Source organism: Allobosea robiniae (assembly GCF_900102525.1).
In the GTDB taxonomy this organism is placed as follows: Bacteria; Pseudomonadota; Alphaproteobacteria; order Rhizobiales; family Beijerinckiaceae; genus Allobosea; species Allobosea robiniae.
Map to the genome: position 1 here is coordinate 114511 of NZ_FNBZ01000007.1, position 109753 is coordinate 224263.

The following is a 109753-nucleotide window of genomic DNA, read 5'->3' on the forward strand; positions in this document are numbered from 1 at the left end:
TTCTCGAAGGTCGTCTATACCGGCAGCCACGAGAACGCGATCATCGCGCTCCAGCAGGGCACCGTCGACATCGCCGCCAACTGGTGGAACGACGAGCAGGAATCCAACCTGCAGCGCATGGCCCGCAAGAACATGGCCAAGGCCGACGATTTCCGGATCATCTACAAGTCCGAGCAGATCGTGAACTCGCCGATGGCCTATCTCACCGACCTGCCGGAAGAGCTCAAGGCCAAGATCCGCGACGCGGTGCTGAACCTCGCCACCAAGGACAAGGCTGCCTTCGACAAGATCTATGAAGGCAAGCAGGGCCCGCTCGTCGCCGTCGGCAACGAGGCCTATGACCCGATCATCGAGCTGAACAAGTTCGTCGACGACCTCCGCAAGAAGAAGTCGTCGTAAGCAGCACGCCTGCTCTCGCCGTCATGGTCGGGCGTGTCCCGACCATCCACGTCTTCCCTGCCTTCCGCAGCGCTCAAGACGTGGATGCTCGCCACAGGGGCGAGCATGACGGCAGCGGCGCTGCCTAGCGCCCTCTCCGGCAACGGACGCAAGATTTCATGACCCTCGCGATCGACCGCAACGACCCGGCTATCCGGGCCCATGCCGAGGCCTATCGGCAGGCCGCCTCGGCCAAGCGCCGGCAGGCCCTGATCGGCATCGCCGTCTTCATCGCCTGCGTGCTGCTCTCGGCGCGCGGCGCCGAGGTCGATCTCGCCAGGTTCTTCGAGAATATCGGCCGCTTTCCGAAATACATCTACGAGACGCTGCCGACACTTCGGTTGAACAGTCTGAGTGCCGACCTCTCCGAGTGGTATTGGGGCCTCAAGGGCTGGCTGAAGCTGCTCTGGCAGACCGTGCTCATCGCCTATGTCGGCACGATCCTCGGTGTCGCCGGCGCCTTCCTGTTCTGCTTCGCCGCCGCCGCCAATCTCGGCCGCGCCACCTGGCTGCGCTTCGCCGTGCGGCGCTATCTCGAGTTCTGCCGCACCGTTCCGGAGATCGTCTTCGCGCTGATCTTCGTCATCGCCTTCGGCCTCGGCCCGCTGCCCGGCGTGCTCGCCATCGCCATCCACACCATGGGTGCGCTCGGCAAGCTCTTCTCCGAAGTGGTCGAGAACATCGACCTGAAACCGGTCGACGGCATCACCGCCGCGGGCGGCAGCTGGTGGCAGGTCGTCCGTTTCGCCGTGGTGCCGCAGGTGCTCTCCAATTTCGCGAGCTATGCGCTGCTGCGCTTCGAGATCAATGTCCGCGGCGCCTCGATCATGGGTTTCGTCGGCGCCGGCGGCATCGGCCAGGACCTGATCGAAGCCATCCGCAAGTTCTACTTCACAGATGTCAGCGCCATCCTGCTGCTGATCATCGTCGCGGTGATGCTGATCGACTACGGCACCGAGCGGCTGCGCCACGCCCTCCTCAGCCTGGAGCACGGCCGATGAGCCTCGCCCTCTCGACGGCCGAGCGCGCCGACATCCTGCGCCGCCATGAAGCCGCGATCCGCGGCTCGCTCAAGACCAAGCTCGCAACGATCGGCACCATCGCCGCCCTCGCCGGCCTCTTCCTCTACGGGCTGACCACGCTTGAGACTTCGCTCTGGAAGCTCATCGGAGGCCTGGGCAATCTCGGCACCTTCGTCGTGCTGATGCTGCCGCCCGATCCCGGCTCGTTCGCCCGCGCGATCATCTTCGTGAAGGCGCTGTTCGAGACCATCGCCATCGCCTTCCTTGGCACCGTGCTTGCCGCCATGCTGGCGCTGCCGCTCGGCTTCATCGCCGCGCGCAACGTCGTCGCCAACCGGATCGTGCATTTCCTGGCCCGCCGCTCGCTCGACACGGTGCGCGGCGTCGATGCCCTGATCTGGGCGCTGATCTGGGTGAATGTCGTGGGCCTCGGCCCCTTCGCCGGCATGCTCGCGATCATGACCAGCGATCTCGGCGCCTTCGGCAAGCTCTATTCCGAAGCGATCGAGGCGGCCGACCGCCGGGCGGTCGACGGCGTCGCCTCGGTCGGAGGCGGCAAGGCCCACGAAATCCGCTTCGGCCTCTTGCCGCAGGTGCTGCCGGTGATCGCGAGCCAGGTGCTCTACTACATCGAGTCGAACACCCGCTCCTCGACCATCATCGGCATCGTCGGCGCCGGCGGCATCGGCCTCTATCTCGCCGAGACGATCCGCACGCTGGAATGGCAGCAAGTCTCCTTCCTGATCCTGCTGGTCCTCGCCGCGGTCTCCGCCATCGACTTCCTGTCCGGGAAGCTGCGCTTCGCGATCATCGGCAAGCGGGCAAGCTGAAGGCGGGGCAGCCGTCATTCTCAGGCGAAGCGAAAACCCGAGAATCTCGTGCAGAAGGGGGCGCCTTTCCATCCTGAGATGCTCGGGTCAAGCCCGAGCATGACGGTGCCCCTCAATCCCCGAACGGCTCGATCACCATCTCCATGCGCTCGGCGGCGAAGACGCTGGAGACCAGATGGATCGGCGTCAGGTCCGGCAGCGCATCGACCGCCGTCGAGATCATCACGGCAGCCTCGGGGGCGATCTCCAACAGTTCCGCCTCGCGCTCATCGGCCAGCCGTGCCGTCAATCGCGTCGACAGGCGCACATAATCCGTGATGCCGTAAATCTTGAAGGCCGCCGTGATCGAGCCCGCCGCATCGCGATAGGCCCTATCGAAATCCGGGAAGCGCTCAACCGAGAGCCAATGCATGCCCGTCCCCATCGGCACGCCATCCGCCATGCTGACACCCTGCACGCACCAGAGCGGCGTCCCGGTCTTGAGCTTGAGCGCCGTGCAGGCAGCCGCCTCGCCGACGACCACCTCGGCCGAGAGCATGCGGCTCGTACCGGTGATGCCGAGCTTGCCCATATTGCTGCGCATGCTGACGCGCCGCCCGATCGGATAGGGCAGGCGCGGTGCCGTCACCTGCGTGCCGCGTCCGCGGGAGACGGTCACCAGCCCCTGATCGGCGAGATGGCGGAAAGCCTGCCGCACCGTATGGCGATGCACGCCATAGCGCTCCGCCAGCGTGACCGAGGCCGGCAGCGTGTCGCCGAGCTTGTACTCGCCGCGCCCAATCGCATCCGCCAGTTCGTCGGCGATGCGCCGCCAGGCCGTGCCCCCGTCGCGCTCCGCCAGTGCCACATCCGTCATCAAAGTTTCATCCGAAAAGTATAGACCTTTATCATCAACTCCCCTAGCATAGTCTAGACATTCGGAACTGACCAGCGAGCCCGCGCCGATGACGCAGAAAACCCCGAGGCAAAGCTGGATGGCGACGCTGGCGCGCGCCTCCCGCGGCGAGATCGAAACCCTGCTCGGCGATCCGCCGGACCACGACCTGTTGAAGGCGCCGGAGACTGGCACCGTGATGGTCGAGGGCCGCGCCGGCGGCGCCGGCCGCCGCTTCAATCTCGGCGAGGCCACCGTGACGCGCTGCGTCGTGCGCCTGTCCAACGGGCGGATGGGCTTCTCCTATGCGCTCGGCCGCGACAGCCGCAAAGCACGACTCGCCGCCCTGCTCGACGCCCGCCTCCAGGACGAGGCCGAAGGCAGCGGCCTGCATCAGGGCATCGCCGCCCTCGCCACCCAGCAGGCGGCCGCGCGCGACCTCGCCTCGAGAAAGGCGGCGGCGACCAAGGTCGATTTCTTCACGCTGGTCAGGGGCTCGTGATGCCGACCGAAACCATGATCGCTCCCGGCTTCTCCGATCCGGTCTTCCAGTCGCAGGCCGCCTTCCGCGCCCTGCTCGCCGCCCTCTCCGAACCCGGAACATTACAGCAAGTTGCCGGCGAGATCGCACCGCCGGAAGGCCTGGCGACCGCGACGGCCACCGCCCTGCTGACGCTCGCCGATTACGAGACGCCGGTCTGGCTGCCCGAAGCCCTGCGCAATGGCCCGGCCGGCGCCTGGCTGCGCTTCCATTGCGCCGCCGCGCTCGTCGACGACCCGGCCGAGGCCGCCTTCGCGGTCATCGACGGCGCAGCCGATGAGCCCAGGCTCTCAGCCTTCAATCTCGGCACGGATCAATTCCCGGATCGCTCGACCACCGTGATCGTGCAGGTCGCCGGCCTGGAAGGCGGCCCCGCTATCACCTTCTCCGGCCCGGGGATCCCCGGCACCCGCACTATCACGTCGCAGGGCCTGCGCGCCCGCTTCATCGATGAGCTGCACGAGAACAACGCCATCTATCCGCTCGGCGTCGATGTCCTGCTTGCGCATGGCGAGGGCTTGATCGGCCTGCCGCGCTCGACGCAAATCGAGGAGGTTCGCTGATGTACGTTGCCGTCAAAGGCGGCGAAGCCGCCATCCTCGCCACGCATGATCTCGTTGCCGAAGCGCGCCGCGGCGATCCGGCCGTGCCTGAAATCTTGGTTGCCCAGATCCGCGAGCAGCAGGCTTTAGCCTGCGCCCGCGTGATGAACGAGGGCTCGCTCTACGACCAGGACCTCGCCGCGCTCGCGCTGAAGCAGTCGCAGGGCGACGTGATCGAGGCCGCCTTCCTGATGCGCGCCTATCGCACGACGCTGCCGCGCTTCGGCTCCTCCGAGCCGCTCGATACGGCTGCGATGGCGATCCGCCGCCGCGTCTCGGCGACCTACAAGGACCTGCCCGGCGGGCAGGTACTCGGCCCGACCTACGACTACACGCACCGTCTCTTCGACTTCGCCCTGATGGACGAAGGCAGCGAGGCCGCCCCCCGGAAGGCGCCCGCCCCGCTCGATGCCACCATGCCGCGCGTGCCTGACATCCTCGGCGCCGAAGGCCTGATGGAAGCCGAAGAGCCGCCGGAAGGAGACCCCCGCCCCTTCGACCTGACGCGCGATCCCGTCTCCTTTCCGGCGGATCGCGATGTGCGCCTGCAATCCATGGCGCGCGGCGACGAGGGCTTCCTGCTCGGCCTCGGCTATTCCGTGCAGCGTGGCTTCGGCGGCACGCATCCGTTCGTCGGCGAGGTCCGCGTCGGCGAGGTCGCGGTCGAATTCGTGCCGGAGGAGCTCGGCTTCGCGGTCGATCTCGGCGACATCACCCTGACCGAATGCCAGATGGTCAACCAGTTCCAGGGCTCCAAAGAGGTCCCGCCGCAATTCACCCGCGGCTACGGCCTCGTCTTCGGCCATAGCGAGCGCAAGGCGATGTCGATGTCGCTGGTCGATCGCGCCTTGAAAGCGCGCGATTTCGGCGAAGCCACCAACTACCCGGCGCAGCAGGACGAATTCGTCCTCTACCACGCCGACAATGTCGAGGCGGCCGGCTTCGTCGAGCATCTCAAGCTGCCGCACTATGTCGATTTCCAGGGCGAGCTCGAACTGATCCGCCGCATCCGCAAGGAGCGCGAGGAACGGCTTGCTCAAGAGCAGAACGCCATGCCGGAGGCTGCGGAATGACCATCCATCAGATGCCGGCAGATAATACGAAGCCGGCTTACAATTACGCCTATCTCGACGAGCAGACCAAGCGAATGATCCGCCGCGCCCTGCTCAAGGCCGTCGCTGTGCCCGGCTATCAGGTGCCCTTCGGCTCGCGCGAGATGCCCTTGGCTCGCGGCTGGGGCACCGGCGGCATCCAGATCACGGCAGCGATCATCGGCCCGGCTGACACTTTGAAAGTGATCGACCAGGGCGCCGACGACACCACCAATGCCGTCTCGATCCGCAGGTTCTTCGAGCGCACCGCCGACGCCCGCACCTGCGAGGCGACGGATGACGCGACGATCATCCAGACCCGCCACCGCATCCCGGAGGCGCCGCTGAAACCCGGCCAGGTCATAGTTTATCAGGTGCCGACGCCCGAGCCGCTGCGCCGTCTGGAGCCGCGCGAGGCCGAGACCCGCAAGATGCACGCCTGGGCCGAATACGGGCTGATGCAGGTCAAGCTCTACGAGGATATCGCCCGCTATGGCGAGATCACCAAGACCTATGACTACCCGGTCATGGTCAACGGCCGCTATGTGATGGCACCCTCGCCCATTCCGAAATTCGACAATCCGAAGATGCACATGTCGCCCGCTCTCCAACTCTTCGGGGCCGGCCGCGAGAAGCGCATCTACGCGCTGCCGCCCTATACCAGCGTGCGCAGCCTCGATTTTGAGGATCATCCCTTCCGCATCCAGAGCTGGACACAGCCCTGCGGGCTCTGCGGCGCGGGCGATAGCTATCTCGACGAGGTCGTGATCGACGACCAGGGCGGGCGCATGTTCGTCTGCTCCGACAGCCATTATTGCGAGACCCGCCGGGCGGAAGGCCATCGCGGCACCATGCTGGGCGACGCGGCCGCAAGCGGCCTGGTCGAGGAGACCACCCCATGACCCTGCATGTCGCAGCGGCCGAGTTCGCGCTCGAACCCGCCCCCCTGCTCTCCGTCGAGGGCGTCAGCCGCTTCTATGGCGAGCGCATCGGCTGCGCCGATGTCTCCTTCGATCTCTGGCCGGGCGAAGTGCTCGGCATCGTCGGCGAATCCGGCTCGGGCAAATCGACCCTGCTGCGCTGCCTCGCCGGCATCGACAAGCCCGACGAGGGCGAGGTGCTGTTCCGGGGCGGGCCCGCACCGCTCGACATCTACTCGGTCTCCGAGCAGGAGCGCCGCCGCCTGATGCGCACAGCCTGGGGCATCGTCCACCAGAACCCGCGCGACGGGTTGCGCATGGATGTCACCGCTGGCGGCAATGTCGGCGAGCGGCTGATGGATCGCGGCGACCGGCATTACGGCCAGATCCGCGAGCGCGCGCTCGACTGGCTGCAGCGCGTCGAGATCGCCGGCACCCGTATCGACGACCGGCCGCGCCAGTTCTCCGGCGGCATGCAGCAGCGCCTGCAGATCGCCCGCGTACTGGTCTCGGAACCGCGCCTCGTCTTCATGGACGAGCCGACCGGCGGCCTCGACGTGTCCGTGCAGGCCCGCCTGCTCGACCTCTTGCGCGTGCTGGTGCGCGACCTTGGGCTCGCCGCGATCATCGTCACCCACGACCTCGCCGTCGCGCGTCTCCTGACCGACCGGCTGATGGTCATGAAGGATGGCCGCGTCGTCGAGCAGGGCCTGACCGACCAGGTGCTCGATGATCCCCACCACGCCTATACGCAGCTTCTCACCTCGGCGGTGCTGAGCGTGTGACCTCGTCACACCCTCGTCACCTCGCCGGCACAAGGCACTGACACCATGACCACGATGATTCAGGTCGAGAACGTCGCCAAGACCTTCACCCTGCACAACCAGGGCGGAGCGCGGCTGCCCGTTTTCGACAACGTCAATTTCCATGTCGAGGCCGGCGAGGCGCTGGTGCTCGCCGGCGCGTCCGGCGCCGGCAAGTCGAGTCTGCTGCGCATCCTCTATGGCAATTACAGGCCGACTTCAGGCGCGATCCGCATCACCCATGCCGGCCGGCCCGTCGACATCGTCGCCGCTGTGCCGCGCACCGTGCTCGACATCCGCCGCCGCACGCTCGGCTTCGTCTCGCAGTTCCTGCGCGTCATTCCGCGCGTCTCGACCCTCGACATCGTGCGCGACCCGTTGCTGGCGCGCGGCGCCACGCCGGAAACCGCGACCGAGCGCGCCAAGGGTATGCTCGCCCGGCTCAACCTGCCGGAGCGGCTGTGGAACCTCGCGCCCGCCACCTTCTCCGGCGGCGAGCAGCAGCGCGTCAACATCGCCCGCTCCTTCGTCGACCCCTCGGCGATCATGCTGATCGACGAGCCGACCGCCTCGCTCGACGCCGCCAATCGCGACGTCGTCGTCGAACTCATCGCCGAGGCGCGCGCCGCCGGCTCCGCCATCGTCGGGATTTTCCATGATGAGGCGGTTCGCGAACGCGTCGCGACGCGCTATCTCGATATCACCGCTTTCCGGAAGGCCTGACGATGCAGACCGTTCTCACCAACGCCAAACTCATTCTCGAGAACGAGGTCGTCACCGGCACGATCGCCTTCAACCAGACCGGCATCACCGCCGTCAACCAGGGCCAATCCTCCCTGCCCGGCGCCATCGATGTCGGCGGCGACTATGTCGCGCCCGGCCTCGTCGAGATGCACACCGACAACATGGAAAAGCATTTCATGCCACGTCCCAAGGTCTTCTGGCCCAACGGACTCGCGGCCGCGCTGGTCCATGACGCCCAGATGGCCGCCGCCGGCGTCACCACGGTCTATGACGCGGTCTGCGCCGGCACACCCTTCTCGGCCAAGGACTACCGCAAGGACATCTTCGCCGACGTGATGAAGTCGCTGGCCTATGGCAAGCGCGAGAACGTCTTCCGCATCGACCATCGCATCCATATGCGCTGCGAGCTGACGAGCCCGCAGCTGCTCGACGACATCGCGCCCTATCAGGACGACGAACTGGTCCAGCTCGTCTCGCTGATGGACCACACGCCCGGCCAACGCCAATGGCGCGATCTCCAGCACCTCAAAACCTATGCCGTCGGCAACGGCAAGACGGTCGCGGAGTTCGAAGAGGATGTCGCGGTGCGCCAGCGCGAAGGCGCCGCCAACGTGGCGAAGAACTGGCAGGCCGTGGTCGACATCTTCCGCGCGCGCGGCATTCCGCTCGCGACCCATGACGACACGATTCCCGAGCATGTCGAGGAAGGCGTCGCCTCGGGTGCCGTGATCTCGGAATTCCCGACCACGGTCGAGGCCGCCGCCGCTGCCAAGCAGGCCGGCCTCGCCACGGTCGCCGGCGCGCCGAATGTCGTGCGCGGCGGCTCGCATTCCGGCGGCGTCTCGGTCTCAGAGCTCGCCGAGAAGGGCCTGCTCGACGGTCTTTCCTCGGATTACGTGCCGGCGAGCCTGCTGCAGGCGGTGGTCAAGCTGAATGCCGACCATGGCATCGCGCTGCCCGAAGCGATGGGCATGGTGACCTGGAAGGTCGCCGATATCCTCGGCCTCAGTGATCGCGGCCATCTCAAGACCGGGCTGCGGGCCGATCTCGTGCGCTTCAAGGTGCTCGGCGCGACGCCGGTGCTGGCTGCGGTCTGGTCGCAGGGCGAGCGCGCATTTTGAGCAAGCCGCGCTACGCCGTCTATTACGCCCCCGCAGCCGACAGCGCCCTCTGGCGCTTCGGCAGCGCGACGCTCGGCTATGATGCGCTGACCGGGGAGGACCTGCCCTTCGCCGTTCCGCCCGGATGCGATCCGGCGCTATGGCCGGCCTTCACCGAGGAGCCGCGGCGCTACGGTTTCCACGCCACGCTGAAAGCGCCCTTCGAGCTTGCCGATGGCCGCAGCGAGGAGCAGTTGCGCGCCTTCGCCCGCAATCATGCCGCGGGGCTCGATGCCGTGGAGCTGGCGGGGCTCAGCGTCACGGCGCTCGGCTCCTTCGTGGCGCTGACGCCGTCCGAGCCGAGCGAAGCCCTGCAGCGCTTCGCCTTCTCGACCGTGCAGGCCTTCGAGCTTTTCCGCGCGCCGCTTTCCGAAACGGACAAGGCGCGGCGCCTCAGGAGCCCACTCACCCCCGCTCAGCACGCCTATCTCGAAGCCTATGGCTACCCCTATGTCGGCGACGCCTTCCGCTTCCACATGACGCTGACCGGTTCCTTGCCGGGCGACCAAGCAACGCCGGTGAAGCAGGCGCTTGAAACCGCCTATGCTGCAGCGCTTCCGGCCGGCCCGGTCAGGATCGATCGCTTCGCGCTGTTCAGGCAGGACGACCGCACTGGCCGCTTCCGCCTGCTCGATTCCTATTCGTTCGGCTAGGCGTCGTGCCGGCCGAGTGCGCGCAGGACAGCCAGCAGTTCCTCCGCAGCCTCGACGACGCTGCGATCGTTCAGGATCGTGACGATCTCGGCGCGTTCCGCCGTCAGGGGCGCCTCGCGCTTCAGGCGGGCGGCGATATCGGCCTCGCTCTCGCGCCCGCGCGCCGCCAGGCGCTGCGCCAGCACCGCGACCGGCGCGGTGATGTTGAGCACCACGACGCGCTCAGCCAATCGCTCCGCCGCCGCGATGGCGCGCCGCGAGACATTGACGATAACCACGGCACCCGCGCCGATGCCCGACAATTCCAGCGCCGGAATGCCGTAGCTCAAACCATGAGCCTGCCAGCTCAGCGCGAGGCCACCATTGGCCTCGATCGTGCGGAACCCAGCTTCGTCGCAAGAATCGTGATCCTCGGCCCCGGCCATGGCCGGCCGGGTGATCAAGCGCCGCGCGAAGCGATAGTTGGGATCGCCGGCGAGGCCCGCCCGCGCCGCATCCATCAGCGTGTCCTTCCCAGCCCCGGAGGGACCGACCACGAGAACGAGCACGCCCGTCTGCACGGCGGGGATCGCGATATAAGGAGAGGATGAGGACATGGCCGCGAAAAAGCTGGGACTCGAACCGCTGATCGACCCGACCGCCCAGGTGAGGCAGGCGACACTCGGCCGCTACACCGCCATCGGCGCGCGCACCATCTTCGCCGAGTCGACGATGGGGGACTACTCCTATGTCGTGAACGACGCGAATGTCATTTACACGACAATCGGCAAATTCTGCTCGATCGCGGCAATGACCCGGATCAATCCCGGCAATCATCCGATGCATCGCGCCAGCCAGTCGCATTTCACCTATCGCGCCGCCGCCTATTTCGACGATGCCGCGGATGACGAAGCCTTCTTCGACTGGCGCCGGTCGCATGCCGTAACGATCGGCCACGATGTCTGGATCGGCCATGGCGCGATCGTGCTCGCCGGCCGCTCGATCGGCACCGGCGCGGTAGTCGCGGGCGGGGCCGTCGTCACCAAGGACGTCGCGCCCTACACCATCGTCGCCGGCAATCCGGCCCGGCCGGTGCGGCGACGCTTCACTGAGGATGTCGCGGATAGATTGCAGAACCTCGCCTGGTGGGACTGGGAACACACCCGGCTGCGTGCCGCCCTCGACGATTTCCGCAATCTCTCGGTGGAGGACTTCCTGGAGCGTCACGAAGCGGGCTGAGCGGCATTTATCCGGTTGTTATTGCTGGATTTTCGAATTCTCAACGCGCCAGCTTCAACTCCAGGCCGGGATAATACGGCTCGGCCTTGTGGAAATTGACCCAGATCAAGACATGCCCTCATAGGTTGTTAACCCTGATGGCCCATGGTCGGGCTCCGGCGGAAGCGGTTTCCGCCTGAGGCTGGGGACCTCCTGATGTCGGCAATGGATCATCTCGGCAAGCGGCTCGCCTTCATGCAGCTCGGCCCGGACGCACAGGCGCGCATTCGCGACGTCGGCGACGCTCTGGACACGTCGATTCCGGGCGCTCTCGACGCCTTTTATGCGCAATTGCGCGCCTTTCCCGAGACCAAGGCTTTCTTCAGCAACGAACAGCACATCGAAAGCGCCAAGCAACGCCAGGGCAAGCACTGGAGCGGCATCGCGACCGGCACCTTCGACGAGCACTATATCGGCGCCGTCACCCAGGTCGGGAAGATCCATGCCCGCATCGGCCTGGAGCCGCGCTGGTATATCGGCGGCTACGCGCTGATTCTCGAAAAGCTGCTCGCAGGCGTGCTGGAGGCGCGCTGGCCGAAGAACGCACTGGGCAGGCGCATGCCCGGCGTCACCGAACGCTCGGCCGAGATCGGCGCCATCGTCAAGGCGGCCATGCTCGACATGGATTATGCGATCACCGTCTATCTGGAAGCCTCGGAGGAAGCCCGCCTGAAGGCCGAGGCCGAGGCCCGCGCCATCGAACAGGCCAAGGCGGCCGAGCGCGACCAGGCCATCGCCTGCGTCAGCCAGAGCATGGCGGCGCTCGCCGATGGCGATCTGACCTATCGCATGAGCGCCGAGATCCCGGCCGAATATTCCGAGATCCGCGACCATTTCAACGGCGCCATGGCGCGCCTGCAGGAGATGGTCGGTACGATCAAGGCGACCTCGGCCGCGATCTCCTCCTCCTCGCAGGAGATCAGCGCCGGCGCACAGGACCTGTCGATGCGCACCGAGCAGCAGGCCTCGGCTCTGGAGGAGAGCGCGGCGACGACCGAGCAGCTCGCGGCTTCCGTCAAGACTTCGACCCAGGCTTCGCGCGAATCCGTTTCGCTGGCGGACGAAGCCGCCAATGTCGCGCGCACCGGCGGCGACATCGTCCGCGACGCGGTCGAGGCGATGGCGCGGATCGAGGGCGCTTCGAAGCGCATCTCGGAGATCACCGACGTGATCGACGGCATTGCCTTCCAGACCAACCTGCTCGCCCTGAATGCCGCCGTCGAGGCGGCCCGCGCCGGCGATGCCGGACGGGGTTTCGCCGTGGTCGCAGCCGAAGTCCGGGCCCTGGCCCAGCGCTCGGCCGGCGCCGCCAAGGACATCACCGGGCTGATCTCATCCTCGGACGCGGAAGTGGCCGAGGGCGTCAAGCTTGTCCGCCAGGCCGGCGAGACGCTCGACCGCATCGTCGCAGCCTCTGCCAAGGTCTCCAGCACGGTCGAGGAGATCGCCTCGGCATCCGGCGAGCAGGCCAACGGCATCGACGAGATGAGCCAGACCGTCAGCCACATGGACGAGATCACCCAGCAGAACGCCGCGCTGGCCGAGGAGAGCGCTGCTTCGGCACGGGTCCTGCTCGACCAGATCGACCAGCTCAACCGGCTGGTCGCGGCCTTCCGCACCGAGCAGGGCAGCGCGGTTAGCGGCGTCGGCGCGGTGAGGCGACGCGCAGCCTAGGCTCCCGGCTGGCGGCGCGCCTTACCCGGCAAGCCGCCAGACCGAGCTGCGCTTGATCTCGGCATCCTCCAGCGCGCGCGTCACCGGCACTTCATAGGTGGCGACCGCCTCCAGCTTGCCGCGCGGCAGATAGCTGCGACCGGGGTCGCCGATCAGCACCGTAGCCCCACGCGCCGACAGCCCCGACAGCCAGTCGATCACGCGCTCGGCCATCGCGCGCTCGTAGCAGACGTCCCCGGCGCAGATGACCTCCCAGCCCTCGTCGCGGCCGATCAAGTCCTCGCAGCGCGCTGTCACCGCGACGCCATTGGCAGCCGCGTTGATGCCGATCGCCGCCGCAGCGAAACCGTCGATGTCGCAGGCCTCGACCGGCGCCGCTCCTGCCTTCGCCGCTGCGATCGCCACAAGCCCGGAGCCGGAGGCGAAATCCAGCATCCGGCGATCCGCGACGATCTCACCATGGTCTAGCAGATAGCGTGCGAGAGCCTGCCCGCCCGCCCAGGCAAAAGCCCAGAACGGCGGCGGCAGGCCGATCACGGCGAGCTCGTCCTCCGTCTTCTGCCAGAGCTCCGTCGCTTCCTCGGCGACATGCAATGAAATCTCCGGCGCATGCGGCACCGGAAGCAACCGGGTATGAGCGCGGATGAAGGCTTCGCGATCGAGCGCAGCTTCGCCGCTCATGCAGCGACCTCGGGCGTAGAGCCGCCAAGCAAGCTCAGATAGAGCGTCTTCACGCCGTTCATCACGTCGCGCTCGGTATGGCCGTCGAGCAGGCGGGCCCGCGCACTATCTCCCATGCGCTCGACAAGGCCGGGAGCACGGGCGAGGACCACGAGTGCCCTCGCCAGCGCCGCCGCATCGTCGGCTGGAACCACCATCCCGTCCTGCCCGTCGCGGACGAAGCTGCGGCAGCCCGGAACATCCGTTGTCAGGATCGCCCGGCCGCAGGCCGCAGCTTCCAGGATCGTGCGCGGCAGGCCCTCGCCGCCTCGCGAGGGCAGGATGCAGAGATGATGCGCCTTCCAGACACCCTCGATATCGCGCGTCGGCCCGGCCCAGGTGATCCCCGGCCGCGCGGCCCATTCCTTCAATGTCGCCTCGGGAATGGCCTTCGGGTTGGACGGATCGGGCGCGCCATGGATGGTGAGCGCGACCTTCGCCCCCTCGGCCCGCGCGAGCCTCACCGCCTCGACCGCGAGATCGACGCCCTTGGACCAGAGCATGCGCGCGACCAGCGCGACCTTGAGCGGCGGCGCCGGCGGCATCGGCGAAGGCATCAGGATCAGCGGATCGACACCGGCCCCGCCGACAATCGCGACCTTTGCCGCGTCCTGCGGATCGAGACCGAGCGTGACGGGATCATCGGGATTCTCAAACAGGAAGCGGACCTGCGGCCCATCGATGGCGCCGCGCAGCCAGGTGATCGCCGCGAAACGCGCCATCGCCGCGAGTGCCCCCTGCCTGGCGCCAAGGAAGCCGAGCCCGGTCAGCGCATAGACCCGGCGCTCGACGCCCGCCAGCTTCCCGGCGAGCCCGGCGAGCGCGATCGGCTTCAACGCGATGCAGTGCAGGATATCGGGTCGTTCCGCCGCAATCAGGCGCTTCAGCGCGCCGATCTGCTTGAACAAGGCCCGCGGATCGAGACTGCGCCGCTCCGCCTCCAGCCCGATCAGCCGCGCGCCCGTCGCCTCGATCACGCGCCGGTGGTTGCGTTCGCGCGCGATCACCGCGACGTCGAAGCCGAGCTCGCGCGCGGCCCGGGCCATCGGCAGGAAATGCGAGGCGAAGAACCAGTCCTCGGTGGCGACGAACAGGAGTTTCGGGCGCGGCATCGCGCCATCAGGCCGATGCGGCGGCGAAGGTCAAGAGCGCCTGCCGATCAGGGCCGCGCCGTCGCGACCGGCAGCACGCGGGCGAGCGCCGTCGGCGGGTCGATCCGCCCGGCGCCGAAGGTCGGGTCGCGCCCGCGCGAGCCGAGATCGGTCGCGCTTTCGGCGAGCACCCGGCGGGCGCTGTCGGTATCGAGCTCCGGCTGCTTTTCGAGCAGGAGCGCGACCAGCGCGGTGACATGGGCGGCGGCGATCGACGTGCCTGAGGTAAAGGCGTAGCGTCCGCCGGGCTCGGCCGTCAGCACGTCGACGCCAGGGGCCGCGATCGCGACATAACTACCGCGATTGGCATCGCTGAAGACCTTATCCTCGGCATCGGTCGCCGTCACCGCGATCACGCTCGGATCGGCGCCCGGATAGAGCGGCGCCGAGCGGGCTCCGCCATTGCCGGCGGCGGCGATAGTGATGACACCGCGCTCCTTCGCGCCGGCCAGCGCCTTGGAGAGCAGCCGGTCCTGCGGGCCGGCGAAGCTGAGATTGATCACCTTGGCGCGTTGCTGGACCACCCATTCGAGCGCGGTCAGAATCTGGAACGACTTGCCGTTGGCTGAGGTCGCCTGCGGCCCGCCGAAGGCGCGGGCGACGATGAGGCGGGCTGCAGGAGCGATACCCTGCAATTCGCCATGCGCGACGATCGCCGTCGCCATCGAGGTGCCGTGCGCATGCGGCGTCGCCAGTCCGTCGATCGCATCGAGATAGCCGAGGACCGAGCCCCTGATTTCGGGATGCTCCATATCGACGCCGGAATCGATCAGGCCGACGCGGATGCCGCGCCCCTGCGCCAGCTTGCGCACCTCGCCGAGGCGCAGCTTCTCGACGATGTATTGCGGCGGCAGGATGCGCCGCACCGCGGCGCTGCCGCGCGCCGCCGTCGCGGGATCGGCCAGGCGCAGGCTCGGCGGCGGTGGCGCGGCGGTCGCTTCCGATGAGGCGGTGGTTGCTCCCGCCGGCGCGCCGGCACGGGACTGGGAGTCCTGCTGCAATTCGAAGAGGAAGTTCGGCTGCGCCCCGGCGATGCTGGTGTCCTCGGCCATCGCGGTGAGCACGGCGCGCAGGTCGCGTCCAGCCTCGATCCTGGCGCGGATGATGGTGACGCCTGCGAGCTCGAAGCGCTGGCTGGCGATCAGCGTCGCGCCATAGCGGCGCAGCACCGCCTCCGCCTCGACATTGGGCGCAAGCTCGAACAGCACCTCGTCGGGGACGAAGCGGGTCTCGTCCATCGCCGGAACGATGCTGCGCTGGGCTCGCGGCTGCAGCCAGGAGCCGGGCGGCACGCGCATCGAGCGGTTGGTTCCACCGGCGGATGGCTGCTGCGGGCTCGTCGTCGGCGCGACGCGCTTATCCCTGCCGTCACCGGTCCCACCCGCGGGCTGCGCGAAAGCCGGTCCCGGCACGAGCGCGAGCACGCATGCGACAAGGCCGGCGCCGGCGAGGCACCGAAGCGATGACTTCCGACGGACGAACGGGGACGGCAGCATGGCCTCACCCTCCTGCGACGACGACATCATGCCATGGCGCCCAGCAACCGCGCCAGCCGGTTCACGGCGCCGGTGCGACGAAGCTGACGATGGCGCTCTCGCCCTTCATCCGCGCCGCGATCGCATCGAGCTGGGCGGAGGAGAGGGAGGCATCGCCGACGCGCACCTTGAAGAAGCCGTTGGCGCGCGGGCCATCGACCACCGAGGCGTCGAAGCGCTTGAAGAAGGAGGCGATCTCGCCGGCCCGCGCCTCGGGCGAGAAGCTCAGCAGCACATAGCTCTCCGACGGCCGCGCACCCGGCGCCGAAGCGGTCTCGAAGCCGGAGCCGCCCTTGTGCAGCGCAAGCCCGGTGATCGCGACGCCCTGCAGCGCGATCAACGCGATTGCGGCGGCGCTGACATAGGCCAGGCGACGCGGCGGCTGCCCGGCCAGAAGTCCGCCGAGCCAGCCCAGGAAACCGCGGCTGTTGTCCTTGGCACGTGCCAGCAGCGGCACCGGGCGGGCTTCCGCCTCGATCCCGGCCATCAGCTTTTCGAGCGCGTTATGGGAGGGAGCGCCGAGGCCCTCGTTGAGCAGGACCGTCTCGGCCATGTCGTCGCGGATCAGATCGAGCCGGGCGGCCAGCTCGGCATCGACGGCGAGCGCAGTCTCGACGCGGCGCTTGTCGGCGTCGGAGATCCGGCCATTGGCATAGAAGGGCAGCAGCTCCTCGAGCTCGCGGCGCTTCGGATCGCTGGCGATGCTGTCGTTCATCACGCCACTCCTCGGGCGGCCGGGCCGCGCCTCATAAAAACGGAATTCTTACGGCCAGCCGCGGTCGATGCCGGCAGCTTTGAGCAACTCGCCCAGCTTCTTGCGGGCGTGGAAGAGCCGGGTCTTGACGGTGTTCTCGGGGATTCCGACGATCCGTGCGACCTCCTCGACAGAAGTCTCATGGTAATAGACGAGGTCGATGACCTCGCGGTGCTCGGCCGAAAGACGTCCGAGGCAGGCGCGAATAGCGAGACCCTTGTCCTGCTTCTGCAGCACGATCTCGGGGCCGTCGGCCTCGTCCTCGATGCTTTCGGCATAATCCTCGTCCAGCTCGGCATCGCGGCGCTTGCGCAGGAGCGACCAGGCCTTGTTCCGGGCAATGGCGAGCAGCCAGGTCGAGACCGAGGCGCGAGCCTCGAACCGGTCCGCCTGTCGCCACAGATCCATGAACACGTCACTGATCACATCCTCGGCAAGCGTCTCGTCGCGGACGAGCCGCAGCACGAAACGGTAGACCCGCACCTGATGCCGCGAAAACAGCACCTTCATCGCGAGCCGGTCACCAGAGGCGATCCGTTTGACGAGATCCTCGTCCGATTCCGTATGCATTGCCCCTCGAAGGCCAGGCATCCCGGCTCGCATCCAGTTGTCGCGGCGAGCAGGAAAAAGGTTCAACCCGGCGCGCACATTAATCTGCGCAAGCGGATTTGCCGATAGGTCGATGCGAAACGGATAGGAGTTTTTTGGCCGAAAAGCAGCCATTGCCTGGGGCAGGCGCTTCCATCGCAGTTAAGCGGATATGAAAAGGGGCGCTCGCGGCGCCCCAAATCGCATTCTCTAGAGATGCGCGAATTCCTGTCGCCCGGCCGATGTCGACCGAGCCGAAAAGGCGTCAGCGGCGCTTGCCGGCCGTCCGCATCTGCATGTACTGCACGGCTTCCAGCAACACCTTGCGCGGACGCTCGGCGTCGCGCTTGGCCTGCTCCGCCTTGCGGGCAACCTCGCGGGCGATCTCTTCCTGGCGCTTCTCTTCTTCGATGCGCGCACGTTCGATCGCTTCCAGGCGCTCGTTCTCGGCCCGGATCTTCGCCTTCTCGGCTTCGCGCTCGGCGCGGGCCTGGGCGATAGCTTCCCGCTCCTCGCGTCGCTGCACCATCACCGGGTCGTCGGCCTTCGGCCGGGCCTTGAAACGCTCGAGCAGCGCCTTCTTGGCATTGGCGGAATTGGACTGGCGGTCGGTGAAGCTGCGGTCGTTCGGGTTCTTCAAGGGTGATCTTCTCTCGGGTTGTTACGGGCGTTTGCTCGGCCCGCGCGGGCGAGATAATCCAGATCCGGCCGGATTGGTATCGAAATCGACGCGCGGCAGCCCCGCTTCCAACGCTTATCGGGCGGCAGGCCCTGCTTACCGCACGCCAAAAACGCATGAGAATGGCAGGATCGGCACCCGATCAGACGGGCGGGCCAGTCCATGCATATGGGCAGCCAGCCCGTGCCTGTCAATGCAGAGAGCCCTTTTGCGCGCCGCATCGCGACTGGAAAACACCTCTATGCTTTACAAGCGAGGCATTTTCGCCAACAGGCAGGGCGACTGCCGCAACAACGCCGTGCTCCCCGTGAAGACGCCCCTGCTCTCCGATTTCCGCCGCATCGTCGTCAAGGTCGGCTCCAGCCTGCTGGTCGACCGCGATCGCGGCCGACTGCGCCATGCCTGGCTCGCCGCGCTGGCGGAGGACCTTGCCGAGTTGCACCAGCGCGGCGCCGACGTGCTCGTCGTCTCCTCCGGCGCGATCGCGCTCGGGCGCACCGTGCTCGGCCTGCCCTCCGGCCCCTTGCGCCTGGAAGAGAGCCAGGCCGCCGCGGCCGTCGGCCAGATCGCGCTCGCCCGCAACTGGGCCGAAGCGCTCGGCGCCCATGGGCTGACCGCCGGGCAGGTGCTGCTGACGCTGGCCGATACCGAGCAGCGCCGCCGCTATCTCAACGCACGCGCGACGCTCGGCCGCCTGCTCGACCTGCGCGCCATCCCCGTCATCAACGAGAACGACACGGTCGCCACCACCGAGATCCGCTACGGCGACAATGACAGGCTCGCGGCGCGGGTCGCGACCATGGCCGGCGCCGACCTGCTGGTGCTGTTCTCCGATATCGACGGGCTCTATACGGCGCCGCCCGCGAAGGACCCCGGCGCCCAGCATATCCCCGTGGTCGAGCGCATCACGCCCGAGATCGACGCCATGGCCGGCGGCGCGGCGTCCGAGTTGTCGCGCGGCGGCATGCGCACCAAGGTCGAGGCCGGCAAGATCGCGGCAGCCGGCGGCACCCATATGCTGATCGCCGACGGGCGGGCCAAGAACCCGCTTGCGAGCGTCGCCGATGGCGGCCGCTGCACCTGGTTCCTCACGGCTTCGACGCCCGCCACCGCCCGCAAGACCTGGATCGCCGGCTCGCTGGAGCCGCGCGGCACGCTGCATCTCGACGCCGGCGCGGCCCGCGCGCTGCGCGGCGGCGCGAGCCTGCTGCCGGTCGGCGTCACCCGGATCGAGGGCGAGTTCGCGCGCGGCGACGCCGTGCTGATCCGCGACCCCGAGGGACAACTGCTCGGACGCGGCCTTGTCTCCTATGACGCGGGCGAGGCGGCTCTGGTCCTCGGCAAGGCCTCGCGCGACATCGAGACCGCGCTCGGCCATCCCGGTCGCGCCGAGATGATCCACCGGGACGACATGGCGCTCGGGCTGGGTTAAACTTTCTTCGGGACTGGCATTTGCCAGCCGGATTTTGGACTGAACGAGATGACCGGCGACAGCGCATTGCGCATCATCGCGACGAACGAGGCCGCTGATGTCGGCCGCGTCATGCAGGATCTCGGCCGGCGCGCCCGCGCCGCCGCGCGCAAGGTCGCGCTGAGCCCGGCCGGACAGCGGAACGCCGCGCTCCTCGCAATGGCGGACGCTTTGCGGGCTCGCACCTCCCGCATCCTCGCCGCCAACGCCCAGGACCTCGCCGACGGCAAGGCCGCCTCCTTGAGCGCCTCCTTCATGGATCGCCTCGCCCTCGATGAGACGCGGCTTGCCGCCATCGCCGATGCGGTCGCCGAAGTCGCCACCCTGCCCGATCCGCTCGGGCGGGTGCTGGCGGAGTGGACGCGGCCGAACGGTTTGCGCTTCGAACGCGTCGCAACCCCGCTCGGCGTCATCGCCGTGATCTTCGAGAGCCGCCCCAACGTCACGGCCGATGCCGGCGCGCTCTGCCTGAAGAGCGGCAATGCCGCGATCCTGCGCGCCGGCTCCGACTCCTTCCGCTCCTCGACCGAGATCGCCGCCGCGATGCGCGAAGGCCTGGAAGCCGCCGGCCTGCCCGCCGACGCGATCCAGCTCGTGCCGACGCGCGACCGTGCCGCTGTCGGCGAAATCCTCTCGGGGCTGAACGGCAATATCGACGTCGTCGTGCCGCGTGGCGGCAAGAGCCTCGTCGCCCGCGTCCAGAGCGAGGCGCGCGTGCCGGTCTTCGCCCATCTCGACGGCAACTGCCATGTCTATGTCGATGCGAAAGCCGACCTCGCCATGGCCCGCGAGATCCTGCTCAACGCCAAATTGCGCCGCACCGGCGTCTGCGGCGCGGCCGAGACGCTGCTGGTCGACGAAGCCTGTGCGGCGACCCACCTCGTCCCGCTCGTCGGCGCTCTGCTCGAAGCCGGCTGTGCCGTACGTGGCGATGAGGCCGCCAGGACGGCCGATGCCCGTGTGACGGCCGCGACCGAAGAAGACTGGGCGACCGAATATCTCGACCGGATCATCGCCGTGAAGACCGTCCACGGCATCAATGCCGCGATCGACCATATCGAGCGCTACGGCTCGCACCATACCGATGCGATCGTCACCGATGACGCGGCCGCCGCCGCCCGCTTTCTCGCCGAGGTCGATTCCGCCATCGTCATCCACAACGCCTCGACCCAGTTCGCCGATGGCGGCGAATTCGGCTTCGGCGCCGAAATCGGCATCGCCACCGGCCGCATGCATGCACGCGGACCGGTCGGCGTCGAACAGCTCTGCTCCTTCAAGTACCGCGTCCACGGCGCGGGCCAGATCCGGCCCTGAGGCGAAGCAGGACGCATGACGAGCGAGCTGACGCGCCTGCCGTCCCGGCTGCCCCCCTTTGCGCCCGGCCTGCGCGTCGGCCTGTTCGGCGGCAGCTTCAACCCGGCCCATGACGGGCATCGGCTCGCAAGCCTGACCGCCTTGCGCCGGCTCCAGCTCGACCGCGTCTGGTGGCTGGTCACGCCCGGCAATCCGCTGAAGGACAATGCCAAGCTACCCTCGCTCGCCGAACGCATCCGCCAGGCTGAAAGCATCGCCGGCCATGCCCGCATCGACGTCACCGGCGTCGAGGCGATGCTGCGCACCCGCTACACCGCCGACACGTTGCGTGCGCTGAAGCGGCGCTGTCCGGGCGTCAATTTCGTCTGGGTCATGGGCTCGGACAATCTCGCCGGTTTCCACCGCTGGAACGAATGGCGCGCCATCGCCCGGATGATGCCGATCGCGATCATCGACCGGCCGGGCTCGACCCACAGCGCCATGGCCTCGCCTGCCGCGAACTGGCTCTCGCGCTGGCGCCTGCCCGAAAGTCGGGCGGCGGCCCTGCCGCGCATGAAGCCTCCAGCCTGGGTCTTTCTGCACGGGAAGCGCTCGATGTTATCCTCGACCATGCTACGCAGACAGGCTGGTCGCGATTGAATTCCGGGACTTCCCGGCTTATTTTGGCTGCATCGCGCCAAGCGCGCATCTGGATCGAGAGGATACGTCACTGACCCGTCAAACCCTTGGTGAAGCCGAGCCGAAGCCGCTTCCCCAGGCTGCCGTCGCGGACAATCCCTCTGCCGACAGCATCGCCCTCGCCCAGCGTGTCCTCGAGGACATGAAGGCCGAGGACATCACGGTGATCGACCTCGTTGGCAAGACCTCGCTGGCTGACGCGATGATCATCGCCTCGGGCAACGTCAACCGCCACGTCGCGGCCATCTCGGACGCGCTCATCGAAGCCCTCAAGGCCTCGGGATTGCCCACGCCGAACGTCGAGGGCATGCCGGCTTGCGACTGGGTGCTGATCGATACCGGCGACATCATCATCCACGTCTTCCGACCCGAAGTGCGCCAGTTCTACAATCTCGAGAAGATGTGGGGCACCGACCGGCCGAACGAACGCCTCGACAGCTGAAGCTGTTTTCGGATGCGGCTCGCGGTCATCGCCGTCGGCCGGCTCAAGGACGGGCCGGAACGCGAACTCTGCGAGCGCTATCGTGAGCGCGGCCTCGCGCTCGGTCGCAGCATCGGCCTCAGCGGTCCCGACATCGTCGAGATCGCAGAGGGCCGCGGCCGCCGCCCCGACGAGCGAAAGCGCGAGGAGGCGCAGGCCATTCTCGCGCAATTTTCCTCAGCCAAGGCGCAGCCTGGCCTGATCATCGCCCTTGACGAGCGCGGCCGCCAGCTCGGCAGCGAAGCCTTTGCCAGCCGCCTCGCCACCGCCCGTGATTCCGGAACCGGCCATGCCAGCCTGATCATCGGCGGCGCCGACGGCCTGAGCGAGGAGATCCGCGACAGGGCCGATATCACGCTCGCTTTCGGCGCCTTGACGATTCCGCACCAGATCGTCCGCGCGCTGGTGCTCGAGCAGCTCTATAGGGCGATGACGATCATCTCCGGCCACCCCTATCATCGCGTATGACCGCGCTGCTGATTCGCTCCGGACTGCGCTGCCTGGGCCTCGCCGCTCTGCTGGTAGCCGCGTTCGGTGCTTCCGCCCTTGCCCAGACGCCCCAGCCGGATCCGGAAGCCCTCCAGCGCGAGGCGATGCAGAAGCTTGTCGAGAAGCAGGCGCGCGAGAGCGAGCTCAAGGCGATCGAGCAGCGTCTCGCCGGAAACGCCGACGCCCGCGCCGCCCTCGAGAAGGAAATGGCGGGCATCCGCGCCGATCGTGCCGCTCTCAACAAGGCTCTCCTCGAAACCACCGCCAGGACGCAGGCCGGCGAGGAGCGGCTCGGCGCGCTGGAGACGCGGCTCAGCCTCCTGCAATCCAGCGAGACCGCGATTCGCCGCTCGCTCGACGGCCGGCGCAACCTGATCGCCGAGGTTCTGGCCGCGCTGCAACGCATCGGCCGGCGCCCGCCCCCGGCCGTGCTGGTACGCCCCGAGGATATTCTCGAAGCCGTACGCGCCTCGATGCTGCTCGGCGCCGTCGTGCCCGATCTCAGGCAGGAGATCGAAATTCTCGGCACCGATCTCGCCGAACTCGTGCGGCTGCGCCAGGGCATCGCCACCGAAAAGGGCCACATCGGCACGGAAATGGAGCAGATCGCAGCCGAGCGCCAGCGCCTCGCCGCCCTGATCGAGGCGAGGCGCGAGCGCGAGGCCAGCGCCGCCAAGGATGTCGAGCAGCAAGCCGCGCTCGGCAGGGAGCTCGCCGGGCAGGCCCGCTCGATGCGGGATTTCGTCGAAAGGATCGAGAAGGAGATCTCCGTTGCCAACAAGGCGGCCGACGCCGCCCGCCAGGCGATCGAGCAGGAAACGCGCGACCAGCGCGAACGCATGACGGCGCTGGCCTTCAAGGACCCCGCGCGGCTTGCCCCGAAGATCGCCTTCGCCGAGGCCCGGGGCCTGCTTTCCCTGCCGGTGGCAGGATCACGATTGCGTGGTTTCGGCGATGCCGACGGCGCCGGCGGCACGATTCGTGGGATTTCGCTGGAGACCCGGCCGGGCGCCCTAGTTTCGGCGCCTTCTGACGGTTGGGTGGTTTATGCGGGGCCGTTTCGCTCGTTCGGGCAACTCTTGATCCTGAACGCTGGCGGAGGATACTACATCCTGCTAGCCGGCATGCAGCGGATCGATGTCGCGCTCAATCAGTTCGTGCTGGCAGGGGAGCCGGTTGCGGCGATGGGCGAAACGTCGGAAGCTGCCGCGACGACGGTAGGAGTGGGAACCGGGCAGCCGGTTCTGTATATCGAATTCAGGAAAGACGGCGTTTCGATCGACCCGACACCGTGGTGGACGAAATCGCAAGGCGAAAAGGTTCGCGGATGATGCGCAAGGTTTCCCTCGTTCTCGCCGGCGCCATCATGGGCGCAGGTCTGACCGGACTGGCCACACAGACCAGGCTGCTCTCCTCGACCAGCGCGGTCGCGGCCTCGGCCGAGGTCTATCGCAGCCTCAACCTTTTCGGTGACATCTTCGAGAAGATCCGCACCGACTATGTCGACAAGCCCGACGAGCAGAAGCTGATCGAGGCCGCGATCAACGGCATGGTCTCCTCGCTCGACCCGCATTCCTCCTATCTCGACTCCAAGTCCTTCCGCGACATGGATACCGACATGCGCGGCCAGTTCGGTGGCCTGGGCATCGAGGTGACGATGGAGGACGGCGTCCTCAAGGTCGCCAAGCCGATCAAGGACACGCCCGCCTCCAAGGCCGGCATCCTCGCCAACGACATCATCAAGCAGATCGACGGCGCCGAGGTGAAGGGCCTGTCCCTGACCCAGGCCGTCGAGAAGATGCGTGGGCTGATCAACACCCAGGTCACGCTCAAGATCGACCGCCCCGGCAAGACCGAGCCGCTCGAATTCACCCTGACCCGCTCGACCATCGTCGTCCCGGCCGTCGAGGAACGCGTCGAGGGGGATATCGGCTATATCCGCATCGGCACCTTCTCCGAGCAGACCTATGACGGCCTGCGCAAGGCGATCGAGAAGACCACGAGCGAGATCGGCGCCGACAAGCTGAAGGGCTATGTCATCGACCTCCGCAACAATCGCGGCGGACGCCTCGACCAGTCCGTGCTGGTTTCCGACGCCTTCCTCGATCGCGGCAAGATCGTCTCGACCCGCGGCCGCAATGCCGAGGAGACCCAGGTCTTCAACGCCAAGTCGGGCGACCTGACCAAGGGCAAGCCGGTCGTGGTGCTGATCAACGGCTCCTCGGCCTCGGCGGCCGAGATCGTCGCCGGCGCCCTGCAGGACCACAAGCGCGCGACCGTGATGGGCACGCGCTCCTTCGGCAAGGGCTCGGTCCAGACCGTGATCCCGCTCGGCTCCAATGGCGGCCTGCGCCTGACCACGGCGCGCTACTACACGCCGTCGGGCAACTCGATCCAGGCCAAGGGCATCACGCCGGATATCGAGGTCCAGCAGGACATCCCGCAGGAGATCAAGGACAAGCTCGTCGATAACAAGGGCGAAGCTTCGCTGAAGGGCCATCTCAAGGCCGGCGAGGGCGAGGAGCAGTCCGGCTCGAGCTCCTATGTGCCGACCGACGCGACCAAGGACACCCAGCTCATCGCCGCGCTGAACCAGTTGCGCGGCGTCAAGAAGGATGTTGCTGCCCCCGCGGAGAAGCCGGCCGCCCCGGCCGCGCCCGCCACTCCCGAGGCCCCCAAGCAGCCGAACTGAGCCTGCGGGCTCGACGCCGGGCTCCTTAGGCGCCAAGACTAGCGCGCGGACCGGTGATTCGGGTCCGCGTCGCAACCTCGAGGACGGCCTTTCACGGCCGGAACGCCGCTGACGGAGCTCAATCGACCGCTCGGCAGGGATCGCCCGGCGGCCTCTGGCAGGCCCTGGGGACGCTGGCTCGCGATGGCGGCTGCCGGTTGCGTCGGCGTGGCCGTATTGGGGCTCTTGCTGACAGTGGCGCTGCGTCGCGATCCCGATGGCGGCGAGCCGATGGCCGTGGCCTCGATCGAAAAGCGCGTCGCCCCCGTCTCCTCCGTGCCTGCCACCGCCGATGCGTCCACGTCGCGTGGACCGGCCAGCGCCGCCCAGCTTGAGAACAGCGCGGGTGTGACCGTGACGCGTGCAGGCGAGGATGCGCCGGACGCCATCATCATCACCATTCCCAGCGAGGCCCGCACCATCAAGCTCGCGACGGCCCCCGACAGCCGCCTGGTCGAGCGCTCGCGCTACGGCCTGCTGCCGAAGCTCGGCCCCGACGGCGCGACCCCGGCCAGGATCTATGCCCGCCCGCTCGGCCTCGAGCCGGAGCCGAAGCCGGCCGGCCGGATCGCGCTGCTCGTTGGCGGGCTCGGCATCAGCCAGAGCGGCACCGCCGACGCGATCGCGAAGCTGCCCCCGCCGGTTTCGCTCGCCTTCGCGCCTTATGGCACCGAGCTCGAACGCACCGTCCAGCGTGCCCGCGGCGAAGGCCACGAGGTCTTCCTGCAATTGCCGATGGAGCCCTTCGACTATCCCGACAACGACCCCGGCCCGCATACACTGCTGACCGGCCCGAAGGCGCCCGACAATATCGACAAGCTGCATTGGGCACTCGGTCGCTTCACCGGCTATGTCGGCATCGTCAATTTCCTCGGCGGCCGCTTCACCGCCGATGAGAGCGCTCTCTCCCCGATCCTGCGCGAGCTCGCCGGCCGCGGCCTGATGGTCGTCGATGACGGTTCGTCCCCGCGCAGCCTGCTCGCCGGCTCGGCCGACCGCGCCCGCATCCCCGCCCTGAAGATCGATCGGGTCATCGACGGTGTCCCCCGCGCCGATACCATCGACAAGGAACTGGCCGCTTTGGAGTCTCTCGCGCGCGAGCAGGGCATCGTTGTCGCCGCCGCAAGTGCCCTGCCGGTCTCGATCGAACGGATCAACCGCTGGGCCCAGTCGCTGGACGCCAAGAAGCTCGTGATCGTTCCCGTCAGCGCCGCCCGCGGCTTCCGTACGGCCAAGCCCCCCGTATCGCCCAGAACCACCGGATCGCTGCGATGACCGACACGGCCCCCGAGGGCTACCGCCCCTGCGTGGGCTTAGCCCTGTTCAACGCCGAGGGCCTCGTCTTCGTCGGCCGCCGCGCCGACAAGACCAAGCGCGAGCATGTCGCGCCGGGCCATGCCTGGCAGATGCCGCAGGGCGGCATCGACGCAGGCGAGACGCCGCTGGAGGCTGCGCGGCGCGAGCTCGCCGAGGAAACCAGCGTCACCTCGGTCGAGCTTCTCGCCGAGGCCCCGGGCTGGCTCGCCTACGACCTGCCCGTCGATATCGGCAAGGAGGCCTGGAAAGGCCGCTGGCGCGGCCAGGCACAGAAGTGGTTCGCCTTCCGCCTTGTCGGCCCCGAGGACGAGATCGACGTCCTCACGCCGGCCGGCGGCCACAAGGCCGAGTTCGATGCCTGGCGCTGGGCGCGGCTCGACGAGACGCCTGAACTGATCATCCCCTTCAAGCGGGAGGTCTACCGGCAGGTCGCGAAACATTTCGCCCCGTTTGCGGGCGATACCCGCTAGAGCATCGGCCCGAAAAGTGGAACGCGGTTTTCGGAACATGCCGATGCAAAATCAGAAACTTGGAGCATCGGACTGAATACGGCGTTCAGTCCGATGCTCTAGAAACCGAGCGCTCTCTCAGCCCGTGAAGTAGACGACGCGCCCGATCCAGTAGCCCTGGTAGAGGATGTGCACGCTGGCGAGCGCGATGTGCACCCCGCGCCGCGCCGAGACATAGGCGATCAGGCATAGCGCCATCCCGATCGGGACCTGCACGAGATAATCGCCGCTCAACTGGCTCCAGTGCTCGGTGCCCTTGATCAGGGTATCGACGACATCGAGCAGGAAGGTCGCTGCCAGCAAGCCGAAGAACCAGTGTCGGCGCCGGATGAAGAAATCCTCGTAGCCGGCATATTCCGCGATGTTGTCCGGGAACAGCAGCGCCGAGATCAGGTAGAGCACGACGGCATAGCCGACCAGGAAGAGGTAGACGCCGAAGCTCCAGGCCTGGATCCGCGACAACCCGAACTCCCACCACCAGAACAGCACGAGCTCGAGCAAGATCGAGCCGACCCAGAGCATGTGGAGCAGCGAGACGCGATAGCGGCCGGGATGCTGGATGAAGCCGGCAAGGCCGGCCAGCATCCGCGTGATGCCCAGGCCGATGACCATGCCCAGGACGATGCGGATATGGGTGAAGAGTTCGTGCGGCGAGACGGTCTCCATGATCCGTGCTTAGAGCATGGAGCTTTGGGGCGGAAGCACCGTCATTCCGGATAAATCACGAGAACGGCGCCGATCCGGAGCCATCGCAAAGCGCCGCGCAGTGATCGCCGCGCCAAAGGCGAAATGGCGTCCCGGAAGGGATTCGAACCCCTGACCTACGGTTTAGGAAACCGCAGGTCTCGGAACTCGCCGCCACGCTGCGTAGCGGGGAAGAAGGCCTTCGGCAAGCCCGAAAAGCGCAACGATATCGGTAGCTAAGCCCTCTTAGGTACCGCGATCATTAACCAAATTACCGCCATCGGCCTTGCCTGCATAGGGTTTGGGGATTCTAACAATCCTGTCCAAATCCTGTCCAAGTTCGCGAGGCGTTCTCCATGCCGAAGAAGCTCACCGAGGCATCGGTCAAAAAAGCCCTCGCCGACGGCGCCGCGGGCTTGAGCTATGACGTGACGGACGCCGGCGCCGCCGGCCTTATCCTGCGCGCAGCGCCCCGGGGATCCTCCTGGCTCGTTCGGTTCATGTGGGGCGGCTCATTCAAGCGCCTTCGTCTCGGCCCGGTCGACCTCGTCTCGCTGACCGTCGCGCGGGAGATCGCGGCCGCTGCTCGCACGCTGATCCGCGAGCAGGATATCTGTCCGACGGAGGCGTGGGTTCATGATCAACTTGTCCGCCGGCGAGTGCTCGCCAAGCCCGAGCCGGAGCACGTGTCGCCACCGAAGCCCACGACCTGGACCTACTCTGAGGCGGTCGAGCATTACCTGACCGAGGTGAAGAGGACGCGCCGCGAGCGGACCTGGTCGGATCGACGGGACATGCTGAACATCGTCGAAATGCGCCCGCTGCGCGACCGCCCCGTCGGCTCCATCGCTCGCCGCGAGATCGCGACGGTCGTCGCAGAGATCCATCGCAGCGGCCGCGAGCGGCATGCGGCGCATCTCTGCGAAGCTGTCCGGCCGCTCTGGACATGGCTCGCCGGCGATGCGCAGCAATTGCGGTCTGGCGTTCTCAGCACTGATATGGCCCAGCTTCGGGCGCCTGAGAAAACCAACCGCGAGGGTGTAGACGATGGTGGCTACGTCCCGCCGCCGGCGGAGATTGGCCGCATCCTCAAGATTGCCCAGGCTGGCGTCGTCGACGAGGTGCTCGCCGATGCGCTCCTGCTGATGCTTTTCACCGCGCAACGCCGTCGCTCGGTCGTCAATGCGAGGCTGACGGATTTTATCGAAGAGCCCGACGGAAGCCTGACGTGGGCCATCGCCCCGATCCATAGAAAGACTGGACGCGGGAAGAAGCGGACGCACGACCTTCCGCTGCCATCGACACCCGCAGCAATGGTTCGCCGGCGGATCGCGGCCGTAGCGGCCGACGAGGAAAGCGAATCGCCGTGGCTGTTTCCGGCGACGCGCCCGCGTCGTGCAGGCGACGAGGTCTCGCATGTCCACGCCGATTCGCTGACACATCTCCTCGACGCCCTTCCTGGGTCTGACGCTGCGCCCCACGACATTCGGCGCGGGTTCACGACGCACCTCGAAGACCTCCTCGGCCTCGACGCTTCGGAATTGAAGCTCGTGTTGGATCACTCGGAGGGCAAGAGCGGCGACGACGTCACCGAGAAGCACTACAGCCGGGCACGACGCCTTGCCCGGAAGGCTGCCATGCTGGAGCCTTGGGCGGCGCTAATCGAAAAGCATGCGGCCGCCTTGGCGCTCGGAGATCTCGACGCATTGCGCGACGGGATCACCGCCGGGCGCAAGAGGCAGAAGACGAAGAAGGGAACGAAGGCGGCCGCTTGAAGAAGAGCGAATCCGGCCGCATATTTCGGACATCGCCCCTCGCGGGCGGGCTAACCAGGGCTTGAGTTCGGGGCGGTCCAACTGCCTCAAGCCGCCCCATCTATAAGCGGGCGGGCAGACCAAAGGCTTGGTCATCGGCCATCACGATCGTCGCCTCTTATGCAGGCGGGTAACGAGAAAGGCCTCGGAGCGATCCGGGGCCTTTCTCGTTAGGGGACGGGCTCGGAACTGCTTCTCAATGTTGTCGCGACTGGCTCATGCTTGCTCCGGTCGCCTCGCGCGCGCGAGGGCCGGAGCCGCTTCTCCTGTGGATATAAAATTCGCTGTCAGCGAATTTCATTTGCGGTCCCGAGAGAATCAGATACGGCTTAGCCATCGAATGAGAACGGGATGACCTTCACTCACTGAAGCCCTGCGGGGCTTCGCGGGAGGCGCAAGCCTCCTACCCAACTCTCCGGCGCGTGCGGGGCATCCGCGGCGACGGGGCGGGCGGCACCGCGAAGGGCGCGGTGCCGCCCGTACATGCAGGTAATGCGCTTCCGCCCACTTCTCTCGGACCTGGAAGGGGTCGCCGCAATTTCGCGGCGGCTGGTTCAGAGGAGGCCTTCATGGAAGGTGAATTCGATCGGAAGCGGCGGCGGGCGAAGACGAGCCGGTTCAATTGGGCCAAGCGCCTGATGCGCCCGCTCACTGTTCGGCTGGCGGTGGCTGTCGTCGTCGGGATCACGAAGGTGATCGCGGCGTTCTACAAGCTCTACTGCGAGTTTCGGAACTAGCCCGTCGCCCTGTCTTGTACGCCATCAGGAGTATGTGATGTTGAACGAGGCGCTCCGCTTGATCCGGGTGTTCCACGACATGAAGCAGGCCGAGGCGGCGAAGGCTCTCGGCGTGTCGGCGTCATATCTGTCCGAGGTCGAGAAGGGCAAGAAGAAGCCGACGCTGGAGCTCGTCGAGAAGTACGCGGAGACATACCGGATTCCGGCATCGTCGATCATGTATTTCTCCGAGAACATGGGGCAGACCCGCGCCGTCGAGGCGGCTCGCACTGCTGTTGCCGGCAAAATTATCAAGCTGATGCAGTTCCTCGAAGCGAAGGCCGAGAAGGTCGATGCCGATTAAGCGAACGACGCACGATCTGGGTCAGTCCAGTCTCTATCGGCTGGTTCGGCGCCGCCGGCTGGGCGAGTTGCTCGACCTGACCGATGCGCAGCTTCGATATCTCACCAAGTACGCGGACACGCTTTACCGTGAGAGCGACGTTCCGAAGAAGAACGGCGATGGCACCCGGCACATCGAAGACCCCGCCAAGCTGCTGAAGCAGGCCCAGAGCCGATTGGCGACCCTGCTCTCGCGCATCACCCCACCGGAGTTTCTGTTCTGCCCTGTGAAGCGGCGCTGCTACGTGACGAACGCCGCACAGCATCGTGGCCACCGCGTTGTGCGTTCGCTCGACATTCACAAGTACTTCCCGAACACGACCTCGCGACGGGTCTTCTGGTTCTTTTCGTCGGTGATGAAGTGCGACCGGTCCATGGCCGGAACGTTGACGAAGCTCGCCTGCTATCGAGAGCACCTGCCGACCGGCAGCCCCCTCAGTCCGATCATGGCCTTCTTCGCGCACTACGACATGTGGAACGAGATCGCGGCGATCTGCCGCCGTGAGGGGCTGACACTGACCGTCTACGTCGACGACGTGACGGTTTCCGGCGACAAGGTGTCAGAAAGCCTGGTTTGGGAGATCAGGCAAGCGATCCACCGATCCGGCCTGCGCCACCACAAGGAGAAGGCCTTCTACGATCGTCCCGCCGAGATCACGGGCGTCATCGTGACGGCCGCCGGCATCGAGGTTCCGCACAAGCAGTTTCGTAAGCTGCGTTTGGCCGTCGCCGCCGCGAAGGAAGCCGGATCGCGGCAGACGAAGAAGGCTCAGGAGAAGTTGGATGGCCTCAAGGGTCAGCTAGCCCAAATCCAAAAGGTGTCGGCGACGCTGCAGAATTGACAGCCAGCCGCTGTAGATCGATAAGCCGCGCAACGGGGGAATGTCCCGAGCGGCAAAGGGGGCGGACTGTAAATCCGCTGGCTATGCCTTCGCAGGTTCGAGTCCTGCTTCCCCCACCACCATAGATGACCGCTTCCAGTAGCCATCATCGAGCGATGCCCAGAGCGCCATGCTGAGGTATGTGCCGTAAGGTCGCGCCGCCTCTGGATCGAACCTAGCGTCCTTCGACAGCGAGCCTTCTATCAGTTTGATGGCGCGGGCGATCGAGCCATCACTGAGTGGCAAGACGTCCACATGGCCGAAATGGAATATTGCCAGGATAGCGGCCGTCCATTCCGACAACCCCCAGAACGACGACACGGACCGGCGCAGGTCGTCGAACGCCATCTCCGGCCAAGCGCGGATCTCCTCGGCACGAATGACGGTCCCCGCTCCGAATTCCTGGATAGTCCTGATCTTGCGCCCCGACAGCCCGGCCGTACGCAGGAGGTTCTCTGGCAGGTCCCAAGCGCGGCACTGGCGCTCGTCGCATGCGACCACAACCCTGGCGTGGATCGATGCTGCGGCTTTCGAAGACAGCATCTGACCGATGACGGTTTTCACCACCGCCTCGTCCACCGGAGTGTTCTGCGGCAGCGGCACCGGGCGATGTCCGACATCGTCGAATAGCGGCGCGAGAAAGGGATAGGCTTGGCGCAGATGACGGAAGGCGGCGTCGTCCACCTAATTGACTCCAGCATAAGGCAAATCGGATCCTGAACACCCCGTACAAGGTGATTCGCAGTCGATGGCTACCGAGAAATTCCTATCGACGATCAATGACCCCAACACGGCCATAACCCCCATCGATACTGCTATCCGATTTCCCGAGATCCTCGACATGCTTGCCGAGCGATACAAGGACGACATCGCCCTTTTCATCAAGATGATCGCCGAGGCGAAGTCGAGCGCAGAGCTTTTGGACCGCATTCGTCAGAGGGGCATTCCGGCGGACCAGCGGATGTCGCTGCTGAAGATGTTTCGGCGCTGCGTGTCGCCGGTACTCGACACCGAGACGACCAAGAAGTTGAAGATCACAACGCTCAGCCTGGTCGAAAACTACGGCACCACCTTCAAGCCGATCGACGTGTTGAAAAAGCAGTTTGCCGAACTTTCGGCCGACGCTAAGGCCGCTTTAGCGGCACTGATCGGCGAGTACGATACCCGCGGCGCGTCGGGGTATATCCTCACCGACCTCTTCTTCAATTGGTTCGAAGAGCGCTTCAAGGACGTCCTGACAATCGAGGGACCACGCGGCGCCGGCCGCGACATCGAGCTCAATACGATCTTCAAGGATTTCCCCGGACAGTACCCCTGCGATTTCGTCATCCGAAAGGCAGACACCCAAGAGGTGCTCGCCGTCGGGTTTGCTCGGTACGATTCGACCCGCGGCGGCGCCCAGTCGGACGACCGCACCGGAGGCAATGCCTACAAGGTCGCGAAGGCTAAGGAATACTGCGACAAGAGCGGCGACCAGCTCCGCCTGCTCTTCCTCGCCGACGGCCCAGGCCTCGGTCACAAGGACACATGGTTCGAGGCCTGCGACCTCGATGGCCAATGGGACGGCAATGTCCGGGTGACGACGATGAAGCTTGCCGACGTTCGCGTCACCCAGGATTGGCTTATGCGCGTCGCCTCAAGTTGAGGCCAACGCCGAGATCTCGTTCCGGAACGGGTCGATCAGTTCCTCGTCAACGGCGAACGTGAAGTTCACGGCGGCCCGATTAGATGGGGGCTTGGTCTCGACTTTATTTTTGCCGTCCGGAGCCCCGAACAGGTCGACTACCTTCGGATCGTCCTCATCGTCAGTCCGGCCCCGATCGACATAGTCGCCCATCTTCTCTGATCCGTGCCGCAAGCGCTTAAGCGTGGCCTTGATCGCCGCGAAGGATTGATCGAAGCCGATCCAACGGCGTCCCTGATCCTCGGCCGCACGCAGCGTCGTCCCCGAACCACAGAATGGATCGAGCACCAGGTCCCCCGGATCGCTGCTGGCGCCCACGATCATCCGCATCATGTGCAGGTTCTTCTCGGTCGGGTAGCCGGTGATCTCGATGCTCTGGTGGTGAGCATCACGGAAGTTCGTCCAGGAATCCGTGTACGGGACCAGCTTGTCGTCGGTGAGATGAACCTTCCGCCTTGGGTTTCCGGTCTTCGACCAGTGGATGTCGCCGTTCGCATCCATCTCGTCGAGCTTAGACGGTAGGTACTGCCAGTGCTTCCCGGGCGGCGGCATCATGCCCTTCCACAAACCGCCCGTGGCGCCGTTGCGCGTGCCGGGGGCATGAACTGGAACGAGCTTGTATCGTCCTTTAGGACCGATCTTGTTGTACTCCTTCGCAATCCATTCCTCGGGCGGCTTCTCGCCCGGTTGGTTCCACTTGAAGTTGGCCGTCTTCGAATAGAAGAGGACGTAGTCGTTCATGTTGGAATAGCGGTTGCGGGTGTAGTTTTTGCTGCTGCAAGTCCGCCGGCTGATCAGGTTCCGAAAGTTGGCCGCACCAAAGATCTCGTCCATCACCACTCGCAGGTGCGAAACCATTTGATGGCCGATGTGGACGTAGATCGACCCGTCGTCGGCAAGGACCTCGCGCATGAGGACGAGCCGGCGCCGCATGTATTCGACGTAAGCGGCGACACCTTGGCTGTCCTTATAGGAATGCTCTAGCTGGCGTGATTGGAAATCCAGGCCCGTATTGTAGGGCGGGTCGAGATAGATCAGCGTCGCCTTGGTGCCATTGGCAATCATCTGGTGCAGACCGAACAGGTTGTCGGTGAGTACGACCGAGTTCGGGATAATCGGGGACGGGGTAAGGGCGCCGTCTGCTGAAACGGTAGCGAACCCGCTCGCCAGGGGTTGGAGGATCTCATCGGTCGTCAGGCGCCCGGGATACGACAGCACCGGTTCGCATGCTGCCTCCGGTAGAGGGTACGGATCACGGTGTGGAAGGACGGCTGTCAGTGCGTCCTCGCCTAGCTGTTCCTGGCGGTTGATGCCTGTTGCCACCCGACGCTCTCCAAATCATTTGGTTACCACACGCTTGGTGTAGAGCTGTCGGATTCGCGGGTAAACGAGTTATCTGGCCGCTGCGATTTTTATCCAACGCCGATGACGCGACCGCACCGTCGCGGACCTATCGTCCTGCGTAAAAATCGTTATCGGCGCGGAAAAACGCGAACGGCGGCCCCGAACGAGACCGCCGCTTCCCCGCAAGCGACTGAGCGGGCTAGCTAATCCAGCGTGAGGGTTTTCTCACGCGCTGAAGAGGTCGCCCTGAAGGTGCTCGGTGCCGGTCACCGCAGGCGGCCGCGCCTTGCGCGCCTTCCGGGGCTTGGCCTCGATCGCCTGCGCGATCGACGGGGGTGGCTTGGCGAACCGCTTCACAATGTCCTCGCAGTAGCGCGTCTCGCGCTCGATCAGCATGCCATAGAAGCCCTCTTCAGCGAGGGCCACGCCGGTCGTTCCGCTGCCCGCGAACGGGTCCAAAACGACCCCACCGGGCGGCGTTACCAGGCGGCACAGCCACCGCATCAGATCGACCGGCTTGATCGTGTCGTGCCCGCTCCCGGCTCGGTCATCGCCTCGGGGTTTGGGGCAGAAAAAGAAGCCTGCCTTGTCGCCGGAGAAGCCATAAAGCGCCTCGGCGCTGCCGTCATGAACTACGTTCGCAGGATGCCGGGCGATGGTCCCATCGTCGACGCGGCAGCCATCGATGTTCAACGCGCCGGTCCGGTAGGCGCGCAAGTTGGGGACATAGCTGCCGATCATCGGCTTGCGAGCGAGCAGGATGGGCTCCTGGGCGGGCTTCAGGCCGGTTCCCCACCCCCTCCACGCCAACGCCTCCGGCTGCGTGACCGCGACCTTGCCGCCGGTGTCCTTCATCCAGACCTTTCCCTCGGGCTTTACGCCGGGGGCGCGGCTGGATCGCCCGGTTGTGAGCAGCTTTTCGAATCGCTGATCTATCGCGTGGTTGTACGCGCCACCGCCGTCCGCGTGAATCCAAGCCAGCGTATTCCGGATCTCGAAACCCGCGATCGCGATGGCCGTCGTTAGCGCGTATGCCGTCCGTGCCGCCGAGAAGGCCACAAGATGGCCGCCGGGCTTGAGAACGCGCAGCGCCTCTTTCCAGATCGGCGGGCCTGGAACCAAGGCGTCCCAGCTATTCTTCTTAAAGCCGCCGCCGCGGTGAGCGTAGTCATCGCCGGCGAGCCAAGCGCGCAGCACGTCAGCGATTGGCGGCGGATTCTCGGACAATCCGTACGGCGGGTCGGTCACGATGCTGTCGATACAAGCGTCGGGCAGGCGGCGCAGGCCAGCGAGGCAGTCGCCCTGGCGCAGGACGACGCGACCGGGTACGAGGTCGGCGTAAATCGGCTTGTCGGACATACTAAACTCACTCACGCAACAGCAACGAAGGAGAACCGGGCTTGGCGCTCCCCGAGACCGCCCTCTCGGACGGTCGCAGGCAGGGCCGGGGCTAGGCCGCGAACAGGGGCGTCTGGGACTCGCCGGCGAGTGCGGCCGACGGGTTGAGCCACAGGCATTCGGTCCTCTCGCGCCGGGCGCTGTCCCTGACGTTGCGCCGGATCAACGACCAGCCCGGCAGGCCGTCGCTATAGAGAGCGCTGTCGTAGCCAGAGAGGATCACCATGCCTTTCAGCTGACGCAGGCATTCCAGCAGCCGAGCCTGGCCGTCGTCGTCGAGCTCATGCACGTAGCCGTGCCGCGACGTCCGGGTCGCCGGCACGTACGGCGGGTCGACATAATGCAGCGTGTCCGGATGATCGTGGTGCCGCATCGTCGAGATCGCATCACCGTGCTCGATGATGACGCGGCGAAGACGATCGCGGAAAGCCGGAAGGGCGTCGGCATACGTCGACCAGTCGTAGCTCGCCGGCAAGGTCGCCGAGCCCGTCGAGCGTCGGAATCCCGAGATTTTGGCGTAGACACGCTCCGGGCTGAAGGCCATCGCGCTGCGGACGATGACGCGCCATGCGCGCTCAAGCGGCAGTCCGCCGGTCTCCGTGCAAGCGCGCTCGAACTCCGCGCTGGAGAAAGGCGTCCAGGTCATCTTCATGACCAGCATCGCGCAGAGCGTGGGGTCCTGGACGCACCGGTACAACGAGACGATATCGAGGTCGGCGTCCCCGAGGACCTCGACCGGCGACGGTGGCTTGCGCATGAGAACCGAAGCCGCGCCGCCGAACGGCTCGGTGTAGACGCGGTGCGGCGGCAGCAGCGCGATGATCGATTTCGCCATCGTGTACTTGCCGCCGAAACACCGGAATAGCGATCGCTTCATACGGGGATCTCCAGGTCCCACTGGTCCGGCCCCGTGGGGCCCCTTACCACCGCCGGCGGCTGCCTCGGCCTCGGCAGGACGCCCGTCGCTTGAGCGGGCTTCGCGGCGCCGAGCACGGGCTTCTTCGGCGCGATCGGGCTCGCCGGCGAGGCGGTGGAGGCGTCCAGTTCGGCGACGATATCAGTGTGCGCCCGCTTGATCGCGTCGGGCGCCGGGGCCTCGGCCAGAGCGCGCTCTAGATCCTGGATTGCTCGGACCGCGGCGAGTCCGAGCCGGATATCGACGCCGGCGACGGCGCTGGTCAGCCCGGCGGCCAGGGCCTGCGAGCGCAGATCGGCGAGGCGGGCGCGGGATTCCGACGGCGTCATCACACGCGCTCCTGGAGGAGATCGCGCAGCGCTGGCAGGCAGCGGGCGAGCAGCTGGCAGTCGCCGAGCGCGTCGTGCAGGCCGTCCGCCCTCTCGGAGCGGTCGACGCCGAGCCGCTCGGACATCGCGTCGAGGGTGGCCTTCTCGCCCGGCCAGATGATCTTAGCCAGGATGCGGGTGTCGATCACCGGCACGGCCGGACGCCCGATCCCGAGGCGATCGAGGGCGGCGTCGACGAAGCCAATGTCGAAGGGCGCATTGTGCGCGACGATGACGCAATCCGATAGCACCCGCGAGATCGCCAGCCCATCGATCTGATTGATCGCGGCCAGGGTCGAGAGGTAGTCGTCCGACATGCCATGGACCGCCGTGGCGCTCGGGTGGCAGGGCTTGCCGGGGTTGAAGACCCAGCGGGCGCTGTTGCCGGGCACGAAGGCGCCATCGACGAGGCGTCCGGGCAGCGCGGCGAGGCTGACGATCCGGTCGTGAATGGGCGAGAAGCCCGTGGTCTCGGAATCCAGGACGAGGAGCGGGCTGTCGAGCAGCGCGAGGACGTCAGCGACGCGGGGCACGTCGACGAGGTCGATCTGCTGGTAATCCGACGTCGACGTGAACGCCTCGATCTGCGCCTCGGTCGGCTGGAAGCTGCGGGCGAGCCCCTGCCAGTCGACGGCCTTGCGCTGGCGGTCGGAAACGATGGCGTAGTGCGTGGTGCCGACGCGGCTCTCGCGGTCGGAAAGCAGACCGGAGCGGACGGCCTCCTCTTCCTTCTTGAGGCTCTTCTGCTCGGCGCGCAGGAAGGCGAGCCGATCGGCGGGCGGGGTGGCGACTTCGATGCTGGTGACGGTAAGCGTCATGACTGAGTGTCTCCGAATACGCGTACAGGGTTTCTCGCTTGATATGCTTCGGTCAACGACTTTTCTTCCTCGGAAGAACGGAAGGTTAACGCGTCTATCCTTGGGAATGACTAGAACCTGTTAACCAAGATCGCCCTTGCGTCTTGCACTTATTCTTCCCCACTACATGTCGTGGGTCGCGTCCCCGACGCGCTGGAAGACGGTCCTCTTCGTCAGACCCAGCCCCGCCAGGATCGATCGACCGGGGGCCCGGCGGCCTGCGAGGACGTCTTGAACGTACGTGCGCGAGACCGCGTGCCGGGCGCTCCAGTCCGCGATGCCGGACTCGGCGACGGCCAGGCGGAGCGTCTCGCGGACCTGGACTTCGGTCAGCGCGCACACGGGGTCGTCTCCGGTTCGGCCGGCCAGCTGTCGAGCATCATGTCGCAAGCCACGACGACGCTGGCGAGCTTGCGCAGGTCCGCGAGGACACCTTCATCGTCGATGGTCGAGACAACGCCGAGGGCCTCCCGCTCGTCGGGCTCCCACGTCAGATCCGCGCAGCCCTGCACGACGTTGTGGGCTTCGCGCCACGCCCCCTCGCGAGCAGCCTCTACGACCTGGCGGGGCGTCATCTTCGGGCCGGCATCGCGGCCCAACGCGAGGATGGATTCGATGTAGTCGTGCCGAGAGATCGTCTTCGGCACCGGCGTTTTGAATAGACGGACGACATCGCCCATGAGGGCCTCCTGTGCGGTTGTGGCATCACAGGGTTGGCGCGTCGCGGGTAGTCGTCAAGTAGCGTCGAAGCTTCTTCGTGGCCGCGGGGAGCTTCAGAGGCGAAAACCCGAAGAGGGCTTGGATTATTGGCTCCATATTTATTTTCGCGGACTGGTCATAATGACCGGTCGAGAGGCGAATATTTTATGGGGTAAAAAATTAAACGTCCATTTGGAGCGAATCCAGCCGCGCTGTATCTTCGGATTCGCTACCGGAGGCACACTATGAAGAAGATCGAATTTGACGACCGTATCAGCATGGCGCTGTGCGTCGGCAATGGGCGGGACTTCAACGACCGATGGGATATCCGCAAGGACATCAGAGTCTGCGACCAGGGCTACGCGATCCGGTATGCGCCGAAGGACTATATTCTGGTGCAGTGGGCCGGCGTCTCCGACGATGAGAGCACGCTGTATTACCTGCCGGGCGATGGCGCGATCGAGGTCGTCGATCCGGCGATGAAGAGCTACGGCGAGGCAGTCGAGACTGCAATGCTCGCCCACGGCAATCCCGAGCGGCTCGCGTACCTGCGCCAGAAGCGAGACGCCGAGGCGGCGGCCAAGGCCGCGCGCAAGCGGTACGGGCGGTCGCATCAGCGTGCGCGGCTCGACAGCTACGAAGCGACGATCCCGGTCGGCAGCTTCTTCAGAACGCCCAGCGGCTACATCGGTTACATGGCCGGCCGAGGCGAGGAGCGCGTGACATGGTACGCCGTCGACGCGGTCCCCGACGGCGCCGAGGTTCTCGAACTACCGCGCGAGGTGACCGCACACTTCACGATGTGACCTGCGTACGTACGCGTTTGTGGCTTGCGAACCGCCCCGGCAAGATCTCCTCAAGGCCGCTCCCGGCCCCGAGGAGGCACACATGAAATCAATTCTGAAGGCGATCGGCCGCGCGCTGCTCGCGATCCCGAAAATGGCTTGGACGGTCTGTCGCTACACTGGAGCGATGGTCCTCTCGATCATCCCGCAGCCCCAGGCGATGACCACCGCCGCCGGCGAAGTGGCAGACGCAGTAATCGAGGCAGAGCAGGCCAAGCAGGCCGCCCCCGCAGCCAAGGCGACTGCGGCAACGTCGCAGGCCGAGATCGCATATACGTATGCGATCGCGATGATCACCGGATCGCGGCCGCCTTCGCTCGACGGTCAGCCGGCGGCGTTCGTGAGCATGCTCGACGATCTGACGCATGCCGGCGCACGCGCGCTTATCAAGGCGTCGATCCCGGCCATCGAGCTGCACCTCTCGCCGCGCTGCCCGGCGGACCACCTCGCGGGGGTGCCTAGCATCGGTGCGAGGCCGATGACCGCGGCCCCGGTCGGCAGCGGCTCGCAGAAGCAACTATATTTTGACGCGCTGGAGCGGGCGCCCAAGCCCGAAATGTGCAGCGACGGCGAAATCAGAATTTTCCACGACTACGAGGGCGAGGATCAGAGCGCCCGGCTCAAAGCCGCTTGAGTACGCCGCAGATCGAAGCGCAGGCCATCGATCTCTTCTTGCATCGCGGCTTCCCGCGCTCGGGAAGCGGCGATTTCTCTTTGGGCTGCGGCGAGCATCGCGGCGAGGCGGCGAACCGAGGCGACGGAGTTAGCCTCGGCTGCAGCCTGGTGGCGTTCCTCACGACGACGGACATTGTTCGCGACGATGGCGTTGGCCAGCCCGTTGCCGATGACAGCCGCGCCCATCTCAAGATTGAAAGCGTGGTTGCTCATGATGTCCTCCTCGGCGGCCGGTGGACCCAGAGACTCTCACATGGAATCTGCTGCAGTCCAGCTCTCCTCGATCGCTTCGTTAAGAAGGATCCTACGTCATGCAGCGGATCCTGCTCATCGCTAGGGCGTCCCCCCGTTACACGCATGAAATGAATCGGATTTGTTGCGGGATACGTACAGCCCGCCAGGCGAGCATTGTCCGATGCTATAGTGAGCTGATGGCCCCTAGCCGACGTCTGGAACGTCTGCTTCAGGGCAGCCTGATGGGCTTGTCAGTTGAACAGACGGGGGCGGCCCTTTCGGAAACTTAGGTCTGCTCTAGGAAGACGACATTCTTGGAGCGGTAAACCGCGGCGGTCAGTCTCGATGCCGATGCGCTGCTGCGCCGCGCCGTGCGATGATGACCACGACGTCTCGTCCATAGCCCTCCAAATCCCTCCTATCGGCACTGCGCTCGTGTTGCCGACGGGAGGTTTCCGATTTCATCGATCCTCACTCGGCAGGAAGTAGGAGCACGCACACATCGTCGTTGGGCGACATGATAGTCGTGCGGGTTTTCGCGCGCGTCACGCTCACGCGGAAATTTTGCCGAGCCTGCGTCATCGCCCCCGCGCGGACATTTCCGCCTACAATGCGATCGGGGTTGCCGACGATCTCGCCCTTGTAGCGTTTTGGCCATCCTTCGAAGATGATGACCTCATCGAATTGCTTCCCCTTGGCCTTGTGCATATTCATCACGACGACACCCGACTCCGGCTTGTGAGCGGTCGCGAAATGCTCCTGCACGAACGCTTGGCGAGTGACAGCCAGCGCGTTCTTATATCCGCCGGTATCGCGCCAGTCCTGCGACAAGCTTTGCCGGAGCTGCGTGCCGCGTTCGAGAAGCCGGACGTTGCGCGCCTCCTTCGCAACCTCGGCGAGCCGAGTGCAGGCCCCAGCCTCAAGCACCGCTCGAACGGCGGTCCAGTCGCCGTCGGGCTGGCTAGTCAGCGCAACAGCCGTTGCAGCCTCGTGGACCGCGAACGTGGCTTGCAAGACGCTGTTCGCCGGAACGGCCTTTCCCTTCGCGAGGCAGTCATTCCACTTGCCCAGCGCCGAGCGAAAACGCGCCGCTTCCGTCAGATCGCCTTTCGTCGGCGCCTGGCCTCCTCGGCCGCTGAAATAGCTGCAAAGCACATCGACGAATTCGTCAAAGCAGCCGGCGTGACTTCGCTGCTGGAGAAGGAAGGCAATCACCTCCGCGGCTAGGATCGGGCCTTCCATGTCGACGGCGGCCGTGTGCGCGATCGGAGGCACGTTGCCGAAGGGCACGCGCAGATTGTCGGAGACCAGCCGGGTCATACGCTTCGTCGGCACCAGAATCGCAAGCGACCAGTCCCGGCGGCCCGTCGCGATTAGACGCTTACGCGCTTTCAGAACCTGAGCGATAAGCGAGGCGAAAGCCTGATTAGAATTCGAGGCAAACCCCTCGTAATCGATACCGTGATACTCTTCTTCCCGAAATTTGCCGGTAAGGAGGTGGTTGCCGAACAAGGCAATGTCCGTCCCCTTGCTGCGATGGTTGTCCCCGGCCAAATCGTGCTCGGAAGGCTTGAAAGCCTCCCTGAAGTGGTCAAGACGCTCCGGGTCCGCGCCGATGAAATCAAAGATGCGCTGTTCGGGGTCGGCCAGCGCGACCAGCGTGCTGCTCTTCCCGATTGCCTCGACCGCGCGCCACTGCTGGGCGCTGGTATCCTGAAACTCGTCGAGGATGATGAAAGGGTACATGGTCGATACGAGATCGCGGACCTTGGCGGAGCCGTGCAACAGGATGGCCACGCGCTCCGCGAACAGGTCGAAGCAGATTTTGCCTTCCTCGGTCGCCAGTCGCATCCGCTCGGCAATCTCCAGTGCGGCCTTCTGCGCCTTCTCCTCGTCCGAGAGCTTGGACGGCGCCTTGAAGGCGCTGCGGATCGCTGAAAGCGCGATCGCCTCGTTAGGCGGCGTCAGAATTGCCATCCGGCGCGGAAACCCGATCAGATAGCCGTGCGCCTTGAGAATGCGCCAGAAGAAGGAGTGATAAGTATCGACCTCGATCCGCTTCTTCTCCTCCTTCGTGACGGACTGCTCTTCGTCGATCGCCTCGAAGACCCGCGAGACCGTCGCACGCGCGAAACCAAGGAATAGGATGCGCTGCCCCGGCCTGAGTTTCTCACGGGCGGTCTTCGCCGCCTTCAAAATGGAAACGGTGGTCTTGCCGGAGCCAGGACCGCCCACGACGAGCTGGTGCCCGTCGGCGGTCAGGACATCCTTCTGCACGGGAGTCAGATCGACCATCCGTCCCCCCTATTCGACGGGCTCGACGGCTGCGTCATGGCCATTCCCTTGCGGAGGCGCGGGCGGCGGATCGCAAAGCGCCTTGAGGGCCACGCAGGCGTCGCGAATCCACGACGGGATTTCGGCCTCGGAACACTGCCCAAGGAAATCCGCGATCCCCCAGTTGCCCTTCGCCCATCCGAAATATTCTTTCAGCGCGGCGATCACGTTGGTCTTCGGATCGGGGAACTTCTGCAATAGGTGCGGCGACCAATCGAGCGCATCGGAAAAGCGCGCAAGCGCGGCCTGGGACGTGTTCTTGAGGATCAGATCCTCGATGCCCTTTTCCTCATGCATGAACAGGCGCTCGACCTGGGCTTCGATAGCGGCTTTCGCGGGGTCGGTCTGCTTATCGCACAGTGCGAACGTCCGCTTGCCGAGACCCTTATAGAGCCCGGCGAGATCGGCGATCTGTGACTCGGTACCTGCGTCGATGATGCAGATGCCTAGCGCCTCAAGCGAGGCATAGACGGCGGGTTTCAGCTCAGCGAGGCGGCGAGCCGCCACCGGAAAAGCACTCGCCTCGGTCGCGCCCTCCGCAATGAGGACACGCCGGGATAGCAGGCCTTCGCAAAAGCGTGTCCGAAACTCCTGGCGATAGCGCTTGTGCTTCACGCTGTCGGGCAACGCAATCTGCGCCTGTTTCAGGACGCCATCATTCGCCCGTGACAAGATCACCGTCTCGTCGAGCTTGAATTCCTCAAGGACATACGGCGAGTGCGAGGTGACGATCGACTGGGCGGCCAGCTTGCGTAGCTCGTGAACTATCCGCTTCTGAGCATAGGGCGGGATTGCGGTCTCGACCTCCTCCATCGCGAAGATGACGTTCTGCTTGTCCTCGGCAATCTGCGACAGCATCGCCAGCACCAGCATGTTGATCGTGCCAGTGCCCTGCCGGAAGAAGGGCGCGGCATGTGCACCATCGCCGGTGGCAATGAAGGCGGTTACAACCTTGCGCAGATGTTCGCGCGTGAGGTTCGAAACCTTGAGATGCGGCTTCACGCCCCATTCCCGCGGTACATATTTCTTCAGCGACTTGTCGATGCTGTCGAGCACGCCCGAGATGCCGATCGCGGGGTCGCTTGCCACATCGAAGGCAGCCAGCGTGCCGATCGTGCCTTCCCACATTTGCGGTCGGATTTCCTTCAGCCGCAGGATGATGTCGAGCAGGCTGCCATGCTCCAAACTGAGCGCACGCGAGCCGGTTCGCAACGAGCGCAGGAAGAGAAAGCCGCAATGCTGCTTGTCCTTCTTGGAGAAGGGCGTTGGCGTCTCCTCCTCTGTCAGGCTGCGTGCGTAATAGGTGTTGCCGACGAAATCGTCCTCATCGGCGTCGTATGCCCCGATGAAGGTGACGCGCAGCGCCGCCTTGATATTGGCTGCGTCCACGCCTGCGGGGTTTGCGTCCGTGAAGAAATCCCCCGTCTCGATGTTGAGCCACTCGATATTGCCGCCAAATCGGGCTTCCTGTTCCTCCGACAGCCCGATGATCGTGACCTCGACGGTGATTTGCGGGGCGGGCTGCGGCTCTGCGCCCTCCTCAGCCGGAGCCAAGGGCAGATATTTGCCCTCATAGAAATCATGCTCATCGACAGGAGGCCGGCGGCTCAGTCGATCCGGCCCAAGCGCAAGATCTATGGCTTCGAGAACGGAGGACTTGCCGGTGTTGTTGTCGCCGATGAGGACGGCGTGATCGGGCAGAACCAGCTTGGTTGAACTGATACCCCTGAAATTATCAATCGCAACGGCGTAAATCTTCAAAGCAGCCCCCCAGTGCTATCCCTCTCAAATCTTCTTCTATTTCACAGTTAGCCCCAAATCGATGGAACGTCACTCGTCCCTTCTGCAGCATGTGCTGCTTTAAGCAACCATATCGGGCCATCGCGCTAAGTGCGTGCACGCGAGCGCAAAGAACGGGCGAAACCTAGACGAAGATTGGCAATCTGGCCGGCTCCCCGTTCAGCACGGTGTTGGACTGGCTCGCTTTGCGCTTGAGCCCGAAACACAGATTGACTGCTACGGGTCGAACACAGCCCGCAGCATGATCAGCCGCGAACGCCCGCTTTCTGGCAACTGCCCTTGTCAGGAAGTGGCGCAGAAGAGTTTGAGAGTGTCGCGATTGTTAATGCGGCGGTGTGCTAGATCGGCGAAGGCAGTTTTTTGATGTAGTCGATGAAGGCGCGCAGCGGCGTGGGCACGAGGCGCCGCCCCGGGTAATACAGGAAAGGTCCGGAGAAGCTCAGCCACCATTCCGGAAGAACTGGGACGAGGGCCCCTGTCTCCAAATGCGGCCGGACCCAATCCTCGAAAATGGTGACGATGCCAATACCGGCGATCGCAGCTGCGATCGCGAGATCGGCGACGCCGCCCGGCTGGACAATCAGCACGGCCGGCGGGTCGACGAGCAGCGTCTGGCCGTTGCGCTCGAACTCCCATGGCGCGAGGGCACGCTGGGGAAAGCGGACGCGGATGCAGCTGTGCTGCAGCAGGTCGCGCGGTTCGCCGGGGGTGCCGCGACGATCGAGGTAAGCCTTTGAGGCCACCGTAGCGAAGCGCTGGACCCGAGGGCCGATTGGAAGCGCGATCATGTCGGGCTCGAGGCGCTCGTCGTAGCGGATGCCGGCGTCGCAACGCGCAGCCAGCAGGTCGACAAAATCATCCTCGGCGATGACCTCAAGGCGAATATCCGGATAGGCCGCCAGGAAGGGCGGGACGATGGTCGGCAGGACCAGGCGTGCGGCGCTGACAGGAACATTGAGCCGCAATGTGCCGGCAGGCCGCTCTTTGTAGCCGTTGACGACGTCGAGCGCCGCCTCGACTTCGCGCAGCGCCGGCTCCAGCTTGCTGAGCAGATCTCGCCCCGCATCGGTGAGCGCAACACTGCGGGTGGTACGATTCAACAAGCGGATGCCGAGCCTGTCTTCAAGCCGGCGCATCCTCTCGCTGAGCCCGGACGGACTTTCCCCGGTTGCGCGCGAAGCTCCGCGAAATCCGCCGGCGCGCGCGATGGCGACGAACACATCAAGGTCGGTCAGGCTAGGTCGCATTGTTCGTTGAGCCGCACAGACTGTTCGGATTGTGCAGGATTATCATCAAGCCGCAAGCGCCCTACCTCGAAACCGTACGCAATCGAGGAGATCGCCATGACCGCCGACAATCAAACCTTCGTCTTTGGCAGCCGCACGGTGAAGCGGATGGGCTATGGCGCCATGCAACTCGCTGGAAAGGGCGTCTTCGGCCCCCCGCGTGACCGAGACGAAGCTATCGCGGTCCTTCGTGAGGCGATTGCCAGCGGAGTCGACCATATCGATACCAGCGATTTTTACGGGCCCCATGTCACCAACCAGATCATCCGCGAAGCTCTGCACCCCTATCCGGACGAGCTAGCCCTGGTCACCAAGGTCGGTGCCCGCCGGGGCAGCGACGGGGCCTGGATCGAGGCAAACTCGCCGAACGACCTGGTCGCCGCCGTCCACGACAACCTGCGCAATCTGGGCGTGGACCAGCTGCATGCCGTGAATTTCCGCGCGATGTTCGATGTGCACGGACCCGCGGAAGGAAGCATCGCGCCGCAGGTCGAGGCGCTCGCCAAGCTCAAGCAGCAAGGGCTGCTGCGCCATGTCGGCATCAGCAATGTGACGCCGAAACAGGTGGCCGAGGCCCGTGCGGTGGTTGAGGTCGCCTGCGTCCAGAACCAGTACAATCTCGCCCACCGGCATGACGACGCTCTGATCGACGAACTGGCGGCCGCGGGCATAGCCTATGTGCCGTTTTTCCCGCTCGGTGGGTTTTCGCCACTGCAGTCGACCACCTTGTCGGATGTAGCCGCCACTCTGGGCGTGTCTCCGCTGCAGACCGCCTTGGCCTGGCTGATGCGCCGTTCGCCCAACATCCTCCTGATCCCCGGCACCTCATCGCGAACCCACCTCCGCGAAAACCTCGCTGCGGCCCAAGTCGTTCTCGACGATGCGACGCTGGCTCGCCTGCATTCGATCGGGCGGGCCGCCTGAAGCAGACGCGCGCCGCATCGCGCGGCAGGTAGCAGGGCGCTCGGCTCACAAGTCCGCTTTAGGGTGCAGCGCCAACGTCGGGAAGTGGCGCCTACCGCTGCTCACTCCGGTATCCGTTACAGGCAACGGCTGGATCGGTGACGTGCGGGAATGACTAAAGCCACTCAAGCCGCATCAGGCATCCGCGCCAACAGCTTGTCGAGCGTGAGCGGATAGTCACGCACGCGCACGCCGGTGGCGTTGTAGACGGCGTTGGCCACGGCAGCGCCGACCCCGCAGATCCCGAGCTCGCCCACCCCCTTCGCCTTCATCGGCGAGGACATCGGGTCGGTCTCGTCAAGGAAGACCACCTCCTGATGCGGGATGTCGGCATGCACCGGAACCTCGTAGGAGGCCAGATCGTGGTTGACGAAGAAGCCTCGGCGCTTGTCGACCGCCAGTTCCTCCATCAGCGCCGCGCCTACACCCATCGTCATCGCGCCGATGACCTGGCTACGCGCCGTCTTCGGGTTGAGGATGCGCCCGGCCGCGCAGACCGCCAGCATGCGCCTGACCCGCGTCTCGGCCGTGGCCACATCGACGCCTACCTCCACAAAATGGGCGCCGAAGGTGGATTGCTGGTGCGTCTCGTCGAGGTCGCCGTATTCGATGGTGTCCTCGGCCGTCAGCGGTCCGGCTTCGGTCGCGCTCGCCAGCGAGAGACTGCGATTGCCCGCCTTCACCTCGCCGCCCGCGAAGATGGCCTCGGTCGAGTTGATGCCGAGCTTCTGCGCCACGGCCTCGCGCAGCTTCACGCAAGCGGCGTAGACGCCGGCCGTCGAGCTATTGCCGCCCCATTGCCCGCCTGAACCGGCCGAAACGGGGAAGGCCGAATCGCCCAGCTTCACCACCACCTTGTCGAGATCGACGCCCAGCATTTCGGAGGCTGTCTGGCCGATGATGGTGTAGCTGCCGGTGCCGATGTCGGTCATGTCGGTCTCGACGGTGACGATCCCCTTGGCATCGAGGCTGACGCGCGCCCCCGATTTCATCACGAGATTGTTGCGGAAGGCGGCGGCGACCCCGAGGCCGATCAGCCAGTTGCCCTCGCGCATCCGGCCGGGCTGCGCCGAGCGCTGCGACCAGCCGAAACGCTCCGCGCCGACCCGGAAGCACTCGTCGAAGCGCCGCATCGAGAAGGGCCGCTTCGGCTTCTCCGGGTCGACCTGCGTGTCGTTCAGCAGCCGGAAGGCGATCGGGTCCATCCCGAGCTTCTCGGCCATTTCGTCCATCGCCATTTCCAGCGCCATCAGGCCGGGTGCCTCGCCGGGCGCGCGCATGGCGTTGCCTTCCGGCAGGTCGAGCTCGGCGAGACGCATCGCCGTCATCCGGTTGGCGCCGGCATAGAGCAGCCGCGTCTGCTGCACCGCGACCTCCGGCCCGCCGCCCTTGAGATCGCCCGACCAGCTCTCATGGCCGATCGCGGTGATCTTGCCCTCTTTCGTCGCACCCAGCCGGATGCGCTGGATCGTCGCCGGCCTGTGTGTCGTGTTGTTGATCATCAGCGGGCGCGTCAGCGCGACCTTGACCGGCCGCTTGGCCAGGCGCGCGCCCAGCGCCGCCAGCAGCACGTCTGCACGCAGGAACAGCTTGCCGCCGAAGCCGCCGCCGATGAAGGGTGAGACGATCCGGATGTTCTGCTTGGGGATGCCAAGCGTCGTCGCCATGTCGGTGACGCCCCAGGCGACCATCTGGGTGGCGGTCCAGAGCGTCAGCTTATCGCCTTCCCAGGCAGCCAGCGTCGCATGCGGTTCCATCATCGCATGGCTTTCGTCGGGCGTCGTATAGGTCTCGTCGAGGCTGACCGGCGCGCTTGCGAAGGCGCCCGCGAAATCTCCGACATGGGTGTCGTTGAGGCTGGGATCGTCGCCCTCGGGCCTCACGGCCTTGTCCTTCGCCGCGTTGAGGTCGAAGGCGCCCTCGGCGGCCACATACTCCACCTTGATCAGGCTGGCCGCCGCGCGCGCCTGCTCGAAACTCTCGGCCACCACCAGCGCGACCGCCTGATGATAATGCTCCACCTCCGGCCCCGCGAGCAGGCAGGCGGTGTTGCGCGGACCCTTCTTCAGATCGCCGGCCTCTCTGGCCGTGACCACCGCGAGGACGCCCGGCGCCTTTCGCGCGGCGTCGAGTTCGATCGAAGCGATGCGACCCTTGGCGATGCCTGCACCGAGCACATAGCCATAGGCTTGGTTCGCCACGACGTCATGCTGTTCATAGGCGTAGCGGGCCGTGCCGGTGACCTTGCGGGCGCCGTCGATGCGATCATGCGGCTGTCCGACCACCTGCAGGCGGTCGATCGGATTGTCGGTTGCCGGCTTGTCGAATTTCATGGCTCAGCCCCTCGCTTGCGCCAGCACCGCGCCGAGCGTGCGCTCGACCAGCGGCAGCTTGAATGCGTTCTCACGGGTCGGCTTGGCGTCCGCGAGAATCGCTTCGGCAGCGGCCTTCGCTCCGCGGGGCAGCTCCGCCTCCGCCGTCTCGACGCGCCAGGGCTTGGGCGCGACGCCGCCGAGCGCGATCCGGCCGCTGCCGTCGCGCTGCACGATGGCCGCAATCGAGACCAGCGCGAAGGCGTAAGACGCGCGGTCCCTCACCTTGCGGTAAATCTGCGTGCCGCCGACAGGCTTCGGCAGCGTCACCGCGGTGATGAGTTCGCCCTTGTCCAGCACGGTCTCGACATGCGGGGTATTGCCCGGCAGCCGATGCACGTCCGCGACAGGGATCGAGCGGGTCGATCGATCGGGCTTCACCGTCTCCACCGTGGCGTCGAGCGCCCGCATCGCCACCGCCATGTCGGAAGGATGCGTCGCGATGCAGGCGTCGCTGATGCCGACCACGCCCAGCTGGCGCGAGAACCCGCCGAGCGCCGAGCAGCCGCTGCCGGGCCGGCGTTTGTTGCAGGGCTGTGCCGTGTCGTAGAAATAAGGGCAGCGCGTCCGCTGCAACAGATTTCCGGCCGTAGTGGCACGGTTGCGCAACTGGCCGGACGCCCCCGCCAGCAGCGCCCGCGACAGCACCGCATAATCGCGCCGGACCCGCTCGTCCGCCGCCAGCGCGGTGTTGCGGACCAGCGCCCCGATACGCAGCCCGCCATCCGGGGACGACTCGATCTTGTCGAGTCCCAGCCCGTTCACGTCGATCAGATGCGTCGGCGTCTCGATCTGCAGCTTCATCAGGTCGAGCAGGTTGGTGCCGCCGGCGATGAATTTCGCGTCGGGGCTCCTTGCCGCGGCGGCTGCGGCATCGGCCGGCGAGCTCGCCTTTTCGTAGGAGAAAGCTCTCATCCCTGCCTCCCCGCCACCTCGGTCATCGCCTCGACGATGTTGGAATAGGCGCCGCAGCGGCAGATGTTGCCACTCATGCGCTCGCGGATCTCGGCCGCGGTCGGCGCCATGGCGCCGGTCAGATCGTGGCTGACATGGCTCGGGATGCCGGCCTTGATCTCGTCGAGGACCGCGACGCCGGAGCAGATCTGGCCGGGTGTGCAGTAACCGCATTGGAAGCCGTCGTGCTTCACGAAAGCCGCCTGCATCGGGTGAAGGTTGTCGACGCCGCCGAGCCCCTCGATCGTTGTGATCTCCGCACCTGCATTCATGATCGCCAGGGTCAGGCAGGAGTTGATCCGCTGCCCGTCCAACAGCACCGTGCAGGCGCCGCACTGACCATGGTCGCAGCCCTTTTTGGTGCCGGTCAGGTGGAGTTGCTCGCGCAGAGCGTCCAGCAAGGTCGTGCGAGTATCGAGTTCGAGCCTGTGGTTGCGCCCGTTCACGCTGAACGAAACCTCGCTCAGCACAGGCTCTCCCGCTGGCGCCGGCTGAGCACGCGCTCCCCCGGCGGTCGTAGAAAAGGCGGCACAGGCGCCGGCGACGACCATCAGGTCACGTCGGTTCATTTCCAGTTGTCTGGGAGTTGGCATATCCGCCTCCGATTTCGACAAACCGCATCCGGCAAATCGCTCCCGAGCCAGTTGCGTTGCGAAGGAGAACGGCTGAAGCGGCGGCTAGTTCATTCTCAATCTAAAATGCCGCACACACGAGATCGTCAGCGCACTTGTGAAACTCAGCGGTTCGGCCCGTCGTGAACGTCCGCTGTCCGGGGACGCTCGAATGTCCGCTTCTCTAATCGGGCGGTTGGGTCAAGCTCGGATTGCACCTCTGTGCCGGGGTCTCGTTCACGCGGGTCACGCTTCTCTTCGCAGTCTGGTGGCTTCTGTCGAGCGAAGCCGCTGCACGCATGCATCGGATTGGGTCTGGAGAGCCTCGCTTTTGGACGCGCTTTGAAGCGCAGCAGACATTTTCGGCTTCATCCATTCCTTCGTCCGCGTGGGACGATCCCGGCCCAGGATCGCTGAGAGCTGTGGTCAGGTCATGCCGCAGCCTCCGATCCCAGGCAGAAGTCAGTACCATCGGCCCACATGCGATGGAGCACGACGGCGATCTTGCGGGCCACCGCGACAATGGCGCGCCGACGGCCCTTGGTCGTCATGAGCCTGACACCCCAAGCCTTGAGGCTCGACCAGGTGATCGAGCGCATCAGCATGGCGTTCGCGGCCGCGTAGAGCGCAGCACGAACGTCGACGTCACCGGCATGGGAGTCTCGCCGGACTGGAAGCGCCTGGGCGTCAGTCCAAAGTGAGCTCCGACCGTGCGAGAGCTCTTGAAGCGGGCAGGATCGTCCACGGCAGCTTTGAAGCTGAGGGCGGTGATCTCGCCAACGCCCGGCACGGTCATGAAGCGTCGACAGATCGCATTTTCGCGCGCGGCCCGCTTCACCCGCCGATCGAGCTCGGTGAAGGTCTCGAAGAGCACCGCCCGCGCCTCCAGCATTGGCAGGAGCGCATGGCTGAGCGCAGGATCGGCCTCGATTGTCTCGCGCACAGCGGCATCGAAAGCGCCTCGGGATAAGCGGAGAGGTAGTACGACGCCGAAAATCCGCAACAGGCCACGGATCTCGCTCTCGAGGTCGATGCACTTGCGCTGCATCACCTTGCGGCTCGTCAGCAGCGCTCGCATGTGGTGGCTCTCGACGCTCTTCACATGCACCCGGCTGTACCACCCCGACCGGAGAATCTGGGCGATGCCACGGGCGTCGTGTTTGTCCGTCTTGTTTCGCATGGCTGAAAGCGCAGCCGCGACCTGACGCGCCTCCATGCAGACGACGTCGTAGCCAGCCTCCGTCAGTCCGTAGGTGATGGGCTGTGTCAGCGCACCGGCCTCAAACCCGACCTGATGGATCGGCTGGTCGAACCCCGCGAGGCAAAGAAGGACATCGGGAACGTCGGAGCGCACCGAGCGCTCCAGGCAAATCTTCCCGTCATGGTCGATGATGCAGATCGCCACCGAGCGCAGCGACACATCCAGCGCAGCATAGAACATCGCGACTTCCTCCCTCTTGGATCTGCCGAGATCCTAATGGGAGCTTGAACCCTGGCGGGTCCGCCCGATTACGCATGCTATTGGCGCATCATGTCGCCAACTCAGGCCGCCACCGCTCTGCTCCGGCCCTTCAACCAGTCGCGCGTCCAGGAGAAGACCGGCCAGAGCAGCGCCGCGAAGGTCATCGCCGCCAGCACGGACGAGACCGGCCGATCGAAGAAGGGCAGCACCGAGCCGTCCGACTTGATCAGCGAGGTCACGAAGTTCTGCTCCACCATCGTGCCCATGACGATGCCGAGCACCATGGCCGCGACGGGATAGCCGTTCTTTTCCATCACGAAGCCGAATATGCCGAAGAAGGCGACGCACCAGACAGCGAACAGGTTGTTGCCCGCCGTGGCGAAGGCACCGACCGCGCAGAAGATCATGATCACCGGCATCACCGCCGAGCGCGGCGCACCGACGACCTTGCTCGCCAGCCGGATCATGATGATGCCGAAGGGGATCATGATGATGTTGCCGAGGATGAAGATGATGTAGAGCGCGTACATGCTCTCGGCCTGCGTGGTGAACAGCGACGGCCCGGGGTTCAGTCCCTTCATGTAGAGCACGCCGATGGCGATCGCGGTGATCGTATCGCCAGGAATGCCGAAGAGCAGCGCCGGCACCCAGCCCGAGGCAAGCGAGGCGTTGTTGGAGGCACCGGCCTCGATCAGCCCTTCGGGATGGCCTGTGCCGAACTTTTCCGGCGTCTTCGAGAAGCGCTTCGACATCGCATAGCTGACCCAGGCCGCCATGTCCGCGCCGGCGCCCGGCAGCACGCCGATGATGATGCCGACGATGTTCCCGCGCGTCTGCTGCTTGGGATATTCCTTGGTGAGCTTCCACTGCCCCTTCAGAATCGAGCCGAGCTTGCGGTTCTCGATCTTCGGCGGGTCGCGCTCGGTCAGCGAACGCATCACCTCGGCCAGGGCGAAGACGCCGACCAGCGCCGGGATCACCTCGATGCCCCCCAGCAGATCGGTCGACCCGAAGGTGAAGCGCGGCACGCCGCCGGGATTGTCGATGCCGATGCAGGTGATCAGCAGGCCGAGCAGCATCGCCGCGATCGCCTTGATCGGCGAGGAGCGGGCGACCAGCGTCGAGCACATCAGGCCGAGCATGGCGAGCCAGAAGTTCTCGTAGGTCGAGAAGGACAAGGCCATCTCGGCGAGCAGCGGCGCAATCAGCATCAGCGAGAGCGTGCCGGCGATGCCGCCCAGCGCCGAGAACCACAGGCAGATGCCGAGCGCCGTCTCCGCCTGGCCCTTGCGCGTCATCGCATAGGCCTCGTCGGTATAGGCAGCCGAGGCCGGCGTCCCGGGAATGCGCAGCAGGCAGCCCGGAATGTCGCCGGAGAAGATCGCCATGGCCGAGGCGGTGATGATGGTGGCGATCGCCGCGATCGGTGACAGATAGAAGGTGACGGGCACGAGCAGCGCCGTCGCCATCGTCGCCGAGAGCCCGGGCAGCGCGCCGACCGTCAGCCCGTAGAAGGCGGACGCAACGATCGCGATCATCACGTCGAATTGGAAGACCAGCCCGAAGGCCTTGATGACGGTGTCCATCGTCAGACCTCGCTCACCAGGGGAAGGGCAGGATGCCGCCGGGCAGCGGCACGCGCAGCAGCTTCAGGAAGATCAGGTTGATCATGAAGGGCGCGATGATCGCCAGCGGCACCGCGAGCTTCGGCCTGGCGCCGAAGGCGAGGCTGGCGAGCAGCACCATGATCATCGTCGTCGGCAGGAAGCCCAGCGTCTCCGAGACCAGCGCGTAGAAGGCGAGCAATGCGGGCGGCAGCAATGCCAGCCAGTTGCGCCAGGCCGGCACCGGCGCGAGTTCCTCCGGCGTCGCGTGGCTGACCACGTCAGCCTCGGCTACCTCCTCGAAATGGCGGCCGATCCCGAAGACGATCAGCCCGCCGCAGAGCACGAGCCCCGCACCGACGACCATGGGAAAGGCCGAGGGGCCGACCTGCTGGCCGGGAACCGGCGGCAGCTGGGAACCGTAGGCAAAGGCGAGCCCGCCAATAGTGGCGACGACACCTCCGGTGACCTTGTCGGACAGGAGCATAGGCAGCGGCTTTCGGTGACGGGAAGAGGCCGGGCGCTGCCTTCGCGGCCGCGCCCGGCTGCCTTGGGGTTCGCGCGGATCAGCCTTTGGCGAGCCCGCCGGCCTTCATGAAGGCACCCATCGCCTTGTCGCTGTCGGCCATGAACGAGCCGAAGGCGTCCGCATCGGCATACTTCATCGTCAGGCCGCGCGAGTTCATGAAGTCCTTGTACTCCGGCGAGTCGTAGATCTTCTTGAGCTCGGCCGAGAGCTGCTTTGCGACGTCAGGCGGCAGGTTCTTCGGCCCGCCGATGCCGCGCCAGGAGCCGAGCGGCACCTCCAGCCCCATGGCCTCCTTGAGGGTCGGTACGTCCTTGAACTGCGGGTTGCGCTGCGCGGCCATGATGGCGAGCGACTTGGCCTTGCCGGCATCGATCATGGCGCGCGCTTCCGGCACCGAGCAGGTCACGAGGTCGAGACCGCCGGCGGCCAGATCCTGCATAGCGGGGGCTGCGCCATTGGACGGAACCCACGCGACATGGTCGGGCTTCAGCCCCATCGCCTGCATCCAGCCGACCAGCGCGAGATGCCAGATGCCGCCCTGGCCGGTGCCGGAGGCCTTGAGCTTGCCGGGAGGCGCCGCCTTGATCGCGTCCGCCAGCTGCCTGACGTCCTTGTAGGGCGAATCCGACTTCACCTGGACGCCCGGCGGGTCATCGTTCATCAGCGCCAGCGGCGTGTAGCTGGCGTAGGTCAGCTGCGTCAGCCCCTGATGGTGCATCATCGCGATCTCGGAGGTGATGATGCCGAGCGTGTAGCCATCGGGCGCCGCCGTCGCGATCGCCGAATGGCCCACTACGCCGGAGCCGCCGGTGCGGTTCACCACGTTGAAGGGCTGGCCGAGGCTTTTTTCCAGTAGCGACGCGATGATGCGGACTACCGCATCGGTACCGCCGCCAGCACCCCAAGGGCAAACGAGCGTGACGGGACGGGACGGGAACTTGGCCTGCGCGATTGCAGGCGCGGCGATGAGGCCGGCTGCGCCGGCAGCCGCGACCTTGAGCACACTGCGTCTGTCGATCGAATTCATTCGAGCATTCCTCCGCTAAATCGATTTGGGATCCGGGCGCTGCGCCGTGAGCGTGGAGCGGCCGCGCCAGGCGGATGGCGGCGCGGCTCAGATTCGAGGTTCCGCTTGCCGATAGCACCGGAACCGGCGAACCGGCTCCGGCGCCATGAGGTTTCCCTTACGGTTTGGCACTCGCGGCCATTGCGGCGCGCGCCTCTTCAACAAGGTCGGCGCCGATCTTCTTGCTGTACTCTGCCACGACAGGCGCAACGCGTGCGCTCATGGCTGCCATCGCTTCAGGCGTGGGTTGGGTGATCTTGAAGCCCTTCGCCTGCAGCTCGCCTTCCAGCTGCTCTGCCGCTTTGCGAGACAGATCGCGTTGGAAGGCGGCCGATTCCTTCGCCGCCTCCATGACCACAGCCTTGTCCTTGTCAGAAAGGCTGCCGAACCATTTGCGGCTGGCGAGGAGGACGAACGGCGTATAGACGTGCCCCGTCTTGGCCAGATGGCTCTGCACCTCATAAAACCGTGCAGTATAGATCAGAGCGTAAGGAGTCTCCTGAGCATCTACGGCGCGATTTTCGAGCGCGCTGTAAAGCTCGGGCCAGGGAAGAGGCGTCGGGTTGGTTCCCAGGGCCGTCCATGTCGCGATAAACAGCGGGTTCGGTATGACCCGAATATTGAGTCCGGCCATATCCTGCACCGTGTTGACGGCCCGTTTTGCGTTGGTCATGTGCCGGAAGCCGTTATCCCACCAGGCCAGCCCCACAATGCCGGTCTTTTCCCTGAGCTGTGCAAAGAGCTTTTCGCCGACCGGGCCGTCCATGACGGCATCGACCGCGGCGAAGTCCTTGTAGAAGAACGGAAGGTCGAAGATCATGAATTGGGGAACGACGCCGACCAGATTCGGCGTAGGGCCAACCATGATGTCAATGAAGCCGGCCTGAACCGACGCCTGCATCTCGGGCTCGCTGCCTAGCACGCCGTTGCCGAATGTTTCGATCTTGATGCGGCCAGCGGTCTTCTCTTCCACCAGCTTCGCAAAATGACGCGACGCTTGTCCAACTGGATGATCGTCGACAGGCACGTATCCCAAGCGCGTGTTCTGAGCCGCAGCCGGAGTGACGGCCACAAAAGCTCCTAAAACTGCGGCAGCTAGAAATCTCATTCTCATGGTTTAACCTCCCCGTGGAACTTATTATTATTAGGATCAAGGCCGTAGGATTTGTCGTCGCGAAACGAATAGCTCTGACGCCAGGCTATGAATCTCCGTTATCTTTGTTGATCTCTATATTGAAGATGGCGCCGACGGTCGTTTGATCATCGGATTTCTGCATTCGTAATGGGCGTAACCCGGAACAAACTCGCCGACGCTGCCCCTTCGCCGTCAAGGCCATGGAATTCTTGGCCTGCCCGGGAGGGGCCGCGCCACGGCTGGATCAACCCAAATATCCCTCAGACCCGACTCAGACTTACGCCCGAGGCGAATGTCTACAATATGGACAATATGTCCAATAAGTTATGATGACCAGAGACAACCTGAGTTGTCAACGCTGGATCACCGCTCTCCGCGACCCGCGATGGGTCGCTTCCATGGCGACGTCCTAAGCGAGCTTGCGAGCCATGATCCGCTCGACCGAAACCAGAAACACATTCTGGTTCATGCTGCCTATCGGAGGGGCGCGGTCACCCCGTTTTTGGCCGCTGTCTTCCACCAGGATGCTGAGCGGCAGCGGCGCCGCCACAACCCGAATCCGGCGCTTGACAAGCTAGGATTCCAAACGCACATATTATGGACAATACGTCCATAATGTGGTCATTCCGCTGATGGCCGCGCATCTCTGTGCGCTGGCTAAACAACGGCGTGCCGTATGACACGATGCTGCAGCAATGCAGGTCGGCGCAATATCAGGGGAGAGCGCAAGCGTGCACACCATAACCTATCTGACGAACATCAGTTTCGGGGTTGGCGCGTCCGACGCGTTGGCTGACACCCTGCGTGAGCTTGGCGTATCGCGCCCCTTGGTGATCAGCGATCACGGCATCAAAGCAGCTGGCCTGCTCGACCGCCCGGGCTTTGCATTTCTAAGTTCGGCTCCGGTCTTCCTGGATGTTCCCACCAACCCGACGGAAGCCGCGGTTGCTGCTGGTCTCGAACTGTATAGGCAAGGCGGCTGCGACGGCGTCGTGGCGATTGGTGGGGGATCCCCGATCGATCTGGCCAAGGGCGTGGCGCTGCTTGTAACGCATGATGGCGAACTGGAGCGCTATGCGGCGATTCTTGGCGGTGTCGCGCGCATCACGAGCGCAGTGGCGCCGCTCGTGGCCATCCCGACGACGGCTGGCACCGGGTCGGAAGTCGGTCGTGCGGCGTTGATCACGCTGGACGATGGCCGAAAGCTCGGCTTCATCAGCCCGTACCTGATCCCGCGCAGAGCGGTCTGCGACCCCGCCCTGACGATGGGGCTTCCGCCGGGTCTGACGGCCTCGACAGGTCTCGACGCATTGTCGCACTGTATCGAAACGTACCTGTCCCCCCGCTTCAACCCGCCCGCCGAGGCAATCGCCACGGACGGCTTCAAGCGCATCTGGAAGGCATTGCCTGTTGCGTATGCGGATGGCGCGAACGCCGAGGCGCGGACCGAACTCATGATGGGCGCTCTGGAAGGCGGCATGACCTTCCAGAAGGGTCTCGGAGCCGTCCATGCCCTGAGCCATGCGCTCGGCGGTCTCAAGGAGGCGAAGCTGCATCATGGAACGCTCAACGCCATCCTGATGCCGACGGTTCTGCGGTGGAACGTAGAAGTTGAAGCGGTTGCCCAGAAGGTCAGGCACCTCGAAAGCCTAGCTGGACTTGACGGAACGCCCCTCGCAGATGCCTTGGACGCGCTCAACAGTCGATTGGGCATCACACCGAAATTGTCCGAACTTGGCGTGCCCCGTCACGTCATCGATTGGGTCTGCGAGCGAGCCATTGCGGACCATAGTCACCCGACCAATCCACGCCCCTTGAGTAAGGCAGACTACGCCGCGATCCTCGACGCCGTGTTCTAAGCTCAGACCGCCCTGAAGAAGACCGAGGAGGCAGTTCCGTGAGACCGATCGTGATCGTGACCGGCGCAAGCCACGGCATCGGCGCAGCAACGGCCAGGCTGTTCGCCGCCGAAGGCTACGATGTTTGCATAAACTACCTCTCGGACAGCGAGGCAGCGTCCGAGGTCGTCGGGTCTTGCAAGGCCGCAGGAGCACGCGCCATCGCGGTCCAGGGAGACGTGGGCAAGAGAGAGGACATACAGGCTCTGTTCAGAGCCTGCGACGATGAACTGGGGAGAGTGACCTGCCTGGTCAACAATGCCGGGATTATTGGAAAGGCCGGCAGGATAGAGGAATTGCAGCCTGAGGTGCTTGAAACCGCCTTCAGGATAAATGTCTTCGGCGTGATGTACTGTATCCAGGAGGCCGCGCAACGCATGTCCACCCGCAAGGGCGGGCAAGGCGGTGCGATCGTGAACATGTCGTCGCTGGCAGCCTTCCTCGGCAGCCCCAACGAATATGTTCACTACGCCGCCACCAAGGGAGCGGTTGAATCCATTACCTTTGGCGCGGGGAAGGAACTGGCACCGGAGGGCATTCGCGTGAACGCCATCCGCGTCGGGACCACCAACACGCGGATCCACACGAACGGCGGAAATCCCGAACGCCCGGCCAGGATTGCCGCGCTGACGCCGATGGGGCGCATCGCGGAGCCCGACGATATCGCGCGCGCTGCCCTGATGCTCGCGTCTCCCGGCTCCGGGTTCATGACTGGCACCTTGATCACCGTCGCCGGCGGGCTTTGATCGTCCGGTCTGGCAATTCGTAGGGCAGTGCCGGGGCTGATCCCGGTACGGCTAACAAGACCGTGTCGCGTCCCGCGACTGACTCTGCAGTCTCGCTCGATCGCCGCAACGCCAAGTCGCGAGTCAAGGCCCGCCAGCGGCGTGGCGGACCCTTTTGTCGTATCCCCCGGAAAAGCCGTCGGCTCACCTTCTCGTCCGAGCTTCAATGGAGCCAGCGCGCGGGCACGGTCACCAATGCCGGGAATAGAACCAGCAGCATAATGAGGAGCATCTGGGCCACGAGGTAGGGCATGGCCCCCTTCGTCGCCGTTTCCAATGAGACTCCGCTGATTCCCGATACCGTGTTGAGGACCGTCCCGACAGGAGGTGTGATCAGGCCGACCGCGTTGACCATCATGAAGATGACCCCGAAATAAACCGGGTCGATACCGGCCGCTTTGACGATCGGCATGAGAATGGGCACCAGAATGGTGATGCAGGGTGCGAAGTCGAGCGCAGTACCCACGATGAAAACGACCAGAACGATCATGCCCATCAGCAGGATCGGCGATTTGATGAACGGTCCCAGGAGACTGACGAGCTGGGCGGGCATATTGGAGATCGTCAGCATGAAGCCGGAGATCATGGAGGCTGCCACCAGCAGCATGATCACGGCCGTCAAGCGACCGGCCGAGAGCAGCGCGTCATACAGCAAGCGCGGTGTCAGCTCGCGATAGACAAACAATCCCACAAACAGCGCATAGGCGGCAGCCACGACACCGGCCTCGGTCGGCGTGAAGATGCCGAAACGCAATCCCGCCAGGATGATCACAGGCATCATCAGCGCCCAACCGGCGGTCACGATAGTTTTCGGGAGATCCCTGCGCGGCGTCTTGAGCCGAACCGTCGCCGTCTCCTTTTTCGCGAGGAACCACCAGGCAACCATGAGGCTGAGCCCCATCATCACCCCTGGCACGATCCCGGCGAAGAACAGGCCGACGATGGAAATGTTTGCGGTGACGCCCAGGATGATGAACCCCACCGATGGCGGGATGACGGGCGCGATAATGCCTGTCGCCGCCATCAGGCCCGAGGCTCGACCCATATGGTAGCCGGCATCCCGCATCAGCGGGACCAGCATGACCGCGAGTGTCGCCGTGTCCGCGATGGCGGAGCCGGAGACGCTGGCGAGGATCAGCCCCGTGCCGATGACCACGTAACCGAGGCCGCCACGAATGTGACCGACGAGCGCCAGGGCTACGTTCACGATCCGGCGGGAGAGGCCGCCGGCATTCATGAGCTCGCCTGCGATGAGAAAGAAGGGGATCGCCATCAGGGGATAGCTGTCCGCGCCGTTGACAAGGCGTTGCGCCAGGATGTTGGCGTCCAGATTTCCCATCAGCAGCATCATCGCAATCCCCGACAGCATCAGGGCGAAGGCGATGGGAACCCCGATGGCCATCGTGCCAAGGAGGGAACCGATGAAGACCAGGCCGCTCACGGGGTTTTCTCCGAAGTCAGCGCGGAGGGCACGACCGGCAGCGGCTCGACATGCTCCACTCCCGACCAGGGGGCGGGCAGGATGCCGCGCAGCGAACGCCACAGATCGAGAAGGAGAACCAGGGCCATCAGGATCGCAGCGACAAATCCCGCGAGGTAGATGGCGCCGACGGGAATGCCGGACAGTGCCTGGACGTTGCTCCATTCGATGACGGTGAGCTCCCAGCTGCCTTCTCCCAGAAGCCAGCAGCACCACAACATCAGACCGTATGAAACGAGGAAGCAGACCAGACGCGCTCTTGGAGGCAATCGGACGACCAGAGACTCGACGCCGAGATGCGCGCCCTTGGCGAGAGCCACCACGGATCCCATGAAGATGACCCAGACGAGGACGACGCGGGAGACCTCGACGGCAAACGGAATGCCCGAGCTGAAGCCGTAACGCAGTACGACATTCGTAAATATGAGCAGGCTGATGATGGCCATGCCGATGACGACGAAGACGTCGAAAGCCTTGAATAGCCACTGCAACGCTGAGAACATGACCGCTCACGAAGGTTGTGCGCGCATGCGGCGGTTTCGCCGCAATCTGACGAAGGCCCGGAGACGTTGAGCCGAGCCTCGCTAGCAGGTTAGGCTGGTGGCCCGTCTGCGTATCCGATCGAATTGCGCGCGAGATAAATGCGAGGATACCTCCGGCCGGACTGGCAGGAGATCTCAGGCAATTCGTCCGGTGTCAGACACCTTCCACCACGGCCAGATGCACTTTGGCGTGCTTCTCGCGGGCCTTGATCGCCTTCTGATATTCCGGAGAGTTGTAGCAGGCGAGCGCGGTCTCGTAGTCCTTGAACTCGATGACGGCCAGCCGGTTCGCGGCGGGGCCTTCCATAACCTGGCTTTGTCCAGCGCGAACGACAAAGGCGGCCCCGTATTTATCGAAAGCCGCCTTGTTCAACGCGATATAGTCTTTGTACCCTTCATGGTTTGCGATATCGACCAAAGCAACCCAGTAGCCTTTTTTGGACATCTGCTTCCTCCCAGCATGACCTCCCGAGCCTCCTCTTGCGGGAGGCGTGGGGATTCGATTCGTTCACGTTCGGCGTTCTAGAGTTTGCCGTTGATCCCCCTCGATCACGCGGCTAGAACCGGCGAAGAGAATTGACTACAATGTGGACAATCTGCCCAAGTTTTGTAGAGCCGGGGTGTTTCGTTGTCAAGCTTGCGAGGTATGCCCGTGACCAAGAATGAGCAGGATGAGGGCGAAGGTGGAGCGCTTCATCATGTACAGGGAGCGGCGTCGTTCTCGAAGTTCATGACGGTGCTGCAGATCATCGCCGATGCCCCTGGAACGCTGAACATCGCCCAGCTGACGAAGCGCGCGCCGTTTCCCAGGGGCACGATCTACCGCCTCGTTTCGGCGCTCATCGCGGAGGGGCTGGTCACGCAGTCAGGAGAGAATGGAACGTTTCGGCTGGGGCCACGCCTCCTCCAGTTTGCTGCAAAGACCTGGGAGGACTCCGACCTGCGTACGATCGCAAGGGATTTCCTGGTGTCGCTTCGCGACGCAACGGACGAGGCCGTGCATCTTGCGGTGCCGAGCAACAACCGGATGGTCTATATAGACAAGCTGGTAGGCTCCAACAGGGTGCAGATGAAAACCAGCATCGGCGGCCAGGTCGAACTTCACTCCACGTCTGTAGGCAAGGCGTGGCTGTCCGGCCTGCCGGACCAACGACTCCTGGACCTTATCAAGGGCCTGGACCTGAAGCGCTACACGGCCAAGACGTTCACAACACCCGCAGCGCTGCTCGATGAATTGAAGCGGACGCGTGAGCAAGGGTTCGCGTTCGATGACGAGGAAAACGAGCCGGACATCCGCTGTTTCGGCAGCCCGATCTTCAATCGTTCGCGGGAGCCTGTCGGGGCAGTCAGTATCAGTATGCCGGTCTATCGGCACGACGAGCGGCGCCACGAGCTCTGCGGAAGGCTGGTGCGTGAAACCGCCCAGCTCATCAGCGCCGAATTGTCCCGGATGCTATAGCGCCGGAGTGTCCGCGCCCCGCGATAAGTGTGATCCGGGCCTGACCACGATCGGTTTCCCGTCCACTAATGTCTGCGTCCTGGCAAGCTGAAAAGGTCGAATTGTAGCGCTCTCCAGAGGCCACGATGAATTCTCGATGGCGGTACCTGTGGGCGGCACCCTTGCAGGCCTGCTACCCCATGGCGCCCTCGCGACGATCTCCGACAGCATCCTGGTCGAGTAAGGTCACGGCGGTGTCGACGACACCCTCCAGCAGAGACTTCTCCGGCCGCACCCGTGCCAGCACGCGGACGCCCATCAGTACGCCGAGAAGATGCCGGGCGAGATCCTCGGCAGGACGAGACGACGTGATCGAGCCGCTTGCCCGGCCTTTCGCGATGCAGGACAGGAAGAAGCCTTCGATTCGGTGGAGTACGTCCGCGACCGCAGCCCGGAAGCCTGGGTCTTCTGGTACGACGTCGAGCGCGGCATTTACCAGCATACAACCCTTGCACTCCTCGTCCTTGAGCGATCGGGCCAGGATCTCGCGAAAGAAGGCCTCGATCGCTGCTCGCGGCTCCATGGCCTCGCAGCGCCGGATCCTGTCGCCGATACTGCCCTCGACATAGTGATCGAGCGCGCGACGGTAGATGGCCTGCTTGTCGCCGAATGCGTTGTAGAGGCTCGCGCCGGTCAAGCCCGTGCGTGAGATCAGGTCGCGGACCGACGTCGCCTCGTAGCCGCGCTTCCAGAAACACTGGACCACCGCATCGAGCACAACCTCTTCGTCGAATTCCCTGGGCCTACCCATGGTGCTCCTCTGCCGCATCTATCCGCACATTGCCACAGGCAAACTGCGTTGCATTCTAGAACGATCGAACTAAAACTAGAACCACGCGGCCACACGAATGATGCCGTCGTCGGAAAGGTCGTGCGATCATGAGTCTCGAACAGGATCTGGCGGCTTTCCGAGCCGATTTCATGCGAACCGCGCCTGAAGGCCGCGCCGCATTGTACGAGGCGAAAATCGAAGAGCTGCGCGCTTCCTTTGCCCAGGACAAAGCGATCGGCGTTGGTGACCAGGCCCCAGGCTTCGATCTTCCCGGCATCAACGGCAGCCGGGTCGTAGTGGGCGACCTGCTGCGGCAGGGACCGGTGGTGCTCACCTTCTATCGCGGCGGCTGGTGCCCTTATTGCAACCTCCAGCTCCGCGCCTATCAGGCGGCTCTTCCGCATATCGCGGCGCTGGGAGCCAGTCTCGTCGCCGTTTCGCCGCAACTTCCCGACAACTCGCTCGACACTGTCGAGAAGAACGCGCTCACCTTCGATGTCCTCAGCGATGTCGGGAACGCGGTGGCGAGGAGCTATGGCCTGGTCTACGCCCTGCCGGCTGAATTGCGCGAGGCACTGCGTTCCAACGACAAGGCGTTGTCGAGGATCAATGGCGACGACAGCTGGGAGCTTCCGGTTCCGGCGACCTATGTGATCGGCAACGACGGGCGGATTTTGCTCGCCTCGCTCCATGTCGACTACAGGACGCGCCTTGAGCCCGAGGCCATTCTAGCGGCGCTGCGCGCGGCCCGGTCCTGATCCATGTCCGACTCGCGGACAGTTCCGGCGAAGCTGACTGGCGGAACGGCCCTGCCGCGCCCTCGCGCCGCCGGCATCGCCTGGGCGGCACTCACAGTGTCAATCTTTTCGGGATGGTTCGTCATCACCCGCTTCAGCGTGACGCGGGAGTTGCGCATCTGGGACATCACGGCGTTGCGCTTCGGGATCGGCGCTCTGCTTCTAGCTCCGGTCCTCGTCCGGAATCGGACGCGGCTGCCTCGCGCTGCGTGGGGCACGGGCTTCGTGTTCGCGATGCTGTGGGGCGTGCCGTTCGTGCTGCTCGTCGCGCTTGGTCTCAGCCTCACATCCGCGGCGCAGGCTGCCTCGATCGCCCCGACATTGATGCCGCTCTTCGCGGGCCTGTTCGCCTGGGCGTTCCTTGGGGAGATCCAGGGCTGGCGGCGCTGGGGCGGATATGCAGCCATCCTCGCCGGATTGTCGCTGCTCCTGCTGGCCGGCGCGGCGTCAAGCGGGCCGCCGAGCGCGGCCGGCATAGGCGCGCTTGCGGCCGCCGCGGCGATGTGGGCGGTCTACACGCTCCTCTTCCGCCGCAGCGGCCTCGCACCGATCGAGTCGGCTGCGCTGATCTGCTTCTGGTCGGCCGTGCTCTTTCTGCCGGTCTATGGGCTCGGCGGTCTCAGCCGGCTCGGCCATGCCGGAGCGGGCGAGATCGCGCTGCAGGCCGTCTATCAGGGCGTGCTGATGAGCGGGGTCGCGATCTTCACCTTCAACCGCGCCGTCTCGCTGCTGGGTTCCTCCGCCGCCACGGCGATCATCGCGCTCATCCCCACGATCGCCTCGCTCCTCGCCATTCCGATCCTGGGCGAGCACCCGTCGCCGGCCGAGGGCGCGGCGATCGCCGTCATCGTCGCCGGGGTCCTGCTCGCCGCCCGGCGGCCCGGCCCGCCCGAACCGTCCGATCAACGAAGGGAAAACCGATGATCCGCTTCTATTTTCATCCCACGCCCAACCCCGCGAAGGTCGCGCTGTTCCTGGAAGAGGCAGGGCTGCCCTATGAGACGATTCCCGTCGATACGAGCAAGGGCGAGCAGCACCTGCCCGCCTTCCGTGCCGTCAATCCGAACGGCAAGGTGCCGGCCATCGTCGACACGGAGGGGCCAGGCGGCCGGGAGGCCCGCGTATTCGATTCCACTGCGATCCTGCTCTATCTCGCCGACAAGACCGGACGGTTTCTCGGCACTGCCGAAGACCGGCCGGAGCTGCTCTCCTGGCTCCTGTTCATCGCCTCCGGCCTCGGCCCGTTTTCGGGACAGGCGGTGCATTTCCAGTTCGCCGCGCAGGAAGGGCTCGACTATGCCTTGAACCGCTATCGCCGCGAGGCGGAGCGCCACTATCAGGTGCTCGACGAACACCTTGCCGGACGCAGCTACATCGTCGGCGAGACCTATACGATTGCCGACATGTCGGCCTGGGGCTGGCTCGATCGCGCCTCCCGCGTCCTCAAGGGAGCCGAGGATCCGCTCGCGCCGTTCCCCAATCTCAAGCGTCTGTTCGAAAGCGTCGATGCGCGGCCGGCGGTCGCGCGGGCTCGCGCGGTCGGGCAGGATCATGCCTTCAAGCAGATCCGCGACGAGGAGGCGAAGCGCGCGCTCTTCCCCTCGAACTATCCCCCTGCGGCCTGAAGCCGAAGCCTGGAGATCAATCCATGAGCGACACAACCGATTACGTTCCGCCGAAGGTCTGGACCTGGGACAAGGCCAGCGGCGGCCGCTTCGCCAACATCAACCGCCCTATCGCCGGCCCGACCCATGAAAAGGAGCTGCCCGTCGGCAAGCACCCCCTGCAGCTCTATTCGCTGGGAACCCCGAACGGCATCAAGGTCACGGTGATGCTGGAGGAATTGCTGGCTGCCGGCCACAAGGGCGCCGAGTACGATGCCTGGCTGATCAAGATCGGCGATGGCGACCAGTTCGGCTCCGGCTTCGTCGAGTTCAATCCGAACTCGAAGATTCCCGCGCTCATGGACCGCAGCGGGCCGACCCCGATCCGTATCTTCGAATCCGGCGCGATCCTGGTGCATCTCGCCGAGAAGTTCGGCGCTTTCCTGCCGCAGGAACAGCCGGCGCGGGCGGAGACCCTGTCCTGGCTGTTCTGGCAGATGGGCTCGGCGCCGTTCCTCGGCGGCGGCTTCGGCCACTTCTACGCGTATGCGCCGACCAAGCTCGAATACCCGATCAACCGCTACGCCATGGAGGTGAAGCGCCAGCTCGACGTGCTCGACCGGCGCCTCGCCGACAACGCGTTCATCGCGGGCGACGCCTACACGATCGCGGACATGGCGATCTGGCCCTGGTATGGTGGGCTGGTTTTGGGCTGGCAGTACGGCGCGGCCGAATTCCTCTCCGTGCAGGACTACAAGAACGTCGTCCGCTGGGCCGAGCAGCTCTTTGCCCGGCCGGCCGTGAAGCGAGGCCGGATGGTCAACCGCGTGGTCGGCGACCCGTCCGAGCAACTCCACGAGCGTCACGACGCCGGCGACTTCGAGACCCGGACCCAGGACAAGCTTGCAGGGGCATAGCCTTCAGCCGCGGCGAGATAGGCACCGGCGGCAACGCAGCCGCCGGTGGTGCCGGCAAACTCACAATCGATAGAGAATCACGAGGGGAACACCCGATGCTGAAGATTCTGGGGCGCCTGAGCTCGGTGAATGTCCAGAAGGTGGTGTGGGCGGCCGGCGAAACGGGGCAGGCGTTCGAGCGGATCGACATCGGCGGTCCGTTCGGTGGCAACCGCGAGCCGGCCTATCTGGCGAAGAATCCCAACGGACAGGTGCCGGTCCTTGAGTATGGCGACGTCCATATCTGGGAATCGAACGCCATCGTCCGATACATCGCGGCGCGATACGGCCGGGATACGATCTGGGAAGAGGATCCGGCCAAGCGCAGCGAGGGCGACCGCTGGATGGACTGGGCCCTGGGCGAGCTGCAACGGGTGATGGTGCCGGCGTTCTGGGGCTTGATGCGCGAGCCGGCGACGGCCGATCCCACCGCGATCGCCAATTCGATCACACGGACCGAGCATTGCCTGGATATGCTCGAGGCTCATCTCGCCAAGGGTCGGAGCTATGTCGACGGCGATCGTTTCGGGATGGCCGAAATCGTGCTGGGTCCCAGCGTGCATCGCTGGCTGAATATGCCTGTGACACGCGCGCCGCGACCCCGGTTGCAACGATGGTACGAAACCATCGCGGCGCGCGAGGCGGCACAAGTCGCTCTTCCGCTCCCAATCGCATAAAAAGCTATATGAACGTGCGCATTTGACTAGCGCATGAGCCGTAAAAGTTGTGCCGAGGGCCGGTATTGAGCGATCTACGACCGGTCGCCAAGCTTGCTCTGTAATGTCCGCTTCCGGGCGATTGCCCAATGTCGGGTTGTGGCGCTAGGCGGCGGCGATAAAGGATCGATACAGAACGCAGAGTGCCGCTCCGAGAACGAAAGCTAACAGGCGCCAGAAGAGTATACCAGTGGCCGATTTTCTCACCAGAGCCCGTCACGATGCCCGCTGCCGGCCTAAGGCAACTTCGACGTAGGCCGATGCACTACCGTGAAGATACAGTGAGTTACGGTTCGGCCTAAGGGGAAAACAATGGGGATACGTCAGCGGGGTTGAGTGCGGGTATAACGGCGGCGAGCGCGACAGGCGCAGTCCCGCCCTCCAGAGGACCTGCCATGACCCTGTTCGTCGCCTCCTATCTTGCTGGCGTGCTGACCATCCTCAGCCCTTGCATCTTGCCGATCCTGCCCTTCGTCTTATCCCGCGCCGGGCAATCCTTCAGCCGCAGCGCGCTGCCGATGCTGGTCGCGATGGCGATGACCTTCGCGGCCGTCGCCAGTATCGCCGCGATCGGAGGAAGCTGGGTCGTGCAGGCCAACGAGGCCGGGCGCTACGCGGCGCTCGCGTTGCTGGCCATCTTCGGCGTGACCCTGATCTCGCCGCGCGCAGCCATCTTCCTGAACCGCCCTCTGGTCGTGCTTGGAGAGCGGCTGTCCGTCGAAAGCGCCGGCAGGACGCGATCCATCGGCGGCTCCCTGCTCCTCGGCGTCGCGACCGGCCTGCTCTGGGCGCCCTGCGCAGGGCCGATCCTCGGCCTCGTGCTGACCGGTGCCGCATTGCATGGCGCCAATACCGGCACGGTCCTGCTTCTGGTCGCCTATGCGGCGGGAGCCGCGACCTCGCTCGCACTTGCCTTGCGCGCAGGCGGCGAGGCTCTGACGGTGATGAAGCGTGGGCTGGGTGCTGGAGAGCGCCTGCGCCGGGGTGTGGGGGGCGCGGTGCTGGCGAGCGTGTTGGCGATCGGCTTCGGGCTCGATACCGGCCTGCTGACCCGGTTGTCCTTCGCAGCGACGGCCGGCGTCGAGCAAGGCCTCCTCGACAGGCTTGGCCGCGATGGCACTGCGTCGCTGCGCATCGCAGAGAATGGCGGCACCGCGATGCCGGCCCAGCCCTATCGCAGCAGGCTGCCCGATTTCGGCGCGGCGCCGGGCTTCGAGGGAGCGGTGAACTGGCTCAATGGAGCGCCCCTCGAGGCTAAGGAACTACGGGGCAAGGTGGTCCTTGTGAACTTCTGGACCTATTCCTGCATCAACTGCATCCGCACCTTGCCTTATGTCCGTGCCTGGGCGGAGAAGTACCGGGATCAGGGCCTCGTCGTAGTCGGCGTCCACACCCCGGAATTCGCCTTCGAGAAGAAGGTCGAGAACATCCGGCAGGCTGCGGCCCGGTTCGGGATCGATTATCCGATCGCCGTCGACAACGATTTCCGGATCTGGCGCGCCTTCCGCAACAGCTATTGGCCGGCGATCTATCTCGTCGATGCGCAGGGCCGGGTCCGTCACAGCCAGTTCGGCGAGGGTGGCGAGGCGCTCTCGGAGCGAGCCCTGCAGGACCTTCTGGCGGAAGCCGCAGGCAGCCGCAAGGCGGCGGCGGGCCTCGCGACGCCGCAGGCATCGGGAGCCCAGGCCGCGCCGGACCTCGCCAACGTCCGCTCGGGCGAAGCCTACCTCGGCTATTCCAAGGCGTCGGGCTTCGCTTCCCCGGAAGGGATCACGGGCGATCGGCCGCAGGATTACAGCACCGGCAAGCTTCGGCTCAACCAATGGGGGCTCAGCGGCAACTGGACGATCGGGGCGGAGAGCGCCCGGCTCTCTCGGGCGGGCGGCGGCATCGCCTTCCGCTTCAGCGCGCGCGATCTACACCTCGTGCTCGGGCCCGGCCCCGACGGGCGGCCGATCCGCTTCCAGGTCAGCGTCGACGGCGCGCCGCCTGCCGCCGACCATGGAGTCGATATCGACGCGTCCGGCAACGGCACGGTCTCGGAAACCCGGCTCTACCAGCTCGTCCGCCAGTTCGGCACGGTCCGGGAGCACGTCTTCGAAATCCGCTTCCTCGATGCGGGAACGGAGGCCTATGCGTTCACCTTCGGGTGAACGCGCTTCCCTGCCGTAGCAGCGGCCATCGAAAAAGGCGCCCCGGCTTTCGCCGGGGCGCCTCTTGTATTGGCGTGTCTGGTTTTGGCTACGCTGTTTCAGAGCTTGTCGGCGTCGAGGATCGCCTGCGCGAACTCCCGCGGCGCCTCCTGCGGCGGGTTGTGCCCGATGCCGCCCTTGAACAGCCGGTGCTCGTACTTGCCCGTGAAGCGCCTGGCATAGGCCGCCGGCTCCGGATGCGGAGCACCGTTAGCATCGCCCTCGATGGTGATGGTCGGCACGCCGATGCTCGGGAAGGCGGCGAGCTTCTGTTCCAGCGCATCGAATTGCGGCTCGCCCTGTGCGAGTCCGAGGCGCCAGCGGTAGTTGTGGATCGAGATCGCGACATGGTCGGGATTGTCGAGGGCAACGGCCGAGCGCGCGAAGGTCGCGTCGTCGAACTTCCATTGCGGCGAGGCGAGCTCCCAGATCAGCCGGGCGAAGTCATGGGTGTACTTGGCATAGCCGGCCGCACCGCGCTCGGTGGCGAAATAGAACTGGTACCACCACTGCAACTCGGCCTTGGGCGGCAAGGGAGGCTTGTTCGCCTCCTGGCTGCCGATCAGGTAACCGCTGACCGAGACTAGCGCCTTGACGCGTTCGGGCCAGAGAGCGGCGATGATATCGGCGGTGCGCGCACCCCAATCATAGCCGCCGATGAGCGCCTTCTCGATCTTCAGCGCATCCATGAAGGCGATGATGTCGGTCGCGAGCGCGCCCTGCTGGCCGTTGCGCGGGGTATCCGCCGAGAGGAATCGGGTAGTGCCGTAGCCGCGCAGATGCGGCACGAGCACCCGGTACCCGGCCTTGGCCAGGATCGGCGCGACATCGACATAGCTATGGATGTCATAGGGCCAGCCATGCAGCAGCACCACCGGCGGACCGTCGGCCGGCCCGTCTTCGGCATAGCCGGTATCGAGCACGCCGGCCTTCACCTGCTTCAAGGACGCGAAGGCGATGCGGCCGCCCGATCCGGCGGCCGGAGAAGGGACGCTCTGGGCGTGGCCGCCGCCGATCGCGGCGAATGGTGCAAGCGCGGCTCCCAGCGCCAGCGCGCTCAGGAGGCTGCGGCGAGGATGGTCGATCTGTTCTGACATGGCTCTGTTTCCTGTTGCGAGACATCGCAACGTGATGAGCCCCGGCGGCTGTATCTCCGCTGTTTCGACGATAGCGGGAATTGTAAGCTTTCCCCCGTTTGGGGAGCGAGTATACAGGCGGATACAATCCGCTCGCCTTCCGAAGGCTCGCCGCGGATGTCGATGCGGACCGTGAGCACCACTGCGTTGTGCAACATGTCCGACCATGGCGGGCATACGTTGCGATACAAATCGGCCGATCCGCAAAACAATCCGGACATCTCGGCTTGGGAAAAGCTTCACACCCGCCGCCACTGATGGCAGCGCAGAGATGGAGCGTTCCATGACGAAGATCGACAAGGTTCTCTATACCGGCCGCACCCATACCACCGGCGGCCGCGACGGCGCCTCGCGCAGCTCCGACGGCCGGCTCGACATCAAGCTGTCGCCTCCCGGCAACGCCGGCGCCGGCACCAATCCCGAGCAGCTCTTCGCCGCCGGCTGGTCCGCCTGTTTCATCGGCGCGATCGGCCTCGCCGCCGGCAAGCGTAAGGTCACGCTCCCGGCCGACCTCGCGGTCGATACCGAGGTCGATCTCGGCACGACCGATGGTGCCTATTTCCTGCAGGCGCGCCTGCGCGTCAGCCTGCCCGGTGTCGATCGCGAACTGGCGCAGAGCCTCGTCGAGGAAGCCCACCAGACCTGCCCGTACTCGAAGGCGACGCGCGGCAACATCAACGTGGAGCTGAGCCTGGTCTGACAAGGCCGCCGGCATGGAGGTGATGACATGAGCATCATTCGCAAACGGAAGATTGCCTTCATCCTGCTGGCGATCGTCGCGCTGGCCGCCGTGCCCTGCGCCTGGGACGCGAGCGATCCTAATGTCGCATCCTGGCTCCCGGCCGTGTTCTCGACACTGGTCGGCTCCTAGCCGCAGCTAGGCGGGCCGGGCGTCAAGTAAGCGCCCGGCACCGCTCGATACGGTTTTCGGAGCTTCGCCGGAGCCTGTCCGGCGGCTATGAGAAACCCTTGTTGCGAGGCGCCGGTCGGCGGAAGCGGAAAGTTCGGACATGGAGCATGTCGACCACATCCTGATCGTCGATGACGACCGCGAAATCCGCGATCTCGTATCGAGCTATCTCGCGAAGAACGGGCTTCGGACCTCGACCGCCGCGGACGGGCGGCAGATGCGCAGCTTCCTCGACGCCAACAGCGTCGACCTCATCGTGCTCGACGTGATGATGCCGGGCCAGGATGGGCTCGCCCTCTGCCGCGAATTGCGCGCCGGCAAGCACAAGGCGACGCCGATCCTGATGCTGACCGCCCGCAGCGACGAGATGGATCGCGTCATCGGGCTGGAGATGGGCGCCGACGACTATCTCTCGAAGCCCTTTGCCGCCCGTGAATTGCTGGCGCGCATCAATGCCGTGCTGCGGCGGACCCGGATGCTGCCGCCGAACCTGCAGATCAGCGAAGCCGGCCAGATCCTGACCTTCGGGACATGGCGGCTCGACACGGTGCGCCGACATCTCCTCGATGCGCAGGGCACGGAAGTCGCGCTGAGCGGCGCCGAATACCGGCTGCTGCGCGTGTTCATCGACCATCCCCAGCGCGTGCTCAATCGCGACCAGCTCCTGAACCTGACGCAGGGGCGCGACGCCGAACTGTTCGACCGCTCGATCGACCTGCTGGTCAGCCGCCTGCGCCAGCGGCTCGGCGACGACGCGCGCGAGCCGACCTATATCAAGACGGTGCGCAGCGAAGGCTATGTCCTCTCGGTCCCCGTCGAGATCACGGAGCCCCGGTCGTGACCGCGGCTGCCGCCTTCCGCGTGCTGCCCCGGAGCCTGCGCGCCCGCCTGTTCCTGATCCTGCTCGCGGGGCTGGCGATCGCCTATGGCCTCTCCTTCAGCGTGCTCTATGCCGAGCGCACCATGGCAGCCAAGGCGGTGATGTTCCGCACGCTGGAGAACGACGTCGCGACCTCGATCGCGGTTCTCGACCGGACGCCGGCAGCCGAGCGGCCGGAACTACTCGAATGGCTGAGCCGCAGCAACTACAGCCTCGCTCTGGGGCCGGGGCTTGCCGGCGTGCCCAACACCTCGGGTCACGGCCGCGAGATCGCGGCCAAGTTGGAGAGTGCCGCGGGAACGCGCTTTCCGCTGCGGGTCGAGGCCATCCCGGGCGAAGAGGGTCGCCTCCAGGCCCATCTCGCCTTGAGCGACGGCAGCCCGCTGACCATCGAGATCACACCGCGCGGCATCATGCCGGTCGCCGACTGGCTGCCCTATGTCCTGGTCGCGCAGATGATCCTGCTACTGGCCTGCACTTGGTTTGCGGTCCGGCAGGCGATCCGTCCGCTCGGCGAGTTCGCCGCCGCCGCCGACGCGCTCGACCCCAACGCGAAGAGCCCGCCTCTCAGCGAAGCCGGGCCCAGCGAAGTCGCCCACGCCGCCCGGGCCTTCAACGCGATGCGCGACCGGATCGCGCATTATCTCGAAGAGCGCGTGCAGATCCTGGCGGCGATCTCGCATGACCTGCAGACGCCGATCACCCGCATGCGGCTGCGTGCCGATCTGGCCGACGACACGCCCGAGAGGGACAAGCTCGTCAACGACCTCCGCGAGATCGAGCGGCTGGTGCAGGACGGCATCGCCTATGCGCGCAGCGCCCATAGCAGCGGCGAGAAGAAGACGCGCATCGACCTCACCTCCTTCGTCGACAGCATCGCCTATGATTATCAGGATACCGGCAAGGCGGTGTCCGTATCGGGTCAGATCGAAGGGGTCGCCTCGACCAAGCCGCATGCGCTGCGGCGCATCCTGTCAAACTTCATCGACAATGCCCTGAAATTCGCGGGCGCTGCGGAAATCGCGGTGGAGCGCAGAGACGGCGGCGCGATCGCGATCACGGTGCTGGATCGCGGCCCCGGCATTCCCGAGGAGATGCTGGCCGCTTCCATGCAGCCTTTCTTCCGGCTTGAGCTGTCGCGCAACCGCGAGACCGGCGGAACCGGGCTCGGCCTCGCCATCGCCCAGCAACTGGCCGCGACGATCGGCGGCTCGGTCAGGCTCAGCAACAGAGCCGAAGGTGGTTTGGCCGCGGAAGTGATCATTCCTGACGCCAGGCGTTGATTATTGGCGTTTTTCATTGACCACCAACCTTGTAGATGCTTCCAGCAGCGATGGAAACGCAAGTTGGCCTTCCGCCCGGCTGTCCGCTTCCTGACAGAGATGACATGGCTGTGGCGCTTATGTCTTGTCGCTTTTCGCAAAGCTGCTGCAGGGGAGGTCTGGCCCGACGCCGAGTCAGGTAATTGGCGTTACCGGCTGCGTCTTAGGCTCCCCAAGGCCAGGTCGGCAGTGTCGCTGAGTTGAGAATCTTTAGCGCCGCCGCGGGCCGCCACCTTGAGGCCCGAGCGCAGGATCAGCAACATACGGGCGGCGCTAACGGGGTCGATCTCTGTGTCGAGCTCACCGGCCTCCACTCCAGCGCGAACGCGAGCCGCGAATGCCGCAACGACGGCCGTGGCGGCAGCATCGTTCAGGGCATTGATCTCAGGGTCCGAGCGGCTGAACTCGACGATCGACCCGACACCCAGGCAGCCGCTCTCAATCTCGTCGCTGGAACCTAGGCCCACGAGCAGAGCCGCTTTGATGCTTTCGGCAGGCGTCCCTTTCGCGAGAGCCTCGAGCATCAGCGCCAAGGAGCCGGCATTGTATTTGCGGAGAGCCTCAAGAAACAGGCCGCGCTTGTCTCCGAAGGCGCCGTACAGGCTTTGCCGGCCGATTCCGATGCCTTTGATCAAGTCACTCGTCGAGGCCGCTTCGAACCCCTGGCGCGCGAACACCCTGATAGCACTGGCGATCGCTTCTTCCCGGTCGAACTCCGAAGGTCTGGCCATAACCCTCTCTACAAATTGTTGATCGATCAGTCCAGAATATTCTTGACTGATTGGTCCATAACGACGAAAGGATTTTGGATCAATCAGTCAATAATGGAGGTTCTCGATGAATGCCGCTATTTCCCCCTCAGCGCCGGCCCTGATTTTTGGCGGCGCCCGCGGCATGGGAGCAGCTATCGTGCGTCGCCTCGCGGCCGAGGGACGTCCTGTCGCCTTCACCTATGTCAGCGCGCCGGAGCGGGCTGCCACCCTCGTCCAGGCCGTTGAAACGGGCGGAGGGGCCGGGCTCGCCATCCGTGCGGACAGCGCCGATCCCGAGGACGTGCGCCTGGCTGTCGAGACCGCTATCGAGCGCTTCGGCAAGCCAGGGGTGCTCGTGATCAATGCGGGCATCCTCATGAGTGGCGCCATCGATCAATTCGCGATGGATGACTTTGACCGCATGCTCGCCGTCAATGTGCGCGGCGTGTTCGCCGCGATCCGCTACAGCGCCCCACATTTGTTGGACGGCGGCCGGATCGTCACCATCGGAAGCAATACCGCCGACCGCATCGGCTCTCCCGCTTCCAGCGTCTACGCCATGACAAAGGCCGCCGTCGCTCAGCTGGTGCGCGGCGCCGCGCTCGACTTGGCCCCCCGCCAAATCACCATCAACAACGTACAGCCTGGTCCGGTCGAAACTGATATGACCGCCGACCTCATGGCGTACATCGCTCCCAAGCTGCCGCTGGGTCGTATTGGCAAACCGGAAGAGATTGCCGACCTCGTCGCCTGGCTGACTAGCCCCGCCGCTGGTTACATGACCGGCGCCAGCCTGACCATCGATGGCGGATGGACCGCCTGATCTGCCTTATGGCGCATTCGATTGCCTTCCGAATGCGCCGTTCGCAGATCACAGGCCAGACATGCCCTAACACATAGTCCGCTTTCGGGCAGGGGCCCAATGTCTGGCATTGGCGCAGGGGCGACGGATCGGGCCGTCTGCCCTGGCGTCCCAGATGAGTGGCGAACGGAAGTCGCGCCAACCCAGTCGCTCAGTAAGCCGGCATCGACAATGCCGTCGTCATCGGCGGCAGTACCTTCTACTCAGGCATCGACGCCGTTAGGCGAGCCAGGCGTTGCGCCCAAACATCCTCAAACTGGGCGAATCTTGCGCAGCTTGCTGGCCAAGCTTGGCCGCCCGACAGCCGCGGCCCCATCTATTATAGCGTCGAGCAGGTTCGTCTTTGACATGATGTGGTGAACGAGCTCCCAGCGGGAGCGCGCAACCCGGTGCTCTTCGAGTGTGCGGTCGAGATATTGGTCATAGTGCTCGCCCTTCACTCGGTCGCGACCGATGTAGAACACGACTTGGAGGTCCGCGAACTCTTCGGGTGTCAGAAGCTGGAGGGTGGCGTCGTCCAGCTCACGCGCGATCCGCGCCTCTTCCGAGAACTTGGCCCAGTCCCGATCGAAATAGTCCATACCGAGATCGTCGGGGTCATAAGGCTTGACTGGGTGCGCGTTGGCCCAGAGATCAAGCGCCGCGACAGCCTTGTTGTCACTGAGGTGGCGAAGCTCCGACTCCAAGCCGACCGAGGCTGCGAGCGGGCGAGACTTCCGGATCGCAGTAACTGCAGCTGAGAACTTGCGGCTGCTTAAACCGAAGCGCTCCATGGCCTCCCGCTTCCTGTCGTCGAAGCTCGGCTCGCGCCACGTCGCGTGGTCACCAATAATGCTCGTGATTGTTACGAGGTCTGCCCGCGAGCACTCGTCGGTGTGCGTGCCGGTCGGCCGTTCCTCCTCCAGATCGAAGAGGCGCGTCTTGATGCGCTCCAGGATCGCGCTCATCGCGTCGATGCTGTGCCGGATTAAAGGAAGGTTCACGACCGCGAGCCCATCGAGGCTTCTGCCGCCATCCCGGTTCACTGCGTAGCGTAGCTCCTGGCCGTCCTGATCGATGTTCGCCAAGCTGACCACGAACGGCTCCAGCTCACCGATTAGCTGGTTGAGCCGCGCGTCGCCGATCTTCCCGTCGCGCAGATGCTGCCAATGCGATTGAATGTCGTGGTTGACCGGGTGGGCCCCCCCGATCATCCCCATCTTGTGCAGACGGTCGATGGCGAACTTGAGCGCAAGCTCCAGCCCATGGCGGCAGTTGTAGAGGATTGGCATCGCGAGTGTGTCGCGGCTTCCCATCAGACGCTTGTCGATCACCGCCGCGATCAGCTCGCGAGCGGCCTCCAGATAGCCGTCGACATAGTTGAGGGCGCTTCCCTGGACCCCCACGCACGCGTTCCACTGACTGTCGTGAATCGTCTCGAAGAATGGGTCAGTCGTCATTGCCCTGCCGATGCATAAGATGGTGGACGGCTCTGGCACATTACCGGCCCGAAACCATCGGGCCGCTCACGGCCAAGCTCGGCCTGTCCCATTGAATCAGACCGGCTGCAAGCGGACTTTGCGAAGGACCGAGAGGGTCGATAACGGCCCATAGCGGGGCAGCGCCACTCGCGTCCGCTTTCGGGCGAGCACCTTATGTCCGTTTCTGGCGCAGACTTCGCATAGGCCTGCGCCCTTCAGCTTCCACCCCGCACTTGCGACCTAAGCGATCTTAGCTACCGATTACTCGCGCGGAACGACAAACTCGAATCTGATAAGGGTTGGTTATCAGATGTTAAAATTGAAAATTGCCCGAGTATCGGGTTGATGCCGGGTCACTATCTCGGACCCTTAGAGGTGCCCCGCGGAAACGAAAATGGCCCGGCGCTGGTAGGCGACCGGGCCAAGTTCGTTGCTTTGTCGAGCGAGGCCGCTTGACAGAAAGATTCTAGCGATTCGAACGCGTACAACAAGATCTGGGGCCTTCGGGGGCGCCGATACCGAGCCTGCGCTTAAATACGGCCTTGGGCCGCTCTACCCCTGCCTCGCGCAGGCGCCGGAACGCGGCTTCCGCGATATCGGCGATCAACACCTCGGACAGCATGCCCGGCCGGGCCTGGCCCAGGCCGTCGGCCAAGGCGTCGACGATGGCGGCATCGAGTGCGGCCGCCTGCGCCGCCCGTGCCCGATGCTCTCGGGCACGGGCGGCGGCCTTGCGGCGGCGCTCGGCGGCTCTGGTGGCGGGATGGGTCTCGGTCATGCCGGGATCGTGCCTGAACCCTCGGAAAGGTACAAAACGCCGGGACGACGGCCCCGGCGAAACGCCTGGAAAGATCCCCTAGGCCCTTGGGCCTCTGCGGTCGGGAGCGGAGCTCCCGTTATGCTCTCCCCATCGTCCTGGTCAGCTGTCCTCTCTGATATGGGGGATCCCTAGAATTGGCCTCCGGCCCTTACTTAGAAATATAACGCGAAGCCGGAGGTTGATTTTTCGGCCAAAACCCCTTGCTGGCTTGGCTTTTCCGGCCATTCTCATTCCCCGCCCGGTCGCCCCTCAGGCGTTTCCAGCCGCCACGGAATGGCACGGTTCGGCGCTGAACCCGACATCGGGGCGAGGATGGCGCGAGCGGTCGCCGGCGAGCCCGAAAATCGGCATGAAAAGGCGTCCAACAGGACTGAAACGGCGAAAACGGCCGTCACGAAGACAGCCGTTCTCGATCCCCGGTAAGGGGCGTCCTATCCGATTGTCTGGGCGATCCCGCCTACGCCGCGATGGGCGTGGCCACTCTCCACGGCGGCGGCTTGACCTCACTCGGCAAGATGCCGTGCCTCGCGAGGATGATGGCAGCGCCGAATTCGAGCCGCTGGCCGTCCAGTGTCAGAGCGCAGTGCCCCCACTTCTCCCAGGCGGCCTCAAGCTCGGCTACCGCGGCGTCACGGCGAGCGGCGCGGATCTCCTCGATCGAGGCCGTGTCGGCATTGGGCAGCGTCGAGAGCGCCCGGTCGAGCGCATCGGCGGCCTTGCGGCGGGTGGTGGTGTCCGCCTCGATCAGATCCCACACATCGAACCTGTCGAGCTCGCGACCGGCGATGTGAGAGGCGCTGCGCAGGGCCTCGCCGATGTTGGAAACCCACGGCGCGATCTTGACCTCGCGGGGCTCGGCGCCGCCGTCCTCCCAGACCCTAGCCGACGAGTAGCCGAGCAGCTCGCGGTGCTCCAGGCGCCCGATCGCGTCGGAGATCGCGGTGTCGGTACCGATGTCCGGGGCGATCCGCCCGCCGGCGATGGGATCGAGCACGCCGCCAAGGCGACCGACGATCGAGGCGAGGTCGACGCGACGCGGATTGTCTTCCATGAGATCGTACAATGTGACGACGTCATCGACGATGATGCCTTCGGGGAGGCAGGTAGCCATCACGAAAGCCACCGGCGCGGTCTCGTCGTCGCGGTAAACGGGTCGGAGACGACCGATGGCCTGCCGGATCTCCTCCTCGCGGAACTGCCGATTGATGGCGTTGTGCCACTTCATGTGATCGGGGTAGCCGGTGCAGGCCAGCGTCAGGTCGCCGCCGTTGCGAAGCTGAACCCTGCGCTCGCCGACATGGGCACGCAGGTCCTTTCCGTCGATCTTGCCGGTCCCTTCGACGTCGTACGGCAGCTCGTCGATTTCGCTGCAGCGGGCAAACAGGCCTGCATAGCCATCGATGACGGCGACGGGGCTCGTCATCCTGCCGACGCAGACCATGGCGCCGTGGCGTGAGGCGAAATTCAGGCCCTTCATGGCGCCGTAGTGTCCGAAATCCACGTTGTCGGGATACGCGCCCTGCATCAGGTCTCCGCGAACCGCCTTCGTGCTCGCGACCAGGACGCGGGTGTGGCCGTACATCGTCGCGACGCGGCCGATCATCGATCGTACCTCTACCTGGCGGTCGGCGGCACGGATGCGGCCGGCCATGTCACGATGCCTGGCGGTCGGGAGCAGCGACAGGTCCGACGCGGTCTCGGGGATGAGGACGACCCGGAGGTGAAGCGGCACCTCGACCTCGGTAACCTCGATCTCGCGACCGGTGAAGACCACGCGGAGCAGGTCCGGATTCGCCGAGGCGTCCATGAGGAAGGTGGGAAGGCCGATGAAGTTCAGTTTGCGGAACCACGCGACGCGGACGACGTCGCGCTTGCCGCCGGGCACGTCGTGCTCAGTGAGGTACTGAATCGCCCTGTCGGCGGAATGCTTGGCGAGGCGCTTGCTCTCGTCGAAATCATGACCGGAGATCTTAGCCTGCTCGCGAGACTTGGCGTCGAGCTCAAGCCAGGTCAGCCGCTCCTCGACGAGGGTCCAGAACCGCTTCTCCAGCCAAAGGTCCTTCGACTGCGGACGCGAGGTCAGCACCTCGACCTGGGCCATCGTCATCGCGGGCTTCACCTCAAGGCCGTCGTGATCGGCACGGCGGCAGACGTCCAGCGCGCTCTCGACGAGCTCGCGCCCTCGGAAGGGGCGCCCGTTCGAGCGGCGGTCGGTGAACTCGAAGAACGTCTGCGCGACATCCTTTCCGGCGATCAGGGCCCGGGTGGCGACCTCCGCCGCCTTCTCGCGGTCGATCACCAGCTCAAAGGCGTCGACGCCGGCCTCCTTGTCCTTCTTGCTGAGACGGGGCTCGGCACGGGGAAGGCGCAGGCTTTCGAGCGGCAGGAAGGCGACCTGCGCCACCTGCGACCAGATCGCTTCATCGATGAAGACCGCGCAGACGGACTCTTTCAACTGACGCGGGATGGGAAGGGTCAGATACGCGTGCGGCAAGAACACGATGTCCGCATGCTCCACCAGGGCCAGCTGCGCCATAGCCGCGCAAGCCGACGCCATCGGGCAGACTTTCTCCTCCCAGTCTCCGCCGACGGTTTTCACGCGCTGGCGGCACAGTCCCGAACCGGGCAGGCCGGCGGTGTAGAGAGCGGACATCTGCTCCGAGTAGTGACAGCCGGCGGTGATCTTGCCCATCCACGCCATCGAACGCAGTCCGCTGGCTTCCTTCAGGACCTCGTCCCAAATGGCGCTGATCTGCTCGGGCGAGGCCTCTTCCAGCGCGGTCCCCTGCACCTCGGCGATGTTGTTATGAGAGGGCAGCATGAAGGCGATCGGCATGCCGAGGCTGCCGCGGGCCTGAACCAACTCGCGGATGATGCGGACCGTCATCGTCGTCTTGCCCGATCCGGTCGGGCTCTTGAGGAGACGGATGGCTTCGAGCGCCTCGGACATTGCCCGGCGCAGGCCTGCCCGGCGGATCGAGGAGCGCTTCTCGTCATCCTCGGCGGCGGCGAGCTTGCCGACATGCTCGGGATCGAGGGCGAGCGCGTCGCGAGCGTCCCAGAGCGGGGTCAGGAAGCCGCGAATCGTCGCATCGATCGTCGCGGCGGTCTGCTGACCAGCGGCGATTCGCGCGTCTTTACTTAGAAGCGCGCGCTGCGCGGCCACCGATCCGCAGGCCGGCGTCGCAGAGAGAATGTTGGACGGCGAGCGGCGGCGCTTCTTCGCGGACCGGACAAAATCAAGGTCAGCGTCGGCGCGGCGCTCGATCGCGAAGACACCCTCCGGCTTCGCGTAAGCTTTGCCGTCGTCAGCAATATGAACAGTGCGCTCGCGGAAGGCGCCTTCGACGAGCTTCGCCGCCGTGCGGTCGAACAGTTCAGCGACGCGGCGCTCGATGGCCGCGTCGGAATGCCAGTCCCCGCTCCGCTCGACATAGCGTAGGGCTTCCTCAATCGCGCGCTTCCTGATCTGCGCCAGCGCGGGGCCACCCGCGCGTACATGAGGCGCGTTGTGGAGCACCCAAGCCAGGGTGCGATCCATGGTCCAGTCCTTGCGGCCATCGAAGACGACGTCGCGGCCGCCGCGGACATCCCAAACGCCCCGACGCTGCCTGTGTCCCGGCGTGGCGATGCGCAGCGTCGGGTCGTACTCGATCTCGTCGAAAGCACTCGACACCGAGGTCGCGCGTACGAAGCCGGCGATGGGTTCGACCTCATGCAGGCGCCGCAGGAACTCGTCGACCTTGTCCGCATCGATCTCGGGCAGCGTCTCCGGCCCACTCTCATTCGGCTGGGAGAAGTTCTCGCCCCACGGCCAGAAGAACGGCCGCTGCGTGCGGTGGTGGTACCCATAGATCGTGATCAGCGATCCGCCGGCGAGCACCTCGATCGCATCCGTCGAGCCGGCCTCGATCGCGGCGGCGGAGTTCGAGGCGAAGTTCAGTTTGCGACCCCGCATTTGTCGGGATGCGGACAGCGCTTCGCGGTAAAGGAGGACCCACTTCGGCGCCATACCCTGGCGCTGCATCGGGGTGTGGCCTAGAACCTCGATAGCCAAGGCGCGGATCTTCTCCGCACGGAAGGCATCGTAGACGTCGATGTCGATGACGCGGACGCGTTGGCCCGGCTCGGTGCCTTTACCGCAGATCAGCGCGACGTTGTCCCGACCGGACCAAATCGCCATCGCGGAGTGGTCAGCATCGGTGACGCCGTTCTCTACGAAGGCTGACCATCGGATGATCTCGCGGCCGATCTTACCCGGCTTCCGGCTGCCATTCCGGCTCTGCGGTATGACGGGCCAGCCGAGCGCGTGGGCCTGGCTGCCGAAAGTCGAGAAGGGTTCGAGCTCAACCTCGCGGCCGCCGATTCGCGGAGCGGAAGGGTCCACGACCTTCGCGCCAGGGAACCGCGCGGCGAAGGCGGCGCCCAAAATGTCGGCGGCGGAACGTCCGTCTGCCGGCTGATTTTCAAGGACTATGTTCCTATCATCGCAGCTCTTAGCGACTCCTTTCAGAGGGGAAACGACCCCCTCGGAGGCTAGGACTGAATTCCCTTGGATTTCAATTCGACAAATCTTTGTCACTTTGACCAGCCTCACAGAAAGCAACGCGGAAGAATCGGCATCTCGGTGCCGTTCCATCAATGCTAGCACCGATGATGCATAGCGCAAGATCGACCCTTCTAATCGTTACTTTCATCGTATGACGTACGTTTAGAGGATCGATATCCCCTAAAGTGAAAGTATTGATTGGATCGACCTTGTAAATCGGCGATTCGTCTACTTTGCTGGCGCCCATGAACTGCGGCCTGGCATCCGTTGCACTCCCACCCCGCCGGCTTCCTCGGAAGCCGGCGACGGGTAGGACTATCCGCCTGCGCGCCATCGAGCGCCTGGCTCGCGACGTGCTGCGTCGACGAGAGAGCGGCCCGTTCACTTATCGTCATTTCGCAGCGCTGCTCGGCGACACCGAGGACCAGGCCTCCAAGGACCTGACGACGATCATGTCGCGTCGCGATGGCCTGGGCTGGGACCGGATCGTGGTCGTCGCCGAAGCTATGGACGTCGATCCGGCGACCCTGTTCGCCCCCGTCACCATCGGGAGGACCGAGCTGTGAGCGCCGTGGTCTCGACGAGAGAGATTGGCCTTCAGTGGCGCTCGACGGTGCTCGACGAGTGGCGTGTGGACCTGGCCGACGCGATCGTCCGCGAGATCTCCAGGCGCCGGCTCACGGCAGCCGAGGTCGCCCGCATCTGCGGCTACTCGTCGGTGAAGCAGGTCGGCGAGGACCTCGGCTACATGCGCGACCGCTTCCGCGACGGCGAAGGCGAGCCCGGCATCACGCGGCTCCTCCGCTACGCTCACTATCTCAACGTTCCGGTCAGCCGTTCGGTCGTGGCGAGGGCCGCGGCATGACGCGGATCGTCGCCCTGGACCTCGCGACCATCGCCGGCGTCGCCATCGAACGACCGGATGGATCGATCCGTCGCGAGACCGTGGACCTATGCGAACTGGCCCAGGTGCCGAAGCACAAGGCCGCCCGCAATCACGGTCGGCTCTTCATCGCGCTGGAGTGCCTCGTCGACATCATCTTGCGAGGCGCGGAGCCGGGCGTCATCGCGATCGAGGACGACACGGGACGTAACAAGGCGACCGCAGCCTTGCTCGCCGGCTACCGGGCCATCGTCACCTGCGCGGCCACCAAGGCCGGCGTGCGGGTCATCTCCGACATGAACGCCTCCGACGCCCGCAAGCTGGCGGGACTACCCGCCGGCGGGACGTCGAAGGACGTCGTCACCGCCAAGGCCCGACGCCTGTTCTCGATTCCGGCGACCGCGACCGACGACGAGGTCGACGCGGAGATCCTCCTACACGCCACCCGCGCCCGCCTCGCCCAAGAGGAGTTCGCGCGCCTGGTGAAGTCGAAAACCAAACGCACCAGGAGGGCGGCATGACGCTCCGCACGACCGCCGCCGGCATCGCGATCATCAAGGAATTCGAGGGCTTCGTCGGAAAGGCCTACCTGTGCCCGGCCGGCGTCCTCACCATCGGCTACGGACACACCAGCGCCGCCGGACTGCCTCAGGTAGTGAAGGGCATGCTGATCAATCGGCAGCGCGCCGAGGAGATCCTGCGCGCCGACGTCGACGTCTTCGAGAACGCGATCGAGAAGCTGATCGAGAAGGCCAAGGTCAACGTCGTCTACGCGCACGAATTCGATGCGCTGGTCTCCCTCGCGTTCAACATCGGTGTTGGCGCCTTCGCGAAGAGCACGGTGCTGAAGCGCCTCCTTCGCGGGGACAAGAAGGGCGCCGCCGACGCGATGCTCGCCTGGAACAAGGCGACGGTGAAAGGGGCCAAGGTCGTCCTCACCGGCCTCAATCGCCGACGTCAGGCAGAGCGCGCGCTCTTCCTCGGCGATTATAAAGTCGCACAGGCCATCGCCCCGACCTGCGGGCCCATGCCTCAGGCCGTCTGCGCCCCCGAGAAGCGCGAGCCGATGCGGAAGTCCACCACGGGCAACGCCGCGGTTGCCGGTGGCGGCGCCGGTGTCCTTGTCGCCTATGAAGGCGCCAAGCAGGTCTTAGCCGTCGCCGGCGACGTAAGGAGTTCCGCCGCTGACGCTGCGGGTCTGATCCCCGGCGTGCCGGACAGTGCGGCCCTGCTTGTCGGGCTTGGACTGATCGCCGCCGTCGGCTTCGGCATCGTCTGGTACCGCCGCTGGAGGAAGAGCCGAGAGGACGAGGTACAGGAGTTTGAGGCCGTCGACCAGTACGGAGCGGCCTGATGGATGTCCTAGCCTACATCGTCGCCAGCATCGCCGCCGTGCTTGCGGTCGTCGCAGCCATGCCCGGCGGGCTGGCCTTGATCACGGCGGGGTTCGCCCTCGTCCGCGACAGCAAGCTCGCCCAGTGGTTCGTCGTGGCCATCGGCATCCTACTGGCCATCGCGGCGATCCGGCGTGACGGCGAGAAGAAGGGCAAGGCGGCCGCGCTGAAGGATGTCGATGCCGCGAATCGGCGCGCAGTCGAAAAGCGGGCCGAAATCGACCGCAAGGCAGCGGCAGACGCCGAGCAGACGATTCGCGACGAGTTGAAGAGGTGGTCGCGATGAAGATGGCCACTCGAATCGACGGCACCGCTTTCCCCTGCGCCTCCCCGGCGATCAGGGCATACCACCGTGTCCTACGCTGGATCTTGGGCGGGCTCGCTGCTGCGTTCGCGCGGCCATTCCACAGCTTCGGGATGGCTCTCTCCTTCTGCCTGTTGTTCGGCATCGTCCTCGGTGGCTGCACGACCCTGTCCGGCGGCCAGGGTGGGAACGCCTGTCAAATCATGAAGGCGATCCGGCCAACTGCGGAGGATGCCGACACGGTGAGCGTCGAACTCGGCCGGCAGATCGTCGCGCACAATCGGTACGTCGAGGAAGTCTGTGGAGCCCGGCCATGAGCATCGACTGGGCCCTGTCGGGCTATCACGTGATCATGCTGATCGGCGCCGGCTCTGCCGTGGTCGGCGGCTACTACGTCATGCGCCACGTCGTCGGGCAGCACGATAAGAAGCTCACCGCGGTCGCGACGCGGATGGACGCGCAGGAGCGGCTCGAAGAGCGGACCACCGCGACGATCTCGACGCATGAGACCCGAGTCTCAAAGCTGGAGGCCAGCCACGACGCGCTGCGCGAGAGCTTGTCCGCTCACAAGATCTTCGCCGCCGAGACCTTCGCCCGGAAGGACGAGGTGAGCCTGGCGGTCAAGGAGGTGAAGGACAGTGTCGAGGGCATGCGGAAGGATGTGATCGACGCGATCCTCACCAGCCGCAGGCCTAGCGGGGGATCGCGCTGATGGCACTGACGGTCCTGCTTCCGATCCAGGACCTCCCGCTGATTGCGGCGCTGGCCCTTCTGTTCGCCATCGCGATCCCGCCCTTCGCAATCGCCGGGCCCTGGTATCGCCGGGGTGTCGCGGCCGCAGCATATGCGATGGCCCGCATCGTCCTAGCCGTGCTCTGCGGGCTTGGCCTGTGGACCGCCGCCACGGTCGGCGGCGCCTTCTTCCAAGTCGCGATCGCCGCGAAGGTTCGATCCGAGGCCCCGCCGTCGAGCCCGCCGAAACACGCCAATCCCGAGAGGCCTGCGTAATGAGTGACAACCTCGTCGGTCGCGAGCAGGAAGTTCTTGAAGCATTGAAGCGTGGCGGTTCGCAGCGCGCGGCCGCAGCCATTCTCGGGGTCCATCATGCCAGCGTCAGCCGGGCCCTGCGGCGGCTCGACGGCGAGCGGAAAGATACCGAAGCCGCCGTAGCTACCGATTGCACGCGCAGCGTCCGCGAGCAGGCCGAGAACGGCGAACTGGGCTACCAGCCGGTACTGCCTGGCTATGCGATCAAGGAGACGACGGTCGTCTACGACGCCGCCGGCGAGGTCGAGCGGACCAGCGTCAAGCAGTCCCGTGCTCCGGGCGCCGCCTTCGACGTGCCGGCCGGCCAAGAGGTGAAGGGCGTCAGCGCGCTCCTGGACCTGACCGGTCGCGAGATCCTCAAATGGGTGAAGACCGGCAAGGAAGCCGGCCCAGGACTGGAAGACGTCGTCACGGCGATCAAGGCCGCCTTCGCCGACTACTCGCCGGCGGCCCGTCGCACCAAGGCGCCGGCCTATACCGACGCGTCGTTGCTGACGCTCGTCCCGCTCGCGGACTGGCATATTGGCATGCACGCCTGGGGGCGAGAAGTCGGGACCGATTGGGACCTCAAGATCGCGGAGCACGTGATCGGCCGCAGCGCAGAGGAAGCGATCGAGCGCTCGCCGGCGAGTGAGGTCTGCGTCGTCCTTGGCGGCGGCGATCTCCTCCATGCGGACAACCAGGACAACCGCACGGCGAGGTCAGGCAACCAACTCGACGTCGACGGCCGCTACCAGAAGGTCGTCGGCGTCGCGACACAGCTGCTGGTCCGCACTGTCGACGCCGCGCTGCGACGGCACAGGACCGCTGTCGTCCGAATCCTGAAGGGGAACCACGACGAGCACAGCGCCATTGCCGCCGCATATTTCATGCTGGCTTGGTATCGGAACGAGCCCCGTGTCACCGTCGACGTCGACCCATCTCTCTTCTGGTGGATGCGGTGGGGCCAGACGATGTTCGGCGCCACGCACGGGCACGAAGCCAAAGCCAAGGACATGGCCTCGATCATGGCGCACCGCCGAGCCGAGGACTGGGGCCGCACCCGCTTTCGGTACGTGCATACCTTCCACCTGCACCACCAGGCCAAGTTCACCACCGAGGGCCAGGGCGTGATCACTGAGATCCATCAGGCGCCGGTGCCGCAGGACGCCTGGCACTACGGGTCTGGATTCCTCTCCGGTCGCTCCATCCAGTCGATCACCTATCACCAAGATTTCGGCGAGGTGTCCCGCGCCCGCGTCGCGATCCTCGACGGTGCAAGAGAAGCGGCATGAAGCCCGGCTATCGCCCGACTGGCGGGGTTGTTCCGAAGCCTCCGGCGACAGGCAGTGGCGTGAAACCGCCTGTCGCCAGCCGCCTCGTCGCAGAGAACCCGAAGGCGGCCGCCGGACGTCTCAAGGTCAACATGGGCGCCATCCCGCCCATCTCGATGTTGTACCTGGCCGCAGCGCACGATCTCGGCGCGACGAAGTATGGCGTCGCGAATTGGCGGGAGGCTCCCATCCGCGCCCGGGACTACGTCGCACCCCTTATGCGGCACCTGACCCAATGGGCCTCCGGCGAGGATCTCGACGTCGGCGAATCCGAGTTGCCGCATCTGGCCATGCTCATGGCGACGGCATCGGTCCTTCTCGACGCCTGGACCCACGGCGCGCTGGTCGACGACCGCATTCAGACGCCGGAGTTCACTTCCAAGATGCGCGAGATCGCCGCGCTCAAGAAGGGCTGGCCGGTCAGTTCGTGACCGCATAGGGTCGCGCCTATACCCCCCTTGCCTATCCCCCGCAGAACCGCAGAACCGTCAGCACATCCCAGCACATCCCAGCACCCCCCAGGACCTGTGTTTCTGCCGTAAGCAACTGCAGACATTGGGGGATTCGGAGTGGGTCGGCATGCTCGGGTCATGCTGCATTTGATCGACGCCGCAAACTCGGCGCCAAATGCATCTTAAAATGCCTGGACTGCGCACCAAACCAAGTCAAATGCGTTGCTTAAGTCCTTGTAATTGCACGGTCGCCGAGTCAATCTTTGGACAAGCGACGAGATCAGCTCTTCCACCGGCTGGGCTCACTCAAACGCCCAGGGTCAGGGGTCCAAACTCTGGCCCGCTTCCTTTCTTTTAGGGGCGCACAATGGCGACGGTTCGAGCGGTCAAGGCGATATCGAAGGCTGATACGGTTCTACGGGATGGCATCTGGAAGGACGCCGACGAAAAGCTCTGGAAGCATAAAGAGGCGGGTGGCTTCGTCACAGTGCCGAAGACGATGCCGTACATTGCTCGCCTTATGGACGAGACTGCCAAGAACACGCCCTTGAGCCCAACATATCAGGCTCTGTGGTCGTTCACGTGGTCGAACGACGGGTTCGTGAAGCTCGGGAAGATTCGGGACATTGCCTATGCGGCCGGCTTTAACGGCGAACGCGGCATCAGGACGCTGCGCGGACGCCTCAAGAAGCTGGTCGCTCTGGGCTTCATAAGAATGCAGGCGAGTGGCGGGCAGGAGAGCGGGATGATCTACATTCCCAATCCCCACCAGGTGATCATCGACCACATGGCGACCGACACGCCTGTATTCAGGAAGGAGACCTACACGTCATTCCTGCAACGGGCGATCGAGATCGGTTGCAAGGACGTGAAGGAGTTGATCGCGAAAGCTGATGAAGCGGAGGCAGAGGAGGAAGAGGCCGAGCCGGAGACCCCGCCCGTGCGGAGGAGGCCGCTCAAGAAGACCGGCTTCAAGGCCGTGCTGGACAAGCCTGTTTCAAGCATCAAGAAGCCGGTGCGGAGGCCGAAGCGCAGGCCGGCTTCGGAGTAAGGTCAAGCCCGCTATGCGTGGTGGGACGGCCTTTGCGATCTCGGCATGTCGATTTCCTCTTGATCCTTGCTTGTGCGCCCCATGTGCGCACATTTCGTTCCCTACTGGGGCTCATGTCAGCCCGAGATGCGCCTCGATCCCGTCGACCATGCCTTCGCCGGCGATTACGAAGACGGCAGACTTTGGGTTCCCGATCCACTCGCCCGCGCCCGCCATGATCACGAACATGGTCCCACCCGTCTCCACCCGACTACGGGCGTCCTCACCGCGGAAGCCGGCGACGGCCGTATTGACGCGTCGGGACGGTTTAGGATCGTTCAGGACGAACGGCGGGCTGTGCGCCGCGATGAAATGAGCCGTCGCCGGATCGCGCACGAGCTCATCATAGAGCGGCCGGACCAGCACGATCTCGATACCGAGGGCGAGCAGGTCAGGCATCTCGCCGGACTCGACGATGAGATCGTAGGCATCGACCGACGTGATGACGACGAAGCTCATCGCATGCGCTCCAGGCGATCGCGCAGGTGCTCGATGTCGTCCCAGCCGGCGAGTGGTACATGGTGCACGTGGCTTCGGGCCTCGCCAAGCCGATACCAGCGCGACAGGCACCGCGCGATCGTGCGGCCTTGGTCGATCCAGAGCACCGGCGACGTCGTGATCAGCGATTTCCCGAGACGTGGATGGTCGGCCCAACCCGCCAACGCAGGGAGATCCAACGCGCGGTGCGAGACCGGATACCAGCCGTCCAGCGGGACGGCCTCGATCGTCGCGTCGGGCCGCCAGCCGCTGCGCAGGAGATCGAGGTCGCGGTAGGCGGAGCGCAGCTTTTCATCGAAGGGGAGATCACTCATCGCCGCCCTCCTTCTCGAACCGATGAGCGCGGATGCGGAAGCCAACGTTGCGGATCTTCTCGGTCTTCACGCGGATCACGTCGGAGCCCGGCCGCGCGTGCTCGTCGCAGGCGGCGTAGATGTAGCCGCCGGGCCGGGTCTCGCGCATTGCCGCATGAGCCCCGCAGACCTCGCACATGCTCGCGCTGATTTCCTCGGCTGCCTCGACCAGCTGATCGATCCGTCCGGAGTGGTCGTCGCCGGTCCAGTAGCAGCGCAGCTGACCGAACTTCTCCTTCACCTGGGTGAAGCGGAAGTCGCCGTCGGCTTCGACGTCGAGAAGTTCGCACAAGGCTTCGATCAGGTCCGTCCACCCTGGCCCGCATTCAACCGGCGCCATCAAGCGGAACGGCCAGCGGCGGCGCAAGCGCACGGACCACGCCTCGTCGACCGGGATACCGGCGGCGAGGCGGCGAGCGCGGACGAGGGCGACCTGGTTGGCGAGGCTGGCTTCCACGGGGCTACGCATGACGGCTCTCCAGCAGCAGCGGACTTTCGTCCTGAATCGTGAGGGCGAAGGGGATCGGCGGGAGGCCGGGGTCGCCGAGGGGCGGCCCACTGGCGGCCCGCTCGGCCTCTGCGATCGCCATGACGAGGCCGACGTTGCGCGTGAGGCCTCGGGATTCGACGAGGCGGGCGATCCCCCGCACGCGGCGGTATGAAGCCGTGGCCTGGTGCGGGCAGATCAGCCCGTTCCACATGGCGGCGTCGATTTCGTCCGCGATGCGCTCGAATTCGGTCATCGTGGCCTCCTCAATGACGGGCCGCGAAGGCCTGCCGGCCGGCGACGATGGTTTCGATCATGCGGCGGACGGCGCGCATCGAGCCGCCGGACCAGTGCTCCGCAACGAGGTCGAGTTCCTCGCCATCCAGGTCCGGCATCCAGCGATCGTCGGTGTTCCGCTCGCGGCGCAGGTCAGCGACGATCTGCCGTGCGACGACGGGCAGATGCTCGGCTCCGGGCGCCGGGACCGTCAGCACGCGCAGGCGGTCGAGGAGCGGCGAGATTACCCCGTTGAGGCCGTTCGCGGTGGCTAGATAGCTGACTTGCGAGATGTCGACGGGCAGCTCGATGCCTGTGTCCAGGATCGCACGGGACGTCGCCGGTTCGAGCATCGGGACGAGCGCGTCCTGGAGATTGCCGTTGTGGCGGCTCGTCCCGGACTTCTCGATCTCGTCGACCACGACGACGGGGTTCGCCGCCATCGCCCGCAGGACGGCTTGCAGGCTGGTCGACCCGCGAGCTGTCGCCCATTGAGCGTTCGTTCCTGCAAACGACCCGTCCGCTACGGCGGACGCGCTGTATAGCGTCGGCTCTAGCCCGATGGCACGGGCCAGCGCCATAGCCAAAGACGACTTGCCGGTGCCGGGCGGCCCGAGCAGCAGCGTCGGGCGCAGCCGAATCCAGTCTGTGCCGACGAGGTCCATCAGGATCGTCTCGATCGCCGACGCCGCCCACGGCCACCGCGCGCAGAGATCCCGAGCGACCGCGCCGAGGTCACCTTCGAAGCGGATCAGCGGCAGCGCCTTGCCTGCGATATCGTAGAAGGCATATGCCGGGCTGTCGGAACGCGGCTTCTTCACCATGGTAGGCAAGACGACGATCTCGGGCTTCTTCGGCGTCGCCAAGATCACCGGCCCATCTTCCGGCTCGGGGATTTCGTCTTCGTCCATGAAGTGCTCGATCACGGCCGCATCGCTCTTGGGGCGGGCGTTCTGGTACTGGTCGAGCCATTCCCGCATCGATGTCGCGGTGTCACCAGCGCGGCGGCGGAGGTCGAGCATCAGCGCTACCCGCCGCACGACACCGATGACATGGCGCTCCGGCATGCCAACCGAGGTCATCGCCGTCTCCAGCAGCCCCGCGCGCAGGTGAGATTGCGGAACATGCGCGAGCCGAGCGAGCGCGTGCACGGCCACCCGCCTCTGCGCAGCTTCGTCGCCGAGGTTGCAGAGATAGATATCAGCCCGTACCTCGCACTCGGCGAGCCGCAATAGATACGCGGGATTCCATTCCGGGCGCCGCCGCATCGCGGCCTTCCGAAGCGCAAGAACGGGCGTGAACGATGGCTTGTTGGCCATGGCACGCAGAGCGCGCTCGACCGCAGGTGGAAGCGCAGGCAGGCCCGGCGGGCTTGCATCATGCAACATCCCAACGGCCCACATCGCGGCGTCGGTTTCCCAGTTCAATTCGCGGGGGTGCCAGCCGGCGAGAAGCTCAGTCGTAGTCGGGCTGTCGGTCCCGGCCATATGAGCTTGCTTGCGCTGCTCGGCGGCGATGACGTCGGGTACCAACATCGCGATTTCGCGATCGGTCTCGTCATATTCGCCGTTCGTGCTCATCGCCACCCTCCATCGCTTGGAGGGTTTTCGTATCAGCTACGAATTTCGTAGTCGATACGAAAGGAATGGAACGGTTACTCGGCCTTGTCGCGTACCGGAGGGTTCTTAGCCTTCGGCTGCGGGGCCCCCTTCGGTACCGCGCCGGGATCGGAGAGCTTGTCTGCCGCAGCGTGGAGCTGGGCCGCTACGACATGGGGGTTGAGCCCAAGTGCCTGGAGTTCGTCAGTCAGTGCCTTGATACTGTCGGCAACCTTATAGTCCTCGATCAGATCGCGGGCGCTGCGCACATGCGCATAGGCCTCTTCGGGAACGTTCTCCGTCGGCTTAGCGGCCCAGGTCTGCACCGTTCTAAGATTATAGTTCCGCGCAACGGCGAGACGCCATTGCCAATTCTTCCCGTACGCCTGCGTCGCCGCCGAGCGGAACTCTATGTCGCGAAGCTTGCCCATTCGGGCAGAATAAGCGTCCGCGCTTATCAGACCGTCAACCCGCCCGGCACGACGACCTCTTCGATATCGGCCGGCTGCTCGGGCCTCGGGCGGGCGTCCAGCCGGGTCTTGATGGTCGGCCATGACACCGGCGTGAATCCGTAGACGTCAACGCCGACGTCTTCCGAGTGATACGTGCCTGGCAGGCTGCCATGCGAATGGCCGTAGAGGTGCACCGCGCCGTGGTGCAGGCCGGCCCAGGACCGCAGCGCGTAATGGCACATCACGATGCGCTGGCCGTCGACGCTGGTCTCGCGGATCTGCGAGACGTCCGACCAGGGCAACGCCTTCGTGTGAGCATTGTCATGGTTGCCTTCGATCAAGAACTTCTGACCGTGCAGCTGGCTGAAAACCCGCCTCGTCGATCGCGGATCGGCGCGGTAGGCGAAGTCGCCCAGGAAGTAGACCTGATCGCTTTTCGCGACCGTAGCGTTCCAGTTCGCAATCATGCAGCGATCCATCTCATCTACCGACGAGAAGGGGCGCTTGCAGATTTCGATGATGCGCGCGTGGCCGAAATGCGTGTCGGCCGTGAACCAGGTCTTGGTCATGTCGTCCTCCTGACGACATTCTTGAAGGCAGACCAAGCAAGGGACCAGCACGTCCGCCTGAGCATCACTCTCCCAAGCCGCGGATGATGAAAAGCAGCGCCTCCAAGCGCGGCCATTGATTTACTGCGTCGAGAGTTGGTGGCTCGACCTTCATGATCGCAGCGATGCGCACGGCCTCATCCAAGAACGGCTGTTGATGTTGTCCGAAATTCGGATCTCCACGTTCGTGGAGCGCCTGGTGGATCATCTCATGCAGCAGGATGAGATAAGAGGCTTCCACCTTGGCGTGCTCTTTAACGTCGCCCGCAATCACACGGTCCTCATCGAACTCGAACTCATCGTCGATGTAGATGCCGCGGCCTCTCTTCTCATAGAATCCGTGAGCATTAAGGCCCTCGTCACCGCCGATCTCATCCCAGTCGATCAAGGCGAGAGGCTTCAGTTCATCATTGAAGAAGCGCTTGTTGATCTCAGCCCACATGGAGTTCAGGCGCTCATTCATAATCGGTCTCGATCTCTTCGGAGCGCGATCATCGCACGGGAATAACGAATCGCTATCATGAGACGTGGCCGTCGCCACACGCGGCCTCGCGCTCAGGAGGCGGCGATGAAGAAGCACTGGAAATCCCCCCACTCCGCTGGCCCTTACGACTTGGCCGTCAAGGGTGTCATGCGGTTCCGCGATGCCGATGAGAAGCTCGATGCCCTCTTCCTCGACGAGGTCGACTGGAAGGGCCTGCATGAGGCCGAGCGGCTCGGGTTAGTGAAGACGGTCGGGTCTGAGATCGGTTTCGTTCTCGGGTCCATCTCGCTAACCGCGATCGGCAAGGACTTTCATGCCGCCTTAAATGGCAACCCGGTTTCCGACGAGGTCGACCGTGATCGCCGCCGCGATCTCGTCCCTTACGCCGAGGTTCTCGCAGAGTTCGGCAAGGAGATCGCCGACCGCGAGGCGCGGCCGCCGGCCGACAAGGGACGGCTCGCGAAGCAGCGACTGGCAGCGATGTTCGAGGGGCTGGGATACCGACCGGACGCGATGGCATGAATCCCCGCCCCATCATCTCCGCCGATGGCGCGTGGTCTTTCGATCCCGACGACCTGATCGCCTGCGGCTACCAGAGCACAGGCAGGCGGTTCCCCGATGGTCACGTCGGAATCGGCCGCGTGGAGTCGCTCGCCCGTGAGTTCGACGTCACCATGTCCAGCCTCGCCCTCTTCCGGACTGGGGCTGTCGGCACCGATGTCGAATGGGAATACTTCTACACCCCCGATAGGAAGCCCGGTTTCTGTGGGTCGCCGCTGTTGCCGCCGGGAGCATGGTGATGACCCCGGACGACGACACCAAGGCTTGGCTCGATTCCGCTGCCTGCGAGCATGAGTGCCGGGATCGCGCCGCCGGCGGGCGGGAATGCCGCGACAAGTGTGCGCGATGGCTGCAGGCGATCGAGGCCTGGAGGAAGGCGACGCCGGAGAGGAGGACCGGGTTCGTCAGCCGGCGGCGCCATGAATCTTCTGCGCGGACTTTTAGCGGGCCTTTCCGTGCACCTGCTTCGGATACCACGCCGTGAACTTCACGGCTGCGAACAGCGCGGCGATGGTTGCCCAGACGCCGAGGCGGGGCGGCACGTCGGGCCGGTAGATCCACAGCAGGTCGACGGCGACAAGCACGACGAATGCCGCCGCCCACGCCGCCGAGATGACATAGCTCGTCTTGACGAACGTAGGGCCCGACCAGAGCTCAGGAGCCACGCTCTCGCGGGCGTACTGGAGGGTGAACGGCTTCCCGATCAGCATCGAGACGATCACGATCAGCAGCAGGCCCAGGTCGACCCGCAGTCGCACGTCGATGATCGACCAAGCCGGTTGGAATGCCAGGAACCACCCTGCCAGGCCGGCGAACAGGAGCACGGTCCCGATCTCCAGGATCTTCGGCGACCGGCCTTGCATCATGTCGCGGACCAGCATCGCGATGGACACCGCCGCTCCGGCCAGGAGGCCGTCAAGAGAGCCGAGCGCACGATCCACCAGCGCGAAGGCCAGGAAGGGCGCGAATGCGAGTAGAATGTTCATTGGTGTCGACCCAGCCGCGATCGATCGGGAATAGCGTTAGGGCATGTTCGAGTCGAGTACGAGCATCATGCAGTCATCCGCAGCGCCTCCTGGGCGGCTAGCGTCTAGCACCCCGGATGTTCCACGCCGGTAGGATGTGACTGATCAACCCGGCCTCCAGACCAGCTGCCATATTGACCGGCATAGAATGCCATTCGGCTGGCTTGGGTATGGCGACGAGCAGCTCGACGACGCTGCCGCCTCGCAGGGCGTCGAGGATCAGTCCCTTCACTCGCTGCAAGGTCCGCATGTTCTCATTGCCGCGCCGGTAGTGACCCATCCGCGTATGCAGCGTCGTCAGCGTCACGCCGACATAACAAACCACATCGTCCACGACGAAGGCGTAGACGCCTGGCTCCTTCGGTGCCGGCTCTGAGAGCTCAAACCCATCGTCGCCGGCGAGCAGCCATTGCCCGTTCCGACGGAATCCCCCCGATGAGAGAAGGTAGTCCGACCCGATGGGCTGGATTTCCTCATCGCCGGTGGCGGTCTCGACCTCCACCTCGACCGGCTCGCGATCGAGCACGACGTCGCGGGTTCGCCCCAGGCTGATGCCAGACCGCTCAAGGACGTGGCGGGCGTGTTGATATCGAATGCCGAGAAGCTTCGCGATCTCCGTGCGGAGGTATCCCGCCTTCGCCAAGGCGCGGATCTTATCGGCTTTGGTCTTCATGCCTTCCAAGGCAGGAAGAACGTTTTCCCGATCGTACGTCATGCGATGCAGTTTTGCCCTGCCAGGCGAACGTTCTGCTCGAAGCTTTGGTTGTTGAAGCCGTACAGGCTGTAGACGTCGCGGATGGTCCCGACGACCCCGAACGGAGCCATCGTAACGCGCGCATCAGCGGCGGCCAGATTCCCTACCCAGGGGCCGGAGATTGTTAGTACGTCGCCCTTCACCTCCAGCTTGATGTCCTTGCGGGAAATGTCCTTACCCGCGACGTGGATCTCTTCAAAATTCTCGGTGTCCTTGATGAAATCGCTGCTGTAGGGCGAACCTTTCGCCGTCACCGTGAAACGCATGTTCTTGGCCCGGCAGAAGATCGTGACCTGCTTGCGAGCGTCCTTTGACCTGGCAAATGCGACGATGCCTTTGCCGTATCCCTCAATCTGCCACTTATCGAGTGCGTTGGGAGCGAAGGCGATGTTAGCTCGACGGATCTCGTCGATCGTCAGCCACTTCATGTCGTTGGCACCCCTCTCGACCATCATTTCGATAATCGACGGATCAATGCCCATGGCCATGAAGTGCGTCAGGACAAGGCTCAAGGCCTGTTGAGGAGTCGAGAAGCTATTCGTCAGATCCTCGACCGAAACCGGCTTGTCGCCATAAAGCCGAGCGAAATCGATGCCCATCTGGTGCACGCCGACCCGGCTACCTTCGCTGGCGTCCCGCTCCACGCCGCCGGCCAATGCGAAGACGCAAGCGCTAGCGCATATGCCTGGAGCTGGCTCGGAAAACTCACCGATCTTCACCGTCTTCGACACGGCGGTCCGAAATCCATTCTTCCTGATGATCTCACCCAGCCTGATGCCGCCGATGACGCTGCCTCCACCCGAGTTCAGGACGATCCGCTGCCGTTTCCAAATTGCGACTGTCTTGATGAAGGCCTCGAATTGGGCTGGCGTTTCTGCCGTGATCTCGCCATCGGCGTAGATCCAGGTGCTTTCGGAATCTATCCGCGCTGCGCCGTTGAAGTGCTCCGAGAATTCCATCGCGGACGCTGGCCCCCAGCCAAGGACCGCAAGGAATGCGCTGAGGGCGATCGTAGGAAGCTTGGAAGGCATGTCGGTCCTCTGTGGCGGCGGTTCTATTGGCTATCACACAACCCTCGCGCGTGCGGATAGCTCTCTGCGCCGCATGGCGCGCCAGCAGGAAATTTCCGAATCGCTATCATAAGGAGCGGGCTCGCCATCCCGCGCTGCCCAACCTGCTTGAGGAGGCAGCAGAGATGAGCACCGCAGAGAAGACCGATACCACCACTATGGTGTCGCATCCCTTTCCCTGGCGCGCGCTGGCGCCGACCGAACTGCTCTCGGACGAGCACGATGTCGTCGACGCCAACGGCTCACTGGTCGCCGGCGACGTCGAGCCCGACACCGCTAAGGCCTTGGTCGACGCCGCGAACACTCAGTTCGCCTTGTCCCAGTTGACCAGCATCACCCTCCCGGGCGCCGTCTACGAACTGGACGCCGCCGGCGAGCGGGAGATTCAGCGGATGGTGCTGGAGCCGGGGAAGATCTACCCGCTGCCGCCCGGCGAAGAGCTTCACGGCATCCCCGACCCCCGCATCGCCGCCCTGGAGGCCGCGCTGGTCCAGGTCGTCTCGAAATTCCACGAAGCCACCGTCGAGGCGACGGGCGAAATCCGCATGTCTGTCGAGGCGGCCGACGACGAGGTCAGGGACATCGTTGAAGGCCTGGGGCTGGCCAAAGACTTGTGGGGCAACCCGGCCGAGGCAGAGGCGGCGGTGTCGTCATGAGGCTGATGCAGGCCCAACTTCAATTCGACGAAGAGGAGGACCGCGCCCGGCGTAACCAGCGCGCTTTCGCCCGTCTGTGGGTCGGATGCCGCGACGTTTCGCGGCGAAAGGGTTACGCCCTTGACGTTTCAGAGAAGCACTGGAAGCAGGCCGAGCGCGAGACGCGCTGAAGCGATCCTGTCCAAATCTTGTCCAAGTCGCGCCCTCGGCTCTGGCCGGGGGCGTCCTCTCTCAGGGACGGCGCAAACAATATCAATGGTTTATGCTGGCGTCCCGGAAGGGATTCGAACCCCTGACCTACGGTTTAGGAAACCGTTGCTCTATCCTGCTGAGCTACCGGGACGCACGAAACTCCGTGTAGCATAATCGCGATGCGGGTGAAGTCCCTTCTTGTCATCGTCATATTCGCGACCCTCGCCACCCCGCCGGCGCGGGCTGCTTCCGGCTGCGCGCCCGCCGAAGCCGCCGTGACCGTGCAATTGTCCGGTCTGGATCCCGCCGGGGACCTGCTGCTGGTCGATGGCCGAAGATTGCGGCTCGTCGGCCTCGCGCCGCGCCAGAGTCCAGAGGAAGCATCGCGTTTCGATGCAGGCCTGCGCGGCTTCCTCGGTCGCCCGCTCGGCCTGACCGTCCTCGGCGAACCCGATCGCTGGGGGCGGTTTCCTGCGCGGCTGACGATCCCGCCGACGTCACCCGGCGAACCGACGCTGGACCTCGCACAGCAGCTGCTGCGGCAAGGTGCCGCCCTCCCTCTGCACGAACCCGGTTCGTCCCCCTGCGAGACACCGCAAAAGGCTTCCGTTCAGGCAACGGTAACATCTGGGCCGCAACCTGCGTCGCTGACGGCGGTCGATGGCCATGATCTCGCCGCGGTCAAGGCGCAGGAGGGACGTTACGTCATGCTGGAAGGCCGGATCGCCTCGGTCGGCGAGCGTTCCCAGCGGACCTATCTGAACTTCTCCCGCCGCCCGAAGCAGGCTGCCTCGATCGTCCTGTCGCGCAGTCTCTGGCGCGAACTGAAGCGCGCCGGCTGGACCGCGAGCCATCTCGGCGGTAAACGGCTGCGTGCCTATGGTGTCCTTGCCGGGCGCGACGGCCTCCTGCTCGAGGTCGCATCCCGTTCGGCACTGGAACTGATCGACTGAGGACATGCTGGAGCTCTGGCCCGCATCGCTTTCGCGACATTCGAAGCGGCTGGCAGCCATCGTGCTGCCGGGCCTGCTGCTCGTCGGCTGCCTCGGCGACCAGAGTTCTCTCCTGCCGGCGAGCTCCACCTCCGAAGGCGAGATCGCGCCGCGCATCAGTACGGTCCAGCGCGCCTCCGACCAGGAGCACCAGCGCCTGCTCGCGGCCTTCGGCGGCGAATACCGCGCGCCGCGTGCCCGCGCCGCCCTCGACGAGGTCGTCCAGCGTCTGGCAAAGGCCGGCGAGGGCCAGATCGGCCATTACGAGATCACCATCCTGAATTCCCCGGTGGTCAACGCCTTCGCGCTGCCCAATGGCCGGCTCTACGTCACGCGGGGCCTGCTGGCGCTCGCCAACGACACCTCCGAGATCGCCTCCGTGCTGGCGCATGAGATCGCGCATGTCACGGCGCAGCACGCCGTCGAGCGCGCCGAGAAGGAAGCGGAATCGGCGCTGGTCAGCCAGGTCGTCTCGCAGGTCCTGAAGGACCCGGGGCGCGACGCAGCCGTGCGCGCCGGCTCGAAGCTCTCGCTGGCGAAGTTCTCGCGACAGCAGGAACTCACCGCCGACCAGATCAGCGTCCGCAACATCGCCCGCGCCGGCTACGACCCCTATGGCGCCGGGCGCTTCCTCGCCACGCTCGGCCGCAACACCGCCTTCCGCAGCAGCGGCCAGAACCAGAGCGCCGACGACAAGCGGCTCGACATCCTCTCCAGCCACCCGCAGACACCCGAGCGCGTCGCCGCCGTCACCGCCGCCGCCCGCCAGATCGCCGCGCCCGGCATCGGCGAGCGCGATGCCAATCGCTGGCTGAACGCCATCGAGGGCCTGGCCTATGGCGACGACCCGCGCGACGGCGTGGTCCGCGGCCGGCGCTATCTCAACAGTGCGCTGCGCATCGCCTTCAGCGCGCCGGATGGTTTCAGCCTAGAGGCGGCCCAGGACATGGTCATCGGCGTCAGCGCCAACGGCGCGCAGGCCCTGCGCTTCGATTCCGTCACGCTGAAGAGCGGCCAGACGCTGGAATCCTATGTCGCCGCCGGCTGGATCGAGGGCGTCGAAACGACCGGCATCGAGAAGACCGAGATCGGCGGGCAATCGGCCATCCTCGCCCACGGCAAGGGCACCGACTGGATCTTCAGGCTCGCCGCCGTGCAGATCGGCGACCGGGTCTATCGCTTCATCCTGGCGGCACGCGGCGGTAGCGATCCGGAACGGCAGATGCGGGGCATCGTCGAGAGCTTCCGGGTGATGACGCCCGCTGAGGCTCAGGCCGTCCGCCCGATGCAGATCCGCCTGGTCGCGGCCGAGGCCGGCGACACCATCGCAGCCATGGCGGAGCGCATGCCCGAGCAGGACCGGCCGGGCGAGCTCTTCCAGCTGCTCAACGGACTCGATCGCAATGCGTCGCTGACGCCCGGCCAGCGCTACAAGGTCGTCGCCGAGTAGCGCGCGCCTTCACAAGGCCGCGAGTCTACGCGAGCTCCTCCCGCATCGCGCGCGTTCGCCGCTATGATCGGCGCAAGGCCATGGTTCAAGGGAGGCAAGGATGGCGCTCGATCGCCGGATCGTCGAACTCTACGACGAGTACACGCACAAGCCGCTCGACCGCCGCATCTTCATGAACCGGCTCCTCGCCATCGCCGGCACCGCGGCGGCGGCGGAAGCAGCGCTCGCCCTGCTGGAGCCCAACTACGCCCAGGCCCAGCAGGTGGCGCCGGACGATGCCCGCATCACCGCGAGCCGCTTCGACCAGACCGTCGATGGCGTGGCGCTGAAGGGCTATCTCGTCACGCCCAAGGCCGAGGCCAAACGCGGCGGCGTCCTCGTCATCCACGAGAACCGCGGCCTCAATCCCCATATCGAGGACATCACCCGCCGCATGGCGCTGGAGGGCTTCACCACGCTCGGGCTCGATTTCCTCACCCCGCTCGGCGGCACGCCCAACGACCCGGACGCCGCGCGCGCGCTCTTCCCGCAGCTTTCGGTCGAAACGGTCGTCGCCCAGGGCCGCGCCGCACTGAAATACCTGGCCTCGCGGCCGGATGCTACGGCCAAGACCGGCGCTGTCGGCTTCTGCTGGGGCGGCGGTTCGGTCAACGATCTCGCGGTCTCCGCCCCCGAGCTCGCGGCCGGCGTCGTTTTCTACGGGCGCCCGCCGGATCTCGCCAAGGTCCCGCAGATCAAGGCGCGCCTCCTGATCCAGCAGGCCTCGCGCGACACCCGCCTCGTCCAGATGCTGCCGGACTATGAGAAAGCGCTGAAGGCTGCCGGCATCCAGTACGAGGCCATCGTCTATCCCGATGTCGACCACGCCTTCATGAACGACACCAGCGCCGAACGCTACAACGCAGCGACGGCCGGACAGGCCTGGGCGAAGACGGTCGCTTTCCTGAAGGCGGGAACGGGGACGGCCTAGGTCACGCCCGGTTCGACCCAACAAAAACCCGGCGGTCGCCCGCCGGGTTTTTCGAAACGATAGGGAACGAACCGCTCAGGCAGCCTCTTCCGCCAGATCGTCGTTGTCGCCCTCCATCTCGGCCTCGGCTTCCGCCTCGGCCTTGCTGAGGCGGCGCGGCGACTTGGCGAGCTGCCCCTCGATCTTCTTGAGCGCCTCGGTCTCGGTAATGTCGTCGACCACCGCGATCTCGCGAGTCATGCGGTCGAGGGCGGCTTCATAGAGCTGGCGCTCGGAATAGGACTGCTCGGGCTGGGCCTCGGACCGGTAGAGGTCGCGCACTACTTCGGCGATGGCGACGAGATCGCCCGAATTGATCTTCGCTTCGTATTCCTGCGCGCGGCGCGACCACATGGTGCGCTTGACGCGGGCGCGGCCGGTGAGCGTCGTCAGCGCCTTGGTGACGCAGTCGGCATCGGCGAGCTTGCGCAGGCCGACGCTGGCGGCCTTGCCGGTCGGGACGCGCAGCGTCATCTTGTCCTTGGCGAAGCCCACCACGAACAGCTCAAGTTTGAAACCTGCGACTTCCTGCTCCTCGATCGCCGTGATCTGACCGACACCATGGGACGGATAGACGACATACTCGCCCGTCTTGAAACCATGGCGCACAACAGCTTTCTTCGCAGTAGACATGCCGTTACGACTCCTGACCGGCCCGCTCGACGCGAGCGCGTGATGATTTAGCCTCCGGCCGGTTGGCAGGAGGCTTCCGCCTGACGCGACGCTTGAAGAACGCACCGCTTCACGCTCCCTAGTCGATTGTTTCATTGTGCCCTGCCGAGAACGACGATCGAAGCCCCGGCGGCAAAGCCGGCTCTTTCATCGTCTGTGATCTCTGGGGGCGCCCCGATTGCAGGAACCTCGCAGGGGCATGCGGAACGACTTCGACTAAGGCTAGCTTGTAACACAAAAAACACGCCGAATCAAAGGTAAACGCCGGACGGCGTTCCTCTGCGGCAGCATGGCGAGGTCGTGGTTAATGCAGCGCGGCCGGCAAACGCCCGCCCGGATCAGTCGCCTTCGCCCGGTTCCGGCGAGAGCATCTCGAGCTTCCCGGCGACGCCGTCGAATTCCTTGGCGTCGGCCGGCGGGTCCTTCTTCTGGGTGATGTTCGGCCAGCTCGCCGCGAATTTTCCGTTGATCTGCAGCCAGCTTTCGAGGCCCGGCTCGGTGTCCGGCTTGATCGCCTCGGCCGGGCATTCCGGCTCGCAGACGCCGCAATCGATGCATTCGTCGGGGTGGATGACGAGCATGTTCTCGCCCTCATAGAAGCAGTCGACCGGGCAGACCTCGACGCAATCCATGTACTTGCACTTGATGCAGTTCTCGGTGACCACATAGGTCATGGGCCGGCCCTTCCAACGCTTCTAAACAGCCCCATAAACCCTTGCCCGGCGCAGGTTTCAAGGTCGTTTTAATGATCTTAGGCAGAACGATTTGTCATCCGGGACGTGCCGCGGAGAAGATTTCACCCTCCGGCCCGCTTTCGGCGCCTGCCGCCCGACAGGGCGCGGATTTAATCCTCGCCTCCGGCCTCCGCAAGCGGCGCATCGCCGCTGCCGCCGTCGAGCCGCTCATAGAGTTCCTGGGCGACCACGAAGGAGCCGCGCCGCTCGGCAAAGCCGAGGACCCTGACCACTACGGTCGCATGCGGCAGGGCGAGCGTCAGCACCGCTCCGACCTTGATGCCCTGCGCCGGATTATCGCAGCGCCGTCCTTCGATCCGGACATGCCCGTCCTCCACCAGACGCACGGCTGCCGGGCGGTTGCGGGCGAAGCGCGCAAACCAGAGCCATTTGTCGAGGCGCTGACGATCGTCCTGCAAGCCGCCCGCGCCTCCCTGATCAGTGATCCGAGGACGGCGACTTCACGCGGAGCCACCTCGTCATCCCGGGCCTGACCCGGAATCCATTGGAGAGCGCCGAGCCCTTCGATGGATTCCGGATTGTCGCCGCCATCGCGGCTCGTCCGAAATGACGGCGTGTTTCCACCGAAGCCTGCCTCAGTTCTTGCCGCCTTCGAGCTGGGCCTTGAGGGCCGCGAGCTTGGCGAAGGGCGAATCCGGATCCGGCTCGCGATTGGCCGGGCGCGGACGCGGCGCCTGCTGGAAACGCTCGGCACCACCGCCCCGCTCCTCGCGCCGCGGACCGCCGGGGCGGCCGTCGCGCTTGAAATCGGGACGCGGACCACGATGGCCTTCAGGCCGGCCCTGCCGCTGCGGCTGGTCGTCGCGGCGCGGACGCTCGCCCTGGCGTTCCTGACGCTGTGCCGGCGCGCCCTCGCCACCGGCGGCTGCCGCGGGTCGGTTGTCAGGCCGTCCGTCACGACGCGGACCACCCGGGCGCCCGTCGCGCTGCGGCCGGTCGCCACCACGGCGCTCGCCCCCTTCGCGACGCGGCTCGCCATCGCGGCGGCCACGCGGATTGCCCTGCTCGGGCCGGCGCCCACCCTGGTGACGATGCGGCCGCCAGACCTCGATCAGTTCGGGCTCGGCAGGAGCGGCGTCGGCAGCAGGAGCTTCCGTGGCAGAAGCTTCGGCAGGCGCAGCCTCCTCGGCAGCAGCAGCCGGCAGAGCAACCAGCGCATCGGCCGGCACCGGCTCGCGCACCGTGTCCAGCTCGGCTTCGGTCAGGATCGGCGTATCCGCCGTCTCGACCGCGGGCGCTTCGGCGACAACAGCCTCGCCTTCCGCCAGAGCATCCTCGTTCAGCGCAGCCGCCGGCTCGCTCGGGCCTTCGGCCCCGGCAGCGGGCTCAGCCTCAGTCTGCGCGGCTGCGACTTCACCCTCCGTGGCGGCGCCCTCAGTACCAGCTTCCGCCGCCGGGGCCACGACAGGCTGGGCCGGCTCGGTCGCAGCCGGGGGCGGCGCCAGCGGCACGGTGATCGCAGGACCCGGACGCTTCACCGAGACATAGCCGAGCGAACGCAGGATCGAGGCGAAATCCTCGCCGGCGCAGCCAACGAGCGAAGTCATCGCGCCCGTGGCGACAAAGCCGTCCTGATCGGCGGCGCCGGTGGGCGGCACCCCTTGCGTAACGCCGGGGCGATAGGCGATCGCCGGACGGATGAGGTCGGCGAGGCGCTCCAGGATATCGACGCGCACCGCCCGCTCGCCGCAGACGCGATAACCGGCAGCGCGGTAGAGCCCCTTCGGCACGGCCTTGTCGACCGGGAAGGAGGTACGGCCGGACGCCGCCAGATGCGCGATGTCGTCGAGCCCGGCCGTCTCCGGCCCGCCATGCTTCAGCGCCCAGAGCTGGGCGGCGAGCGCACGCGGCGCGGGCTTCAGCAGCGCCGGCATATAGATGTGGAAAGCACCGAAACGGATGCCGAGCTGGCGTAGCGCCGCGCGGCCCTCCTGGTCGAGCGCCTTCATCTCGTCACCGACCTTGGCGCGTTCGAGCACGCCCAGCGCCTCGGCCGCCTGATAGGCGATGCCTCGCGCAATGCCGGTGACGTTCTCGGCCGCTTCCAGAATCTGGACCGCGCCGAGCAGGCGGGTGACGTGATTCTTCAGCCAGAGATTGAGCCGGCCTTCGACCTGCTCACGTGCGGGGCCGGTGAGATGCTCTTCCACCAGCAGGCGCAGTCGTGGCTCGAGCACCTTCTCGCCGGCCGTCAGGCGCGCGACCGGCTCGCCGGTCCAGCGCACCAGCCCGTCATGCGAGAGCAGGAAGGCATCGTCGCCCGCCAGCACGACGCGCGCCGCCCGCGCCTCGATCTCGGAGCCGAGCGCCTTCATCGCCGCCAGGTTCAGGGCCTTGACCTCCGGCCCCCCGGCCTTCGGATCCGCCGTAAAGCGGAAGCCCTGCAGCATCCCCACATGCTGGCCCTCGACGAGCACGTCGCCCGTCGCGGTGACCTCAGCCTCCAACATCGCATTCTCCCGCAAGCGGCGCATCAGGACACTGGTGCGCCGATCGACAAATCGGTGGGCCAGACGCTCGTGCAGAGCATCCGACAGCTTGTCCTCTACAAGACGCGCCATGCCCTGCCAATGCTCTGGATCAGGTAACCAGTCGGGACGATTGGCGACGAAGGTCCAGGTCCGGACCTGCGCGATCCGCGCCGAGAGCGTATCGATCTCGCCATCGGTCCGGTCGAGCGCAGCCAGTTGCGCCGCATACCAGTCGGCATCGAGCCGGCCATGGCGCATCAGCCTGAGATACAGCGTCGTGGCGAGATCGGCATGCTGCATCGGCGAAATCTTGCGGTAATCCGGCAGGCCGCAGACCTCCCAGAGCCGCTCGACGCCGGCGCGGCCCTGCGCCAAGCGTACAATATCCGGGTCCTTCGCCAGGATTTCCAGCGTCGACATGTCCTCTGCGATCAGTGCGCGCGTCAGCCCCTGCTCGGAGGGCTGGAGGTTGAGCGTCTCAAGCAGGCCGCCGATCGAGCGCAGGTCGAGATCGGAATTGCGCCACTGCATCTGGCGGATCGGCTCAAAGCGGTGATTCTCGATCGCGTCGACCAGTTCCGCATCGAAAGGCGGGCAGCGCCCGCTGGTGCCGAAGGTGCCGTCGCGCAGATGCCGCCCGGCGCGCCCGGCGATCTGGCCGAACTCGGCCGGATTGAGCTTGCGATAGTGGTGCCCGTCGAACTTCTTGTCGGCGGCGAAGGCGATGTGGTTGACGTCGAGATTGAGCCCCATGCCGATCGCATCGGTCGCGACGAGATAATCGACATCGCCGGACTGGTAGATCTCGACCTGGGCGTTGCGGGTCCGCGGTGAGAGAGCGCCAAGCACCACGGCCGCCCCGCCCTTCTGCCGGCGGATCAGTTCTGCGATGGCATAGACCTCCTCGACCGAGAAGGCGACGATGGCCGAGCGCGGCGGCAGGCGCGTGATCTTGCGATCACCGGCGAAGGTCAGGTTCGACAGGCGCGGGCGCGTGACGACGTTCACGCCGGGCATGAGCTGCTCGATCAGCGGGCGCATCGTCGCAGCGCCGATCAGCATGGTCTCGGCCCGGCCTCGCCGGTTGAGCAGCCTGTCGGTGAAGACATGGCCGCGGTCGAGATCGGAGGCGAGCTGGATCTCGTCGATCGCCACGAAATCGACGGCAAGGTCACGCGGCATCGCCTCGACCGTGCAGACCCAGAAGCGCGGCCGCTCCGGCTTGATCTTCTCCTCGCCGGTGACGAGCGCGACGGCCTCGGGGCCGACCTTGTCGACGACGCGCTGATAGACCTCGCGCGCGAGCAAGCGGAGCGGCAGCCCGATCATGCCGGTGGGATGGGCGACCATGCGCTCGATGGCGAGATGGGTCTTGCCGGTATTGGTCGGACCCAGCACGGCCGTGACGCTATTGGCGCGGGCGGCGGGCGGCAGCGAACGGAAAGGAAGCAAGGCGAAGGAGCCGATCAAATCGCCCGCCCATACGGGCGGGAGCGTGGACGGGGTCGATGCAGGTCTTAAGAGCAGGCCTTACAAGAACGAGTCTGGAACGAAGCGGGGCCGAATCGCTGACTCCGGCAGAATCGGGTTTTGTTCCCTTTTCGGAATCCGTGCCCTGGCGGCATGGGCCATATCGTCATCGCGCCCTCCCGGAATGGCGTGGCAGAGCAGCGCAAAAGCCGCCCGGCAGGAATCCTATTTAAGCCTTTTCAGCCCGGAGACGAGAGGCAAGGCAGATTTCCGATTTGCCCGCGCGCCTCAATGATGAGCGTGGTCGCACTGCCCATGATCGGCCAAGGCCTCGATGATCGCGCAATCGCAGGCCGCGACGCCGCCCGAGCAGGTCGTCGCGATCCGCTCCAGCTCCTTCTCCAGCGAGCGCAATTTCGCGATCTTGTCGCGGACCTCGTCGAGATGGGCGACCGAAATCGCATGCGCCTCGTCGCAAGCCATGCCCGGCGTATCCGAGAGCTTCAGAAGGGTGCGGATGTTCTCGACCGCGAAGCCGAGATCGCGCGCATGCTTGATGAAGGCGAGCCGCTCGGCATGGCGCCGGCCATAGCGGCGCTGGTTGCCCTCGGAACGCTCAGGCGGCGGCAGCAGACCGACCTGCTCGTAATAGCGGATGGTCTCGACCTTGACCCCGGTGCGGTCAGCGAGCGCACCGATCGGCATCACGCGCTCGAGTTTGCCGGCAGCAGTCATCGCAGCACCTCAAGAAGCTGTAGTCTCTACAGCTTTAGATAGCGCTCTGCTTCCAGCTTGCAAGTCCGATCAGGCCACGCCCATCGCCAGCAGGTCATGGACATGGACGAGCCCGGCCGGGCGGTCTTCGGCATCGACCACGATCAGCGCCGTGATCCGGCTGCGGTTGACCAGTTCCAGCGCCTCGACCGCGAGGGTGTCGAGACCGACGCGGCGCGGATTCACCGTCATGATATCGCGCGCCCTGAGCGAGACCCCACCGCCCATCGCTGCCTTGCGACGCAGATCGCCGTCGGTGACGACACCGGCGAGCTTGCCGTTCAGGTCCATCACCACGGCACAGCCGAAACCCTTGTCCGAGATCATCGCAATGACGTCGGGTAGCAGCGTGTCCAAACCGATCAGCGGCAAATCGGCACCACGATGCATGATGCTCTCGACGGTCTTGAGCTGTGCACCAAGCTTGCCGCCGGGGTGGTAGACGAAGAAATCCTGCCGCGAGAAGCCGCGCGCCTCCAGCAGCGCCACGGCGAGTGCATCGCCGAGCGCCATCTGCATCGTCGTCGAGGTCGTCGGCGCGAGCCCGTTCGGACAGGCCTCCGTCGCCTTCGGCAGGACGAGCGCGATATCGGCTTCCTTGCCCAGCGTGCTCTCGGCATTGGCGGTGATGGCGATCAGCCCGACGCGGAAGCGGCGCGTGTAACCGACGAGTGCTGCAAGCTCCACGGCCTCGCCCGACCAGGACAATGCGATCACCACATCCTCGGGCTGGACCATGCCGAGATCGCCATGGCTCGCCTCAGCCGGGTGGACGAAATGCGCGGGCGTCCCGGTCGAGGCCAGCGTCGCCGTGAGCTTGCGCCCGACATGGCCGGACTTGCCCATGCCGGAGACGATCACGCGCCCGCTCGAGCCCCGGATCATCGCCACGGCCTCAGTGAAAGGCTGGCCCAGCCCATCCGCCAGGGCGGCATGGAGTGCATCGAGCCCGGCGCGCTCGGTGGCGATGGTGCGGAGGGCGGAATCGCGGATATCGGCTGTCATGCCGCGCGCTGTAGCACGGCGCCATCAGTCATTTCCACCGCCTGTCGACGCAGTCGACCAGTGTTGACGGCTCCTTAACCCTGTTCGTTCTAACTCCATTAACCATGCGCGAGATCCGCGCGCCCCGTCTTCTGGAGCCCTGCGACGCCCGTGTCCGGCCGCGCGACGACCCTGCTTCTGTCCGGAACGGCTTTGGCCGGGCTTGCGCTCGCCCATACGGCGGCGCAGGCGCAGCAGATGCCGCGCGGCAACCTCAGGACCGGCACGCCGGCTTACGTCGCGCAGCAGCCGGCAGCTCCCCAGCCCGATCTGACGCCCGCCACCGCCGAGCCGGAAGCCGTCCGCGACCCCGCCGGGCTGGTCCAGCGGCAGGGGTCGGCGGTTTCGGGGCAGCAGCCGCCGCGCGCCAGCCAACCGATCCAGGCGCCGACGCTGCGCGGCGTCACCCAGCGCCAGTTCCGCGCGCCACCGCCCGCTGTCACGGTGCTGCCACCGCCACCACCTCCCGCTCCCCCGCCGCCCCGGCGCCGCCCGGCGAGCGAGGAAGACCCCTATGCCGCGCTCGGCATCCGGATCGGCTCGGTCACCTTGCGTCCCTCGGTCACCAATTCGATCGGCTACGACACCAATCCGCAGCGCACATCGGCGCCGGGCACCAAGGGCTCGGCCTATAGCCGCCACGAAGGCGAACTGGCGATCCAGTCCGACTGGAACGTCCACGAGCTCAAGGGCCAGCTGCGCGGCGGCTACCTCGAATTCTTCCGCAACAAGGACGCCTCCCGTCCCGATGCCGAGGGCAATCTCGACCTGCGTCTCGATGCGACCCGCGACACCCGCATCCTCCTGGAATCGCGGCTCAAGCTCGACACGCAGCGACCGGGCTCGCCGGACCTGACCGCCAACGTGACCGGCCGCCCGCAGATCTACCAGTATGGCGCCTCTGCCGGCGTCACGCATGACATCAACCGGCTGCAATTGACGCTGCGCGGCTCGGTCGACCGCAGCGACTACGAGGATGCCCGCCTGTCAAACGGTGCAATGCTGTCGCAGAAGGACCGGAACATGACC

At 65.5% G+C, this 109753-nt stretch carries 120 protein-coding genes and 2 tRNA genes (2 of these 122 running past the window's edge); 63 read left to right on the forward strand and 59 right to left on the reverse strand.

All coding sequences use genetic code 11. From position 1 onward, the window contains the following. The 3 genes from phnD to phnE (BLQ70_RS19360) all read left to right on the forward strand — a co-directional run. Window positions 1-399, forward strand: the final stretch of a protein-coding gene (phnD, locus tag BLQ70_RS19350) for a phosphonate ABC transporter substrate-binding protein (protein ID WP_091860077.1). The gene continues 516 nt to the left of window position 1, outside the view; 399 of the gene's 915 nt are visible here — the last part of the coding sequence; its start codon lies beyond the left edge, outside the window; its stop codon occupies window positions 397-399. 158 nt (window positions 400-557) lie between these two features. Then, window positions 558-1439 carry a phosphonate ABC transporter, permease protein PhnE gene (gene phnE, locus BLQ70_RS19355; RefSeq protein ID WP_061971358.1) on the forward strand — a complete coding sequence of 294 codons (882 nt, stop codon included), beginning with the start codon at window positions 558-560 and terminating at the stop codon, window positions 1437-1439. Next, a complete protein-coding gene (gene phnE, locus BLQ70_RS19360) occupies window positions 1436-2290 on the forward strand; it encodes a phosphonate ABC transporter, permease protein PhnE (protein WP_091860080.1) in 855 nt (284 codons plus the stop codon). The genes phnE (BLQ70_RS19355) and phnE (BLQ70_RS19360) overlap by 4 nt, the downstream gene beginning before the upstream one ends. A 112-nt stretch (window positions 2291-2402) precedes the next feature. On the opposite strand, the gene phnF is transcribed toward phnE (BLQ70_RS19360), so the two are convergent. Next, window positions 2403-3146, reverse strand: coding sequence for a phosphonate metabolism transcriptional regulator PhnF (phnF, locus tag BLQ70_RS19365; protein ID WP_091860084.1), 744 nt, complete (start codon window positions 3144-3146; stop codon window positions 2403-2405). Window positions 3147-3234: 88 nt separating this feature from the next. Here phnF and phnG point away from each other — a divergent pair, with 88 nt between their 5' ends. The 8 genes from phnG to BLQ70_RS19405 are packed head-to-tail and all read left to right on the forward strand — an operon-like array spanning window position 3235 to window position 9678. Then, window positions 3235-3666 carry a phosphonate C-P lyase system protein PhnG gene (phnG, locus tag BLQ70_RS19370; RefSeq protein WP_091860087.1) on the forward strand — a complete coding sequence of 144 codons (432 nt, stop codon included), beginning with the start codon at window positions 3235-3237 and terminating at the stop codon, window positions 3664-3666. Then, window positions 3666-4268 (forward strand): phosphonate C-P lyase system protein PhnH, encoded by a 603-nt coding sequence (gene phnH, locus BLQ70_RS19375; RefSeq protein ID WP_091860090.1) that lies wholly within the window; start codon window positions 3666-3668, stop codon window positions 4266-4268. The genes phnG and phnH overlap by 1 nt, the downstream gene beginning before the upstream one ends. Continuing rightward, the gene (locus BLQ70_RS19380) at window positions 4268-5380 is read left to right on the forward strand and encodes a carbon-phosphorus lyase complex subunit (RefSeq protein ID WP_091860093.1); all 1113 of its coding nucleotides are present in this window, start codon (window positions 4268-4270) and stop codon (window positions 5378-5380) included. The genes phnH and BLQ70_RS19380 overlap by 1 nt, the downstream gene beginning before the upstream one ends. Beyond that, window positions 5377-6300: an alpha-D-ribose 1-methylphosphonate 5-phosphate C-P-lyase PhnJ gene (locus BLQ70_RS19385; RefSeq protein WP_280140829.1), complete on the forward strand. Its 924-nt coding sequence runs from the start codon at window positions 5377-5379 to the stop codon at window positions 6298-6300. The genes BLQ70_RS19380 and BLQ70_RS19385 overlap by 4 nt, the downstream gene beginning before the upstream one ends. Then, window positions 6297-7103, forward strand: a complete 807-nt coding sequence (gene phnK / locus BLQ70_RS19390) for a phosphonate C-P lyase system protein PhnK (RefSeq protein WP_091860096.1) — start codon at window positions 6297-6299, stop codon at window positions 7101-7103. Before BLQ70_RS19385 ends, phnK begins: the two co-directional genes overlap by 4 nt. 45 nt (window positions 7104-7148) lie before the next feature. Continuing rightward, entirely contained in the window at window positions 7149-7844 is a 696-nt protein-coding gene (phnL, locus tag BLQ70_RS19395) for a phosphonate C-P lyase system protein PhnL (protein ID WP_091860098.1), read from the forward strand. 2 nt (window positions 7845-7846) lie between these two features. Continuing rightward, a complete protein-coding gene (locus BLQ70_RS19400) occupies window positions 7847-8986 on the forward strand; it encodes an alpha-D-ribose 1-methylphosphonate 5-triphosphate diphosphatase (RefSeq protein ID WP_091860101.1) in 1140 nt (379 codons plus the stop codon). Beyond that, window positions 8983-9678 carry a DUF1045 domain-containing protein gene (locus BLQ70_RS19405; protein ID WP_244512098.1) on the forward strand — a complete coding sequence of 232 codons (696 nt, stop codon included), beginning with the start codon at window positions 8983-8985 and terminating at the stop codon, window positions 9676-9678. Before BLQ70_RS19400 ends, BLQ70_RS19405 begins: the two co-directional genes overlap by 4 nt. Here the strand turns inward: BLQ70_RS19405 and phnN are convergent. After that, window positions 9675-10274 (reverse strand): phosphonate metabolism protein/1,5-bisphosphokinase (PRPP-forming) PhnN, encoded by a 600-nt coding sequence (gene phnN / locus BLQ70_RS19410; RefSeq protein ID WP_091860107.1) that lies wholly within the window; start codon window positions 10272-10274, stop codon window positions 9675-9677. The two genes, BLQ70_RS19405 and phnN, sit on opposite strands and share 4 nt — an antisense overlap. Between phnN and BLQ70_RS19415 the strand changes: the two genes are divergently transcribed. Next, window positions 10273-10896: an LbetaH domain-containing protein gene (locus tag BLQ70_RS19415; RefSeq protein WP_091860110.1), complete on the forward strand. Its 624-nt coding sequence runs from the start codon at window positions 10273-10275 to the stop codon at window positions 10894-10896. The two genes, phnN and BLQ70_RS19415, sit on opposite strands and share 2 nt — an antisense overlap. A 195-nt stretch (window positions 10897-11091) precedes the next feature. Then, window positions 11092-12609, forward strand: coding sequence for a globin-coupled sensor protein (locus tag BLQ70_RS19420; RefSeq protein WP_162260146.1), 1518 nt, complete (start codon window positions 11092-11094; stop codon window positions 12607-12609). Between the two features lie 21 nt (window positions 12610-12630). Here the strand turns inward: BLQ70_RS19420 and BLQ70_RS19425 are convergent, their stop codons facing one another. From BLQ70_RS19425 to BLQ70_RS19450, 6 genes are all read right to left on the reverse strand, one after another. Further along, window positions 12631-13290, reverse strand: coding sequence for a class I SAM-dependent methyltransferase (locus tag BLQ70_RS19425; protein ID WP_091860113.1), 660 nt, complete (start codon window positions 13288-13290; stop codon window positions 12631-12633). Next, a complete protein-coding gene (locus BLQ70_RS19430; RefSeq protein ID WP_091860116.1) occupies window positions 13287-14441 on the reverse strand; it encodes a glycosyltransferase in 1155 nt (384 codons plus the stop codon). Before BLQ70_RS19430 ends, BLQ70_RS19425 begins: the two co-directional genes overlap by 4 nt. A 47-nt stretch (window positions 14442-14488) precedes the next feature. Beyond that, complete coding sequence (locus tag BLQ70_RS19435; protein ID WP_170843474.1) at window positions 14489-15976, reverse strand: S8 family serine peptidase; 1488 nt, start codon at window positions 15974-15976, stop codon at window positions 14489-14491. A 61-nt stretch (window positions 15977-16037) separates the two neighbouring features. Further along, the gene (locus BLQ70_RS19440) at window positions 16038-16730 is read right to left on the reverse strand and encodes an anti-sigma factor (protein WP_061971332.1); all 693 of its coding nucleotides are present in this window, start codon (window positions 16728-16730) and stop codon (window positions 16038-16040) included. A 48-nt stretch (window positions 16731-16778) separates the two neighbouring features. After that, complete coding sequence (locus BLQ70_RS19445) at window positions 16779-17360, reverse strand: sigma-70 family RNA polymerase sigma factor (RefSeq protein WP_425284620.1); 582 nt, start codon at window positions 17358-17360, stop codon at window positions 16779-16781. A gap of 262 nt (window positions 17361-17622) precedes the next feature. Beyond that, window positions 17623-17997 carry a DUF6481 family protein gene (locus BLQ70_RS19450; protein WP_061971329.1) on the reverse strand — a complete coding sequence of 125 codons (375 nt, stop codon included), beginning with the start codon at window positions 17995-17997 and terminating at the stop codon, window positions 17623-17625. A gap of 280 nt (window positions 17998-18277) precedes the next feature. On the opposite strand from BLQ70_RS19450, the gene proB reads away from it, so the two are divergent. From proB to rlmH, 5 genes are all read left to right on the forward strand, one after another. Next, entirely contained in the window at window positions 18278-19468 is a 1191-nt protein-coding gene (gene proB / locus BLQ70_RS19455; protein ID WP_091860121.1) for a glutamate 5-kinase, read from the forward strand. Window positions 19469-19579: 111 nt separating this feature from the next. Next, window positions 19580-20821, forward strand: a complete 1242-nt coding sequence (locus BLQ70_RS19460; RefSeq protein ID WP_091860748.1) for a glutamate-5-semialdehyde dehydrogenase — start codon at window positions 19580-19582, stop codon at window positions 20819-20821. Window positions 20822-20836: 15 nt separating this feature from the next. After that, window positions 20837-21460: a nicotinate-nucleotide adenylyltransferase gene (locus BLQ70_RS19465; protein WP_061971326.1), complete on the forward strand. Its 624-nt coding sequence runs from the start codon at window positions 20837-20839 to the stop codon at window positions 21458-21460. 151 nt (window positions 21461-21611) lie between these two features. Further along, window positions 21612-21941 carry a ribosome silencing factor gene (rsfS, locus tag BLQ70_RS19470; protein WP_082617706.1) on the forward strand — a complete coding sequence of 110 codons (330 nt, stop codon included), beginning with the start codon at window positions 21612-21614 and terminating at the stop codon, window positions 21939-21941. Window positions 21942-21953: 12 nt separating this feature from the next. Continuing rightward, window positions 21954-22448, forward strand: coding sequence for a 23S rRNA (pseudouridine(1915)-N(3))-methyltransferase RlmH (gene rlmH, locus BLQ70_RS19475; protein ID WP_061971323.1), 495 nt, complete (start codon window positions 21954-21956; stop codon window positions 22446-22448). Here rlmH and BLQ70_RS26025 read toward each other — a convergent pair. After that, a complete protein-coding gene (locus BLQ70_RS26025) occupies window positions 22436-23161 on the reverse strand; it encodes a hypothetical protein (protein ID WP_244512099.1) in 726 nt (241 codons plus the stop codon). The two genes, rlmH and BLQ70_RS26025, sit on opposite strands and share 13 nt — an antisense overlap. Before the next feature lie 39 nt (window positions 23162-23200). On the opposite strand from BLQ70_RS26025, the gene BLQ70_RS26030 reads away from it, so the two are divergent. From BLQ70_RS26030 to BLQ70_RS19495, 4 genes are all read left to right on the forward strand, one after another. Continuing rightward, on the forward strand, window positions 23201-23800 hold the full coding sequence (locus BLQ70_RS26030) for a murein hydrolase activator EnvC family protein (RefSeq protein ID WP_244512100.1): 600 nt from the start codon (window positions 23201-23203) through the stop codon (window positions 23798-23800). Further along, on the forward strand, window positions 23800-25161 hold the full coding sequence (locus BLQ70_RS19485; RefSeq protein WP_061971560.1) for a S41 family peptidase: 1362 nt from the start codon (window positions 23800-23802) through the stop codon (window positions 25159-25161). Before BLQ70_RS26030 ends, BLQ70_RS19485 begins: the two co-directional genes overlap by 1 nt. Window positions 25162-25344: 183 nt before the next feature. Beyond that, a complete protein-coding gene (locus BLQ70_RS19490; RefSeq protein ID WP_091860127.1) occupies window positions 25345-26475 on the forward strand; it encodes a divergent polysaccharide deacetylase family protein in 1131 nt (376 codons plus the stop codon). After that, complete coding sequence (locus BLQ70_RS19495) at window positions 26472-26987, forward strand: RNA pyrophosphohydrolase (protein WP_091860130.1); 516 nt, start codon at window positions 26472-26474, stop codon at window positions 26985-26987. Before BLQ70_RS19490 ends, BLQ70_RS19495 begins: the two co-directional genes overlap by 4 nt. A 117-nt stretch (window positions 26988-27104) precedes the next feature. On the opposite strand, the gene BLQ70_RS19500 is transcribed toward BLQ70_RS19495, so the two are convergent. Continuing rightward, on the reverse strand, window positions 27105-27692 hold the full coding sequence (locus BLQ70_RS19500; protein WP_091860134.1) for a hypothetical protein: 588 nt from the start codon (window positions 27690-27692) through the stop codon (window positions 27105-27107). A 374-nt stretch (window positions 27693-28066) separates the two neighbouring features. Between BLQ70_RS19500 and BLQ70_RS19510 the strand changes: the two genes are divergently transcribed. From BLQ70_RS19510 to BLQ70_RS19525, 5 genes are all read left to right on the forward strand, one after another. Then, on the forward strand, window positions 28067-29485 hold the full coding sequence (locus BLQ70_RS19510) for an integrase family protein (protein WP_091860138.1): 1419 nt from the start codon (window positions 28067-28069) through the stop codon (window positions 29483-29485). Between the two features lie 608 nt (window positions 29486-30093). Then, window positions 30094-30261 (forward strand): hypothetical protein, encoded by a 168-nt coding sequence (locus tag BLQ70_RS25705; protein WP_170843476.1) that lies wholly within the window; start codon window positions 30094-30096, stop codon window positions 30259-30261. A 37-nt stretch (window positions 30262-30298) separates the two neighbouring features. Next, on the forward strand, window positions 30299-30604 hold the full coding sequence (locus tag BLQ70_RS19515; RefSeq protein ID WP_091860141.1) for a helix-turn-helix transcriptional regulator: 306 nt from the start codon (window positions 30299-30301) through the stop codon (window positions 30602-30604). Next, window positions 30594-31484 carry a reverse transcriptase family protein gene (locus BLQ70_RS19520; protein ID WP_091860144.1) on the forward strand — a complete coding sequence of 297 codons (891 nt, stop codon included), beginning with the start codon at window positions 30594-30596 and terminating at the stop codon, window positions 31482-31484. Before BLQ70_RS19515 ends, BLQ70_RS19520 begins: the two co-directional genes overlap by 11 nt. Before the next feature lie 34 nt (window positions 31485-31518). Next, window positions 31519-31603 (forward strand) — tRNA-Tyr (locus tag BLQ70_RS19525). Here the strand turns inward: BLQ70_RS19525 and BLQ70_RS19530 are convergent. Next, entirely contained in the window at window positions 31566-32207 is a 642-nt protein-coding gene (locus tag BLQ70_RS19530; protein WP_091860147.1) for a DNA-3-methyladenine glycosylase family protein, read from the reverse strand. The two genes, BLQ70_RS19525 and BLQ70_RS19530, sit on opposite strands and share 38 nt — an antisense overlap. A 64-nt stretch (window positions 32208-32271) precedes the next feature. Between BLQ70_RS19530 and BLQ70_RS19535 the strand changes: the two genes are divergently transcribed. Further along, the gene (locus tag BLQ70_RS19535) at window positions 32272-33168 is read left to right on the forward strand and encodes a hypothetical protein (protein WP_091860150.1); all 897 of its coding nucleotides are present in this window, start codon (window positions 32272-32274) and stop codon (window positions 33166-33168) included. Here BLQ70_RS19535 and BLQ70_RS19540 read toward each other — a convergent pair. The 7 genes from BLQ70_RS19540 to BLQ70_RS19570 all read right to left on the reverse strand — a co-directional run bounded on the left by BLQ70_RS19540 (window position 33160) and on the right by BLQ70_RS19570 (window position 38770). Beyond that, entirely contained in the window at window positions 33160-34530 is a 1371-nt protein-coding gene (locus tag BLQ70_RS19540) for a site-specific DNA-methyltransferase (protein WP_091860153.1), read from the reverse strand. The two genes, BLQ70_RS19535 and BLQ70_RS19540, sit on opposite strands and share 9 nt — an antisense overlap. A gap of 246 nt (window positions 34531-34776) precedes the next feature. Further along, window positions 34777-35910, reverse strand: a complete 1134-nt coding sequence (locus tag BLQ70_RS19545; protein ID WP_091860156.1) for a DNA-methyltransferase — start codon at window positions 35908-35910, stop codon at window positions 34777-34779. A gap of 91 nt (window positions 35911-36001) precedes the next feature. Beyond that, complete coding sequence (locus BLQ70_RS19550) at window positions 36002-36826, reverse strand: DNA adenine methylase (protein WP_091860159.1); 825 nt, start codon at window positions 36824-36826, stop codon at window positions 36002-36004. Continuing rightward, the gene (locus BLQ70_RS19555) at window positions 36823-37194 is read right to left on the reverse strand and encodes a hypothetical protein (RefSeq protein ID WP_091860162.1); all 372 of its coding nucleotides are present in this window, start codon (window positions 37192-37194) and stop codon (window positions 36823-36825) included. Before BLQ70_RS19555 ends, BLQ70_RS19550 begins: the two co-directional genes overlap by 4 nt. Then, complete coding sequence (locus BLQ70_RS19560) at window positions 37194-38051, reverse strand: 3'-5' exonuclease (protein WP_091860165.1); 858 nt, start codon at window positions 38049-38051, stop codon at window positions 37194-37196. The genes BLQ70_RS19555 and BLQ70_RS19560 overlap by 1 nt, the downstream gene beginning before the upstream one ends. A 162-nt stretch (window positions 38052-38213) precedes the next feature. After that, window positions 38214-38432: a hypothetical protein gene (locus tag BLQ70_RS19565; protein WP_091860168.1), complete on the reverse strand. Its 219-nt coding sequence runs from the start codon at window positions 38430-38432 to the stop codon at window positions 38214-38216. Continuing rightward, the gene (locus tag BLQ70_RS19570; protein ID WP_091860171.1) at window positions 38420-38770 is read right to left on the reverse strand and encodes a hypothetical protein; all 351 of its coding nucleotides are present in this window, start codon (window positions 38768-38770) and stop codon (window positions 38420-38422) included. The genes BLQ70_RS19565 and BLQ70_RS19570 overlap by 13 nt, the downstream gene beginning before the upstream one ends. Window positions 38771-39034: 264 nt before the next feature. Here BLQ70_RS19570 and BLQ70_RS19575 point away from each other — a divergent pair, with 264 nt between their 5' ends. After that, window positions 39035-39595, forward strand: coding sequence for a hypothetical protein (locus tag BLQ70_RS19575; RefSeq protein WP_091860174.1), 561 nt, complete (start codon window positions 39035-39037; stop codon window positions 39593-39595). Window positions 39596-39677: 82 nt separating this feature from the next. Next, window positions 39678-40268 (forward strand): hypothetical protein, encoded by a 591-nt coding sequence (locus BLQ70_RS19580; protein WP_091860176.1) that lies wholly within the window; start codon window positions 39678-39680, stop codon window positions 40266-40268. Here the strand turns inward: BLQ70_RS19580 and BLQ70_RS19585 are convergent. The 4 genes from BLQ70_RS19585 to BLQ70_RS19600 all read right to left on the reverse strand — a co-directional run bounded on the left by BLQ70_RS19585 (window position 40241) and on the right by BLQ70_RS19600 (window position 45924). Then, window positions 40241-40522 carry a hypothetical protein gene (locus BLQ70_RS19585; RefSeq protein WP_091860178.1) on the reverse strand — a complete coding sequence of 94 codons (282 nt, stop codon included), beginning with the start codon at window positions 40520-40522 and terminating at the stop codon, window positions 40241-40243. The two genes, BLQ70_RS19580 and BLQ70_RS19585, sit on opposite strands and share 28 nt — an antisense overlap. A 492-nt stretch (window positions 40523-41014) precedes the next feature. Continuing rightward, window positions 41015-42838: a UvrD-helicase domain-containing protein gene (locus BLQ70_RS19590; RefSeq protein WP_091860180.1), complete on the reverse strand. Its 1824-nt coding sequence runs from the start codon at window positions 42836-42838 to the stop codon at window positions 41015-41017. 9 nt (window positions 42839-42847) lie between these two features. Beyond that, window positions 42848-44638 (reverse strand): ATP-dependent nuclease, encoded by a 1791-nt coding sequence (locus BLQ70_RS19595; RefSeq protein ID WP_091860182.1) that lies wholly within the window; start codon window positions 44636-44638, stop codon window positions 42848-42850. A 377-nt stretch (window positions 44639-45015) separates the two neighbouring features. Beyond that, window positions 45016-45924 carry a LysR family transcriptional regulator gene (locus BLQ70_RS19600; RefSeq protein WP_091860184.1) on the reverse strand — a complete coding sequence of 303 codons (909 nt, stop codon included), beginning with the start codon at window positions 45922-45924 and terminating at the stop codon, window positions 45016-45018. A gap of 96 nt (window positions 45925-46020) precedes the next feature. On the opposite strand from BLQ70_RS19600, the gene BLQ70_RS19605 reads away from it, so the two are divergent. Beyond that, window positions 46021-46887 (forward strand): aldo/keto reductase family oxidoreductase, encoded by an 867-nt coding sequence (locus BLQ70_RS19605; protein ID WP_091860187.1) that lies wholly within the window; start codon window positions 46021-46023, stop codon window positions 46885-46887. Window positions 46888-47051: 164 nt separating this feature from the next. Here BLQ70_RS19605 and paoC read toward each other — a convergent pair whose 3' ends face one another. From paoC to BLQ70_RS19645, 9 genes are all read right to left on the reverse strand, one after another. Continuing rightward, on the reverse strand, window positions 47052-49259 hold the full coding sequence (gene paoC / locus BLQ70_RS19610) for an aldehyde oxidoreductase molybdenum-binding subunit PaoC (protein ID WP_091860190.1): 2208 nt from the start codon (window positions 49257-49259) through the stop codon (window positions 47052-47054). 3 nt (window positions 49260-49262) lie between these two features. Next, window positions 49263-50213, reverse strand: coding sequence for an FAD binding domain-containing protein (locus BLQ70_RS19615; protein WP_091860193.1), 951 nt, complete (start codon window positions 50211-50213; stop codon window positions 49263-49265). After that, complete coding sequence (paoA, locus tag BLQ70_RS19620) at window positions 50210-50845, reverse strand: aldehyde dehydrogenase iron-sulfur subunit PaoA (RefSeq protein WP_091860752.1); 636 nt, start codon at window positions 50843-50845, stop codon at window positions 50210-50212. Before paoA ends, BLQ70_RS19615 begins: the two co-directional genes overlap by 4 nt. Before the next feature lie 449 nt (window positions 50846-51294). Further along, on the reverse strand, window positions 51295-51468 hold the full coding sequence (locus BLQ70_RS26260) for a hypothetical protein (protein ID WP_425284616.1): 174 nt from the start codon (window positions 51466-51468) through the stop codon (window positions 51295-51297). Continuing rightward, window positions 51462-52304: an IS110 family RNA-guided transposase gene (locus tag BLQ70_RS19625; protein ID WP_425284617.1), complete on the reverse strand. Its 843-nt coding sequence runs from the start codon at window positions 52302-52304 to the stop codon at window positions 51462-51464. Before BLQ70_RS19625 ends, BLQ70_RS26260 begins: the two co-directional genes overlap by 7 nt. Window positions 52305-52405: 101 nt before the next feature. After that, window positions 52406-53911 (reverse strand): tripartite tricarboxylate transporter permease, encoded by a 1506-nt coding sequence (locus BLQ70_RS19630; RefSeq protein ID WP_091860196.1) that lies wholly within the window; start codon window positions 53909-53911, stop codon window positions 52406-52408. 13 nt (window positions 53912-53924) lie between these two features. After that, entirely contained in the window at window positions 53925-54416 is a 492-nt protein-coding gene (locus BLQ70_RS19635; RefSeq protein WP_091860199.1) for a tripartite tricarboxylate transporter TctB family protein, read from the reverse strand. A 79-nt stretch (window positions 54417-54495) separates the two neighbouring features. Beyond that, window positions 54496-55485, reverse strand: a complete 990-nt coding sequence (locus tag BLQ70_RS19640; protein ID WP_091860202.1) for a tripartite tricarboxylate transporter substrate binding protein — start codon at window positions 55483-55485, stop codon at window positions 54496-54498. Window positions 55486-55642: 157 nt separating this feature from the next. Continuing rightward, a complete protein-coding gene (locus BLQ70_RS19645) occupies window positions 55643-56596 on the reverse strand; it encodes a TRAP transporter substrate-binding protein (RefSeq protein ID WP_170843478.1) in 954 nt (317 codons plus the stop codon). A 794-nt stretch (window positions 56597-57390) separates the two neighbouring features. On the opposite strand from BLQ70_RS19645, the gene BLQ70_RS19650 reads away from it, so the two are divergent. Beyond that, window positions 57391-58518: an iron-containing alcohol dehydrogenase gene (locus BLQ70_RS19650; protein WP_091860755.1), complete on the forward strand. Its 1128-nt coding sequence runs from the start codon at window positions 57391-57393 to the stop codon at window positions 58516-58518. 38 nt (window positions 58519-58556) lie between these two features. Beyond that, the gene (locus BLQ70_RS19655) at window positions 58557-59303 is read left to right on the forward strand and encodes an SDR family oxidoreductase (RefSeq protein ID WP_091860208.1); all 747 of its coding nucleotides are present in this window, start codon (window positions 58557-58559) and stop codon (window positions 59301-59303) included. A gap of 202 nt (window positions 59304-59505) precedes the next feature. Here BLQ70_RS19655 and BLQ70_RS19660 read toward each other — a convergent pair whose 3' ends face one another. The 3 genes from BLQ70_RS19660 to BLQ70_RS19670 form a co-directional block, all read right to left on the reverse strand. Beyond that, the gene (locus BLQ70_RS19660; RefSeq protein WP_091860212.1) at window positions 59506-60783 is read right to left on the reverse strand and encodes a TRAP transporter large permease; all 1278 of its coding nucleotides are present in this window, start codon (window positions 60781-60783) and stop codon (window positions 59506-59508) included. Next, complete coding sequence (locus BLQ70_RS19665; protein ID WP_091860214.1) at window positions 60780-61325, reverse strand: TRAP transporter small permease; 546 nt, start codon at window positions 61323-61325, stop codon at window positions 60780-60782. The genes BLQ70_RS19660 and BLQ70_RS19665 overlap by 4 nt, the downstream gene beginning before the upstream one ends. Before the next feature lie 193 nt (window positions 61326-61518). Then, window positions 61519-61809, reverse strand: a complete 291-nt coding sequence (locus tag BLQ70_RS19670; protein ID WP_091860217.1) for a DUF1330 domain-containing protein — start codon at window positions 61807-61809, stop codon at window positions 61519-61521. Window positions 61810-62016: 207 nt separating this feature from the next. Here BLQ70_RS19670 and BLQ70_RS19675 point away from each other — a divergent pair, with 207 nt between their 5' ends. Then, window positions 62017-62823 (forward strand): IclR family transcriptional regulator, encoded by an 807-nt coding sequence (locus BLQ70_RS19675; RefSeq protein ID WP_170843479.1) that lies wholly within the window; start codon window positions 62017-62019, stop codon window positions 62821-62823. Window positions 62824-62995: 172 nt separating this feature from the next. Here BLQ70_RS19675 and BLQ70_RS19680 read toward each other — a convergent pair whose 3' ends face one another. Further along, window positions 62996-63580 carry a TetR/AcrR family transcriptional regulator gene (locus tag BLQ70_RS19680; RefSeq protein ID WP_244512101.1) on the reverse strand — a complete coding sequence of 195 codons (585 nt, stop codon included), beginning with the start codon at window positions 63578-63580 and terminating at the stop codon, window positions 62996-62998. Between the two features lie 161 nt (window positions 63581-63741). Between BLQ70_RS19680 and BLQ70_RS19685 the strand changes: the two genes are divergently transcribed. The 6 genes from BLQ70_RS19685 (at window position 63742) to BLQ70_RS19710 (ending at window position 69860) form a co-directional block, all read left to right on the forward strand. Next, window positions 63742-64392 (forward strand): peroxiredoxin-like family protein, encoded by a 651-nt coding sequence (locus tag BLQ70_RS19685; RefSeq protein WP_091860222.1) that lies wholly within the window; start codon window positions 63742-63744, stop codon window positions 64390-64392. A 3-nt stretch (window positions 64393-64395) separates the two neighbouring features. After that, window positions 64396-65355: a DMT family transporter gene (locus BLQ70_RS19690; protein WP_091860225.1), complete on the forward strand. Its 960-nt coding sequence runs from the start codon at window positions 64396-64398 to the stop codon at window positions 65353-65355. After that, window positions 65352-66056, forward strand: coding sequence for a glutathione S-transferase family protein (locus BLQ70_RS19695; RefSeq protein WP_091860229.1), 705 nt, complete (start codon window positions 65352-65354; stop codon window positions 66054-66056). The genes BLQ70_RS19690 and BLQ70_RS19695 overlap by 4 nt, the downstream gene beginning before the upstream one ends. A gap of 23 nt (window positions 66057-66079) precedes the next feature. Further along, window positions 66080-66952: a glutathione-dependent disulfide-bond oxidoreductase gene (gene yghU, locus BLQ70_RS19700; RefSeq protein WP_091860232.1), complete on the forward strand. Its 873-nt coding sequence runs from the start codon at window positions 66080-66082 to the stop codon at window positions 66950-66952. A 95-nt stretch (window positions 66953-67047) separates the two neighbouring features. Then, the gene (locus tag BLQ70_RS19705) at window positions 67048-67668 is read left to right on the forward strand and encodes a glutathione S-transferase family protein (protein WP_091860235.1); all 621 of its coding nucleotides are present in this window, start codon (window positions 67048-67050) and stop codon (window positions 67666-67668) included. Between the two features lie 434 nt (window positions 67669-68102). After that, the gene (locus tag BLQ70_RS19710; protein ID WP_091860238.1) at window positions 68103-69860 is read left to right on the forward strand and encodes a cytochrome c biogenesis protein DipZ; all 1758 of its coding nucleotides are present in this window, start codon (window positions 68103-68105) and stop codon (window positions 69858-69860) included. A gap of 98 nt (window positions 69861-69958) precedes the next feature. Here BLQ70_RS19710 and BLQ70_RS19715 read toward each other — a convergent pair whose 3' ends face one another. Next, the gene (locus BLQ70_RS19715) at window positions 69959-70996 is read right to left on the reverse strand and encodes an alpha/beta fold hydrolase (protein WP_091860241.1); all 1038 of its coding nucleotides are present in this window, start codon (window positions 70994-70996) and stop codon (window positions 69959-69961) included. A gap of 322 nt (window positions 70997-71318) precedes the next feature. Here BLQ70_RS19715 and BLQ70_RS19720 point away from each other — a divergent pair, with 322 nt between their 5' ends. From BLQ70_RS19720 to BLQ70_RS19730, 4 genes are all read left to right on the forward strand, one after another. Then, window positions 71319-71735: an organic hydroperoxide resistance protein gene (locus BLQ70_RS19720; RefSeq protein ID WP_091860762.1), complete on the forward strand. Its 417-nt coding sequence runs from the start codon at window positions 71319-71321 to the stop codon at window positions 71733-71735. A gap of 27 nt (window positions 71736-71762) precedes the next feature. After that, window positions 71763-71906 carry a hypothetical protein gene (locus BLQ70_RS25710; protein WP_170843480.1) on the forward strand — a complete coding sequence of 48 codons (144 nt, stop codon included), beginning with the start codon at window positions 71763-71765 and terminating at the stop codon, window positions 71904-71906. Window positions 71907-72045: 139 nt separating this feature from the next. Then, window positions 72046-72786 carry a response regulator gene (locus BLQ70_RS19725; protein ID WP_091860244.1) on the forward strand — a complete coding sequence of 247 codons (741 nt, stop codon included), beginning with the start codon at window positions 72046-72048 and terminating at the stop codon, window positions 72784-72786. Next, window positions 72783-74108: an ATP-binding protein gene (locus tag BLQ70_RS19730; RefSeq protein WP_091860247.1), complete on the forward strand. Its 1326-nt coding sequence runs from the start codon at window positions 72783-72785 to the stop codon at window positions 74106-74108. Before BLQ70_RS19725 ends, BLQ70_RS19730 begins: the two co-directional genes overlap by 4 nt. Window positions 74109-74296: 188 nt before the next feature. Here the strand turns inward: BLQ70_RS19730 and BLQ70_RS19735 are convergent, their stop codons facing one another. Next, window positions 74297-74878: a TetR/AcrR family transcriptional regulator gene (locus BLQ70_RS19735; protein ID WP_091860250.1), complete on the reverse strand. Its 582-nt coding sequence runs from the start codon at window positions 74876-74878 to the stop codon at window positions 74297-74299. Window positions 74879-74984: 106 nt separating this feature from the next. Here BLQ70_RS19735 and BLQ70_RS19740 point away from each other — a divergent pair, with 106 nt between their 5' ends. Beyond that, window positions 74985-75722, forward strand: a complete 738-nt coding sequence (locus tag BLQ70_RS19740) for an SDR family NAD(P)-dependent oxidoreductase (protein WP_170843481.1) — start codon at window positions 74985-74987, stop codon at window positions 75720-75722. Window positions 75723-76012: 290 nt separating this feature from the next. Here the strand turns inward: BLQ70_RS19740 and BLQ70_RS19745 are convergent, their stop codons facing one another. The 4 genes from BLQ70_RS19745 to BLQ70_RS25430 form a co-directional block, all read right to left on the reverse strand. Then, window positions 76013-77200 carry a DUF3775 domain-containing protein gene (locus tag BLQ70_RS19745; protein WP_091860253.1) on the reverse strand — a complete coding sequence of 396 codons (1188 nt, stop codon included), beginning with the start codon at window positions 77198-77200 and terminating at the stop codon, window positions 76013-76015. A gap of 487 nt (window positions 77201-77687) precedes the next feature. Continuing rightward, complete coding sequence (locus BLQ70_RS19750; protein ID WP_091860256.1) at window positions 77688-77999, reverse strand: hypothetical protein; 312 nt, start codon at window positions 77997-77999, stop codon at window positions 77688-77690. Between the two features lie 499 nt (window positions 78000-78498). Beyond that, the gene (locus BLQ70_RS19755) at window positions 78499-82428 is read right to left on the reverse strand and encodes a hypothetical protein (RefSeq protein ID WP_139163591.1); all 3930 of its coding nucleotides are present in this window, start codon (window positions 82426-82428) and stop codon (window positions 78499-78501) included. Window positions 82429-82600: 172 nt separating this feature from the next. Then, the gene (locus BLQ70_RS25430; RefSeq protein ID WP_139163592.1) at window positions 82601-82837 is read right to left on the reverse strand and encodes a hypothetical protein; all 237 of its coding nucleotides are present in this window, start codon (window positions 82835-82837) and stop codon (window positions 82601-82603) included. 106 nt (window positions 82838-82943) lie between these two features. Between BLQ70_RS25430 and BLQ70_RS19760 the strand changes: the two genes are divergently transcribed. The 11 genes from BLQ70_RS19760 to BLQ70_RS19810 all read left to right on the forward strand — a co-directional run bounded on the left by BLQ70_RS19760 (window position 82944) and on the right by BLQ70_RS19810 (window position 89034). Further along, entirely contained in the window at window positions 82944-83156 is a 213-nt protein-coding gene (locus BLQ70_RS19760; RefSeq protein ID WP_091860262.1) for a hypothetical protein, read from the forward strand. Beyond that, window positions 83153-83455, forward strand: a complete 303-nt coding sequence (locus BLQ70_RS19765; RefSeq protein WP_091860265.1) for a hypothetical protein — start codon at window positions 83153-83155, stop codon at window positions 83453-83455. The genes BLQ70_RS19760 and BLQ70_RS19765 overlap by 4 nt, the downstream gene beginning before the upstream one ends. Then, window positions 83452-83994, forward strand: coding sequence for a hypothetical protein (locus tag BLQ70_RS19770; protein WP_091860269.1), 543 nt, complete (start codon window positions 83452-83454; stop codon window positions 83992-83994). The genes BLQ70_RS19765 and BLQ70_RS19770 overlap by 4 nt, the downstream gene beginning before the upstream one ends. Then, window positions 83991-84827, forward strand: coding sequence for a lysozyme (locus BLQ70_RS25830; RefSeq protein WP_091860272.1), 837 nt, complete (start codon window positions 83991-83993; stop codon window positions 84825-84827). The genes BLQ70_RS19770 and BLQ70_RS25830 overlap by 4 nt, the downstream gene beginning before the upstream one ends. After that, complete coding sequence (locus BLQ70_RS19780) at window positions 84827-85153, forward strand: hypothetical protein (RefSeq protein WP_091860275.1); 327 nt, start codon at window positions 84827-84829, stop codon at window positions 85151-85153. The genes BLQ70_RS25830 and BLQ70_RS19780 overlap by 1 nt, the downstream gene beginning before the upstream one ends. Then, window positions 85150-85488, forward strand: a complete 339-nt coding sequence (locus tag BLQ70_RS19785; protein ID WP_091860278.1) for a hypothetical protein — start codon at window positions 85150-85152, stop codon at window positions 85486-85488. Before BLQ70_RS19780 ends, BLQ70_RS19785 begins: the two co-directional genes overlap by 4 nt. Continuing rightward, a complete protein-coding gene (locus BLQ70_RS19790) occupies window positions 85485-85883 on the forward strand; it encodes a hypothetical protein (RefSeq protein WP_091860281.1) in 399 nt (132 codons plus the stop codon). The genes BLQ70_RS19785 and BLQ70_RS19790 overlap by 4 nt, the downstream gene beginning before the upstream one ends. After that, window positions 85883-86179, forward strand: a complete 297-nt coding sequence (locus BLQ70_RS19795) for a hypothetical protein (protein ID WP_091860284.1) — start codon at window positions 85883-85885, stop codon at window positions 86177-86179. The genes BLQ70_RS19790 and BLQ70_RS19795 overlap by 1 nt, the downstream gene beginning before the upstream one ends. Continuing rightward, window positions 86179-87492: a helix-turn-helix domain-containing protein gene (locus BLQ70_RS26035; protein WP_091860287.1), complete on the forward strand. Its 1314-nt coding sequence runs from the start codon at window positions 86179-86181 to the stop codon at window positions 87490-87492. The genes BLQ70_RS19795 and BLQ70_RS26035 overlap by 1 nt, the downstream gene beginning before the upstream one ends. Next, the gene (locus BLQ70_RS19805) at window positions 87489-87962 is read left to right on the forward strand and encodes a dATP/dGTP diphosphohydrolase domain-containing protein (protein WP_091860290.1); all 474 of its coding nucleotides are present in this window, start codon (window positions 87489-87491) and stop codon (window positions 87960-87962) included. The genes BLQ70_RS26035 and BLQ70_RS19805 overlap by 4 nt, the downstream gene beginning before the upstream one ends. Before the next feature lie 388 nt (window positions 87963-88350). Continuing rightward, window positions 88351-89034, forward strand: coding sequence for a hypothetical protein (locus BLQ70_RS19810; protein ID WP_091860293.1), 684 nt, complete (start codon window positions 88351-88353; stop codon window positions 89032-89034). Window positions 89035-89145: 111 nt separating this feature from the next. Here BLQ70_RS19810 and BLQ70_RS19815 read toward each other — a convergent pair whose 3' ends face one another. The 8 genes from BLQ70_RS19815 to BLQ70_RS19850 all read right to left on the reverse strand — a co-directional run bounded on the left by BLQ70_RS19815 (window position 89146) and on the right by BLQ70_RS19850 (window position 93808). Then, window positions 89146-89532 carry a hypothetical protein gene (locus tag BLQ70_RS19815; protein WP_091860296.1) on the reverse strand — a complete coding sequence of 129 codons (387 nt, stop codon included), beginning with the start codon at window positions 89530-89532 and terminating at the stop codon, window positions 89146-89148. Then, window positions 89529-89885, reverse strand: coding sequence for a hypothetical protein (locus tag BLQ70_RS19820; protein ID WP_210184326.1), 357 nt, complete (start codon window positions 89883-89885; stop codon window positions 89529-89531). Before BLQ70_RS19820 ends, BLQ70_RS19815 begins: the two co-directional genes overlap by 4 nt. Next, window positions 89878-90393: a hypothetical protein gene (locus tag BLQ70_RS19825; RefSeq protein WP_139163593.1), complete on the reverse strand. Its 516-nt coding sequence runs from the start codon at window positions 90391-90393 to the stop codon at window positions 89878-89880. The genes BLQ70_RS19820 and BLQ70_RS19825 overlap by 8 nt, the downstream gene beginning before the upstream one ends. After that, the gene (locus BLQ70_RS19830) at window positions 90386-90667 is read right to left on the reverse strand and encodes a hypothetical protein (protein WP_091860304.1); all 282 of its coding nucleotides are present in this window, start codon (window positions 90665-90667) and stop codon (window positions 90386-90388) included. Before BLQ70_RS19830 ends, BLQ70_RS19825 begins: the two co-directional genes overlap by 8 nt. A gap of 10 nt (window positions 90668-90677) precedes the next feature. Continuing rightward, window positions 90678-92267: an AAA family ATPase gene (locus BLQ70_RS19835; protein WP_091860307.1), complete on the reverse strand. Its 1590-nt coding sequence runs from the start codon at window positions 92265-92267 to the stop codon at window positions 90678-90680. A 74-nt stretch (window positions 92268-92341) separates the two neighbouring features. Continuing rightward, window positions 92342-92716 (reverse strand): hypothetical protein, encoded by a 375-nt coding sequence (locus BLQ70_RS19840; protein ID WP_091860309.1) that lies wholly within the window; start codon window positions 92714-92716, stop codon window positions 92342-92344. A gap of 26 nt (window positions 92717-92742) precedes the next feature. Then, window positions 92743-93306: a metallophosphoesterase family protein gene (locus BLQ70_RS19845; protein ID WP_091860312.1), complete on the reverse strand. Its 564-nt coding sequence runs from the start codon at window positions 93304-93306 to the stop codon at window positions 92743-92745. A gap of 64 nt (window positions 93307-93370) precedes the next feature. After that, the gene (locus BLQ70_RS19850; RefSeq protein ID WP_091860315.1) at window positions 93371-93808 is read right to left on the reverse strand and encodes a hypothetical protein; all 438 of its coding nucleotides are present in this window, start codon (window positions 93806-93808) and stop codon (window positions 93371-93373) included. A 105-nt stretch (window positions 93809-93913) separates the two neighbouring features. Here BLQ70_RS19850 and BLQ70_RS19855 point away from each other — a divergent pair, with 105 nt between their 5' ends. Together BLQ70_RS19855 and BLQ70_RS19860 are read left to right on the forward strand one after the other, a co-directional pair. Continuing rightward, window positions 93914-94351: a hypothetical protein gene (locus BLQ70_RS19855; protein ID WP_139163594.1), complete on the forward strand. Its 438-nt coding sequence runs from the start codon at window positions 93914-93916 to the stop codon at window positions 94349-94351. After that, the gene (locus BLQ70_RS19860) at window positions 94348-94629 is read left to right on the forward strand and encodes a hypothetical protein (protein WP_091860321.1); all 282 of its coding nucleotides are present in this window, start codon (window positions 94348-94350) and stop codon (window positions 94627-94629) included. Before BLQ70_RS19855 ends, BLQ70_RS19860 begins: the two co-directional genes overlap by 4 nt. A gap of 201 nt (window positions 94630-94830) precedes the next feature. Here BLQ70_RS19860 and BLQ70_RS19865 read toward each other — a convergent pair whose 3' ends face one another. The 3 genes from BLQ70_RS19865 to BLQ70_RS19875 form a co-directional block, all read right to left on the reverse strand. Next, window positions 94831-95376: a hypothetical protein gene (locus tag BLQ70_RS19865; RefSeq protein ID WP_091860324.1), complete on the reverse strand. Its 546-nt coding sequence runs from the start codon at window positions 95374-95376 to the stop codon at window positions 94831-94833. 97 nt (window positions 95377-95473) lie between these two features. After that, window positions 95474-96088: a GIY-YIG nuclease family protein gene (locus BLQ70_RS19870; RefSeq protein WP_139163595.1), complete on the reverse strand. Its 615-nt coding sequence runs from the start codon at window positions 96086-96088 to the stop codon at window positions 95474-95476. A gap of 38 nt (window positions 96089-96126) precedes the next feature. Beyond that, complete coding sequence (locus BLQ70_RS19875; RefSeq protein ID WP_091860329.1) at window positions 96127-97200, reverse strand: hypothetical protein; 1074 nt, start codon at window positions 97198-97200, stop codon at window positions 96127-96129. A 164-nt stretch (window positions 97201-97364) separates the two neighbouring features. On the opposite strand from BLQ70_RS19875, the gene BLQ70_RS19880 reads away from it, so the two are divergent. Next, the gene (locus BLQ70_RS19880) at window positions 97365-97895 is read left to right on the forward strand and encodes a hypothetical protein (RefSeq protein ID WP_091860332.1); all 531 of its coding nucleotides are present in this window, start codon (window positions 97365-97367) and stop codon (window positions 97893-97895) included. Window positions 97896-98161: 266 nt separating this feature from the next. On the opposite strand, the gene BLQ70_RS19885 is transcribed toward BLQ70_RS19880, so the two are convergent. Next, window positions 98162-98238: transfer RNA gene (locus BLQ70_RS19885), tRNA-Arg, on the reverse strand. Window positions 98239-98362: 124 nt separating this feature from the next. On the opposite strand from BLQ70_RS19885, the gene BLQ70_RS19890 reads away from it, so the two are divergent. The 3 genes from BLQ70_RS19890 (at window position 98363) to BLQ70_RS19900 (ending at window position 101499) form a co-directional block, all read left to right on the forward strand. Further along, the gene (locus BLQ70_RS19890; RefSeq protein WP_139163596.1) at window positions 98363-99040 is read left to right on the forward strand and encodes a hypothetical protein; all 678 of its coding nucleotides are present in this window, start codon (window positions 98363-98365) and stop codon (window positions 99038-99040) included. Between the two features lie 4 nt (window positions 99041-99044). Beyond that, window positions 99045-100529 carry a M48 family metalloprotease gene (locus tag BLQ70_RS19895; protein WP_091860338.1) on the forward strand — a complete coding sequence of 495 codons (1485 nt, stop codon included), beginning with the start codon at window positions 99045-99047 and terminating at the stop codon, window positions 100527-100529. 100 nt (window positions 100530-100629) lie between these two features. Then, window positions 100630-101499, forward strand: coding sequence for a dienelactone hydrolase family protein (locus tag BLQ70_RS19900; protein WP_091860340.1), 870 nt, complete (start codon window positions 100630-100632; stop codon window positions 101497-101499). A gap of 75 nt (window positions 101500-101574) precedes the next feature. Here BLQ70_RS19900 and BLQ70_RS19905 read toward each other — a convergent pair whose 3' ends face one another. From BLQ70_RS19905 to BLQ70_RS19930, 6 genes are all read right to left on the reverse strand, one after another. After that, window positions 101575-102171: a CarD family transcriptional regulator gene (locus BLQ70_RS19905; protein WP_061971313.1), complete on the reverse strand. Its 597-nt coding sequence runs from the start codon at window positions 102169-102171 to the stop codon at window positions 101575-101577. 377 nt (window positions 102172-102548) lie between these two features. Beyond that, window positions 102549-102884, reverse strand: coding sequence for a ferredoxin FdxA (gene fdxA / locus BLQ70_RS19910; protein WP_061971311.1), 336 nt, complete (start codon window positions 102882-102884; stop codon window positions 102549-102551). A gap of 170 nt (window positions 102885-103054) precedes the next feature. Further along, on the reverse strand, window positions 103055-103363 hold the full coding sequence (locus BLQ70_RS19915; protein WP_091860343.1) for an RNA-binding S4 domain-containing protein: 309 nt from the start codon (window positions 103361-103363) through the stop codon (window positions 103055-103057). Window positions 103364-103540: 177 nt separating this feature from the next. Continuing rightward, window positions 103541-106888: a helicase-related protein gene (locus tag BLQ70_RS19920; protein WP_091860768.1), complete on the reverse strand. Its 3348-nt coding sequence runs from the start codon at window positions 106886-106888 to the stop codon at window positions 103541-103543. Between the two features lie 306 nt (window positions 106889-107194). After that, a complete protein-coding gene (locus tag BLQ70_RS19925) occupies window positions 107195-107614 on the reverse strand; it encodes a MerR family transcriptional regulator (protein WP_091860771.1) in 420 nt (139 codons plus the stop codon). 96 nt (window positions 107615-107710) lie between these two features. Further along, window positions 107711-108685, reverse strand: coding sequence for a KpsF/GutQ family sugar-phosphate isomerase (locus BLQ70_RS19930; protein ID WP_091860346.1), 975 nt, complete (start codon window positions 108683-108685; stop codon window positions 107711-107713). A gap of 150 nt (window positions 108686-108835) precedes the next feature. On the opposite strand from BLQ70_RS19930, the gene BLQ70_RS19935 reads away from it, so the two are divergent. Beyond that, window positions 108836-109753: the 5' portion of an outer membrane beta-barrel protein gene (locus tag BLQ70_RS19935; RefSeq protein WP_091860349.1), read on the forward strand. It continues 618 nt past the right edge of the window; only the first 918 of its 1536 coding nucleotides appear in the window; its start codon is at window positions 108836-108838; the stop codon falls past the right edge of the window.

Bases quoted from the DNA above. Each gene is read 5' to 3' on its own strand.
- fdxA (WP_061971311.1), bottom strand. From the start codon at position 102,884: ATGACCTATGTGGTCACCGAGAACTGCATCAAGTGCAAGTACATGGAT.
- BLQ70_RS19520 (WP_091860144.1), top strand. From the start codon at position 30,594: ATGCCGATTAAGCGAACGACGCACGATCTGGGTCAGTCCAGTCTCTAT.
- BLQ70_RS19630 (WP_091860196.1), bottom strand. From the start codon at position 53,911: ATGGACACCGTCATCAAGGCCTTCGGGCTGGTCTTCCAATTCGACGTG.
- BLQ70_RS19380 (WP_091860093.1), top strand. From the start codon at position 4,268: ATGTACGTTGCCGTCAAAGGCGGCGAAGCCGCCATCCTCGCCACGCAT.
- BLQ70_RS19425 (WP_091860113.1), bottom strand. From the start codon at position 13,290: ATGAGCGGCGAAGCTGCGCTCGATCGCGAAGCCTTCATCCGCGCTCAT.
- BLQ70_RS19785 (WP_091860278.1), top strand. From the start codon at position 85,150: ATGAAGATGGCCACTCGAATCGACGGCACCGCTTTCCCCTGCGCCTCC.
- phnF (WP_091860084.1), bottom strand. From the start codon at position 3,146: ATGACGGATGTGGCACTGGCGGAGCGCGACGGGGGCACGGCCTGGCGG.
- BLQ70_RS19870 (WP_139163595.1), bottom strand. From the start codon at position 96,088: ATGAAGACCAAAGCCGATAAGATCCGCGCCTTGGCGAAGGCGGGATAC.
- BLQ70_RS19805 (WP_091860290.1), top strand. From the start codon at position 87,489: ATGAAGCCCGGCTATCGCCCGACTGGCGGGGTTGTTCCGAAGCCTCCG.
- BLQ70_RS19600 (WP_091860184.1), bottom strand. From the start codon at position 45,924: ATGCGACCTAGCCTGACCGACCTTGATGTGTTCGTCGCCATCGCGCGC.
- BLQ70_RS19905 (WP_061971313.1), bottom strand. From the start codon at position 102,171: ATGTCTACTGCGAAGAAAGCTGTTGTGCGCCATGGTTTCAAGACGGGC.
- BLQ70_RS25705 (WP_170843476.1), top strand. From the start codon at position 30,094: ATGGAAGGTGAATTCGATCGGAAGCGGCGGCGGGCGAAGACGAGCCGG.
- BLQ70_RS19515 (WP_091860141.1), top strand. From the start codon at position 30,299: ATGTTGAACGAGGCGCTCCGCTTGATCCGGGTGTTCCACGACATGAAG.
- BLQ70_RS19545 (WP_091860156.1), bottom strand. From the start codon at position 35,910: ATGTCCGACAAGCCGATTTACGCCGACCTCGTACCCGGTCGCGTCGTC.
- BLQ70_RS19825 (WP_139163593.1), bottom strand. From the start codon at position 90,393: ATGCGTAGCCCCGTGGAAGCCAGCCTCGCCAACCAGGTCGCCCTCGTC.
- BLQ70_RS25430 (WP_139163592.1), bottom strand. From the start codon at position 82,837: ATGGGCGCCAGCAAAGTAGACGAATCGCCGATTTACAAGGTCGATCCA.
- BLQ70_RS26035 (WP_091860287.1), top strand. From the start codon at position 86,179: ATGAGTGACAACCTCGTCGGTCGCGAGCAGGAAGTTCTTGAAGCATTG.
- BLQ70_RS19570 (WP_091860171.1), bottom strand. From the start codon at position 38,770: ATGGGCGATGTCGTCCGTCTATTCAAAACGCCGGTGCCGAAGACGATC.
- BLQ70_RS26030 (WP_244512100.1), top strand. From the start codon at position 23,201: ATGCGGGATTTCGTCGAAAGGATCGAGAAGGAGATCTCCGTTGCCAAC.
- phnG (WP_091860087.1), top strand. From the start codon at position 3,235: ATGACGCAGAAAACCCCGAGGCAAAGCTGGATGGCGACGCTGGCGCGC.
- BLQ70_RS19400 (WP_091860101.1), top strand. From the start codon at position 7,847: ATGCAGACCGTTCTCACCAACGCCAAACTCATTCTCGAGAACGAGGTC.
- BLQ70_RS19705 (WP_091860235.1), top strand. From the start codon at position 67,048: ATGCTGAAGATTCTGGGGCGCCTGAGCTCGGTGAATGTCCAGAAGGTG.
- phnE (WP_091860080.1), top strand. From the start codon at position 1,436: ATGAGCCTCGCCCTCTCGACGGCCGAGCGCGCCGACATCCTGCGCCGC.
- BLQ70_RS19790 (WP_091860281.1), top strand. From the start codon at position 85,485: ATGAGCATCGACTGGGCCCTGTCGGGCTATCACGTGATCATGCTGATC.
- BLQ70_RS19875 (WP_091860329.1), bottom strand. From the start codon at position 97,200: ATGCCTTCCAAGCTTCCTACGATCGCCCTCAGCGCATTCCTTGCGGTC.
- phnH (WP_091860090.1), top strand. From the start codon at position 3,666: ATGCCGACCGAAACCATGATCGCTCCCGGCTTCTCCGATCCGGTCTTC.
- BLQ70_RS19485 (WP_061971560.1), top strand. From the start codon at position 23,800: ATGCGCAAGGTTTCCCTCGTTCTCGCCGGCGCCATCATGGGCGCAGGT.
- BLQ70_RS19640 (WP_091860202.1), bottom strand. From the start codon at position 55,485: ATGAATTCGATCGACAGACGCAGTGTGCTCAAGGTCGCGGCTGCCGGC.
- BLQ70_RS19670 (WP_091860217.1), bottom strand. From the start codon at position 61,809: ATGTCCAAAAAAGGCTACTGGGTTGCTTTGGTCGATATCGCAAACCAT.
- BLQ70_RS19850 (WP_091860315.1), bottom strand. From the start codon at position 93,808: ATGAATGAGCGCCTGAACTCCATGTGGGCTGAGATCAACAAGCGCTTC.
- BLQ70_RS19695 (WP_091860229.1), top strand. From the start codon at position 65,352: ATGATCCGCTTCTATTTTCATCCCACGCCCAACCCCGCGAAGGTCGCG.
- BLQ70_RS19560 (WP_091860165.1), bottom strand. From the start codon at position 38,051: ATGACGCTTACCGTCACCAGCATCGAAGTCGCCACCCCGCCCGCCGAT.
- yghU (WP_091860232.1), top strand. From the start codon at position 66,080: ATGAGCGACACAACCGATTACGTTCCGCCGAAGGTCTGGACCTGGGAC.
- BLQ70_RS19575 (WP_091860174.1), top strand. From the start codon at position 39,035: ATGAAGAAGATCGAATTTGACGACCGTATCAGCATGGCGCTGTGCGTC.
- BLQ70_RS19795 (WP_091860284.1), top strand. From the start codon at position 85,883: ATGGCACTGACGGTCCTGCTTCCGATCCAGGACCTCCCGCTGATTGCG.
- BLQ70_RS19605 (WP_091860187.1), top strand. From the start codon at position 46,021: ATGACCGCCGACAATCAAACCTTCGTCTTTGGCAGCCGCACGGTGAAG.
- BLQ70_RS19750 (WP_091860256.1), bottom strand. From the start codon at position 77,999: ATGACCGAGACCCATCCCGCCACCAGAGCCGCCGAGCGCCGCCGCAAG.
- BLQ70_RS19615 (WP_091860193.1), bottom strand. From the start codon at position 50,213: ATGAGAGCTTTCTCCTACGAAAAGGCGAGCTCGCCGGCCGATGCCGCA.
- BLQ70_RS19625 (WP_425284617.1), bottom strand. From the start codon at position 52,304: ATGTTCTATGCTGCGCTGGATGTGTCGCTGCGCTCGGTGGCGATCTGC.
- BLQ70_RS19415 (WP_091860110.1), top strand. From the start codon at position 10,273: ATGGCCGCGAAAAAGCTGGGACTCGAACCGCTGATCGACCCGACCGCC.
- BLQ70_RS26260 (WP_425284616.1), bottom strand. From the start codon at position 51,468: ATGCTGATGCGCTCGATCACCTGGTCGAGCCTCAAGGCTTGGGGTGTC.
- BLQ70_RS19820 (WP_210184326.1), bottom strand. From the start codon at position 89,885: ATGAGTGATCTCCCCTTCGATGAAAAGCTGCGCTCCGCCTACCGCGAC.
- BLQ70_RS19445 (WP_425284620.1), bottom strand. From the start codon at position 17,360: ATGCCTGGCCTTCGAGGGGCAATGCATACGGAATCGGACGAGGATCTC.
- BLQ70_RS19895 (WP_091860338.1), top strand. From the start codon at position 99,045: ATGCTGGAGCTCTGGCCCGCATCGCTTTCGCGACATTCGAAGCGGCTG.
- BLQ70_RS19460 (WP_091860748.1), top strand. From the start codon at position 19,580: ATGCAGGATCTCGGCCGGCGCGCCCGCGCCGCCGCGCGCAAGGTCGCG.
- BLQ70_RS19860 (WP_091860321.1), top strand. From the start codon at position 94,348: ATGAATCCCCGCCCCATCATCTCCGCCGATGGCGCGTGGTCTTTCGAT.
- BLQ70_RS19385 (WP_280140829.1), top strand. From the start codon at position 5,377: ATGACCATCCATCAGATGCCGGCAGATAATACGAAGCCGGCTTACAAT.
- BLQ70_RS19710 (WP_091860238.1), top strand. From the start codon at position 68,103: ATGACCCTGTTCGTCGCCTCCTATCTTGCTGGCGTGCTGACCATCCTC.
- rlmH (WP_061971323.1), top strand. From the start codon at position 21,954: ATGCGGCTCGCGGTCATCGCCGTCGGCCGGCTCAAGGACGGGCCGGAA.
- BLQ70_RS19845 (WP_091860312.1), bottom strand. From the start codon at position 93,306: ATGACCAAGACCTGGTTCACGGCCGACACGCATTTCGGCCACGCGCGC.
- BLQ70_RS19440 (WP_061971332.1), bottom strand. From the start codon at position 16,730: ATGAACGACAGCATCGCCAGCGATCCGAAGCGCCGCGAGCTCGAGGAG.
- BLQ70_RS19430 (WP_091860116.1), bottom strand. From the start codon at position 14,441: ATGCCGCGCCCGAAACTCCTGTTCGTCGCCACCGAGGACTGGTTCTTC.
- BLQ70_RS19810 (WP_091860293.1), top strand. From the start codon at position 88,351: ATGGCGACGGTTCGAGCGGTCAAGGCGATATCGAAGGCTGATACGGTT.
- BLQ70_RS25830 (WP_091860272.1), top strand. From the start codon at position 83,991: ATGACGCTCCGCACGACCGCCGCCGGCATCGCGATCATCAAGGAATTC.
- paoC (WP_091860190.1), bottom strand. From the start codon at position 49,259: ATGAAATTCGACAAGCCGGCAACCGACAATCCGATCGACCGCCTGCAG.
- proB (WP_091860121.1), top strand. From the start codon at position 18,278: ATGCTTTACAAGCGAGGCATTTTCGCCAACAGGCAGGGCGACTGCCGC.
- phnN (WP_091860107.1), bottom strand. From the start codon at position 10,274: ATGTCCTCATCCTCTCCTTATATCGCGATCCCCGCCGTGCAGACGGGC.
- phnL (WP_091860098.1), top strand. From the start codon at position 7,149: ATGACCACGATGATTCAGGTCGAGAACGTCGCCAAGACCTTCACCCTG.
- BLQ70_RS19840 (WP_091860309.1), bottom strand. From the start codon at position 92,716: ATGGGCAAGCTTCGCGACATAGAGTTCCGCTCGGCGGCGACGCAGGCG.
- BLQ70_RS19715 (WP_091860241.1), bottom strand. From the start codon at position 70,996: ATGTCAGAACAGATCGACCATCCTCGCCGCAGCCTCCTGAGCGCGCTG.
- phnE (WP_061971358.1), top strand. From the start codon at position 558: ATGACCCTCGCGATCGACCGCAACGACCCGGCTATCCGGGCCCATGCC.
- BLQ70_RS19435 (WP_170843474.1), bottom strand. From the start codon at position 15,976: ATGCTGCCGTCCCCGTTCGTCCGTCGGAAGTCATCGCTTCGGTGCCTC.
- BLQ70_RS19830 (WP_091860304.1), bottom strand. From the start codon at position 90,667: ATGACCGAATTCGAGCGCATCGCGGACGAAATCGACGCCGCCATGTGG.
- BLQ70_RS19725 (WP_091860244.1), top strand. From the start codon at position 72,046: ATGGAGCATGTCGACCACATCCTGATCGTCGATGACGACCGCGAAATC.
- BLQ70_RS19855 (WP_139163594.1), top strand. From the start codon at position 93,914: ATGAAGAAGCACTGGAAATCCCCCCACTCCGCTGGCCCTTACGACTTG.
- BLQ70_RS19865 (WP_091860324.1), bottom strand. From the start codon at position 95,376: ATGAACATTCTACTCGCATTCGCGCCCTTCCTGGCCTTCGCGCTGGTG.
- BLQ70_RS19665 (WP_091860214.1), bottom strand. From the start codon at position 61,325: ATGTTCTCAGCGTTGCAGTGGCTATTCAAGGCTTTCGACGTCTTCGTC.
- BLQ70_RS19500 (WP_091860134.1), bottom strand. From the start codon at position 27,692: ATGGAGACCGTCTCGCCGCACGAACTCTTCACCCATATCCGCATCGTC.
- BLQ70_RS19535 (WP_091860150.1), top strand. From the start codon at position 32,272: ATGGCTACCGAGAAATTCCTATCGACGATCAATGACCCCAACACGGCC.
- BLQ70_RS19465 (WP_061971326.1), top strand. From the start codon at position 20,837: ATGACGAGCGAGCTGACGCGCCTGCCGTCCCGGCTGCCCCCCTTTGCG.
- phnK (WP_091860096.1), top strand. From the start codon at position 6,297: ATGACCCTGCATGTCGCAGCGGCCGAGTTCGCGCTCGAACCCGCCCCC.
- BLQ70_RS19835 (WP_091860307.1), bottom strand. From the start codon at position 92,267: ATGAGCACGAACGGCGAATATGACGAGACCGATCGCGAAATCGCGATG.
- BLQ70_RS19900 (WP_091860340.1), top strand. From the start codon at position 100,630: ATGGCGCTCGATCGCCGGATCGTCGAACTCTACGACGAGTACACGCAC.
- BLQ70_RS19745 (WP_091860253.1), bottom strand. From the start codon at position 77,200: ATGACGACTGACCCATTCTTCGAGACGATTCACGACAGTCAGTGGAAC.
- BLQ70_RS19815 (WP_091860296.1), bottom strand. From the start codon at position 89,532: ATGAGCTTCGTCGTCATCACGTCGGTCGATGCCTACGATCTCATCGTC.
- BLQ70_RS19930 (WP_091860346.1), bottom strand. From the start codon at position 108,685: ATGACAGCCGATATCCGCGATTCCGCCCTCCGCACCATCGCCACCGAG.
- BLQ70_RS19685 (WP_091860222.1), top strand. From the start codon at position 63,742: ATGAGTCTCGAACAGGATCTGGCGGCTTTCCGAGCCGATTTCATGCGA.
- BLQ70_RS19720 (WP_091860762.1), top strand. From the start codon at position 71,319: ATGACGAAGATCGACAAGGTTCTCTATACCGGCCGCACCCATACCACC.
- BLQ70_RS19780 (WP_091860275.1), top strand. From the start codon at position 84,827: ATGGATGTCCTAGCCTACATCGTCGCCAGCATCGCCGCCGTGCTTGCG.
- BLQ70_RS19495 (WP_091860130.1), top strand. From the start codon at position 26,472: ATGACCGACACGGCCCCCGAGGGCTACCGCCCCTGCGTGGGCTTAGCC.
- BLQ70_RS19585 (WP_091860178.1), bottom strand. From the start codon at position 40,522: ATGAGCAACCACGCTTTCAATCTTGAGATGGGCGCGGCTGTCATCGGC.
- BLQ70_RS19740 (WP_170843481.1), top strand. From the start codon at position 74,985: ATGAATGCCGCTATTTCCCCCTCAGCGCCGGCCCTGATTTTTGGCGGC.
- BLQ70_RS19690 (WP_091860225.1), top strand. From the start codon at position 64,396: ATGTCCGACTCGCGGACAGTTCCGGCGAAGCTGACTGGCGGAACGGCC.
- BLQ70_RS19590 (WP_091860180.1), bottom strand. From the start codon at position 42,838: ATGGTCGATCTGACTCCCGTGCAGAAGGATGTCCTGACCGCCGACGGG.
- BLQ70_RS19580 (WP_091860176.1), top strand. From the start codon at position 39,678: ATGAAATCAATTCTGAAGGCGATCGGCCGCGCGCTGCTCGCGATCCCG.
- paoA (WP_091860752.1), bottom strand. From the start codon at position 50,845: ATGCCAACTCCCAGACAACTGGAAATGAACCGACGTGACCTGATGGTC.
- BLQ70_RS19420 (WP_162260146.1), top strand. From the start codon at position 11,092: ATGTCGGCAATGGATCATCTCGGCAAGCGGCTCGCCTTCATGCAGCTC.
- BLQ70_RS25710 (WP_170843480.1), top strand. From the start codon at position 71,763: ATGAGCATCATTCGCAAACGGAAGATTGCCTTCATCCTGCTGGCGATC.
- BLQ70_RS19550 (WP_091860159.1), bottom strand. From the start codon at position 36,826: ATGAAGCGATCGCTATTCCGGTGTTTCGGCGGCAAGTACACGATGGCG.
- BLQ70_RS19880 (WP_091860332.1), top strand. From the start codon at position 97,365: ATGAGCACCGCAGAGAAGACCGATACCACCACTATGGTGTCGCATCCC.
- BLQ70_RS19735 (WP_091860250.1), bottom strand. From the start codon at position 74,878: ATGGCCAGACCTTCGGAGTTCGACCGGGAAGAAGCGATCGCCAGTGCT.
- BLQ70_RS19490 (WP_091860127.1), top strand. From the start codon at position 25,345: ATGGCGGCTGCCGGTTGCGTCGGCGTGGCCGTATTGGGGCTCTTGCTG.
- BLQ70_RS19635 (WP_091860199.1), bottom strand. From the start codon at position 54,416: ATGCTCCTGTCCGACAAGGTCACCGGAGGTGTCGTCGCCACTATTGGC.
- BLQ70_RS19555 (WP_091860162.1), bottom strand. From the start codon at position 37,194: ATGACGCCGTCGGAATCCCGCGCCCGCCTCGCCGATCTGCGCTCGCAG.
- BLQ70_RS19510 (WP_091860138.1), top strand. From the start codon at position 28,067: ATGCCGAAGAAGCTCACCGAGGCATCGGTCAAAAAAGCCCTCGCCGAC.
- BLQ70_RS19770 (WP_091860269.1), top strand. From the start codon at position 83,452: ATGACGCGGATCGTCGCCCTGGACCTCGCGACCATCGCCGGCGTCGCC.